This window comes from Pseudomonas sp. TH43, assembly GCF_016650635.1.
GTDB lineage: Bacteria > Pseudomonadota > Gammaproteobacteria > Pseudomonadales > Pseudomonadaceae > Aquipseudomonas.
This window is the reverse complement of sequence record NZ_JAEKFI010000004.1, coordinates 940,001-1,055,343: the sequence shown is the minus strand read 5'-3', so window position 1 is coordinate 1,055,343 and position 115,343 is coordinate 940,001. Positions and strand designations below refer to the sequence as shown.

Below are 115,343 nucleotides of genomic sequence, written 5' to 3'. Positions count from 1 at the left end.
ACGAAGGGCGTCAGGCCCTGAACCTTGAGGTCCAGCGTGGCTTTCTCGCCATTTTTGCGTGCCAGCACAAACTCGCGGAATCGCCCTACGGGTGGTCGATTGCGCAAGGCATTGTCGGCCATCATGCGCTGGAACAACCGGTTGTCACCGACCTGATCGAGAATGCCCCGGCGCAGTTGCTCGCAGCTTTTTTCGTCGCCCCAGACCACGCGCAGATCGAAATAGATGCTCGATCCCAGCAGGTTTTCGGGCGTCGCCTCACGGATGAACGCCGCAAAGCGTCGTGCCCATTCCGCCCGCGATAAACACAGCTCGGGGTTGCCGGCCATGATGTTGCCTTTGCACAGGGTGAAGCCGCACTGCGCCAGGCTCTGGTTGATCTGCTGGGCAATCGGCAGCAGCTTGCCGCGAATCTCCGCGGCATGCGCAGCGTCGCGGGCATCGAACAGAATGCCGTTGTCCTGATCGGTGTGCAGCGTTTGCTCGCGGCGGCCTTCGCTGCCGAAACACAGCCAGCTGAATGGCACGCCGGGATCGCCTTTCTCGGCCAGCGTCAGTTCGATTACCCGGCACACGGTATGGTCGTTGAGCAGGGTGATGATATGGGTGATCTGAGTCGAGGACGCGCCGTGCGCCAGCATGCGTTCGACCAGTTGGCCGATCTCGCCGCGCAGGGTCACCAGTTGTTCGACACGCTGGGCGCTGCGGATGGTTCGGGCCAGATGCACCAGATCGACCCGCTGCAGGGAAAACAGGTCACGCTCGGAAACCACACCGCACAAGCGTTGATCCTTGACCAGGCAGACGTGAGCGATGTGCCGTTCGGTCATGGCAATCGCCGCATCAAAGGCGCTGTGATCCGGCGAGAGATAGAAGGGCGCACGGGTCATGTGGCGTTCGATGGCGTCGCTGAAATCGCCAACCCCTTCAGCGACGACATGGCGCAGATCGCGCAGGGTGAAAATCCCCAGCGGCGCCTTGTGCTCATCGACCACGACGATGCTGCCGACCTGTTGTTCGTGCATCAGCTTCACGGCTTCACGCAGCGGCGTGGCAGGGCTGCACGTCACCGGGTGACGCATTGCCAGTTCACCGAGGCGGGTGTTCAGCGAGTACTGAGTGCCGAGGGTTTCCACGGCTTTTTGCTGCACTTGCTGGTTGACCTGATCGAGCAGGCTGCTGACCCCGCGCAAGGCGAAGTCGCGAAAAGCATTGGAAAGCGCGAACAATTTGATGAACGCGGGTTTGTTCAGTTGCAGGCAGAAGGTGTCTTCGCCAGCCAGATGTTCGGTGCGTGTTGCCCGCTCACCGAGCAACGCGGCGAGGGGGAAGCATTCGCCGGTGGTGATTTCAAACGTGGTTTCGGTCCCCGGCTTGGTGATGTGCTGGCGTTCGCCGACTACCCGGCCCTGTTTGACGATATAAAAGTGTTCGACCGGGCCGTCGGTGGGTTTGATAATGCTCTCGCCCTGGCCGTAAAAGCGCAGCTGACATTGCTCCACCAGATACGCGAGGTGCGCGTGTTCCATTTGATTGAAAGGCGGGAAGCGCTGGAGAAATTGCAGAGTGCCCTGAATGTTCTGCAACACCGCGGTTTTCCCTGCCCGGGTGAAGGCGTCCGCTTTACTCATAACCATTACCGCAGTCTTTTTTGAATTGTTGTTGTCGGATCGTTGCGGTCATGGTCGGCCCCTGCGCGCAGGGTGCCCATTGGACGTAAGTCTAGGTTTGCCATGCTGTTCGGCACATTTGGGAAGTGCCCTACAAGAACAGTCGGAAATTCTCTTGTCCGGCCTCTTGGAAAAAAATCCGACGAAGTGCACATTGAAGCAGTGCTTAGCGATGTCTGACGACTGTGCCAGGTGATTGATTTGAACATTTAGAGAACGCCATGTCCGACCACGATATTTTGAGCGATGCCGAGCGTGAAGCGCTCAGCGCAGTAATGCTCGATCCCGACCTCCCGCCGCAGCGTGTCTTGATCGTCGATGATGACAAGGACGCACGGGAACTGTTGGCGGAGGTTCTGGCGCTGGACGGCATCCATTGCATGACCGCGGCGAGTGGCGAAACGGCGCTGAAGATGTTGGCGGAAAAACCATCGATCGGACTGGTGATCACTGATTTGCGCATGGGACATGTCGGCGGACTGGAGTTGATCCGCCAGGTGCGCGAGTCGGTGCGGGCAGCGATGCCGATCATCATCGTCTCGGGCGATGCCGATGTGAAAGACGCGATTGCGGCGATGCATTTGAGCGTGGTGGATTTCCTCCTCAAGCCGATTGATACGACAAAGTTGTTGGCGTTGGTGAAACATGAATTGGGGATAGAAACCTAAGAGACCCTCACCCTAACCCTCTCCCAGAGGGAGAGGGGACTGACCGAGGTGAATGTTTGAGGCACGCCGACTTGAAATTCCTCAGTCGAACTCCGGTTTTGAAAAGCAAAAAGATCGGCTCCCTTTCCCCCTCGCCCCGTGGGGAGAGGGCTGGGGTGAGGGGGATGGATCTCAAACCGACTACAAAACCCAAGCCCGCCGCACAAACAAAAAAGCCCTGATCTTTCGATCAGGGCTTTTTCATATCCGGCATTCAGCGCAAGTTACAGGCCGTTGGCCTTCTTGAACTCGCGACGACGACGGTGCAGTACCGGCTCGGTATAACCGTTCGGCTGCTTGGTGCCTTCGATCACCAGTTCGACCGCTGCCTGGAAGGCGATGTTGCTGTCGAAGTTTGGCGCCAGCGGACGGTACAGCGGGTCGTTGGCGTTCTGACGGTCCACCACCGGCGCCATGCGCTTGAGGCTTTCCATCACTTGCGCTTCAGTGACCACACCGTGGCGCAGCCAGTTGGCGATGTGCTGGCTGGAGATACGCAGCGTTGCACGGTCTTCCATCAGGCCGACATCATTGATGTCCGGCACCTTCGAGCAACCCACGCCCTGGTCGATCCAGCGCACTACATAACCGAGAATGCCCTGAGCGTTGTTGTCCAGTTCGTTCTTGATCTGCTCTGGCGTCCAGTTCGGGTTGACCGCCAACGGGATGGTCAGAATGTCGTCCACCGAGGCGCGGGCACGTTTGGCCAGTTCGGCCTGACGGGCGAACACGTCGACCTTGTGATAGTGCAGCGCGTGCAGCGCAGCCGCGGTCGGCGACGGAACCCAAGCGGTGTTGGCGCCGGCCAGTGGGTGGGCGATTTTCTGTTCGAGCATCGCCGCCATCAGGTCGGGCATGGCCCACATGCCTTTACCGATTTGCGCGCGACCTTGCAGGCCGGTGCTCAGACCGATATCGACGTTCCAGTTTTCGTAGGCGCCGATCCACTTCTCAGCCTTCATGTCGGCCTTGCGCACCACTGGGCCGGCTTCCATGGAGGTGTGAATTTCGTCGCCGGTACGGTCGAGGAAACCGGTGTTGATGAACACCACGCGCTCGCTGGCCGCCTTGATACAGGCCTTGAGGTTGACCGTGGTGCGGCGCTCCTCGTCCATGATCCCGACTTTCAGCGTGTTGCGTTTCAGGCCGAGCACGTCTTCGATGCGACCGAACAGCTCGTTGGTGAACGCCGCTTCTTCCGGGCCGTGCATCTTCGGTTTAACGATGTAAACGGAACCGGTGCGGGTGTTCTTGCGCGAGGTGTTGCCGTTGAGGTTGTGCATTGCCGCGAGGCAAGTGACCAGGCCGTCGAGGATGCCTTCCGGCACTTCGTTGCCGTCTTTGTCGAGGATCGCGTCGATGGTCATCAGGTGACCAACGTTACGCACGAACAACAGCGAGCGGCCATGCAGGGTCACTTCGCCGCCATTGGGCGTGGTGTAGCTGCGATCCGGGTTCATGGTGCGGGTGAACGTCTGGCCGCCCTTGGACACCGATTCCGACAGGTCGCCCTTCATCAGGCCGAGCCAGTTGCGGTAGATCACTACTTTGTCGTCAGCATCGACGGCAGCGACGGAATCTTCACAGTCCATGATGGTGGTCAGTGCCGCTTCCATCAGGACGTCTTTAATGCCGGCAGCGTCGGTCTGGCCGACCGGGGTGCTGGCGTCGACCTGGATTTCGAAGTGCAGACCGTTGTGCTTCAGCAGGATAGCGATTGGCGCGTCGGCATCGCCCTGGAAGCCGATCAGTTGTGCATTGTCGCGCAGGCCACTGTTGCTGCCGCCCTTGAGGGTGACAACCAGTTTGCCGTCAGCGATTTTGTAGCCGGTCGAATCAACGTGCGAGCCAGCGGCCAATGGCGCGGCTTCGTCGAGGAAGGCGCGGGCGAAGGCGATGACTTTGTCGCCACGCACCTTGTTGTAGCCTTTGCCTTTTTCCGCGCCACCGTCTTCGCTGATCGCGTCGGTGCCGTAGAGGGCGTCATACAGCGAACCCCAGCGGGCGTTCGAGGCATTGAGAGCGAAGCGAGCATTCATCACCGGCACAACAAGTTGCGGGCCGGCGGTACGGGCGATTTCATCATCGACGTTTTGCGTCGTTGCCTGGAAATCAGCCGCTTCTGGCAGCAGATAACCGATTTCTTGCAGGAAGGCTTTGTAGGCCACAGCGTCATGGGCCTGGCCTGCGTGTTCCTGGTGCCAGGCGTCAATGCGCGCCTGGAAGTCATCGCGTTTGGCGAGTAGGGCTTTGTTCTTCGGCGCCAGGTCATGAATGACCTTGTCGGCACCTTCCCAGAATTTTTCGGCGGTGAGGCCGGTACCGGGAATGGCTTCGTTGTTCACGAAGTCGAACAGGACTTTGGCGACCTGCAGGCCACCGACTTGAACGTGTTCAGTCATTGCTTGCCTCACTCTGCTCAGCTATTTCGCTTTTCAGCTCTTCAATTTGACAATGAAGCCTCTGGCCATTTAAACCACAAACCTGCCGACCAGTACATGCCATTGCTGACGGCTGGGCTGGGACCAATCAACGGCTTGGGGGCCTTGCTGACGGGGCTTTCAGGGTTGCGAACGAGCCTTGGGCAGACATCAATTCAGCGTTATGTAGTGCGCGCCGAGGCATACTACATGATGAGTTGCGCTTGTGAAAATCAGACTAATTACGTCGTTCTGCGACCTCATGTCGCATTGCGGTCACATCGCGGAACGGGATGTTCTCAAAAAACCATTGGATTGTTCCAGCTAAATATCAAAAGTTGTACACATAAATACTATTTGGCTGCTATGGCCTATGACTTCTGCCACGAAGTGCCTCGTGGCGAGATTATTGTGGCGAGGGGATTTATCCCCGTTGGGTGGCGAAGCCGCCCTGCGTTCTGGCAGGTAAACCAAATTGGCAGGATTGACGACTGCTGCCGCAGCCGAACGGGGATAAATCCCCTCACCACAGGTTCTTCCCAAATCACATTCACAGGCGGGTGTTCACCACAAAAGTCATGACAAGAGGACGGCGCCATGGATTTTGGCTGCTATGACAGCTGTCACGAAGGGCCTCGTGGTGAGATTAATTGTGGCGAGGGGATTTATCCCCGTTGGGTGGCGAAGCCGCCCCCGGCGTTCTGGCAGGTAAACCAAATTGGCAGAATTACGACTGCTGCCGCAGCCGAACGGGGATAAATCCCCTCACCACAGATTTTCCCAAATCGCATTCACAGGTGGGTGTTCACCACAAAAATCATGAAAAGAGGGCGGCGCCATGGATTTTGGCTGCTATGGCACCCGTCACAGAGTGCCTCGTGGTGAGGTTAATTGTGGCGAGGGGATTTATCCCCGTTGGGTGGCGAAGCCGCCCCCGGCGTTCTGGCAGGTAAACCAAATTGGCAGAATTACGACTGCTGCCGCAGCCGAACGGGGATAAATCCCCTCACCACAGATTTTCCCAAATCACATCACAGGTGGGTGTTCACAACAAAAAGTCATGACAAGAGGGCGGCGCCATGGATTTTGGTCGCTATGGCACCCGTCACAGAGTGCCTCGTGGTGAGGTTAATTGTGGCGAGGGGATTCATCCCCGTTGGGTGGCGAAGCCGCCCCCGGCGTTCTGGCAGGTAAACCGAATTGGCAGGATTGACGACTGCTGCCGCAGCCGTACGGGGATAAATCCCCTCTCCACAGATTTTCCCAAATCACATTCACAGGTGGGTCTTCAATTGGGGATAGCGGCTGAATTTCGGTGCTTGCCTATACTTGCCCTTCTATAACAAAAATCATGACAAGAGGGCGGCGCCATGGACCATCTCGTACTCACCGTATTCGCCTCGGACAAGCCCGGGCAGGTCGAGCGCATTGCCCAATGCATTGCCGAGCATGGCGGTAACTGGCTGGAAAGTCGGATGTCACGGATGGCCGGGCAATTCGCCGGGATTCTGCGGGTCGGCGTGCCGGCAGAGGCTTACGACGAATTAGTCGATTCCCTACAAGCGCTGTCGGCTCATGGCATTCGCGTGCTCATTGCCGAAAGCGGTATCGAGCAATCCTGCACCTGGAAACCGATTGCCATGGAATTGGTGGGCAATGACCGTCCGGGGATCGTGCGCGACATCACCCGGCTGCTGAGCGAGCAGGGTGTGAACCTTGAGCGGCTGGTGACCGAAGTGCGTCCCGCGCCAATGAGCAGTGAACCGCTGTTCCACGCCGAAGCGATTCTGGCGGTGCCACTGACCCTCTCGCTGGACGTTTTGCAGTCGCGCCTGGAAACCCTGGCCGATGATCTGATGGTTGATTTGGTGTTACGCACCGACGTTTGAGCGCTGCTCAGGTTATCCAGTGTTAACGTGCACCTGCCTGTGGATAACCTGTAGAGACTGCTCGCAGCGCCTGGCCCGCCGTGGCTTTGCTGGCGTTGAACAAAAAATAGCCAACATTCAGTGACTTGCGCACAAACGGCGGGGATCACGCTGTGGATAACCTTGGGAAGGAACGATGCAGGCCACGAGAACCGTGGCCTGCGAAGTTTTGTGCGTTTTTTGATCAGCTGCGCCGGCGCAAACTTATCCACGCATCGACGCTGTACACCGCCAGGCCGGCCCAGATAAACATGAAGGCCACCAGCGTGCTGGATGCCAAGTGCTCACCAAACAACAGCACGGCTTGTAGCAGCACCAGGGTGGGCGCGAGGTATTGCAGGAAACCGATGGTGGTGTAGGGCAGGTGACGGGTGGCCGCGTTGAAGCACACCAGCGGCACCAGCGTCACCGGGCCGGCCGCGATCAGCCACCAGGCTTGGGAGGTGGTCCAGAACTCGGGCTGAGCACTGGTCGCGGTCTGATTGAACAGCAGCCAGGCAAAGGCAATCGGCACCAGCATCCAGGTTTCCACCACCAGCCCCGGCAACGCTTTGACAGGTGCCTGTTTACGGATCAATCCGTAAAAGCCGAAAGTCAGCGCCAGCACCAGCGACACCCACGGCAGGCTGCCGACTTGCCAGACCTGCTGCGCAACCCCGACGGCCGCCAAACCGACCGCGACCCACTGCATACGGCGCAAACGTTCGCCAAGAATCAGCATCCCCAGCAGCACGTTCACCAGCGGATTGATGTAGTAACCGAGGCTTGCTTCCAGCATGCGGCCGTTGTTCACCGACCACACGTAGGTCAGCCAGTTGGCCGCAATCAATGTGCCGCTCAGCGCCAGAATCGCCAGGCGTTTTGGGTTGTCGAGCAATTCGCGCAGCCAGCCCGGATGCTTCCAGACCATCAGCAACAGTGCGCCGAACAGCGCCGACCACAACACCCGATGGATGATGATCTCGACCGCAGGCACTTCGGCGATGGCTTTGAAGTAGATCGGGAACAGGCCCCAGATGATGTAGGCAGTGAGACCCAGAATGTACCCGCGACGCGGGTTGGCGGCTTGCATGCAGAATCCTTGCTTAGGCAGCTAACAAAGGAGGGGATTGTAAGGAGGTTTGTCAGCGAATGCCGCAGCTGTTTGGTCAGGAAAGTGTTAACGAGAGATTGAGCCTCCACTAGGGAGGCTCATTAAGACCGATCAGAAATTGTCCGGCGTTCGTGCTTTCTCCCGCGCATGTTCGCGGCTGATCAATCCCTTGGTGACCAGATCCTTCAGGCACATATCGAGGGTCTGCATGCCCAGCGAGCCGCCGGTCTGAATCGCCGAATACATCTGCGCCACCTTGTCCTCGCGGATCAGATTACGGATCGCCGAGGTGCCGAGCATGATTTCGTGTGCTGCGACTCGGCCACCGCCGATCTTTTTGATCAGCGTCTGCGAGACCACCGCCAGCAACGATTCCGAGAGCATCGAACGGACCATCGATTTTTCATCACCAGGAAATACGTCGACCACCCGGTCGATGGTTTTCGCCGCCGAAGTGGTGTGCAGCGTGCCGAACACCAAATGCCCGGTCTCGGCGGCGGTCAGTGCCAGGCGAATGGTTTCCAGGTCACGCATCTCACCCACCAGAATCACGTCCGGGTCCTCGCGCAGCGCCGAACGCAGCGCGGTGGCGAAACTGCGGGTATCGCGGTGGACTTCACGCTGATTGATCAGGCATTTGCGCGATTCGTGCACGAATTCGATCGGATCTTCAATGGTCAGGATGTGGTGATGGCGATGGCTGTTGAGGTAGTCGATCATCGCCGCCAGTGTGGTCGACTTGCCGGAGCCGGTCGGCCCGGTAACCAGCACCAGCCCGCGCGGCGCGTCGGTGATCTTGCGGAAAACGTCGCCCATGGCGAGGTCTTCCATGCTCAGCACTTTTGACGGAATGGTCCGAAACACTGCCCCGGCGCCACGGTTCTGGTTAAAGGCATTGACCCGGAAACGGGCGACACCGGGGACTTCGAAAGAAAAGTCGGTTTCCAGATGTTTCTCGAAGTCGACCCGCTGGGTGTCGTTCATGATGTCGTAGATCAGTTCGTGCACTTGCTTGTGATCCAGCGGCGGCAGATTGATCCGCCGTACATCGCCATCGACGCGGATCATCGGCGGCAGACCGGCCGACAGATGCAGGTCGGAAGCGCCTTGTTTGGCGCTGAAGGCCAGCAGTTCAGTGATATCCATAGCGTTCCCCAATTCCAGTAGAATGCCGCGAACCTTCAGACCGCCGGCGCCTCTTGATGTCCACGATAGCAGACAACATTTTCCACGTTGGTTCGCGCATCCAGACCGCGACCCAAGCCGCACACCGTCCTGAAAACAGCGTCCAGTTGCTCGCCGTGAGCAAGACCAAACCCGCCGAGGCCCTGCGCGAAGCCTATGCCGCCGGTTTGCGCAACTTTGGCGAGAACTACTTGCAGGAAGCCTTGGGCAAACAGCTCGAACTGGCTGACCTGCCCTTGATCTGGCACTTCATCGGCCCCATTCAATCGAACAAGACTCGTGCCATTGCCGAGCATTTTGAATGGGTGCATTCCGTGGATCGCCTGAAAATCGCCCAACGTCTGTCCGAACAGCGCCCGGCCGAGCTGCCGCCGCTGAACATCTGCATTCAGGTCAACGTCAGCGGTGAGGCGAGTAAATCCGGTTGTACGCCGGCCGACCTGCCAGCGCTGGCCGCCGCGATCAGCGCACTGCCGCGCCTGAAACTGCGCGGATTGATGGCGATTCCCGAGCCGACCGACGATCGTGCCGAGCAGGATGCCGCTTTTGCTGCTGTGCAGCGTTTGCAGGCGAGCCTCGATCTGCCGCTCGACACTCTTTCCATGGGCATGAGCCACGACCTTGAGTCGGCCATTGCCCAAGGCGCCACCTGGGTGCGTATCGGTACGGCCCTGTTTGGTGCGCGCGACTATTCCCAATCTTGAACGTTTCCAGATAAGGACCACACATGAGCAACACACGTATTGCGTTTATCGGTGCGGGCAACATGGCAGCCAGTTTGATCGGCGGCCTGCGCGCCAAAGGTCTGGAAGCTGCACACATCCGTGCCAGCGATCCGGGCGAAGAAACCCGCGCCAAGGTCAGTGCTGAGCACGGCATCGAAACGTTTGCCGACAACGCTCAGGCCATCGACGGCGTCGACGTGGTCGTGCTGGCGGTCAAGCCACAAGCCATGAAAGCCGTGTGCGAAGCGATTCGCCCGAGCCTGAAGCCGAATCAACTGGTGGTGTCGATCGCCGCCGGCATCACCTGCGCAAGCATGACGGCCTGGCTCGGCGAGCAGCCAATCGTGCGCTGCATGCCGAACACGCCGGCGCTGCTGCGCCAAGGCGTCAGCGGCTTGTACGCGACCCACGAAGTGACCGCCGAACAGCGTCAGCAAGCCGAAGAGTTGCTGTCCGCCGTTGGTATCGCCCTGTGGCTGAACGAAGAGCAGCAACTGGACGCGGTCACTGCCGTGTCGGGTTCCGGCCCGGCGTACTTCTTCCTGCTGATCGAGGCCATGACCGCTGCTGGCGTCAAACTCGGCCTGCCCAAAGACATTGCTGAACAGCTGACCCTGCAGACCGCCCTCGGCGCCGCGCATATGGCAGTTTCCAGTGACGTCGATGCCGCCGAACTGCGTCGCCGCGTGACCTCGCCAAATGGCACCACGGAAGCCGCAATCAAATCATTCCAGGCCAATGGCTTCGAAGCCCTGGTCGAAACCGCACTCGGCGCCGCCGCGCACCGCTCGGCCGAAATGGCCGAACAACTGGGCAAATAAGGAGCCTTACATGATTGGATTGAACACCGCAGCGGTTTACGTGCTGCAAACCCTCGGCAGTCTGTACCTGCTGATTGTGCTGCTGCGCTTCGTCCTGCAGTTGGTGCGGGCGAACTTCTACAACCCGTTGTGCCAGTTTGTGGTGAAGGCGACACAACCGCTGCTCAAGCCACTGCGTCGGATCATCCCGAGCATGTTCGGCCTCGACATGTCGTCGCTGGTGTTGGCGATTCTGGTGCAACTGGCGTTGATGGCGCTGACCCTGCTGCTGACTTACGGCACCACTGGTAATCCGCTGCAACTGTTTATCTGGTCGCTGATCGGCGTGACCGCGCTGTTCCTGAAGATTTTCTTCTTCGCCCTGATCATCAGCGTGATCCTCTCGTGGGTCGCACCGGGCAGCCACAATCCGGGCGCTGAGCTGGTCAATCAGATCTGCGAACCGGCGCTGGCGCCGTTCCGCAAGTTTCTGCCGAACCTCGGTGGGCTGGACTTGTCGCCGATCTTCGCGTTTCTGGCGTTGAAGCTGATCGACATGCTGGTGATCAACAACCTCGCGGCGATGACGATGATGCCGGAAATCCTACGCTTGCTGATGTGAGCTGGTTCCGATGGGACGGTGACGACTTGATCCTCGAGTGTCACCTGCAGCCGGCAGCCCGTAGCGATGACTTCGTCGGGCTGCACGGTGATCGCTTGAAGATTCGCCTCACCGCGCCGCCGGTCGAGGGCAAGGCCAATGCTTATCTGATGGGCTTTCTGGCCAAAGCGTTTGGGGTGTCCAAGAGCCAGGTCAGTTTGCTCAGTGGCGAATTGAACCGGCAGAAGCGCGTGAAGATCTGCTCGCCGAAGAAGTTGCCGGATTTGCCTGATCTGGTGCGCCCCTGATCGAGCAGTGCAGCACTTGTGGCGAGGGGATTTATCCCCGCTCGGCTGCGCAGCAGTCGTAAAACCCGCCAACCCCATTTGGCTGGTAGAACGCAGGGGGCGGCTTCGCCACCCAGCGGGGATAAATCCCCTCGCCACAGGGGGCGCGTTCAATGAATGAATCAGGCCCGATCGTTGCTTGCCGCTAACCCCCCCGGTCTTTAGACTTACGCCTCATTTCAACGAGAGCAGGGTCGATGCCAACTGCCTTTCCCCCCGATTCTGTTGGTCTGGTGACGCCGCAAACGGCGCACTTCAGCGAACCGCTGGCCTTGGCCTGTGGCCGTTCGCTGCCCGCCTATGACCTGATCTACGAAACCTACGGCACACTCAACGCACAGGCGAGCAACGCCGTGCTGATCTGCCACGCCTTGTCCGGGCACCACCACGCCGCTGGCTATCACAGCGCCGACGACCGCAAACCCGGTTGGTGGGACAGCTGCATCGGCCCCGGCAAACCGATCGACACCAACAAGTTCTTCGTGGTCAGCCTGAACAACCTTGGCGGCTGCAACGGCTCCACCGGCCCAAGCAGCATCAACCCGGAGACCGGCAAGCCGTTTGGCGCCGACTTCCCGGTGCTGACCGTGGAAGACTGGGTCCACAGCCAGGCGCGCCTCGCTGACCTGCTCGGCATCGGCCAGTGGGCAGCGGTCATCGGCGGCAGCCTCGGCGGCATGCAGGCGTTGCAATGGACCATCACTTATCCGGATCGCGTACGTCACTGCCTGGCCATCGCTTCGGCACCCAAGTTGTCGGCGCAGAACATCGCCTTCAACGAAGTGGCGCGTCAGGCGATCCTCACCGACCCGGAATTCCACGGCGGTTCGTTCCAGGAAGCGGGCGTGATCCCCAAGCGTGGCTTGATGCTGGCGCGCATGGTCGGGCACATCACCTACCTGTCCGACGACTCCATGGGCGAGAAATTCGGCCGTGGCCTGAAGAGCGAAAAGCTCAACTATGACTTTCACAGTGTCGAGTTCCAGGTCGAAAGTTACCTGCGTTATCAGGGCGAAGAGTTCTCCGGACGCTTCGACGCCAACACCTATCTGTTGATGACCAAGGCGCTGGATTACTTCGATCCGGCGGCGAACTTCGACGATAACCTGGCGAAAACCTTCGAGAACGCCACGGCCAAGTTCTGCGTGATGTCGTTCACCACTGACTGGCGCTTCTCCCCGGCCCGTTCGCGTGAGCTGGTCGATGCATTGATGGCGGCGCGCAAAGACGTCAGCTATCTGGAAATCGACGCACCGCAGGGCCACGACGCCTTCCTGATTCCGATCCCGCGCTACTTGCAGGCGTTCGGCAATTACATGAACCGCATCACGTTGTGAGAAAGCCATGAGAGCTGATCTGGAAATCATCCAGGAATGGATCCCCGCCGGCAGCCGCGTCCTCGACCTCGGTTGTGGTGACGGCGAGCTGCTGACCTGGCTGCGTGACCACAAGAACGTTACAGGTTATGGCCTGGAAAACGACGCCGACAACATCGCCGAGTGCGTGGCCAAGGGCATCAACGTCATCGAGCAGGATCTGGACAAGGGGCTGGGCAACTTCGCCAGCAACAGTTTCGACATCGTCGTCATGACCCAGGCCCTGCAAGCCGTGCATTACCCGGACAAGATCCTCGATGAAATGCTCCGGGTCGGCCGTCAGTGCATCATCACCTTCCCGAATTTCGGCCACTGGCGCTGCCGCTGGTACCTGGCGAGCAAGGGCCGCATGCCGGTTTCCGAGTTCCTGCCGTACACCTGGTACAACACGCCGAACATTCACTTCTGCACTTTCGAAGATTTTGAAGAGCTTTGTCGCGAACGTGACGCGAAGGTCATTGATCGGCTTGCCGTGGATCAACAGCACCGCCACGGGTGGGCCAGTAAGCTATGGCCTAATCTGTTAGGTGAGATTGGGATCTACCGCGTCAGCAGCCCAGTGCTTGCCGATCACAAAGTCGCGGTCTGAGCCACGACATTTCGAGGAGAACGATCATGGGTCGTTTAGCGTTGTTGTTATTGACTGCCTGCCTGAGCGCCGGCGCGCTGGCGGCGGACGTCATCAAGGGCGAGCGTCAGGAAACCTTTGGCGACGTGACGGTGCACTACAACACTTTCAACTCGACGTACCTGCAACCGGACATCGCCAAAGCGGCGGAGCTGATTCGCAGCAAGAACCAAGGCGTGATCAATGTCTCGGTGGTCAAGGACGGCAAACCGCTGATCGCCAACGTCACCGGCACGGTCAAAGACCTGACCAGCCAAAGTGTGCCGTTGAATTTCCGCCAGATCACCGAACAGGGCGCGGTGTACTACATCGCCCAATACCCGGTTGACCAGCAGGAAACCCGCACCTTTGAAATCAAGGTGCAGAACGGCGACAAGATCAACACCATCAATTTCAACCAAGAACTCTTTCCCGGCGAATGATGAACCTCAAGCAACTCGTACTGGCCAGCCATAACGCCGGCAAACTCAAAGAACTTCAGGCCATGCTCGGCGAATCGGTGCAACTGCGCTCGATTGGCGAGTGGAGCAAGGTCGAGCCGGAAGAAACCGGTCTGTCGTTCGTCGAGAACGCGATCCTCAAGGCGCGCAACGCCGCGCGTATTTCCGGATTGCCGGCGCTGGCCGATGATTCCGGGCTGGCGGTGGATTTTCTCGGCGGTGCGCCGGGTATCTACTCGGCGCGTTATGCCGATGGCAAAGGCGATGCGGCAAACAACGCCAAACTGCTCGACGCCTTGAAGGATGTCCCGGAAGCCGAACGCGGCGCGCAGTTCGTGTGTGTGCTGGCGCTGGTGCGTCACGCCGATGATCCGTTGCCGATCCTCTGCGAAGGCCTGTGGCACGGAAGGATTCTGACCGCTGCCAGTGGCGAACACGGTTTCGGTTATGACCCGCTGTTCTGGGTGCCGGAGCGGAACGTGTCGAGCGCCGAACTGAGCCCGGCCGACAAGAACCAGATCAGCCACCGCGCCCGTGCAATGGATCTGCTGCGCCAGCGTCTGGGCTTGAAATGACCGGTGATTCTTCTGCGTCGTCGCTGATCATCGGCGGCGGTGCTGCTTCGCCTCGGGCGCCGCTGCCAACGCTGCCGCCCTTGTCGTTGTACATCCACATCCCGTGGTGTGTGCGCAAATGCCCGTATTGCGATTTCAACTCGCACACTGCCAGCCCGGTGCTGCCGGAGCAGGAATACGTCGACGCGTTACTGGCCGATCTCGATCAGGATCTGCACGCTGTTTACGGTCGTGAAATCACCTCGATCTTCTTTGGTGGCGGCACGCCGAGCCTGTTCAGCGCTGAAGCGCTTGGGCGTTTGCTGGAAGGCGTCGAGCAACGTATTCCGTTTGCGCACGACATCGAAATCACTCTGGAAGCCAACCCCGGCACCTTCGAACAAGAGAAGTTTGTCGCGTATCGCCAGTTGGGGATCAATCGGCTGTCGATCGGCATTCAGAGTTTCCAGCAGGAAAAACTCAAGGCCCTCGGCCGGATTCACAACGGTGACGAAGCGGTGCGCGCGGCGGGTATGGCGCGGCAGGCCGGGTTCGATAACTTCAACCTCGACTTGATGCACGGCTTGCCGGATCAGTCGCTGGACGATGCCTTGAGCGATCTGCGCCAGGCCATCGAGCTGAAGCCGACGCACATTTCCTGGTATCAACTGACGCTGGAACCGAACACGGTGTTCTGGAACCAGCCACCCGTGTTGCCGGAAGACGACACGCTGTGGGACATCCAGGAAGCCGGACAGGCGTTGTTGGCCGAGCACGGTTACGCGCAATACGAAGTCTCGGCTTATGCACAGGCCGGGCGGCCGGCGCGGCATAACCTCAATTACTGGAGCTTTGGCGACTTCATCGGCATCGGCGCTGGCGCCCACGGCAAGCTCAGCCACCCGGACGGACGTATCGTGCGTACCTGGAAGACGCGTCTGCCGAAGGACTACCTCAACCCGGCGAAAAGCTTTCAGGCCGGAGAGAAATCGCTGACCAACGACGAGTTGCCGTTCGACTTTCTGATGAACGCGCTGCGGCTGACCGATGGTGTGGAATCGCGCCTGTATCCGGAACGCACTGGCCTGTCGCTGTACAGCCTCGCAGAAGCCCGCTCGGACGCCGAACAAAGCGGTCTGTTGCAGGTCGAACCGTCACGTCTGGCGGCGACCGAGCGCGGACAACTGTTCCTCAACGATTTGCTGCAGAAATTTCTGAGCTGAGCCCAACGCCCAACGGCTGCCCTAAGGAAAAACGCATGGATTTGATACTCGACCTGCTCGCCACCGTCTCCCGCTGGAGCCGCAGCAATCTCTCGGAAATCGCCCTGGCGCTGGTCGGTTGCCTGCTGGTGCTGTTCGGTGCCGACTTCAAAGGCTGGGTCGAGCAGCGCCTGGGCAGCATCGCCGGCGCCCTGCGCGTGCCGCTGATGGCGTTGTTGTGCCTGATCGGCAGCGGCGCTGCGCTGATCTACGCCACACCGTGGGTGATCAAAGGCCTGAGCCAGTTCAACAACTACAGCCTGGCGCCAGTGCTGCTGGTGGTGGTCGTGCTCATCGGCGTGGTCGCCGATCGTCGCTAACACCACAAATCTGTAGGAGCAAAGCTTGCTCGCGAAGGCAGCGTTTCAGTCAACGTTGATGTTGAATGAATGGACGCTTTCGCGAGCAAGCTCGGCTCCTACAGGGAGTGTTGCGTGATGCTCAGGACTGTTTTTCGAACTTCAGATCCCAGACGCCATGGCCAAGACGTTCGCCGCGGCGTTCGAACTTGGTGATCGGGCGTTCGGCCGGGCGCGGTACGCACTTGCCGTCTTCGGCGAGGTTGCGATAGCGCGGAGCGACGTTCATCACTTCCAGCATGTATTCGGCGTACGGTTCCCAGTCGGTGGCCATGTGCAGAATGCCGCCGACCTTCAACTTGCTGCGCACCAGTTCAGCGAACGACGCCTGAACGATACGACGCTTGTGGTGACGGCTTTTGTGCCACGGATCCGGGAAGAACAGCATCAGGCGATCGAGGCTGTTGTCGGCGATGCAGCGGTTGAGCACTTCGATCGCGTCGCAATCGTAGACCCGCAGGTTGGTCAGGCCCTGAGTCAGCACGCCATTGAGCAGCGCGCCAACACCCGGACGGTGAACTTCCACGCCGATGAAGTCCTGATCCGGCGCGGCGGCGGCCATTTCCAGCAGCGAGTGGCCCATGCCGAAACCGATCTCCAGCGAGCGCGGTGCCGAACGGCCAAACACCTGATCGTAATCCACCGGCGCGTCGGCCAGCGGCAACACGAACAGCGGCGTGCCTTGATCCAGACCTTTTTGCTGGCCTTCGGTCATGCGCCCGGCGCGCATCACGAAACTCTTGATGCGGCGGTGTTGGCGCTCGTCGCCTTCTTCCGTCTGGATAGGCGTGTCGTTCGATTCAGTCATCAATGGCTCTTACTTGATCAGACCATCCAGCGGCGAAGAGGCGCTGGCATAGAGTTTTTTCGGCATACGACCAGCGAGGTAGGCCAGACGGCCTGCGACGATCGCATGTTGCATGGCTTGCGCCATCATCACCGGTTGCCCTGCGTGGGCGATGGCCGAGTTCATCAGCACCGCATCGCAGCCCAGTTCCATGGCGATGGTTGCATCGGACGCAGTACCGACACCGGCATCGACCAACACAGGGATTTTCGCTTCTTCGAGGATGATCTGCAGGTTGTACGGGTTGCAGATGCCCAGACCGGAACCGATCAGACCGGCCAGCGGCATCACCGCGATGCAGCCGATCTCTGCCAGTTGGCGGGCGATGATCGGGTCATCGCTGGTGTAGACCATCACGTCGAAACCTTCTTTGACCAGCGTTTCGGCGGCCTTGAGGGTTTCGATGACGTTAGGGAACAGGGTCTTCTGGTCAGCCAGGACTTCCAGCTTCACCAGGTTGTGGCCGTCGAGCAGCTCGCGGGCCAGGCGGCAGGTGCGCACGGCTTCGATGGCGTCGTAGCAACCGGCGGTGTTCGGCAGGAAGGTGTAACGCTCCGGCGACAGCACGTCGAGCAGGTTCGGCTCGCCTTCGATCTGGCCAAGGTTGGTACGGCGCACGGCGAAGGTGACAATCTCGGCGCCCGAGGCTTCGATGGCCTGGCGGGTCTCTTCCATGTCACGGTACTTGCCGGTACCGACCAGCAAACGCGACTGGTAAGTACGACCGGCCAGCACAAAAGGCTTGTCGCTACGAACGATGCTCATGGGGAATCCTCTTTAGGAGTGAGGGTCTTGCAGAATTCTGTGCCCTTGCGGGCCGGGTGGCTAGCCGCCGCCGATGGCGTGCACGACTTCGACATTGTCGCCGTCGTTGAGCGTGGTCTCGGCATGCTGGCTGCGCGGGACGATATCCAGATTGAGTTCAACTGCCACCCGGCGTCCGGTCAGTTCCAGACGGGTGATCAGGGCCGCAACGGTTTCACCGTCGGGCAGTTCAAGGGATTCGCCGTTCAACTGAATGCGCATGCGCAACGCCGCCATCATTTTTAGGGGCTGGCATTCTAGCCCGATCAGACTGGGTGACCCAAGCCATTCGTCTTGAAAGGCGCTGCCCCGGTGAAATGGCCTGGGCTCTGTAGGAGCTGCCGAAGGCTGCGATCTTTTGATGTCGTTTTTGAAGATCAAAAGATCGCAGCCTGCGGCAGCTCCTACAGGGAGCGGTTTGCGATCAGATCAGGTCGGAGGGCAGGTCAGGTCAGGTCAGGTCAGGTCAGGCGCCACGCGGCGAGGCCCAGGCACAGCCAGCCGATCAGGAAGGCCAGGCCGCCGAACGGGGTGATGATGCCGAGCTTGCTGATGCCGGTGGTGGTCAGCACGTACAGGCTGCCGGAGAACAGCAGAATGCCGACGGTGAAGGAAACGCCGGCCCAAGCGACCAGTCGGCCTTGAATCTGCGTGGCCAGCAGCGCAACGCCGAACAGCGCCAGCGTGTGCACCAATTGATAGGTGACGCCGGTGTGGAAAATGGCCAGATACTCCGGCGTCAGGCGATTTTTCAGGCCGTGGGCGGCGAATGCGCCCAGCGCTACACCGGTAAAACCAAAGAAAGCGGCCAGCAGCAGAAAGCCACGCAACATGAAGAACTCCAGTCAGACTCGGTCGGCAGGGTCTGTATAATGGCCCGCTCCACGGGTTCGGCCAAGCCATCTCTATGCTGCGTACTATTTTCCGTCGTCTCACGAAGGCCCTGCTCTGGTTCGCGGGCGGCAGCATCGTGCTGGTGCTGATCTTTCGTTTCGTGCCGCCGCCGGGCACAGCGCTGATGGTCGAGCGCAAGGTCGAGTCCTGGGTCGACGGCGAGCCGATTGATCTGCAGCGCACCTGGAAGCCTTGGGACGAGATCTCCGATGATCTCAAAGTCGCCGTCATGGCCGGTGAAGATCAGAAATTCCCGGAGCACTGGGGTTTTGATTTCAGCGCGATCCAGGCCGCACTGGCGCACAACGAACTCGGCGGTTCGATTCGCGGCGCCAGTACGTTGAGCCAGCAAGTGTCGAAAAACCTGTTTCTGTGGGCGGGGCGCAGCTACCTGCGCAAAGGCCTCGAAGCCTGGTTCACGGCGCTGATCGAAGTGTTCTGGCCCAAACAGCGGATTCTTGAGGTGTACCTCAACAGCGTCGAATGGGATGACGGCGTGTTCGGCGCCGAAGCCGCCGCCCGCCATCACTTCGGCGTGAGTGCCAAGTCGTTGTCCCGCCAGCAGGCGAGTTATCTGGCGGCGGTGTTGCCGAATCCGCGCGTGTGGAGCGCCAGCCACCCGACCGCTTATGTGTCGCGCCGCGCTGGCTGGATTCGTCAGCAGATGAGCCAGTTGGGTGGCGACAGCTATCTGCTCGGTCTCAACGATTCGCGCCGTGCTCCGTGGGCCGATTGAGCGAACTGATCCTTTCCTGCGTCAGAACAACTTCAGCGGTTCTTCGTTAAGCGCTGACAGTTGTTCGCGCAACGCCAACACCTGATCGCCCCAATAACGCTCGGTGCCGAACCACGGGAAACTGTGGGGGAACGCCGGGTCGTCCCAGCGTCGTGCCAGCCAGGCGCTGTAGTGCATCAGGCGCAAGGCGCGCAGCGGCTCGATCAGCGCCAGTTCGCGCGGGTCGAAATCGTGGAATTCGTTATAGCCGTCCATCAATTCCGATAACTGCCCGAGGCATTCCTGGCGGTCGCCGGCGAGCATCATCCAGATGTCCTGCACGGCCGGGCCCATGCGGCAGTCGTCGAGGTCGACGATGTGGAACATCTCGTCGCGGCACATCATGTTGCCGGGGTGGCAATCGCCGTGCATGCGGATGTTCTGGTGCGGCGTGGCGGCGTAAACGTCTTCGACCCGTTTGAGCAGATCGCGGGCGACTGACTCGTACGCGGGCAGCAGGCTTTTCGGGATGAAGTTGCCTTCGAGCAAGGTGTTCAGCGAGGCATGGCCGAAGTTCTGTACGGCGAGGGCTTCGCGGTGTTCGAACGGCTTGGTCGCGCCCACCGCGTGAATACGGCCGAGCAACTGGCCGAGACGATACAACTGATCAAGGTTGCCGGGCTCCGGCGCCCGGCCACCACGGCGTGGAAACAGGGTGAAGCGGAAACCGGCGTGTTCATGCAGGGTTTCGCCGTTGTGGATCAGCGGCGCAACCACCGGGATCTCGACGTCAGCCAGTTCGAAAGTGAATTTGTGTTCTTCAAGGATCGCTTCATTTGTCCAGCGCTGTGGGCGATAGAACTTGGCGATCAGCGGTTCGGAGTCTTCGATGCCGACCTGGTAGACGCGGTTCTCGTAGCTGTTGAGCGCCAGAATGCGCGCATCGCTAAGGAACCCGATGCTTTCAACGGCATCGAGGACGAGGTCGGGGGTGAGGGTTTCAAACGGGTGGGCCATGCTGACTCCTGCGCGCAGCAGGCTGCCGCGTCCGGCCCAGCATGGTAGCGCAGATGGCAGGCCCTTAGGGGGTTGGTGTCTGGGCTGACGCTATCGCGGGCAAGCCTTGCTCCTGCAGATCAGGCGCAAGACCTGTAGGAGCAAGGCTTGCCCGCGATGGCATTGACTCAGGCGCCGACGATCCCGCCGTCTTCACGGGTAATCGCCATCACCGAGGATCGTGGCTTGCCATTCGGCAAATGCTCGGGGAACGTCGAACCGCCGTTCTCCCCCGGATGCTGAATCCCGACAAACAACGTCTTCTGATCCGGCGAGAAGCTGATCCCGGTCACCTCACAACCAATCGGCCCGACCATGAACCGGCGAATCTCTCCGGTCTTGGGATCGGCGCAGAGCATTTGGTTATTGCCCATCCCGGCAAAGTCGCCGGCATTGCTCGAATCGCCGTCGGTGAGAATCCACAAACGCCCAGCCTTGTCGAAACCCAAACCGTCCGGGCTGTTGAACATGTTTTGCGGGGTGATGTTCTTCGAGCCGCCCTTCGGCGTCCCGGCATGCACGCCCGGATTGCCGGCGACCACAAACAGATCCCAGGCAAACGTCTTGGACGCGTGATCGTCGCGGTCAGTGCGCCAGCGCAGGATCTGCCCGTAAACGTTCTTCTCGCGCGGGTTCGGCCCGCCCACCGGTTGGCCATCCTCGCCGCGTTTGGCGTTGTTGGTCAGGGTGCAATAAACCTGGCCGTCTTTCGGACTGACAACGATCCACTCCGGGCGGTCCATGCGTGTTGCGCCAACGACGCTGGCAGCCAGGCGCGCATGGATCAGCACTTCGGCCTGATCGGCAAAACCGCTGCTGGCGTCGATGCCGTTCTTGCCGTGGGTCAGTTCGATCCACTGGCCCTGGCCTTTCGGGTGATCGGGGTTGCTGTCGCCGTTGTCGAACTTCGCCACGTACAGCGTGCCGTGATCGAGGATGTCGCGGTTGGCCTTGGCGTTGCGGTGATTGATGCGGTCGCGGCTGACGAATTTGTAGATGAACTCGCCACGCTCATCGTCGCCCATGTACACCACGGCGCGGCCGTCATCGCTCTCGGCCAGTGCGGCGTTTTCATGTTTGAAGCGACCCAGCGCGGTACGTTTGACCGGGGTCGATTGCGGATCGAACGGATCGATCTCGACCACCCAGCCGTGACGGTTGAGTTCGTTGGGGTTTTTCGCCATGTCGAAGCGCGGGTCGTAAGGGTGCCAGTTGATTTCGCGGCTGGCAGCCGAGACGCCATAGCGCTTCTGCGCCGGGTCGAACTGCTGCTGGGCGTTACTGCTGCCGAAGCAGTCGGTGAAGTTTTCTTCGCAGGTCAGATAGGTGCCCCACGGCGTCTTGCCGTTGGCGCAGTTCTGGAAGGTGCCGAGGACTTTCTTGCCGTGTTTGTCGGCAGCGGTCTTCATCAAGTCATGGCCGGCTGCCGGGCCGCTGATGCGCAACGGCGAGTTGCCGTGGATGCGACGGTTGTAGCGCGAACCCTGGACGAACTGCCACTGACCGTTCTTGCGCTGCACTTCAATCACCGACACGCCTTCGCAGGCCAGCGCCTTGCGCACGTCTTCGGCCGATTGCGGCATGCCGCCGTGCGGATAGAGGTAGCGGTAATTGGTGTATTCGTTGTTGATCGCCATCAACGCGCGGTTTCGGTCGTCGGGGAAGGCGAACAGGCTCATGCCGTCGTTGTTGTCGCCGAACTGCACTTCCTGTGCGGCGGCAGTGCCGTTACCACTTGGGTCGAACGACGGGCCATTCTTTTGCAGCGGCTGGCCCCAACTGATCAGCACCGAAGATTTGTAGCCTTTGGGCAGGGTGATGACGTCGGTGGTCGCGGCCGGAATACTCTCGAAGCCGAGCAAACGGCTGTTGCCGGCACTGATGCCGGTAGCCAGCGCGCTACGGCTTAACAGACTGCCGCCGAGGAACATCGCTGCGCCGCACAGCGCGCCGGCGCCGATGAAACCGCGACGGCTGAGGCCGACCATTTTTTCCAGATCAGTCGATTGGTTTTCTTCTAATAGGCTCACATCAGGCTCCCTGCTTGGTTTTGGCAGACACCTTAATGAGCGACGATGACGCTTTCGTTGCAGGGCTTGATCAGAGCGGCGTGCCGATCAGCACATTGGAGGGCGAAAACTGCACCTGCACTGGTTTATCGACAGTCAGACCGCGAGTGCGCAGGTCCAGCGGTTCGGCCAGAGCGCAGAGCGTGTGGCCGTTGGGCAGGGAAATGCGGACTTCGCTGGGGCCGTCTTCGGCGTCGAGAATGGCTTCTATGCTGCCATTGAGAAGATTGTGTCCAGACGTTGCAGGCTGATCACTGGCGAGCAGTTCGAGCCAGCCGGCCTTGATCAGCGCTACCACTTCAGTGCCGGTTTGCAGTTCCAGATGCACTGTGCTGTCGTGGGTGATCTGCGCGTCAAGGTGCAAACCTTCGGCCAGCTCAAGGCGAATCAGGTCATTGCGGCCCTGACTTTCAATCGCCACGACTTTGCCGTGCAACTGGTTGCGCGCGCTGGTTCTGAGCATCAAGCGACCGAGCAGGTCGAGGTCGCTGGCGTCTTCCGCCGCTTCCAGCACCTGCGCCTGCAAGGCTTGCAGCTTTTGATAGAGGCGCAACACCCGTTCGCCTTCGCTGGACAGTTTTGCGCCGCCACCGCCCTTGCCGCCGACGGCGCGTTCAACCAACGGTTTTTGCGCGAGGTTGTTCAACTCATCGATGGCATCCCACGCCGCTTTGTAGCTCAGGCCGGCGCTTTTTGCGGCGCGGGTGATCGAGCCCTGTTCGGCGATGTGTTGCAGCAGAGCGATACGCTGCGGACGGCGGACGATGTGCTGGGACAACAGGGAAGGCATGGACATGAATGGGTGCTTTTTCTGTGGCGGTGGACAGTGAAGTTGGCTGCTCGCGACGCGAGAGTCAAGCCGAACACCGCCCCTTGTAGAGCAGAGCTTGCTCGCGAAGACTCGCAGGAGCAAAGCTTGCGCGCGATAGCGGTCTCGCAGCCGCTGGAGAGGTATCGCCAATGCTGATGTCTTTGCGGGCAAGCCTTGCTCCTACGGGCACGGGTCAGGTTGCTCCCGGTTTTGGCGTGCGGGCCAGGCAATAGACGTCGACGCGCGCCGCGCCAGCGTTTATCAATAGCCGGGCAAGCGCCTGGGCGGTGGCCCCCGTGGTCAGCACGTCGTCGACCAGAGCGAAACTCCGGCCCTTCACCACAGCATCTGGCGTCAGGGCAAAGGCCTGAAGCAAATTGCGTTTACGGGCCTTGGCATCAAGGCCCTGCTGGGCGCTGGTATCTTGGGTTCGCAACAAGAGGTTTTCCTCGCTGGGCATTTCGAGCGTCTGGCTTAACCACCGCGCGAGCATCGCAGCCTGATTGAAACCGCGCTGACGCAAACGTTTTGTCGTCATTGGCACGGGCAGCAGGGCATCGGGCCTTGGCAAACCTTCATCGAAGCGATGTTGCAGGTATTGTCCGAGAACGTCGGCGAGCAAGTGGCCAAACGGCCATTTTGCGTTGTGTTTAAAACGCGTAATCAAACTGTCGACCGGGAAGCCATACCGCCACGGCACGGCGACCTGTTCGAAGGTCGGCGGCTCTAGCAGGCACTCGCCACAGGTCAGCCCCGCTGCGGCCAGCGGCAATGCGCAGGTGATGCACTGATCACCTAGCCATGGCAGTTCGGTTTCACAGGCCACGCAGATTGGCATTTCTGCGTCTGCCGGTTCATCACACAGCAAGCAGTTCTGTACGTTTTTTAAACAGATGTAAACCGACCCTTCGTATCGTGGTTGACAGCGCATGACACTTCCTTAAATATGCCGAACATCCGTGTAGCGCCTGTGGGTATTCCGTTTCCCCAGTCGCCAGCCAAGCATAACCAAGGAACTACCCATGAGCGCGAGCACCACTGCCACCCTGCGTCACGACTGGTCTCTGGCCGAAGTCAGAGCCCTCTTCGTACAGCCATTCAACGACTTGCTGTTTCAGGCGCAAACGGTGCACCGCGCGCATTTCGACGCTAACCGCGTTCAGGTTTCGACCTTGTTGTCGATCAAGACCGGCGCCTGCCCGGAAGACTGCAAGTACTGCCCGCAGTCCGGTCACTACAACACCGGCCTGGAAAAAGAAAAGCTGATGGAGGTGCAAAAGGTCCTCGAAGAGGCGGCACGCGCCAAGGCCATCGGCTCAACGCGTTTCTGCATGGGCGCGGCGTGGAAACATCCTTCGGCGAAAGACATGCCCTACGTGCTGAAGATGGTTGAAGGCGTGAAAGCCATGGGCCTGGAGACCTGCATGACCCTGGGGCGTCTCGATCAGGACCAGACCGAAGCACTGGCCAAGGCTGGCCTCGATTACTACAACCACAACCTCGACACCTCGCCTGAGTTCTACGGCAGCATCATCACCACCCGTACCTACAGCGAGCGTCTGCAAACCCTGGCCTACGTGCGTGAGTCGGGGATGAAGATCTGCTCCGGCGGCATTCTCGGCATGGGCGAGTCGCTGGACGATCGCGCCAACCTGCTGATCCAGTTGGCCAATCTGCCGGAGCACCCTGAGTCGGTGCCGATCAACATGCTGGTGAAAGTCGCCGGCACGCCACTGGAAAACGCCGAAGACATCGACCCGTTCGATTTCATCCGCATGCTCGCCGTGGCGCGCATCCTCATGCCGCAATCCCACGTGCGCCTGTCCGCCGGCCGTGAAGCGATGAACGAGCAGATGCAGGCCCTGGCGTTCTTTGCCGGTGCCAACTCGATTTTCTACGGCGACAAACTGCTGACCACCGCCAACCCGCAGGCCGACAAGGATATGCAGTTGTTCGCACGTCTGGGCATTCAACCGGAGGCCCGCGAAGAGCATGCCGACGAGGTTCATCAGGCTGCGATCGAGCAGGCATTGGTTGAGCAGAAGAGCAGCGAGCAGTTCTATAACGCTGCGGTGTAAAAATCTCTACGGATTCCTTTGAAGGAATGCAAAACCCCTGTAGGAGCGAGCCTGCTCGCGAAAGCGGTGCCTCAGTCGACATTGATGTTGGGTGTAAAGGCCTCTTCGCGAGCAGGCTCGCTCCCACAGGGACCTGTGTCACTTGAAAGTCGAGGCCTGCATGTCTTTCGATCTCGCCGCACGCCTTGCTGCCCGTCGTGCCGAAAACCTTTATCGCCAGCGACCGCTGCTTGAATCCCCGCAGGGGCCTGAAGTGGTGGTCGATGGCAAACCGCTGCTCGCTTTCTGCAACAACGATTACCTCGGCCTGGCCAATCATCCGCAAGTGATCGAAGCCTGGCGCGCCGGTGCCGAGCGCTGGGGAGTAGGCGGTGGCGCGTCGCATTTGGTGATCGGCCACAGTGGCCCGCATCACGCCTTGGAAGAAGCGTTGGCCGATCTCACCGGTCGCCCGCGTGCACTGTTGTTCACTACCGGTTACATGGCCAATCTCGGCGCGGTCACGGCGCTGGTCGGGCAGGGCGATACCGTGCTGGAAGACCGGCTCAATCACGCCTCGTTGCTGGATGCGGGGCTGTTGTCAGGCGCGCGTTTCAATCGCTATCTGCATAACGACGCCGAGAGTCTGGCCAAGCGTCTGGAGAAAGCCACCGGCAATACGCTGGTGGTCACCGATGGCGTGTTCAGCATGGACGGCGACCTCGCCGATTTGCCGGCGTTGGCCCGTGAGGCCAAGGCCAAAGGCGCGTGGCTGATGGTCGACGATGCCCATGGTTTCGGCCCGTTGGGTGCGAACGGAGGAGGAATCGTCGAGCATTTCGGTTTGAGTCAGGAGGATGTGCCGGTACTGGTCGGTACCCTCGGCAAAGCCTTTGGCACTGCTGGCGCATTTGTCGCCGGCAGTGAAGAGTTGATCGAAAGCCTGATCCAGTTTGCCCGCCCGTACATCTACACCACCAGCCAACCTCCGGCGTTGGCGTGCGCGACACTGAAAAGCCTTGAACTGCTACGCAGCGAACACTGGCGCCGTGAGCATTTGCAAACGCTGATCCGCCAGTTCCGCCACGGTGCCGAGCAGATCGGTCTGGAGTTGATGGACAGCGTCACGCCGATCCAGCCGATCATGATCGGTGATGCCGGGCGCGCCGTGCGGCTGTCGCAGATGCTGCGCGAGCGCGGCTTGATGGTCACCGCGATTCGTCCACCCACCGTGCCCGCCGGCAGCGCCCGACTACGGGTGACCCTGACCGCGGCCCACAGCGAGGCGCAGGTGCAGCTATTGTTAGAAGGACTGGCTGATTGCTTTGCCCAACTGTCGTCGGAGCCAAGCCATGCGTAATCGCCTGATTCTGTTGCCCGGCTGGGGCCTCGGTGTTTCGCCGATGGAGCCCCTGGCGGCGGCGTTGCACGGGATCGATGAGCATCTGCAGGTCGAAATCGAGCCGTTGCCGGAGCTCGATTCCAGTGACCTGCAAGACTGGCTCGATGAACTCGATGAGCAAATTCCTCAAGATGTATGGCTCGGCGGTTGGTCGTTGGGCGGCATGCTCGCGTCTGAATTGGCGGCGCGCCGTGGCGAACGTTGCTGCGGGTTGCTGACGCTGGCGAGCAATCCGTCTTTTGTTGCGCATGAGCAATGGCCGAGCGCGATGCATGGAGAGACCTTCGACGCGTTTCTCGTCGGTTGCCAGACCGACCCGCGCACGACTCTCAAACGTTTCTCTTTGCTCTGTGCTCAAGGCGCTCAAGACCCGCGCGGCTTGTCGCGGTTGCTGCTCGGCGGCGCGCCGATTGCTGCGCCGAAGACGTTGATGGCCGGGCTGGAGTTGCTCGCGCAACTGGATACTCGCGAAGCTTTGCAAGGGTTTCGCGGGCCGCAGTTGCATCTTTTCGCCGGACAGGATGGCCTGGTGCCGGCGGAAGCGGCGGCGGCGTTGTTTGCGTTGTTGCCAGATATCGAAATTGGTCTGATCGAACAGGCCAGCCATGCGTTTCTTATGGAAGACCCCCATGGAGTGGCGGGCGCAATCCAGGCTTTCTTACATGAGTGCGGTGATGACTGATTTGTCTCTTGTTGCGCTGCCTGGCGGCTTGCCTGACAAGCGTCAGGTCGCGGCCTCCTTTTCCCGTGCGGCGGCCAGTTACGACAGTGTCGCCGAGTTGCAACGTGATGTTGGTAGGCAATTGCTGCAACGCCTGCCGAGCGATTTTGTACCGTCACGATGGCTGGACATGGGCTGCGGCACCGGTTATTTCACCCGTGCGCTGGCCTCGCGTTTCGCCGAGGGCCACGGTGTGGCGCTGGACATCGCCGAGGGCATGCTCAATCACGCGCGCCCATTGGGTGGGGCGCAGCATTTCATTGCTGGCGATGCGGAGCGGCTACCGTTGCAGGATTCGACCTGCGAGCTGATTTTTTCCAGCCTCGCCGTGCAGTGGTGTGCGGATTTCGATGCGGTGCTCAGCGAGGCGTTTCGCGTGCTGAAACCCGGTGGGATTTTCGCGTTTGCTAGTCTCTGTGTAGGGACGTTGTTTGAGTTGCGCGATAGCTGGCGGCAAGTGGATGGCCTGGTGCACGTCAACCGCTTCCGCGAGTTCGCTCGTTATGAGCAGCTGTGTGCGGCCAGTGGGTTGCGTGCGCTGAGTCTGGAGAATCGGCCGCATGTGCTGCATTACCCGGATGTGCGCAGCCTGACTCATGAATTGAAGGCACTGGGGGCGCACAATCTGAATCCGGGACGGCCGGGCGGTTTGACCGGGCGGGCGCGGATTCTCGGGCTGGTCGAGGCTTACGAGCAGTTCCGCGAGGCGTCGGGATTGCCGGCGACTTATCAGGTGGTCTACGCCGTGTTGGAGAAACCCGTATGAGCGCTGCCTATTTCATCACTGGAACCGACACCGATGTCGGCAAGACCACCGTTGCTGCGGGGTTGCTGCATGCGGCGCGTTCGGCCGGATTGAGCACGGCGGCTGGCAAACCGGTCGCCTCGGGGTGCGAAGTCACGCCCAAGGGTTTGCGCAATGCCGACGCGTTGGCGTTGTTGGCCGAGTGTTCGTTGCCGCTGAGTTACAAGCAGGTCAATCCGCTGGCGTTCGAGCCGGCTATCGCCCCGCATCTGGCAGCGCGTGAGGCCGGTGTGGCGCTGACGGTACAATCGTTGCTGGCACCGATGCGCGAGATTTTGGCGATGAATGCCGATTTCACCTTGATTGAAGGTGCGGGTGGCTGGCGCGTGCCCTTGGCGGATCAGGATAATTTGTCGGATCTGGCGATTGCACTGCAGTTGCCGGTGATTTTGGTGGTGGGTGTGCGGCTGGGTTGTATCAGTCATGCCTTGCTGACGGCTGAAGCGATTGCCCGTGATGGTCTGCAACTGGCGGGCTGGGTGGCGAATATCATCGATCCGAAGACGTCGCGGCTGGAGGAAAATCTCGCGACGCTGGCTGAGCGAATCCCGGCGCCTTGCCTTGGCCGAGTGCCGAAACTCAAGGCATTAAGTGCTGAGGCGGTGGCCGAACACCTGCAACTGGATTTGCTCGACTAAGCTTTTGACTATGAGCAGGCACTGTGCCATTAGTGTTTTTGACGGGTGTTTTGCTGGCGCCTCTGCTTCAATAGCGGCAATTGATCCTTCCCAAGGATGAGAACTGTTATGGAAATTTCCGGTAACACAGCTTTTTATGCAGGCCTGAGCTCTATCCAGAGCGGGCAGAACCGCGTCGATCAGGCTGCCAGCCAGATCGCCAACAACACGATTGAGCGTTCGGTCACCAGTCAGTCTTCCGAAGTACAGGTTGACCGTCTGCGCGGCGTGGATCGCAGTCAGCAATCGGATCTGGCCAGCAATATGGTCGATATGGCCCAAGGCAAGTTCCAAGTGGAGCTGGGCGCGAAAGTCGCCAAGGCATCCGATGAAGTGCTCGGTACGATCATCGACACGTTCGCCTGATTTTCAACGCTTCACGCATGCCGGACGCCGCGCCTTGTCGCGGCGTTTTTCGTTGTAAGTCCTTCTCGCTCAACTAATCTTTTTTTATCGTCCGTGGCTCGTTCGAGTCGATGGCGTTGCGTCGTGCGCGGAGTTTGAAACGTGTGATGACGAACGGCAAAAGATCGACGCTTGACAAGATTTCGGCGTAAACGTATGTTTCAAACAACTGTTTGACCGTCACAACAAATCAACGCGGTCGTTCATTCCCGGTTACATCAGCAGAGGTTTATCGCTATGCCTGACTACAAGGCCCCCTTGCGTGATATTCGCTTCGTTCGTGACGAGTTGCTCGGCTACGAAGCGCACTATCAGAGCCTTCCGGCTTGCGCAGACGCGACTCCGGACATGGTTGACGCCATTCTCGAAGAAGGCGCCAAGTTTTGTGAGCAGGTACTGGCACCGCTGAACCGCGTGGGCGACCTCGAAGGTTGCACCTGGAGCGAGTCCGGCGTGAAAACCCCGACGGGCTTCAAAGAGGCATACAAGCAATTCGTTGAAGGCGGCTGGCCAAGCCTCGCTCACGACGTTGAGCACGGCGGCCAAGGCCTGCCTGAGTCGTTGGGTCTGGCCGTCAGCGAAATGGTTGGCGAAGCCAACTGGTCGTGGGGCATGTACCCAGGTCTGTCGCACGGTGCGATGAACACCATCTCCGAGCACGGCACCCCAGAGCAGCAAGAAGCCTATCTGACCAAACTGGTCTCCGGTGAATGGACCGGCACCATGTGCCTGACCGAGCCGCACTGCGGCACCGACCTGGGCATGCTGCGCACCAAGGCCGAACCTCAGGCCGACGGTTCCTACAAAGTCTCCGGCACCAAGATCTTCATTTCGGCCGGTGAACACGACATGGCCGACAACATCGTCCACATCGTACTGGCCCGCCTGCCGGACGCTCCGGCTGGCACCAAAGGCATCTCGCTGTTCATCGTTCCGAAGTTCATGCCCAATGCTGATGGCACCGTCGGTGCACGCAACGCGGTGACCTGCGGTTCGCTGGAACACAAGATGGGCATCCACGGCAACGCCACTTGCGTGATGAACTTCGACGGCGCTACCGGTTTCCTGATCGGCCCGGCCAACAAAGGCCTGAACTGCATGTTCACCTTCATGAACACCGCACGTCTGGGTACCGCGCTGCAAGGTCTGGCCCACGCCGAAATCGGTTTCCAGGGCGGCCTGAAATACGCTCGCGATCGTCTGCAAATGCGCTCCCTGACTGGCCCGAAAGCGCCGGAAAAAGCCGCTGACCCGATCATCGTTCACCCAGACGTACGCCGCATGCTGTTGACCATGAAGGCATTCGCCGAAGGCAACCGTGCGATGGTGTACTTCACCGCCAAACAGGTCGACATCGTCAAGTACGGCGTCGATGAAGAAGAGAAGAAGAAAGCCGACGCACTGCTGGCCTTCATGACGCCGATCGCCAAAGCGTTCATGACCGAAGTCGGTTTCGAATCCGCCAACCACGGCGTGCAGATCTACGGCGGCCACGGCTTCATCGCCGAGTGGGGCATGGAACAGAACGTTCGCGACAGCCGCATTTCGATGCTGTACGAAGGCACCACCGGTATCCAGGCACTCGACTTGCTCGGCCGTAAAGTGCTGATGACTCAAGGCGAGGCCCTGAAAGGCTTCACCAAGATCGTCCACAAGTTCTGCCAGAACAACGAAGGCAACGAAGCCGTTGCCGAATTCGTTGCACCGCTGGCTGCAATCAACAAGGAATGGGGCGAGCTGACCATGAAGGTCGGTATGGCTGCCATGAAAGATCGCGAAGAAGTCGGCGCGGCCTCCGTGGACTACCTGATGTACTCCGGTTATGCCTGCCTGGCTTACTTCTGGGCTGACATGGCACGTCTGGCCGCCGAAAAGCTGGCAGAAGGCACTGGCGACGCGGCGTTCTACACCGCCAAGCTGCAAACCGCGCGCTTCTACTTCCAGCGCATTCTGCCGCGTACCCGCACTCACGTGGCCACCATGCTGTCGGGCGCCAACAACCTGATGGACATGAAAGAAGAAGACTTCGCACTGGGCTATTAAGCCTTAACGCGGTCTTGTGAAAAACCGCTGTCCTTCGGGGCAGCGGTTTTTTTGTTTGTGGATTGCTCAGAAACCCGGGTTTTCTGCCGTTAAAGAGATTGCGTGTGATCTGGATCACATTGTGTGTGCTTAACTGACCACATTGCAGGCACAATGCCATCTCTTTGATATGACGGGTCGGAGCTTTACCCTTGCCGCGTTCTTCCGCTGTACGTTTCAGTCATTTTTTACCTTCACTGCTGTTGTTACTCGCGGGGTTGGCGGCTGCGTACGTCAAAGACCTCAACGTGTTCTTCACTTCTCTGTTCAACGTATTGCCGACCTTGGTGCTGTTGTTGGGCGGTGCTTATTGCGCGGTTTACCGACGCCAGCGCGAACTGTTCCTGATGCTCACGGTGTACATCGCCTACTTCCTGCTCGACACCCAGACCGACTATTACCGCGACAACGGCAAAGTCCGTGAAGACGCCGCGGTGGTTTTCCATCTGGTTTGCTTGTTGTTGCCGTTGTTGTTCGGTCTGTTCGCTGCATGGCAGGAACGCACGCACCTGTTTCAGGACATGGTGGCGCGGTTCGCCGTATTGCTGGCGTTCGGCAGCGTGGCGTTAGGCTTGGAACAAAGTTATCCCCAGGCGTTGCTGATGTGGCTTTCCGAGATCCGCTGGCCGGCGCTGCACGGCGCCTGGATGAGCCTGATCCAGATGTCTTATCCGGTTTTCCTCTCGGCCTTCCTCTTGCTGGCCTGGCAATACTGGCGCAACCCGCGTCCGCTGCACGCGGCGCAACTGGTCGGGTTGCTCGGGGTGTTCTGGATGCTGCCGAAAACCTTCATCCTGCCGTTCACCCTGAACATCATGTGCAGCCAGGTGATGCTGATGATTGCCGCCGCCGTGGCGCACGAGGCTTACCAAATGGCCTTCCGCGACGAACTGACCGGCCTGCCGGGCCGTCGCGCGCTCAACGAACGCATGCAGCGCCTTGGCCGTAACTATGTGCTGGCGATGAGCGACGTCGATCACTTCAAGAAATTCAACGATACCCACGGCCACGACGTCGGAGACCAGGTATTGCGGCTGGTCGCCAGCAAATTGTCGAAAATCAGCGGTGGCGGTAGGGCGTATCGCTATGGCGGTGAGGAATTTGCCCTGGTGTTCGCAGGCAAAACCCTTGAGGAATGCATGCCGCATCTGGAAGTGATCCGCGAGTCGATTGCCTCCTACAACATCCAACTGCGCAATCAGGAGAACCGTCCGAACGACGATCAGCAAGGACGTCAGCGTCGCGCCGGCTCCGGTGCTTCGAGCGTGTCGGTGACGGTGAGTATCGGCGTCGCCGAACGCGTTGAGCAGCGCAACCCGGAGCAAGTCCTGAAATCCGCTGACGAGGCGCTCTACAGCGCCAAAGGCGCAGGGCGAAACTGCGTCGTCGCGTTTGGGCAGAACCGTCGTGGCGCGGTGCGCATGGACACGGCCGCAGGTTGAGTGATGACGGCGCATTCAGCGTCTGCACAATGATTGTCGGGCGTGGTGGCCAGCAGTAGGTTGAGGAAATCTGCTGACGGAGAAGCCACCATGCCTGAGTACAAAGCTCCCCTGCGCGACATGCGCTTTCTGATCGACCACGTCTTCGACTTCCACGCCAACTACGCCGCCCTTGGCGCCCACGACGCCAGCCCGGACATGATCAACGCGATCCTCGAAGAAGGCGCGAAGTTCTGTGAGAACGTTCTCGCACCGCTCAATCGCAGCGGTGACGAAGAGGGCTGCCATTTCGACAATGGCGTGGTGACAACGCCTGCAGGCTTCAAGCAAGCCTTCGCACAATATGTCGAGGGTGGCTGGCACGGACTGGCGGCGGATCCGGCTTACGGCGGTCAGGGGCTACCGAGTTCGCTGGGGCTGGTGATCAGTGAAATGGTCGGCTCCAGCAACACTTCCTGGGGCATGTACCCGGGGTTGACCCACGGCGCGATGTCGGCGATCCATGCCCACGGCACCGCCGAGCAGAAAGACACCTACCTGAACAAACTCACCGCCGGCCAATGGACCGGCACCATGTGCCTGACCGAAGTCCATTGCGGCACCGATCTGGGCATCATCAAGACCCGCGCCGCGCCTCAGGCTGACGGCAGCTACGCGGTCACCGGCAGCAAGATTTTCATCTCCGCCGGTGAGCACGACATGAGCGACAACATCATCCATCTGGTGCTGGCAAAGCTGCCGGACGCGCCGGCCGGAACCAAGGGGATTTCGCTGTTTATCGTGCCGAAATTTCTCCCGGATGCGGCAGGTGAGGCAGGGCAGCGCAACGGCGTTTCCTGCGGCTCGATCGAGCACAAAATGGGCATCAAGGCGTCGGCCACCTGCGTGCTGAATTTTGACGGCGCCACGGGCTACTTGATCGGCGAGCCGAACAAGGGCCTCAACTGCATGTTCACCATGATGAATCACGCGCGACTCGGCACCGGCATGCAGGGCTTGTGTCTGGGCGAGGCGAGCTTCCAGGGTGCGATCAAATACGCCAACGACCGGTTGCAGATGCGCTCACTGACCGGCGCCAAAGCCCCGGACAAAGCAGCAGACCCGATCATCGTCCACCCGGACGTGCGGCGCATGTTGCTGACCATGAAAGCCTTCAACGAAGGCAACCGCGCGCTGACGTACTTCACCGCGCAGATGCTCGACGTTGCGCACCTGAGCAGCGATGCCGAGGCGCGACAGGAAGCCGAAGACTTGCTGGCGTTCCTCACGCCGATCTGCAAGGCGTTCATGACCGACACCGGCCTGGAAGTGACCAATCACGGCATGCAGGTGTTTGGCGGCCACGGTTTCATTCGTGAATGGGGTATGGAGCAGTTGGTCCGCGATTGCCGGATTGCGCCGATTTATGAGGGCACCAACGGCATTCAGGCGCTGGACCTGCTCGGGCGCAAAGTGCTGGGCAGTCAGGGCAAGTTGCTGCGCGGCTTTACCAAAATCGTCCACAAGTTCTGCGCGGCCAACCATGAGCATCCGCAATTGGGCAGTTTTGTTGCGCAACTCAATGAGTTGAACCAGCAATGGGGTGACCTGACCATGAAGGTCGGCATGGCGGCGATGAAGAACCCGGATGAAGTCGGCGCGGCGTCGGTGGATTACCTGATGTACAGCGGTTACATCATCCTCGGGTATCTGTGGTTGCGTATGGCGTTGGTGGCGCAGGTGCAGCTGGACGCGGGTGAGGGAGAGGCGGATTACCTGCGGGGCAAATTGGCGACTTGTGAGTTCTACTTCAAGCGCTTGTTACCGCGTACGGCTGCGCATCGGGCGGCGATTGAGGCGGGGAGTGATTGCTTGATGAAGTTGCCTGCCGAATTTTTTGCGCTTTAGGAAAGATCAAAAGATCGCAGCCTGCGGCAGCTCCTACAGGGGATTGAGTTTTATCTGTAGGAGTTGACGCAGACTGCGATTTTTCTGGTGACCAAAAATAACAAATCAGTCACAGGTTGACCCTATGTGTCGCAAAAGTTGTTGGGGTACACTCCGGCTCAACGAAAACACCATTCCACGAATCACCGTTTAGATCTTGCGAGGTTTGCCATGGCTGACTACAAAGCGCCGCTGCGCGATATGCGCTTCGTCCTCAATGAAGTATTCGAAGTCGCCAAGCTCTGGGCCGAACTGCCGGCCCTGGCCGAGACTGTCGATGCCGAAACTGTTGAAGCCATTCTCGAAGAGGCCGGCAAGGTCACCAGCAAAAGCATCGCACCGCTGAGCCGCGCCGCCGACGAAGAAGGTTGCCATTGGGCGGACGGTGCCGTCACCACGCCGGCCGGATTCCCCCAGGCTTATCAGACGTACGCCGAAGGCGGCTGGGTTGGCGTCGGTGGCGATCCGCAGTACGGCGGCATGGGCATGCCCAAAGCCGTGTCGGCCCAGGTCGAAGAGATGGTCAACTCCGCCAGCCTGTCCTTCGGTCTGTACCCGATGTTGACCGCCGGCGCCTGCCTGTCGATCAACGCCCACGCCAGCGAAGAGCTGAAAGCCGCCTACCTGCCGAACATGTACGCCGGCGTCTGGGCCGGTTCGATGTGCCTGACCGAGCCGCACGCCGGTACCGACCTGGGGATTATTCGTACGAAGGCTGAGCCTCAGGCCGACGGTTCCTACAAGGTCAGCGGCACCAAGATCTTCATCACCGGTGGCGAACACGACCTCACCGAAAACATCATTCACCTGGTGCTGGCGAAACTGCCGGACGCACCGGCGGGCCCGAAAGGCATCTCGTTGTTTCTGGTGCCGAAGTTCATGGTCAATGCCGACGGCAGCCTCGGCGCGCGCAACCCGGCCAACTGCGGTTCGATCGAGCACAAGATGGGCATTCAGGCGTCCGCAACCTGCGTGATGAACTTCGACGAAGCCGTGGGTTATCTGGTCGGCGAGCCGAACAAAGGCCTCAACGCGATGTTCACCATGATGAACTACGAGCGTCTGGGCGTCGGCATCCAAGGCCTGGCGACCGGCGAGCGTTCGTACCAGAACGCCGTTGAATACGCCCGCGACCGTTTGCAAAGCCGTTCGCCAACCGGCGCGCAAAACAAAGACAAAGTCGCTGACCCGATCATCGTCCACCCGGACGTGCGTCGCATGCTGCTGACCATGAAAGCCTCGAACGAAGGTGGCCGTGCGTTCTCCACCTACGTAGCGATGCAACTCGACACCGCCAAGTTCAGCGAAGACGCGACCACCCGTAAGCGTGCGGAAGATCTGGTCGCGTTGCTGACGCCTGTGGCCAAGGCATTCCTCACCGATCTGGGTCTGGAAACCACCGTGCACGGCCAGCAGATTTTTGGCGGCCACGGCTACATCCGCGAGTGGGGCCAAGAGCAACTGGTGCGTGACGTGCGCATCACGCAGATTTACGAAGGCACCAACGGCATTCAGGCACTGGACCTGGTCGGGCGCAAGATCGTCGGCAGCGGCGGCGCGTTCTACAAGCTGTTCGCTGACGAGATCCGCCACTTCACCGCGACCGCCAGTGCTGATCTGGGCGAATTCACCAAGCCGCTGAACGATGCCGTCGACACCCTCGATGAACTGACTTCGTGGTTGCTGGACCGGGCAAAAAACAACCCGAATGAAATCGGCGCGGCCTCGGTGGAATATCTGCAAGCGTTCGGCTACACCGCTTATGCCTATATGTGGGCATTGATGGCCAAAGCGGCGCTGGGCAAAGAAGCACAGGAAGATTTCTATGCCAGCAAGCTCGGCACTGCGCGCTTCTATTTCGCCCGTCTGCTGCCGCGCATTCACTCGTTGAGCGCGTCGGTGAAGGCGGGGAGCGAGTCGCTGTTCCTGTTGGACGCGGCGCAATTCTGATGATGTAACGTGATGTAAGCATTTGCTTACATCACGTGCTGCTGTTCTCCCCTATGCGAGGATTGGATCCAGAGCTAATCTACATTTCATGGACGTCGCGCAGGAAGCGCAAAGCAACAACACGGACACGTAGGATTCTGCCAGGGTGGCGGAGTGAAATGGATGTCAGGGAAACAGTCTGCAAAGCCCCGCTTCGGCGGGGTTTTCTTTTGCCTGAAGAAAAGTGCTCAGCCCAAGGTCGGCGGCTTCGCTTCACGCTCCATCACTTCTTCCAGCAATGTGCGCAGCAGCGCCAAAGACGCCTGCTGACGTTGTACATCGCGGCACACCAGCCCGACTTTCAACGGCACGCGGGGTTCGCTCAGCGGTTTCCACAGCAGATCCTGATCGTCGTACTCCTTCTGCGAACGCCCCGGCAACACTGTCGCCAGTTTGGTATGCGGCAAACTGTCGAGAATCCCGACCATATTGTTCAGTTCGGCCTGCACCTGCGGGCGGCGTCCGAGGCTGGTCAATTGCGCCTGCCAGATCTGGCGGATCTGGAATTCTTCGCCCAACAGCAACATCGGCAACTCGGCGGCCTGGCGCATCGAGACCTTCTTGAATTCACGCAACGGATGATCCGCCGGGATGACCAGCGTCAGTTCATCTTCGTAGAGCATCACGCCATGCAGGCCCGGCTGGCGTGGCGGTAGATAACTGATGCCGATATCCAATGAGCCGTTGAGCAAGCGCCGTTCGATCTCCAGCCCGGTCAACTCATAGATTTGCACCACAAGGTGTGGCTGAGCCTTGCGCACCCGCTCCAGCATTTGCGGCACCAGACTGGTGTGAACCGTCTGCAACACGCCAATCGCCAAAGTGCGCAACGCCTGACCCTTGAAGTTTCCTAACGCCTCACGCGCCCGTTGCAAGCCGTCAAGCAAGGGCAGGGCGTGGTTATACAACGTATGCGCGGCGAGGGTTGGCAGCAGGCGTTTGCTGCTGCGCTCGAATAGCGTCACGTCGAGGTTTTGCTCGAGCTGGCGAATCTGCTGCGACAACGCCGGTTGCGAGATTGACAGGCGTTCAGCGGCCCGGCCGACATGGCCCTCTTCGTAGACCGCGACGAAATAACGCAGTTGTTTGAAATCCATAAGTAATGCTTATCGAAAATGCTGGTAAATCGAAATGGCCCGAAGCCGTCAGTGAGCCTAGTCTAACCGCAATCACAAGGCTTACAGGGCCAGAGAGCGCGATGAATAGCGTTTGCTTCTACAGTGTTTGCATAGGCAGTTCAAAAAACCTCGAACGGGGTTTTTTCCAATGAATCTGTTCAGTTTGCGGCGTCAGGCGCCGAGTCTTGATGATCTGGCGTTCGAGGCTGGCCCTTCAGACCTCAGCGAGAACCTGAGCGCCGAGCGGCTAATGCCTAGCGTCGAGCGGCCTCAGCAAGTTTTCGTTCGCGGTCAGGGTTCCTGGCTGTGGGACAGCAACGACCGTGCGTACCTCGACTTTTCTCAGGCTGGCGGCGCCAACAGCCTTGGCCACAGTCCTTCGGCACTGGTCAAAGCCATCGCCAGTCAGGCTCAGGCCCTGATCAATCCCGGTTTCAATTTGCACAATCGCGGCATGCTCAGTCTTGCCGAGCGCCTCTGCGCCAGTACGTCCAGCGATCAGGCCTATTTGCTCAACAGCGGCAGTGAAGCGTGTGAAGCGGCGATCAAACTCGCGCGCAAATGGGGGCAACTGCATCGCGGTGGCGCCTCGCGGATCATTGTTGCGAAGCAAGGCTGTCATGGCCGTAGTCTGGCGACGATTTCGGCGTCGGACAGTTGCAACCTGCACAACCGTTTCGCGCCACTGCTGCCCGGCTTCGATCTGGTGCCGTTCAACGACTTGCCGGCGCTGCACGCGGCGGTCGATGCGCAGACCGTGGCGATCATGCTTGAGCCGATCCAGAGCGATGCCGGGGTCGTGCCGGCCACCGAGCTGTACCTCAAAGGTGTCGAACGTCTGTGCCGTGAGTTGGGCATTCTGCTGATCCTCGACGAAGTACAAACCGGCATCGGCCGCTGCGGCACCTTGCTCGCCGAGCAATCCTACGGCGTGCGCGCCGATATCGTCGTGCTCGGCAAAGGGCTTGGCGGCGGTGTGCCGCTGGCAGCGCTATTGGCGCGGGGCAAGGCCTGCTGTTTCGACGCCGGCGAACTCGGCGGCACCCATCACGGTAATGCGCTGATGACGGCGGCCGGTCTGGTGGTGCTCGACAGCGTGCACGACCGCAGTTTTCTCGAACAGGTCAACGACAATGGTCAGCATCTGCGCGAAGGCCTGGCCCGATTGGCGCATCGCTATGGTCACGGCGAACTGCGCGGGCAAGGCCTGTTCTACGGGCTGACTCTGTCAGACGATTCCGCCGACGCGGTGATCCATGCCGCCCTGCACGAAGGCCTGCTGCTCAACGCCCCGCAAGCCAATTGCCTGCGCTTCACCCCGGCACTCACCGTCAGCAAAACCAATATCGACGAAATGCTCCTGCGCCTGGCCCGCGCCTTCTCGCGTGTGCGAACAGCGCAGCTGCAATGCCGCAAAGGGATTGCCGTCTGAGCTGAAGTTTCCTACCCGATTTCAAGAACCGTCTCGCGGTATAACGCACGCCCTACGCCTGATTCTTTTGGCGTGGGGCGTTTTTTTGAGGGTGGTGGTGGCGATCAAATGGCAACTGCACTGAACCCTGACGAACGGCGCGGGTCGATTAGCTTGTATGGCTCATGTGAGCCAACCCCCATTCAGGAGCTGACCCATGGACTTCATTCGCATCATCATCGCCATTCTGTTGCCACCACTGGGTGTGTTTCTGCAGGTCGGGTTTGGCGGGGCGTTCTGGTTGAACATTCTGCTGACGTTGTGCGGGTACATTCCGGGAATCGTGCATGCGGTGTACATCATCGCCAAGCGCTGAGTCCCGCGGCGCTGTATAGATAGCTTTCGCGAGCAGGCTCGCTCCCACAGGAGATTTGTGAGCAACACACATCTAATGTGGGAGCGAGCCTGCTCGCGAATGCAGCGACGCCATTTCCAAATGGGTTCGATGATCAGTCTGCGAGCCCCATCACCCGCCGATAAAACTTGCATTCCTGCTCCAGCGCGTGCGCCTGATTGACCGCGCGGCGGAAGCCGTGGCGCTCGTCGGGGTAGTAATGCGCCTCGACCGGAATGCCGTTCTGCTCCAGCGCCGTGACCATGTCACGGGTCTGTTGCGGAACGACGACCGCATCCAGTTCACCCTGAAAGAAGATCACCGGCACACGGATATTGCTCGCGTGCAGCAGGGGTGTGCGTGCGGCGTAGCGTTCGGCGTCCTGCTCGGGATCGCCGATCAGCCAGTCGAGATAGTCGCCTTCAAATTTGTGTGTCGCCCGAGCCAGCGCCACCGGATCGCTGACCCCGTATAAACTGGCGCCCGCGCGGAAAACCTGATGGAACGCCAAGGCGCACAACGTCGTATAGCCGCCAGCGCTGCCGCCACGAATAAATGCATTGTTGCCGTCGATCATTTCGCGTTCAGCGAGGTATTCCACTACCGCACAGGCATCCTCGACATCCACCTCTCCCCAGCTCAGGTGGAGCGCCTGACGATATTCCCGGCCATAACCACTGCTACCGCGATAGTTGAGATCAGCGACGGCGAAGCCGCGTTGCGTCCAGTACTGGATGCGCGGGTCGAGCATCGGGTAGCAGGCCGACGTCGGGCCGCCATGGATGAACACCACCAGCGGCGGTTTTGCCTCGCCGTTCATGGCCGGGTAAAAGAATCCGTGAGCCTCGCCCGAACCGCTGGGATAACGCAGGGTTTGCGGGCGGCTGATGCGTTCGGCGGGCAGCGGTGCGACACCGCCGGCCAGCACCTTCACTTTACGAGACGCGCGATCAATCGCGATCACGGCGGAAGGACTGATCGGTGAAGCGGCGATGCAGTAGATGAATTGTTCATCGATAGCGAGATGGCGAAAGCGACTGTAATCGCCAGTGAAGTCTTCAGCGCCGAGCGCCAGACGACCGAAACCACCTTCGCTCCAACTGGCCAAAAAGGCTTCGCCGACAGGCAACCAAGTGCAGCCGCCCAATTGCCACGGCGCGGGTGCATGGTCGGCCTCGGCACTCTGGAGCGGTTGCAAGCCATCAGATGTTTCGCCCCACGGCTGCCAGAATCCGCCGCGATCGGTCAGGCACAACAAGCGACCGTTGGCATCGAATCGCGGTTGCTGGATCGACTCTTCAACGCCATCACCCGCCAGGCAGCGCGGTGCTGAAAAGCGGCCATCCGCCACGCGCTCAGCCACCATCAGTCGAGTCGACGTCCACGGCTGATGCGGCCGACTCCACTCTATCCACGCCAACCGCTGGCCATCAGGACTTACCGTCGGCGCGGCGTAAAAGTCCGCGCCTTCGGCCAACACTCGACGAGCACCGTCCGCCAGATCAATCGTCACCAGCCGATGCGTATCGTGCTGCTCCTCAACCGCCAACACCTGCCCATCAGCACAATGCAGATCGCCGTAACGACAATCGCCCGAAGTCAGCGCTTGCGGCTCGCCATCCAGCGCCTGGCGATACAACTGTTGATCCGTCTCACCGACGAAAACCACCCCGTCAGGCGTCAGACAAAATGCGCCGCCACCATATTCGTACACGCGACTGCGCACGCTGAAGCCATTCGGCGTCAGACATTTCGCCACGCCATCGCGCCAATGCCAAATCCGGCACGCCGCATCTTCCGGGCGATATTCATTCCAGAACAAGCCATTGGCGCCGAGTTGCAGTTCGGCGAAGTCCATCCCGGCGGCGACGGCTTGGGTAGCGCTGAAAGGTTCAGCCCTTGGCGATGAGGCGTGAGTTTCGTTCATTGCGAAAGGCCAATTGTTCAATGGTTTGAGTGGCGGTCTCGGCTTCTTCGCGGGCCTTGAGGATCACGCCGTGATGTTCGGACTTGCTGCACACAGGGTCGGCGTTGCTTGCATCACCGGTGAGCATGAACGCCTGACAGCGACAGCCGCCGAAGTCCTTTTCTTTCTCGTCGCAGGAGCGGCACGGCTCGGGCATCCAGTCGTAACCGCGAAAGCGGTTGAAGCCGAACGAGTCGTACCAGATGTGCTGCATGCTGTGGTCGCGCACGTTGGGAAATTGTACCGGCATCTGCCGGGCGCCATGACAGGGCAGAGCGGTGCCGTCCGGTGTGACCGTCAGGAAGATGCTGCCCCAGCCGTTCATGCAGGCTTTCGGGCGTTCTTCGTAATAGTCCGGAGTGACGAAAATCAGCTTGCACGGATGCCCTTCGGCTTCCAGTTTGGCCCGGTATTCATTGGTGATGCGTTCAGCGCGTACCAGTTGCTCTTTGGTCGGCAACAGGCCGACACGATTGAGCTGCGCCCAACCATAGAACTGGCAGGTGGCAAGTTCCACGAAGTCGGCTTCCAGCGCGATACACAGCTCGATGATGCGGTCGATCTTGTCGATGTTGTGCCGATGGGTGACGAAGTTCAGCACCATCGGGTAGCCGTGAGCCTTGACCGCGCGGGCCATTTCCAGCTTCTGCGCGAAGGCCTTTTTTGAGCCGGCCAACAAGTTGTTCACTTGCTCGTCGCTGGCCTGAAAACTGATCTGGATGTGATCGAGCCCAGCCTTTTTGAAGTCGCTGATTTTCTGCTCGGTGAGGCCGATGCCAGAGGTGATCAGGTTGGTGTAGAAACCCAGCTTGCGCGCCTCGGCAATCAGCTCCGCAAGGTCCTGACGCACCAGCGGCTCGCCGCCGGAAAAGCCCAGTTGCGCGGCGCCCATCTCCCGCGCTTCACGAAACACCTTGATCCACTGCTCGGTGCTCAGCTCCTTGCCCTGCTCGGCGAAATCCAGTGGATTGGAGCAGTACGGGCATTGCAGCGGGCAGCGGTAGGTCAGCTCAGCGAGCAGCCACAGCGGCAGGCCGACTTCAGGCTTGGGCGGCAGATCAGGCAAGTTCGATCCAGTGCTGCGCACGGGCAACCTCCATGAATTGCTCGATGTCTTCACCGAGCTCTGGCACGCCGGGGAACTGCTCATCGAGTTGGGCGATGATCGCCGCGACATCACGTTCGCCGTCAATCAAACCGCCGATCAACGCAGCGGTTTGGTTGAGTTTGATCATGCCTTCCGGATACAGCAACACATGGCCTTTCTGCGCCGGTTCGTACTGGAAGCGGTAGCCGGGACGCCAGGTCGGGGTTTTGCTGCGGTCGAAACTCATAAGGTGATTCCTTTATGCCAGACGCGTTGTTCGGTGACGCTGTGATACGGCGGACGTTTCAGTTCGTAGGCCATGCTCATGGCATCGAGCATGCTCCAAAGAATGTCCAGTTTGAACTGGAGAATTTCCAGCATGCGCTCCTGTCCTGCGCGTGTCTTGTAGTGCTCCAGCGTGATCGCCAGACCGTGCTCGACATCCCGCCGCGCCTGACCGAGGCGGGTACGGAAATACTCGTAACCGGCCGGGTCGATCCACGGGTAATGCTGCGGCCAGCTGTCGAGGCGCGACTGATGGATCTGCGGCGCGAACAGCTCGGTCAGCGAGCTGCTGGCGGCTTCCTGCCAACTGGCGCGGCGGGCAAAGTTGACGTAGGCGTCGACGGCGAAACGCACGCCGGGCAGCACCAGTTCCTGGGAGCGCAGTTGATCCGGGTCGAGGCCGACGGCCTGGCCGAGCCGCAGCCACGCTTCGATGCCGCCGTCTTCACCGGGTGCGCCGTCGTGGTCGAGCAGGCGCTGAATCCATTCGCGACGGATTTCGCGATCCGGGCAATTGGCGAGGATCGCCGCGTCTTTCAGGGGGATGTTCACCTGATAGTAGAAACGGTTGGCGACCCAGCCCTGAATCTGCTCGCGTGTGGCGCGACCTTCGTACATCGCCACGTGATACGGGTGATAGATGTGGTAGTAGGCGCCTTTGGCGCGCAGGGCCGCTTCGAATTCGGCGGGGGACATTGGTTGATCGGTCATTGCGGTTCTCCGGGGAACAACCCTAGAAATCTCTTTTGTTGGTACTGGCCTCTTCGCGAGCAGGCTCGCTCCCACAGGTTGAACGCTTTCGAATGTGGGAGCGAGCCTGCTCGCGAATGCCGCGCAACGGTCTCAACGGTTACAGCACAATACTCATGCCGTCATACGCCACTTCAACATCACGTCGCGCCAGCTCTGCACGCTCCGGCGAATCCTCATCGAGAATCGGGTTGGTGTTGTTGATGTGGATAAGCACCTTGCGCTGCTCGGGAAGCTGTTCCAGCACTTCGAGCATGCCGCCAGGCCCGTTCTGTGCCAGATGGCCCATCTCGCGCCCGGTGCGGGTGCCGACGCCACGGCGCTGCATCTCATCGTCATCCCACATCGTGCCGTCGACCAACAGGCAATCGCTGCCCGCCATGATCTCCAGCAGCGGTGCGTCGACCTTGCCCAACCCCGGCGCGTAGAACAATTTGCCGCCAGTCTTCAGGTCTTCGACGATCAAACCGATGTTGTCGCCAGGATGCGGATCAAAGCGGTGCGGCGAATACGGTGGCGCTGCACTGCGCAGTGGCAACGGGGTAAAGCGCAGGTTCGGGCACGCCGCAACCGTGAAGCTCTGATCGAGTTCGATGCGGTTCCAGTCCAGCCCACCGTTCCAGTGGGTAAGCATCTTGAACAGCGGGAAACCGGTGCTGAGGTCTTCGTGAACCATGTCCGTGCACCAGACCTGATGCGGGCAGCCTTCGCGCAGGCTGAGCAGGCCGGTGGTGTGGTCGATCTGGCTGTCCATCAGGATGATCGCGCTGATGCCGGTGTCACGCAGGGCGCGGCCTGGTTGCATCGGAGCAAAGCTTTGCAGCTGCGCGCGGATGTCCGGCGAGGCGTTGCACAGCACCCAGTTCACGCCGTCATCGGAAATCGCGATGGACGATTGGGTGCGGGCCTTGGCATTCAGGCTGCCGTCGCGAAAGCCTGCGCAGTTGACGCAGTTGCAGTTCCACTGCGGAAAACCGCCACCGGCGGCCGAACCCAGAATCTGGACGAACATGAACGCTCCATCATTTCAACGCTGAAAATAAAACGCCCCGGCGAGCCGAGGCGTTGCACTGCAATTCTACGTAAGCAGAACTCAGCGGCTGGCGAAGTACATGGTGACTTCGAAGCCGATGCGCAGGTCGGTGTAAGCAGGTTTTGTCCAGGACATAAGGTGACTCCTCAATGGGTGGGTGGGATAGCGCTATCCATAGGTATAGTCCACGGCAGCGCAGGGATGTTCCAAATAGTTAGGCTGCTATGTTACTCAAAATTTCCAGGTGATGGCCCGTGAATCTTTGAGAAAGCTCCTTGCAGCGTTGGTAATGATCATTTTGCCGCTTGCCAAGGCGCGCCGGGCGCCGGCTCGTTGGCGAGGCAGAGCCAGCCGCCTTCGGCAGTGTTTAACCGTTGCGCCGCTGCCAGCAGTGTCGGTCGATCGAGGCGGCCGATTGCGCCGGCCAGTTGCACCAGGTAATCCGACGAGTGGCCAGCGAGTTTCGCCTGCCAGAGCAGCTCGGCAGCGTTTTGGGTCGACAGATTGCTGCCGTCGAATTGCTCGGCGAGCACTTGACCGAGTTGCTTGAGCCCCTCGTCATCAAGGTTCTCGATCAGTACGGCAGTGCCTGCGATGAATTGCTCAATGTGCTTGAGCAGGTCCGTGGTCGCGACGTCAGGCGATTGCACACCGAACAGCAACCCGGTCTGGCCATGTATTTGTCGCAGCGCGCTGAACACTGCGTAACCCAGCTGCAATTCTCCGCGCAGGCGCTGATAGAAGGGCGTCTGGCACAGTTGTGCAAGCATACGCCAGGCGGCCTCGTCGGTGATGTCGCGGCTGGCGGTCGGGCAAAACAGCAGCAAGGCATGTTCGCTGGACGCGGTGTCGATGTGGCGCCACAGATGTTGGGGCGGGAGCGCTGCCGGTGCCGGCAATTGATTGTCCGGGATGCCCGGAATGCGGCTCAGGGCCAAACCCATGGCGGATTGAGTCTGTGGGCTGAGGCCCAGGGCCAGGCCGTCCCAGCGCGAAGTTGTCCACAGGTGTTTGGCATCGTCACTGGTTTTCGCTGTTTCAAGGCCATGCTCCGGGAACGCCTTCAGCAGTTTACGGATGGGCATCAACGCCGTTTCTGCTTCGCCCTGCGCGGAATTGGCGTCTACTTGCGTCAGACATTTCAGCGCGTGTTCAAGGACGCCGGGCATCGGCTCTTGCAGGCCGATCAGTTTCAGCAGCCATTGATTTCCGGAAGTGCTGAGCGATACCTCGACCCCGGCCTGACGCGCGTCATCCTGAGTTTCTCGCAGGCTGCGCAACAGCTTCGCTTGCACGTCTGCAGTGGCCGCGGCCTGCAACTGCCAGCGCAAATAAATCGCACCGTCATCAGTGGTGTCTGGCAATGCCTGGCTGAACAGCATCGGCGAGCGTTCACGGCGACCGCGCGAGCGATCCTGAGCGAACGTGCGCAGGCCACGGTGGGCGCTGGTTTGCCCGCGAATCAGACCGGCGTTGGCCAGCGGTTCGCTGGCGCGCAGAAAGGGGTTGGCGGCAGGCAGGTGCCAGTGATCACTGAAGTTATCCACAACGCCGATTTCGCGGAGGATTTGTGTCAGGGCTTGAGCGCCGAAATCGGTCAGCCCGTTTTCTCGCTGTTCACTGTCGAGCCGCGCCAATTGCAGTGCGCCACTGACTTGTTGCTGACGCTTGAGCAGGGCTGCATATTCCTCGCGAAGGGGCGTCCAGTTCTGTTGCGCGAAGAAGCTCAGCCAATCCAACACGTGTTCGCCAATGGCATTCAGCGATTCGGTGGCAGCGCTGAACTCCAGGTGCAGCAGCGCCTGCCCGGCAAAGTGGTACAGCGGCGCGGCTTTCAAATCGCCGGCCAGCCCCTGATTTTGCAAAAAGACCAACAATCCACCCGGTTTGGCGTTGTTCAGCCAATGGCAGAGAAACGCCAAAGCCTCTACCGAGGCGTCGGGCAAAGCGTCGAACGCGAACAGCAGATCGCCGCGTCGCTCACCGACCTGTTGATAACTTTTCACCGCCAGCGGGATGGGAGCGGCCTGGGTAACTTTATCCCCAACCGGTAATGCCGTCGCAAACTGCTCCGCCAGCGTGCGCAATTGATCAACGCTCTGCGGCCCCACCAGGCTCAGGGTCATCTGTCCGGTGCGATAAAACTGCTGGTGGAAACCTTGCAACGCCTGTTGAAACCCAGGTTGCTCAATTTGCAGGCTGTCCCGATTCCCCGCATGAAAGCCGCGTAACGGATGCGCTGCCGGTAAACCTTCGTACAGCGCAAACTGCTGCTGCGCCGCAGGATCCTGCGACCATGCGACAAATTCCGCCTGCAACACTTCCCGTTCCCGCCGTTGATCGTCCAGATTCATACGCGGCTTGGTGAGCATGTCTGACAGACGCTCCAGCCCACCGCTGAATGCAGCGGTCGGCAACTCAAAGAAAAAGTCAGTACTGCGTTCGCGAGTGCTGGCATTCACCTGACCGCCGTAACTTTGCACGTAGGCCATCAGCCCTTCGTTTGCAGGAAAACGCGCAGTGCCGAGAAACAGCAAATGCTCAAGAAAATGCGCCAGTCCCGGCCACGCCAATGGCACGTCATGGCTGCCAGCAGCCACTCGCAACGCCGCAGCGCTGCGCTTCAGACCGGGCACGTGACGCAGGGTCACGCGCAAGCCGTTGGCCAGGGTTTCAGTGTGGGTGCGGGGGTGAGTCGGCGCAGGCATGGGCACTTCCAGAACAGTGAAGTGCCAATGCTAGCGGATTAGCGCTTGCCGAGCGCGCTGTAAAGCTCGGGGCGACGGTCTTGCAGGTAACGATTGGCAGCGCGGGAGTCGAGCATCAACTGCCGATCCAGCTCGCCGACGATCAACGCTTCATCGAGCCCGGCCTGCGCGATACGGCTGCCATCCGGTGCGGCGATGCTGCTTTGCCCGCAATAGTGAATGTCGCCTTCGCTGCCGCAATAGTTGGCGTATGCCACGTAACACTGGTTTTCGAAGGCTCGAGAACGCACGGTGACGTCCGCGACGAAATCGAACGGAATCATGTTCGCCGTCGGCACCAGAATCAGCTCGGCGCCGGCGAGCGCCAGGCGTCGAGTGTTTTCCGGAAACTCCAGGTCGTAGCAAATCAACAAACCAAGCTTCCAGCCATTGAGTTCGACGATAGGGAAATCATCGTCGCCGGGGCTGAACATCGAACGGTCGAGATCGCCGAACAGGTGCGTCTTGCGGTAATTGCACAGACGCTCGCCGTGCGCATCGATCAATTGCACGGCGTTGTAGATCTGCCCGTCAGCAGTCCGCTCCGGATAACCGTAGAGGATCGCCAGACCGGCAGATTTGGCGATCCGACCGATCTGCTGCGCCCATTCACCGTTGTAGACCTCGGCCAACGTGCTGACCGCCTCGGCGCCAATGTTGTAGCCGGTCATGAACATCTCCGGCAGCACCAGCAGGTCGGCGCCCTTGGCCTCCATCGCCAGTTGATGCAGACGTTGCAAGTTGGCGGCGGGGTCCAGTGGTAGCGGTGGACATTGGTAAAGGGCTACACGCATCAGGGATTCCTCTTACTCGGGCAGGGCGATAGGGCCGATGTCTTTGAACACATCACCTGGCCCCGGGTTCGCTTTATGTGTCGACCCGCCAAAATGTTTCATGATCCCCCACACCGCGTTGAGCGAGGTCTGCACTGCGCCTTCGACCCAGGCCGGCGTCCATGAAACGTCATCGCCAGCGATGAAAATCCCGCGCTGCTCGGCTGGCATCTCGTCCTGCATGAAGTGCGCGTACATGCGCTGGTTGTAGCGATAGTGGCCGGGCAGGGCGCCTTTGAAGGCGCCGAGGAAGTGTGGGTCGGCTTCCCACGATACGGTGATCGGATCGCCAATGATCCGCGCGGCAATGTCGACTTTCGGGTAGATCTTTTTCAGTGCGTTCAGCGCCAGTTCTACGCGTTTTTCCACAGGGTGCGGAAGCATCTTCAGCGCATCGCTCATCCACGAATACGACAGGCAGATCACGCCCGGTTTGTCGTCGCCGTTGTCGAACAGGTAGGTGCCACGGGTCAGGCGATCGGTGAGGGTCATGCTCATCAGGTCACGGCCGGTTTCCGGGTCCTTGTCCTTCCAGAACGGCCGGTCGACCATCACAAAAGTCTTCGACGACTGCATGTAGCGGGTGCGGTCCAGGGCCATCCACATTTTCTGCGAGAACAGAGTTTCGTCGCATTCGATCTGAGTGGTCAGCAGCCAGCTCTGGCACGTGGTCAGCACGGCAGCGTATTCGCGGGTGTCGCCGTTATTGTCGGTGACGGCGAAGCGGCCGTCCGGTGCGTGGGCAATTTTCTTCACGCCCGAGCGCGGCGCGCCACGGTGCAATGATTTCAGGCTGGTGCCTTCTGGCCAGTGCACGCAACGCTCCGGCACATGACGCCAGATGCCTTGCGGCACTTGTTCGACGCCGCCGACTACCAGGTGCTGGTGATCGTCGCAGTTGGTCATCACCACGCGGAAGATTTCCAGCATCGAATTGGGAAAGTCCGAGTCCCAGCCGCCAGTGCCAAAACCGACCTGACCGAACACTTCGCGGTGATGGAACGACAATTTGGCGAAGGCTTCCGAAGTGGCGACGAAGTCATAGAACGTGCGGTCGTCCCACAGCGGCACCAAGGTATTCCACAGCTCTTTGAGGCGTGGCACATCGCGGTCGCGGATCGCTTGCTGGATATCGGCGAACTGCGAACCGGCTTCCAGCGCATCCGCCCAGGCGTCAGCCACTTCCTGGAACAGTGCAGGAAGATCCGCCAGTTTCTGTGCGTAATGGGTTTTGCCTTCCAGATCGATCACGGTGCTGCCGGAGGCCGGTGTCAGCGGGTTCGGGAAGGGTTTTGTCTCAAGCCCGAGCTTGTCGACGTAGTGATAGAACGCGGTGGACGACACCGGAAAGCGCATCCCGCCCAGTTCCGCGACGATGCCGTCAGTGCCGTTGAACGCTTGCGAACGCAAACGCCCACCAAGCTTCGACGCCTCATAAACCACCGGCTTCAGGCCGAGCTTCATCAGCTCGTAAGCCGCCACCAGGCCGGCGATGCCCGCGCCGACAATCGCCACTTCAGCGCCATGATTGTGTTCAGGGATAGTGCCGAGACCGGCCGGGTGTTCGATCCAGTCGTCAAACGCGAACGGAAAGTCCGGGCCGAAAATGGTGACTGGTTTCTTACCGTCTGCAGGATGGCGATTGTTCTTGTTCATGGCTGACCTTGCTGGCGACCCGACGCAGGATGCGCGTCTGAGTATAGGAAAAGATGCCAGCCATTCTAGGGAGCGTCGAACACGTTAATAAGACGCAATGTGTCGTCGTTTCGCCAATACCCTGATCAATATGACGACCCATGACTTCACACCGACCAAAATGTGGGAGCGAGCCTGCTCGCGAATAGGCCCTATAGTCCACCCGAGACGTCCGGCCAAAACCTAAACCGGCTGCCCCCGATCAATCTTGCTACTCAAAATGATCGACGTGGTGGTCTTCTCCACCCCATCCACTCCGCCAATCTGATCCAGCAACTGATCCAGCTGCTCCGGCGAATCCGTGCGCAACCACGCCACATAATCAAACTCCCCACTCACCGCACACAGTTGCTGCACCTGCGCCATCGCACTCAACCGACGCACCACCTCTTTGCCGGAACGCGGCTGCACCTTGATCCCGACATAGGCCTGCAAGCCGCCATCAACCACGCGCTGTCCCAAACGCACGCCATAACCGGTGATCACTTTGGCTTTTTCCAGTCGCGCCAATCGTGAGGTCACGGTGGTGCGCGCAATGCCCAACTGGCGAGCAAGCATGGCCACGCTTTCGCGAGCGTTGATCTGCAGGGCGGCGATCAGCTGACGGTCGATTTCATCGAGCACGGGCGGGCGGATTTCTGACAAGGGGGCGGCTCCATGGGTCGCGGGTCTATGGCTTGTGCATGTTACAGGCTCCGCCTCCGAGAAATCTCTGTTGCGCGCGCGCAGTACAGCTTGGTGTTGGTTGCCCTTGTGCGGCTCAAGCGCTATGATCGCCACGTCAGCACAGACCGGAACTTTGGAAACAAAGGGTGTTGATTTCGGTGGCGATAGCCACTCCTAGCCAGTGAGCGGGATAAGCGGGAAACCGTGAAAGGAAAGGCCGATATTGAGAATTACAGAAAGCCCCGATGCGCGAGCATCGGGGCTTTTTGCTTTTTCTCAAACGGATTTCCCCGCATTACGCATTTCCAGGATGTGGCGGACGTTATGTGGTTTACCTTTCGGCAACTTCGCTCGTCCCCATTCAGCGACCTCGTAGGCGGAAATGACTCGAAGCTTGAGTAGGTTCGTTGTGTTCTGCGGTTTGCTGATCGAAAAAAAGACCGCGTAGTCATGTAAATCAAGGCAGTAATAGCGCTGACTGTTTTCTACGTAGAAAGGCACGGCGAGGCCTTTGAAAAAACGCTTGTGAAGGTAATCCGCGATCTGGCTGCAATGGTGACGTTCTGCACAGAAATATCGGGTTTCTCCTCTGTGTCGGAGGGGTTGACCATGACCTTTGGTGTCAGTGAAACAATGGAATCCAAACTCGAGTTTGACGCTTAGCTGCTGCTCCGCCACTTCATAGCTCAGTTCGAAAGGCTGTAAATGCGCCATGCAGTATTTGCGTCCGCCAACTATCAGATCTTTCCATTCCATGGTGATTGTCGCCGGACGCACGCAGAGGGAGAAACGTTGATGCACTCCCGATTGAAATTTGAACGCCCCGAAAATTGGGGGCGCATGAACGGCTGCGCAGGCGTTTAACCGTGCCCGTAGTTTCTATCCACAGAAGGCTGATGACTTAGAACCTTCACCACATCATCAATCACCGCTTTACTCATTGCAGCCAAGTAATGCGCAGCCAGGCATGGCGATCGGTAGCTTTGTCGTAAGCAGCCTCCTCGGCGAAGGCTTTGACTAGAAACAGCATGTCGGAAGCTTGTATCAGTGCATCGCCGATTGGTACGCCGGCGCTGACATGGAAGAGGGGTTGGTTGGCGCAGTAGATGAAAGGGGTGAGGCCGATGGTTTTTAAGTCTGAGGTCGAGTCTGTTTCAGTCATGGCGTAACTCCTGGTGTGAGGAGCTACCACTATCGTTTCCAATCGAATGGGTGGCAGCTGTGCGCAGGTTGGAAAACCGGAAACCAGGAACCGGCACGTCTGAAGACGTCCCACGCACAGCCGCCATAAATCGAGATCGCAAGCGCTGTTGCTGGTTTCTGATTTCGACGGGTTTCCAAGCCCGGCCGCTGATAAGCAGCGACGTCTCGAGAGTATCCCTCCAAGCCTACGCCCAACAGGCTCAACACAGCTCAAAACCATAGCTTCGGAACTTGCCTACAGCCTTCGGGGAAGTCTTCCGAACATTGCGCTTGTCAATCTGAAACCCCAACCACTCGCCCAAGAAAAAGCCGCGCATTTAGCGCGGCTTTCAATTTGGTGGGCCCACACGGACTTGAACCGTGGACCAAAGGATTATGAGTCCTCTGCTCTAACCAACTGAGCTATAGGCCCTCAGTAGGCCGCGGATTATAGCGACGGTTTCTCGGCTGTGCTATCCGAATAATCCGATACGGTTACACGAAGAAACGTTGCGGCGAATTCTTCTGGCGGTAGCGGCAGGCTGACGATGTAGCCCTGGATCTGTTCGCAGCCCTCGGCGGCGAGGAATTGTTGTTGTGCCTGGGTTTCCACGCCCTCGGCGATGACAGTGAATTGCATGCTCCGCCCCAGCGCGATAATGGCACGCACAATCGCTGCGTCGTGGGGGTCATCGGGCAATCCGCGGACGAAAGACTGGTCGATCTTGAGGATGTCCAACGGCAGGCGTTTGAGGTAACTGAGCGAGGAATAGCCAGTGCCGAAGTCATCGATGGCCAGTTGCACGCCGAGGTGTTTGAGTTGGTGCAGGACCGCCAGTGCCTCCTCGGCCTGACTCATGATGAAATTCTCGGTAATTTCCAGTTGCAGTAAATCCGGCCGCAGGCGGTTGTCCTTGAGCAGTTGTTCGATGCGCCCGAGCAGATTTGGCTGGCGCAGTTGCGCGCCGGCGAGATTGACCGAGAGCGGGCCGAGGCTGTCGTAGATCTGGTTCCATTCGAACATCTGCCGGCACGCGGTCTCCAATACCCAGTCGCCGATTTGCAGGATCATGCCGTTCTCTTCGGCCAGCGGGATGAAGTGCTCCGGCGGTACTTCGCCGAAGGTTGGGTGGCGCCAGCGGATCAGCGCTTCAGCACCGACCAGGCTGTGGTCGTCGAGGCTGATTTTCGGTTGGTAGTAAAGAAACAGCTCATCGCGTTCGATGGCCCGGCGCAGTTCGTGCTCCAGCGCCACACGCTCGCTGGCCTGGGCGGTGAGGTCGCGGGTGTAGCTCTCGACGCGGTTGCGGCCCTTGGCTTTGGAGCGGTACATCGCCGCGTCGGCGTTTTTCACCAGCGTGGCCACGTCGCAACCATCGCGCGGATACAGGCTGGTACCGATGCTGGCGCTGATGAAAAATTCGTGTTCGCCGGCCTGGAACGGCGCGCCGAAGCAGTTGAGCAGTTTGGTGGCGATGTTGTCGGCATCGCTGGCCTGTTGCAGGCCAGGCAGCAGGATGATGAATTCGTCGCCGCCCAAGCGCGCCACGGTATCGATATCGCGCAGCTGTTCTTTGAGGCGAACGGCGATCCCCTTGAGTAGCAGGTCGCCGACCGGGTGACCGAGGCTGTCGTTGATGTGTTTGAAACGATCGAGGTCGAGGAACAGCACTGCGCCTTGGCCACCGTTTTCCTGCTGACTGTTCAACGCCGTCAGCAAGCGACTTTCAAACAATGTACGGTTCGGCAGACCGGTCAGCGGATCGTGGTGTGCCTGATAATCAAGCTTCGCCTGGGCGTGCTTGAGGCTGGAGATGTCGGCAAACACGGCGACAAAGTGCGTAATGAATTTGTCACGGTTGCGCACGGCGCTGATGGTCAGCCAGCTCGGATACAGCTCGCCGTTCTTGCGTCGGTTGGATATCTCGCCCTGCCAATGACCTTCGTCGGTCAACTGGTGCCACATCGCTGCGTAAAACGCGCTGTCATGCAGGCCGGAAGCGAGCAAGCGTGGCGTATGGCCGAGGGCTTCGCTTTCGCTGTAACCGGTGATTTCGGTGAAGGCGCGGTTGACCGCGCTGATGTGCTGCTGAGTGTCGGTGATCAGCACGCCTTCGGCAGTGCTTTCGAATACCGTCGCGGCTTGTTGCAGCTTTTCCTGCATCAGATGGCGTTCGGTGATATCGCGGGCGATGGTCAGCATGCAGTCTTCATCACCGATCGGCAGCGGACGGGCGGACACCTCACACAGGCGAATCTGCCCGTCACTGCGGCGAATGTGGCAGCTGAAGTCGCGTACGAAACCGTCGCGGTGCAGCAGATCGAGCATCTGTTTGCGTTCGTTGAGGTTGACCCAGATCCCCAGATCCAGCGCCGAGCGGTCCACCGACATGGCGCTGTTGAAGCCAGTGATACGGCTAAAACCCTCATTTACTTCCAACAGCAAGCCATCGCTCTGTCGCGACAGCAGCAAGCCGTCCGGTGAGGCATGGAAGGCTTTGGCGAACTTCTCTTCCGAGGTTTGCAGTTGTTGTTGGGTTTCCTTGAGCTGGGTGATGTCGCGCACCACAACCACCAGCGCGGGTGTGGTATCCAGATCGAAGGGTTCGGCAGAAATCAGGCCGGTAAAAACCTGGCCATTGTTGCGGCGAAAGGGCATTTCCAGGTTACGGATGCTGCCGGCCTGCAAGCGTTGCAAGAGGCCAGGCCCGACGCCGGGAATTCCCCAGATATTCAGGTCGGTGGCGGTCTGGCCGATGACTTCCTCGGCCTTGAGTCCGATCTGTTCTTCGAAGGCTTCGTTGACCTCCAGCAGGCAGCCGTCGGACAGTCGAGCAATCACCAGAATGTCCGGGCATTGCTGGAACACCGAGGCAAATTTCTGCTCCGAAAGTCGCAGCGCCTCTTCGGTGCGTTTGGTTTCGCTGATGTCGATCATCAAGCCGCGCATGACGGGCTCGTGGCCGTGTTCGATCAGGCTGACGATGTCGCGCACCCACAGGCAGCGACCGTCGGCGGTGATCACTCGGTAATCGAGGCTGTGATCGCGCCCGGCCAGCACTTCATGGTCACAGAAACTCTGGGCGCGGGTCAGATCCGCCGGGTGAATGATGTTGCGCCAGAATCCCGGAATCAGCCAATGCGACAGGGGATAACCGAGCAAGTCTTCAGCGTGGGGCGAGACATAGCTGTAGGTGAAGTCGCTCATCCGCGCTTCCCAGGCAATCGCCGACAAGCTCTCGACCAACCCGCGATAGTGGTATTCGCTGCTGCGTAGTTCCTGTTCGAGGTCGATACGGCGGGCTATTTCTGAGCTCAAGCGGCGGTTAATACGAATAACCACCGCCAGCACGCTGACCAGTACCAGTAATCCGGGCAGGCCGTAAACCAGCAGATCCGACCAGAATGTCCGGTGATCTAGGACGTTGCCGACCCAATGCTCCTGAATGCTGCTGATTTCGTCCGGGCTCATGTCGGCGAGGACTTTGTCCAGAATGCCGACCAGCACCTTGTTGTCGCGTGGCACGCCCATCGCCAGTTGATAGCGATACGGGGTTTCGCCGCTGACATACAGACCGTCGAGTTTGAGTTGGCGCAGGCTCCAGACGCTGGAGGCGAGGTCACCGACGACAGCGTCCACTTCGTCGGTTGCCAGAGCCTGCAATGCCGAGCTGACATTGGGCATGGCTACCAGGTTCAGGTCCGGGTGATGGGTGCGCAGCAGTTCATGTGGCGCGTAGTTTTCAACCACGGCGATTTTCAGGCCGTAGAGGTCTTCAAGTTTGCGCGGTTGCGCGCCGCCGACATGAGCGAGGATGACAATTGGAAAGTCGAGATAGGGGCGGGTAAATGACAGATAGGTCTGGCGTTCCGGGGTCGACATGATGCCCGGCAGCAGATCGATCTTGCCTTGTTTGACCTGCTCCAGCACCACGGTCCAGTTGACCGGCTCGATCGGTGTGAGTTTGATCGCCAGACGTTGGCGAATCACGTCGATATAGTCAGCCGCAAGGCCTTGGTAGCGCGCCTGATCGTCGCGAAACTCAAAGGGCGGCCACGAAGCGTCGACACCCAGACGCAAGTCCGGGTGAGCCGCCAGCCAGCTACGTTCTTCATCGGTCAGAGTCAGCGCGTCAGCGGTTGCGGTCCAGATCATCAGTGACAGCAAAAAAAGCACGGACGCCAATCTGGGCATAACGCTCTCGTTATGGCTCGGGGATGATTGGTTCGAGTGTAGACGCGGTACGCGGGGGAGGGGTGGTGCGCGGGATTTAATCTGCCTAATAAACAAAACCCCCGGCCTGGGCCGGGGGTTCTGGTATCACTCGTCGAGGAAGGAGCGCAGATGCTCGCTTCGCGTCGGGTGGCGCAGCTTGCGCAACGCCTTGGCTTCAATCTGACGGATCCGCTCGCGCGTTACGTCAAACTGTTTGCCCACTTCTTCGAGTGTATGGTCGGTGTTCATGTCGATACCGAAACGCATGCGCAGTACTTTGGCTTCACGAGCAGTGAGGCCGGACAGTACTTCACGAGTCGCTTCTTTCAGGCTCTCAACAGTGGCGACATCGATTGGCGACTGCATGGTCGAGTCTTCGATGAAGTCACCCAGATGGGAGTCTTCGTCATCACCGATCGGCGTTTCCATGGAGATCGGCTCTTTAGCGATCTTCAATACCTTGCGGATCTTGTCCTCAGGCATTTCCATGCGTTCGCCCAACTCTTCCGGGGTCGGTTCGCGACCCATTTCCTGCAACATCTGCCGGGAAATACGGTTGAGCTTGTTGATCGTCTCGATCATGTGCACCGGAATACGGATGGTGCGGGCCTGGTCGGCGATCGAGCGAGTGATCGCCTGACGGATCCACCAGGTGGCATAAGTCGAGAACTTGTAACCACGACGGTATTCGAACTTGTCCACCGCTTTCATCAGGCCGATGTTGCCTTCCTGAATCAAATCGAGGAATTGCAGGCCGCGGTTGGTGTACTTCTTGGCGATCGAGATCACCAGACGCAAGTTGGCTTCAACCATCTCTTTCTTCGCGCGGCGGGCTTTGGCCTCACCGATCGACATGCGACGGTTGATGTCCTTGATTTCTGCGATGGTCAGACCGGTTTCGGTTTCCAGCGCAATCAACTTCTGCTGGCAACGGATGATGTCCGGCTGAACGCGACCGATGGCTTCGGCGTACTTGCTCTTGCCTTTGGCCAGGGCGTCGGACCAGCTTTCGTCGACTTCGTTACCCGGGAACTGACGCAGGAAATCGGCGCGTGGCATACGTGCATCACGTACGCACAGTTGCATGATCGCGCGCTCTTGCTGACGCAGACGATCCAAAGCACCGCGAACACGCTCGACCAAGCCTTCGAATTGCTTCGGAACCAGTTTGATCGGCATGAACAGCTCGGCCAACGCCAACAATTCGGCAACTGTTGCCTTGTTGCTGCGACCGTGCTTTTTCAGCGCTTTGCGGGTGATTTCCATCTGATCGGCGACAGCGCCAAAGCGCTGGGCAGCGATAACCGGATCCGGACCGCTTTCGGCTTCTTCTTCGTCATCGGAAGATTCGGCTTCATCGTCGTCGGTTTCGTCGTCGGCTTTCGCGACTTTCGCTTCGACAGGCGGCGGCACCTCGGCAGGCGGCGCAATCCCATCGTCCGGGTCGATATAACCGCTCAGGACGTCGGACAGGCGGCCACCTTCGGTGGTCACACGAGTGTACTCGGAGAGAATGTGGTCAACCGTGCCAGGGAAGTGCGCGATTGCGCTCATCACTTCACGGATGCCTTCTTCGATCCGCTTGGCGATTTCGATTTCGCCTTCGCGTGTCAGAAGCTCGACCGTACCCATTTCACGCATATACATGCGCACAGGGTCAGTGGTACGACCGATATCGGTCTCCACTGCTGCCAACGCAGCTGCTGCTTCTTCCGCAGCGGCCTCGTCGGTATCGGCGTCGGCCAACATAAGGGCGTCCGCATCCGGAGCACTCTCGTGTACGGGGATCCCCATGTCATTAATCATGCGGATGATGTCTTCCACCTGCTCAGGATCTGAAATATCCTCGGGCAGGTGGTCGTTGACCTCGGCGTAAGTCAGATACTTCTGCTCACGACCCAGTTTGATCAACTCAATAATACGAGATTGCTGTTGCGCTTTTCCGGACATAACACCCTATCCACTGAAGGTCTTGGCGGGCAAAAAACAAGCCGAGGATTATACCTGAGCTATGACCTCACGCGCCAGTTGAGGTCGGGTTTGATGCGGAAACATTGCGACTTAATAGGTCGCGCAGTTGATTTTTCTCTTCGCTGCTCAGTTCGCTTTGACGCGCTTTTCTGAGCAGTTGTTCCAGATTTCGCTCGCGTTGGCGGGCTGACAAGCTAGTAATGGTGTCGAAAAACTGTTGTTCAAGGTTATCTCCGTCAATCAACCACTCCTTTTCAGCCAGTGCCTTGAGCAAGCGACCCTGTTCAGTGCCGTGCCATCGCGCGATCAACTGAAATGAGTTTAGCTTGGGATTCTTCTGTACGGCTTCGAGCAGCGCCACAAGCAACTGAGCGTTGGTCTGATTTTCGTCCGCAATGTGTCCGGCGTCTTCAACGCGCTCGGCCAATTGCGGGTGATGAAGCAGCGTGCGCAGGGCGGTCAGGGTCGGCGATTCAACGCCAATCGGTGTGCGCGGACGTTGTTGATCGCGATCGCCGCCACGCTTGCCGTTTTTATCCCAAGGCTTCTTGTCCCACTTCTTGCCGCCAGCGCCGGGTTTCTTCGGCGTCCACTCCTGCTGCGGCACATACATGTCCTGTGCCTGCGGCTGATGGTAGTCGCTGTAGTCCGGCATTGCGTCGTAATTGATGCCTGGATTGTAGGCGGGCGGCGCTTCCTGCGGCGCACTTTGCGCGAGCTGACTGACGGTTTCGCTGCTCAGGCCGGTGATTTCGGTCAGGCGTTGGCGCATCAGGATGCGCAGGTTGGCGCCCGGCACTTTGTCGATCAACGGTGCAGCGAGGGTAGCCATATGGGCCTTGCCTTCGAGCGAGCGTGGATCGGCTTCTTCGGTCAGTTGCTGGAAGAAATAATCGGCAAGCGGCTGCGCATGCTGATTGATCCGGGCCTTGAAGGCGTCGGTACCTTCGGCGCGAACCAAGGTGTCCGGGTCTTCGCCTTCGGGCAAAAACAGGAAGCGCGCGCGACGGCCGTCCTGCAAGCTCGATAACGTCGCTTCCAGGGCGCGCCATGCGGCGTTGCGGCCGGCCTGATCGCCATCGAAGCAGAACAATACGTTCGGCACGACGCGGAACAGGCGCTTCAGGTGTTCTTCACTGGTTGCGGTGCCCAGTGTTGCGACGGCATTTTTCAGGCCTTGCTGGGCGAGAGCGATGACGTCCATATAACCTTCGACGACGATGATTTCGTCGAGGTTGCGATTGTTCTTGCGTGCTTCATAGAGGCCGTAGAGTTCCTGGCCTTTATGGAATACCGGGGTTTCCGGTGAGTTCAGATACTTCGGCTTGTCGTCGCCGAGTACGCGGCCACCGAACGCGATGATGCGCCCGCGGGTGTCGCGAATCGGGAACATCACGCGATCGCGGAAGCGGTCATAGCGTTTGCCGGTTTCGGCGTTCTCGATCAGCAGGCCGGCGTCGATCATGGCTTTTTGCTGAAGGGTGTCGCTGCTCAGGTGTTTGAACAGATTGTCCCAGCCCGGCGGCGCGAAGCCGAGGCCGAAATCCCGGGCGATCTCGCCAGTCAGGCCGCGGCCCTTGAGGTAATCCACCGCGGCTTTGCGCGATGGATGGCTCTTCAGCGCCTGCCGATAAAAGTCGGCGGCGGCGGTGAGCAGCGGATACAGCGGCGAATCAGTTGGCTGACGCGGTTTGTGCGGGCGACCGCTTTCTTCGCGGGGGATTTCCATGCCGGCGGCTTTTGCCAGATCTTCAACGGCCTGGGGGAAGTCCAGGTTGTCGTGATCCATGAGAAAGCCGAGGGCGTTGCCGCCCGCGCCGCAGCCGAAGCAGTAATAGAACTGCTTGTCGGGACTCACGCTGAAAGACGGGGTTTTTTCTTTGTGAAACGGGCAACAGGCGGTGTAGTTCTTGCCGGCCTTCTTCAATTGCACGCGCGAACTGACCACGTCGACGATGTCGGTGCGGTTCAGCAGGTCGTCAATGAAGCTCTGGGGTATCAGCCCGGCCATGGCATTCTCGTCGTCTGCGCTGCAATAAGTCCGATGCGAAGGGCGGCCGGACGCGGGTCGTTGTTGTAAGCACGCAAAATGTGCGGCTCGACCGGTGTCGTCTGCATAATCGCTGTCGGGAAGTGTATCTGCCGAAAATCCACTGACGTTAGTACCTATCAGTCTTCGACTATTTGAAAGTGTTGCGCTGAATCCGCTGGCGGCCGGTTAAGAGGCCTCGGATAGCTCAATAAAGCGGGCACGCATGCAGGTGCCTTGGGCTGATCGTCGTAAGAGGAATCAGTGGGTGTGCTCGTCAGTAGCCTTGAAAGGCTCGTCAGAAAAGACGTGCACCGCTGGCAAAAGAGCCAGGTCTGACGTTTGAAGCAGATTTGTCTCGGTCGCGTGTGCGGCTTCGACAGTGAAGCATCAAGCGTTTTACGCAAATGCCATTAGCCCGGCTGAGAGCCGGGCTTAGGCAAGAAGCTTGCTACGAACGTCTGTGTATTAGTACAGACGAACGGCGCGGCGCTGTTCGCGCTGAACTTTCTTGGCGTGACGCTTAACAGCGGCTGCTGCTTTGCGCTTACGCTCAGAAGTTGGCTTCTCGTAAAATTCGCGGCTACGAACTTCAGCCAGTACACCGGCTTTTTCGCAGGAGCGCTTGAAACGACGCAGAGCTACGTCGAAGGGTTCGTTCTCTTTAACTTTGACGGCTGGCATCCAGAGCTACCTTCATTCATTACCGGGGTCAACATCCTCGCGGCAAAAGAGCACTTGAAGACGTCGGTTTTTAAGGGTTGCGGATGTTAACCCCTCATCGCTCGGAATGCAAAGCCTCTGATCGAAAACCGCTGGTCGGGGCATCACTCGGGGACTATTATGCGCGCCTTCGAATTCAGCCTAAACAAGGCGCAAACCCATGCTAGTACTGGGATTAGAAACCTCCTGCGACGAAACCGGCGTCGCATTATATGACAGTGAGCGCGGCCTGCTGGCCGACGCGCTGTTCAGCCAGATCGACCTGCACCGCGCCTATGGCGGTGTGGTGCCGGAACTGGCCTCGCGTGACCACGTCAAGCGCATGCTGCCCTTGATTCGTCAGGTGTTGGCCGAGGCTGACTGCGTGCCGACCGAGATCGACGCGATCGCCTACACCGCGGGCCCTGGCCTGGTTGGTGCGTTGCTGGTCGGTGCTTCCTGCGCGCAAGCGCTGGCGTTTGCCTGGGGCATTCCGGCCCTCGGCGTGCACCACATGGAAGGTCATTTGCTGGCGCCGATGCTGGAGCCAAAACCACCGGAATTCCCGTTCGTCGCTTTGTTGGTCTCCGGTGGTCATACGCAGCTGGTTCAGGTCGATGGCATCGGTCAATACAGCTTGCTTGGCGAAACACTCGACGATGCCGCGGGCGAAGCGTTCGACAAAACCGCGAAGATGATGGGCCTCAATTATCCGGGTGGGCCGGAAATCGCCAAGTTGGCGGAGAAAGGCGTCGCAGGACGTTTCACTTTCCCGCGTCCGATGTGTGATCGCCCGGGTTTGCAATTCAGCTTCAGTGGTCTGAAAACCTCTGCTCTCAACGCCTGGCAGCAGTGCGTTAGCGCCGGGGACGACAACGAGCAAGCCCGTTGCGACATCGCGCTGGCGTTCCAGCAGGCCGTGGTGGAGACTTTGACCATCAAGTGCAAGCGCGCCCTCAAACAGGCGGGCATGAAGCGTCTGGTGATCGCTGGCGGCGTCAGCGCCAACAAGGCACTGCGTGTTTCGCTGGAGAAAATGCTCGGTGACATGAAAGGCGATGTGTTTTACGCCCGTCCCGAGTTCTGCACTGACAACGGCGCGATGATCGCGTTTGCCGGTTGCCAGCGTTTGCAGGCCGGTCAGCAGGAAAGTCTGGCGATCAGCGTGCAGGCGCGCTGGCCGATGGAGCAGTTGTCAGCGTTGTGATGAGCGGCGCTCATGAACGGTATTTAAAAATGCCGTTCGCGCCCGGCAAACAGGTCGCGTAGATTGCCGCGGTGGCGCCAGACGATCAGCAGCGTCAACGCGCTCATTGGTAACAACGCTTCCGGTTCCTGCCAGGCGAGTAGCGGCAGGGTCAGTGGCGTGGCAATCAGCGCCGCCAGCGAACTGGTGCGGGTCAGGTAGAACGTCAGCAGCCAGGCGCAAACGGCGAGCAGCGCGGCGGGCGGATACAGGCCCAGGAGCATGCCGGCAGCGGTAGCAACACCTTTGCCGCCACGGAAGCGGAAATACAGCGGGAACAGGTGGCCGATCACGGCGCATACGCCGATCCAGGCCTGATCCTGCAGCGAAAGGCCCGCAGCCGCTGCTATCAGCACCGGCACAAGGCCTTTGCACAGATCACCCAGCAAGGTCAGGATCGCGAGTTTGCGACCGGCCAGGCGCAGCATGTTGGTGGCACCGGCATTGCCTGAGCCACTCATTCGCGGATCCGGGTTTCCGGTCAGGCGGCTGAGCAAAATGGCGAAGGACAGCGAGCCGAGCAGGTAGGCGAAGGTCGCCAGTAACCAAAACATGCTAACTATTCCGGGCGAGGACGCCCTGATTCTAACGGCGCATTGCGCCCTTGTCGTGCAGCGGAGAAAAGTGCTTGGACAGAGTGTTTATCGAGGGCCTGGAAGTCGACACCGTCATTGGTGCCTACGACTGGGAGCGCGGCATCCGACAGTGCTTGCGTCTTGATCTGAGCTTCGCCTGGGACAATCGCCCAGCCGCCGCCGGCGACGATCTGACCCTGGCGCTCGACTACGCCAGCGTTTCCACGCGGATTCAGGCTTTTGCCGAGCAGGCGCAGTTTCAATTGGTCGAGACTTTTGCCGAGCGTCTGGTTGAGGTGCTGATGAGCGAGTTCAAGATCACTTGGGTGCGTCTGAAACTGACCAAGCCTGGCGCTGTTCCTGCCGCCAAGGGCGGTGTCGGTGTGGAGATCGAGCGCGGATGTCGCTGACTCAGGTCTATCTTGGGCTCGGTAGCAACATCGAGCGCGAAACCCATTTGCGCGCAGGTCTTGATGCGCTGGCGACGTTTCTGGTGGATATCCGCTGTTCGGCGGTGTTCGAGAGCCAGCCGGTGGGGATCAAGAGCGGGCCGTTCTTCAACTTTGTGGTGTCGGCCTTCACCGACCTGCCATTGATGGAGCTGGAACGCCGCTTGAAATTTATCGAGGCGGATAACGGCCGATATGCGCCGGATCGCAAGGGCTTGCCGCTGGATATCGATGTGCTGCTGTACGGCGATCGGGCAGGTAATTTCGATGGCTTGGTCTTGCCGCGCGCTGAAATTCTGAAAAACGCCTTTGTGCTGTGGCCGTTGTCGCTGATTGCGCCGGATCGTGTGCATCCGGGCGTGGGAAAAAGCTTCGCGACGTTGTGGGCAGAAGCGCAGATTGATCAGGTGCTGTCGCCGGTCGCGTTTGAATGGCGGGGTGAGCAACTCACGCCTGAGAATCTTTAAAAGCAAGAGATCGCAGCCTGGGGCAGCTCCTACAGAGAAACCCGTGTAGTAGCTGCCCCAAGCTGCGATCTTTTGATCTTGCTTCAGGCGTTCTCTTTGTACACTTTCAAGGCCTTGAGCCGTTCACGCTTCAACGCTTCGCCCAGTTCGGGCCCCTTGAGTCCTTTCTCCAGCAACGGCTGCACCGCGACTTCCCGCGCAGCCTTCGCCGCACCGCGCAAATAATCCGCCTGTGGGTAACTCCTTTGCTCCAGTCCTTTGCGGCCCCGGGCATCCATCTCGCACGCAACGATAAACTCTTCAAACCGTTGCGGCCGGCGATACACATCAAAGCTCTGTAACAACTCCAGTAGCGTCGAAGCCTTCAGCTCCAGCGCCCGGTGCCCGTGGGTGTGGTATTTGCCAACCAGCAACGCCAATTCCTGGCAATCCTTCGGCGCCTTGAAGCGTTCGTTGACCGCTTTGATCAGTTTCAGCCCTGTGTGCTCGTGAGCGATGTGCCGTGGCCATTCCTCGGTCGGGGTGAGGCCTTTGCCTAGATCGTGCAGCAGGCAGGCCCAGCGTACGGTGAGCGGTTGTTTGTGCAGAGCCGATTGCTCCAGCACGCTCAAGGTGTGAATGCCGGTGTCGATTTCCGGATGATGGACTTCCGGTTGCGGCACGCCGAAAAGCGCATCGACTTCTGGCATCAGTACTCTCAGTGCGTCACAGTCGCGAAGCACCTGAATGAACACCTGTGGCTGATCTTCCATCAGTGCTCGGGAGATTTCCTTCCAGCTACGCTCGGCCGTCAGCGCTTGCAGTTCGCCGGATTCGCTGAGCTGGCGCATCAGTTCCAGGGTCTGCGGCGCAACGGTGAAACCGAGATCGGCATAGCGGGCAGCAAAGCGGGCAACACGCAGTACACGGAGCGGATCTTCGGCGAACGCCGGAGAAACATGGCGCAGGATTCGATCTTCAAGATCGCGCTGACCGTGATAGGGATCAGTCAAATTTTGCTGGTTGTCCTCGGCCATGGCGTTGATGGTCAGGTCGCGACGGATCAAGTCTTCTTCAAGCGTCACTTCGGGGCTGGCGTGAAAAGTGAAGCCGCCATAACCTCGACCACTTTTGCGCTCGGTACGGGCAAGGGCATATTCCTCACCACTTTTTGGATGAAGAAAAACCGGAAAATCCGCGCCCACCGGACGATAGCCCAGGGCGAGCATTTCTTCCGTGGTAGCACCAACGACTACCCAGTCGATATCGGTGACCGGTTTGCCCAGCAAGCGATCACGCACCGCACCGCCAACCTTGTAAATCTGCATAAAAAACCTCCGTTAGCCCGACAGGATAACCCTTGCGTCAGACTTTCGGAGGCCAGAACCGGATCAAAGATGAATGACGGCCAGGTCGAGCCGACCGTAATCCCCCTCGCTGTGTTCGCTGCGTGGCGGAACATGATGGGTTTTCATGATCTGGTCGCCCTGCAGGGTTTCCAGATGGATGTCGAAGCCCCACAAGCGATGCAGGTGTTTGAGCACTTCGTCGGTAGAGTCACCCAGCGGTTTGCGATCGTGTTGCTGGTGGCGCAGGGTCAGCGAACGGTCACCACGACGATCGATGCTGTAAATCTGCACGTTCGGCTCACGATTGCCGAGGTTGTACTGCGCGGCGAGGGTTTCGCGGATGATTCGGTAGCCGGTTTCGTCATGGATCGCCGGTACCAGCAAATCGTCCTTCTGATCGTCATCAAGGATGCTGAACAGTTTCAGATCGCGGATGACCTTGGGTGACAGGTATTGCAGGATAAAGCTCTCGTCCTTGAAGCTGCTCATGGCGAACTTGATGGTCGACAGCCAGTCGGTACCGGCGATATCCGGGAACCAGTGGCGATCTTCCTCTGTAGGCTCCTCGCACATGCGTCGAATGTCACGGTACATGGCAAAGCCCAGTGCGTAGGGGTTGATGCCGCTGTAGTAGGGGCTGTCGAAGCCCGGCTGGAACACCACGCTGGTGTGCGACGTGAGGAATTCCATCATGAAGCCGTCGGTGACCAAGCCTTCGTCGTACAGGTCGTTCATCAGCGTGTAGTGCCAGAACGTCGCCCAACCTTCGTTCATCACCTGAGTCTGGCGTTGTGGATAGAAGTACTGGGCGATCTTGCGCACGATCCGCACGATCTCGCGCTGCCAGGGTTCCAGCAACGGCGCGTGTTTCTCGATGAAGTAGAGGATGTTTTCCTGAGGCTCGGCCGGGAAACGTGCGTTGTCCTTGTCGCTGTATTTGTCTGCGCCTTTGGGGATGGTGCGCCACAGATCGTTGATCTGCTTCTGCAGGTGTTCTTCACGATCTTTCTGCCGCCGCCGTTCCTCCTCGGCGGAAATCGGATACGGGCGTTTATAGCGGTCGACACCGTAATTCATCAGCGCATGGCAGGAGTCGAGCAGGTCTTCCACCGCATCGATGCCGTGGCGCTCCTCGCACTGCATGATGTACTGCTTGGCGAACACCAGGTAGTCGATGATCGAGCTGGCGTCAGTCCAGGTGCGAAACAGGTAATTACCCTTGAAGAAGCTGTTGTGGCCATAGCACGCGTGCGCGACTACCAGCGCCTGCATGCAGATGGTGTTTTCTTCCATGAGGTAAGCGATGCACGGATCGGAGTTGATCACGATCTCGTACGCCAGGCCCATTTGCCCGCGGCTGTAGGATTTTTCGGTGCTGAGGAAGTGTTTGCCGTAAGACCAATGGTGGTAACCCAGCGGCATGCCCACCGAGGCATAGGCGTCCATCATTTGTTCAGCGGTGATCACTTCGATCTGGTTGGGGTAGGTGTCCAGTGCATAGCCGGCCGCGATGCGGGCGATTTCGCGGTCGTAAGTCTGGATCAGCTCGAACGTCCATTCGGAGCCGGTTGAAATGGGTTGGCGCTTCTGCTCTTTGGCGGTCATGTCACTAACCTGCGCTGGAAGAGTTCACGGAAGACCGGATAGATATCCCCGGCCGAGACCAGTTGCTGCTGGGCAAATGTGTCAGAGAAGGCATCGGCAATGCGCTCGTATTCGTACCACAAGGCCTGATGTTCACGCGGGGTGATCTCCACGTAAGTGTAGTACTGCACAAACGGCATGATCTGATTGATCAGGATATCGCGGCAGATCGGCGAATCATCGTTCCAGTTGTCACCGTCGGAAGCCTGCGCCGCGTAGATGTTCCACTCGTTGCTCGGATAACGCTCGGCCATGATCTCCTGCATCAGTTTCAATGCACTGGAAACAATCGTGCCGCCGGTTTCCCGTGAATAGAAAAACTCCTCCTCGTCAACTTCCCGGGCGCTGGTGTGGTGGCGGATGAACACCACGTCGATCTTGTCGTAGTTCCGCTTGAGGAACAGGTACAGCAGGATGAAAAAGCGTTTGGCGATGTCCTTGGTCGCCTGTGTCATCGAGCCAGAAACGTCCATCAGGCAGAACATGACGGCTTTCGAGCTGGGGTTCGGCTGTTTGATCAGCAGGTTGTATTTCAAGTCGAAGGTGTCGAGGAACGGCACGCGGTGAATGCGCGCGCTGAGTTTTTCGATTTCAGCCTCGAGTTCCTGAATATCGCCGAAGTTGTCCGGCTCTTCGCGTTTCAGGCGCTCAAGTTCTTCCTTGGCCTCGCGCAGTTTCGCCCGGCTGCTGCCAGACAACGCAATGCGCCGCGCGTGCGCTGAACGCAAGGTGCGGATGATGTTGATTCGTGACGGGTTGCCCTCGTTGCTGATCCCCGCACGCACGGTTTTGAAGGTGTCGGTGCCGCTCAGGTTGCGTTTGACCAGGTTCGGCAGTTCGAGGTCTTCGAACATGAATTCGAGGAATTCTTCCTGAGTGATCTGGAAGACAAACTCGTCCATGCCTTCGCCAGAGTTGCCGGCCTTGCCCGGACCTCGGCCGCCGCCACCGCCCGGTGGACGAGCGATATGTTCACCGGCGGTAAATTCCTTGTTGCCGGGATGCACGACGGTCTGTTTGCCACCACGACCGTGATGAAGCACCGGTTCGTCGATGTCGCGACCGGGGATGCTGATCTGCTCGCCGTGCTCCATATCGGTAATGGAGCGCCGGCTGACCGCCTCTTCGACGGCCTTTTTGATGTGGTCACGGTAACGCCGCAGGAAGCGCTGACGGTTCACCGTGCTCTTGTTCTTGCCATTCAGACGTCGGTCGATCACATAGCTCATAGACCCCTCCGGGGAGCTTCAAGTCATACGCTTCAAGCTGCAAGTGAACGCTCTCCCGTCCTCGAGATCGGTTTTTGCTGTTCTCTTGCAGCTTGTCGCTAGAAGCTTGCAGCTGCTTTATTGCGATTTGCGGACCCGTAGGTACCATTCGGAAAGTAGCCGTACCTGTTTGTCGGTGTAGCCGCGTTCGACCATTCGAGTGACGAAGTCGTTGTGTTTCTGTTGATCCTCCTTGCTGGCCTTGGCGTTGAAGCTGATAACCGGCAGCAGATCCTCGGTGTTCGAGAACATTTTCTTCTCGATGACCACGCGCAGTTTTTCGTAGCTGAGCCAGGTCGGATTCTTGCCATTGTTGTTGGCCCGGGCGCGTAGCACGAAGTTGACGATTTCGTTGCGGAAATCCTTCGGATTGCTGATGCCGGCCGGTTTTTCGATTTTCTCCAGTTCTTCGTTCAAAGCAACGCGGTTGAGGATCTCGCCGGTTTCCGGGTCGCGGTATTCCTGATCCTGAATCCAGAAGTCGGCGTAGAGCACGTAGCGGTCGAAAATGTTCTGGCCGTACTCGCTGTAGGACTCGAGGTAAGCGGTCTGGATCTCCTTGCCGATAAACTCGATATAACGCGGTGCCAGGTACTCTTTCAGGTAGCGCAGGTAGCGCTCGCGGGTTTCAGCCTGGAATTGTTCCTGTTCGATCTGCTGTTCCAGCACATAGAGCAGGTGCACCGGGTTGGCGGCGATTTCATGCGGATCGAAGTTGAAGACCTTGGACAGAATCTTGAAGGCGAAGCGGGTCGACAGGCCGTTCATGCCCTCGTCGACGCCTGCCGAGTCGCGGTATTCCTGAATCGACTTGGCCTTAGGATCGGTGTCCTTGAGGTTTTCGCCGTCGTAGACGCGCATCTTCGAATAGATGTTGGAGTTTTCCGGCTCTTTGAGGCGCGACAGTACGGTGAACTGCGCCAGCATCTTCAGGGTGTCCGGCGCGCAATGCGCCTTGGCCAGCGAACTGTTGAACAGCAGTTTGTCGTAGATCTTCACTTCGTCGCTGACGCGCAGGCAATACGGCACTTTGACGATGTAGATCCGGTCGATGAACGCTTCGTTGTTCTTGTTGTTGCGGAAGGTGTGCCATTCCGATTCGTTGGAGTGGGCGAGCAGGATCCCGGTAAACGGAATCGCGCCGAGACCTTCGGTGCTGTTGTAGTTGCCTTCCTGGGTCGCAGTCAGCAATGGGTGCAGCACCTTGATCGGTGCCTTGAACATTTCGACGAATTCCATCAGGCCCTGGTTGGCCCGGCACAACGCACCGGAGTAGCTATAAGCGTCGGCGTCGTTCTGTGGGTATTCCTCGAGTTTGCGGATGTCGACCTTACCCACCAGCGCGGAAATGTCCTGGTTGTTCTCGTCACCCGGTTCGGTTTTAGCCACGGCGATCTGATTGAGGATCGACGGGTACAGTTTGACCACGCGGAACTGACTGATGTCGCCGCCGAATTCGGCCAGGCGTTTGGTCGCCCATGGCGACATGATGGTGTTCAGGTAGCGCCGCGGAATGCCGAAGTCTTCCTCGAGGATCGCGCCATCTTCGGTGGCGTTGAACAGACCCAGAGGCGATTCGAATACCGGCGAACCCTTGATTGCGTAAAAGGGCACTTTCTCGATCAGCTGTTTCAGCTTTTCGGCCAGGGACGATTTACCGCCGCCGACGGGGCCGAGCAGATAAAGGATTTGTTTCTTCTCTTCCAGGCCTTGGGCGGCGTGGCGGAAATACGAAACGATCTGGTCGATGCATTCTTCCATCCCGTGGAAGTCTTCAAAGGCCGGATAGCGGCGGATTACCTTGTTGGAGAAGATGCGCGACAGTCTCGAGTTGGTCGAGGTGTCGAGCAGTTCGGGCTCACCGATGGCCAGCAATAGACGCTCGGCGGCGGAAACGTAAGCGCTCCGGTCTTTCTTGCACAGCTCCAGGTACTCTTGCAGCGAGAGTTCTTCCTGGCGTGTGGACTCGAAGCGTTGTTGGAAGTGGCTAAAGATACTCATGACGTCACCTCGCTCGATACGTGGAGCCGACGCCGGATCACTCAGTCGATGCTGGCAAACAACCGCGGTGGCAGCTGTTTGTTTACCCCCCAGAACACTTCCACGACCGACAATCGTGAAAGTCACTCCCGATGACCCGTGCGCCGGTGTACCGGCTCTCCCCTGTTTTGGATGGCCTGGGCTTAAGGATAGTTGGGAATTCAGGAGGTAAAGGCGAGATACGTAATTAGTTGTGGCAGACCGTTCGTCTGCCCAGCGCAGGCCCGCGGCAGCCGGGGCCTGCACGTGACAAAAAAATTATTCGGCGGTGCCTTGGGCGGTTTCCGCAGGATAAGTCGTACGCCACAACTCGAAGCCGCCGTCCATGCTGTAGACGTCGGAAAAGCCCTGGCTGATCAGGTAGGCCGCTGCGCCCTGGCTGGAGTTGCCGTGGTAGCAGACGACCACCGTCGGTGCATCGAGGTCGGCGCCTTGAATGAAGGCGTGCAGCGAATGATTGTCCAGATGCTTTGAGCCGCTGATGTGCAGGGCGGCGAATGTTGCTGGATCACGTACGTCGACCACGACGGCGCCTTGCTCGCGCAGGGCCTGGGCCTGTTCCGGGGGGATGCGTTTGAATTCGCTCATGGCGGTTCCTGTTGCTCGGCTGAATGCGCAGTCTATCGCGGGACGTTGACTGGCGAAGTTTCGGGGATAAGTGGTGTAACGGTTGACGCGAGACCGCCATGCTCATCGCATTTGCACGACAGGCGTTCACCGCTGTCGACGTTCATCAGGGTCAGGCTGCCGCCCCAGACACAACCGGTGTCCAGCGCCGAGATGCCTGGCTCGTGGATATTGCCTTCGAGAGCCGCCCAGTGACCGAAGATGATTCGCAAGCCTTTGGTCTTGCGCTCCTTGTGCTGGAACCACGGTTTGTAACCCGGTGGCGCGGTATCGAGGCCTTCCTTGCTTTTGAGGTCGAGCTTGCCTTCGGCGGTGCAGAAGCGCATGCGCGTGAAATAGTTGGTGATGACCCGCAGGCGCGTCACGCCTTTGAGGTCGTTGTCCCACTTCGCCGGCTCGTTGCCGTACATGCCGTCGAGAAAAGCGGGAAACAGATTGTCGTCACGCAAGGCGGTCTCGACTTCGTCAGCGCACTTCAAGGCACGACGCAGCGACCATTGCGGTGGAATGCCGGCGTGAACCATGGCGACATCGCGCTGTTCGTCGTAGTGCATGAGTTTTTGCTGGCGTAGCCACTCAAGCAGTTCGGCGCAGTCCGGCGCTTCGAGAATTTCGCGCAAGGTGTCGGATTTCTTCAGGCGTTCGATGTTTTTTGCCGCAGCTAGCAGATGCAGGTCATGGTTGCCCAGTACACAGACCAGCGATTGGCGCATGCCATATAGAAAGCGCAGGGTTTCCAGCGACTGCGGCCCACGGTTGACCAGATCGCCGACCAGCCACAGCCGATCCAGCGTCGGGTCGAACGCGACTTGCTTGAGCAGGCATTTGAGCGGCTCAAGACAGCCTTGCAGGTCGCCGACGGCGTACGTTGCCATCAGTGCAAGGCCCCGGGCACCGCCAGGCGGAAAGGTTTGATGATGGCGTCGAAATGTTTGCCGTCAGTGGCGACCATTTCATAGGTGCCCTGCATGGTGCCGACCTTGGTGGTCATCACCGTGCCGCTGCTGTAAGTGTGGCTCTGGCCGGCATCGATCAACGGCTGCTGGCCAACCACGCCTGCGCCACGAACCTCCTCGACATGGCCATCGCCATCGGTGATCACCCAATGCCGCGACATCAGCCGAGCGGGCTGCTCGCCGTTGTTCTGCACGGTAATGGTGTAGGCGAAGGCAAAGCGGTCGTGCTCGGGTTGCGATTGGTCTGCCAGATAGTGGGTAACGACGCTGACATCGACCTGGTAACGGGAATCGGACATGCAAGAGGCCTTAAACAAAGCGGAACGCGGGGCGTAGCTGATGGGGAATCAGTCTAGGCAAGTATCGGGCAGTAAACCAGAGTGGCGTCCTGCCCGATAGCGTTCATCGTTTGTCAGTCGGCGGCAGGGGAGGCCGGGACCTGGATGGCGAGCTGGTCGGCCAGGCGCACGAACGCGGCCAGGTCGAGTTGCTCCGGACGCAGGCTGCCATCGACGCCGGCGGCTTCGATCTCGGCATTGCTGAGCAATTGCTTGAGGGTGTTGCGCAGGGTTTTACGGCGCTGGTTGAAGGCTTCGCGGACGACGCGCTCCAGCAACTTGTGATCCTTGGCCGGGTGCGGCAGTACGGCGTGCGGCACCAGACGAACGATCGCCGAGTCGACTTTCGGCGGCGGGTTGAACGCGCCCGGACCGACGTTGAACAGGTGCTCTACGCGGCAATGGTACTGAACCATGATCGACAGGCGACCCCAGTCACCACCGCCGGGACCTGCGGCCAGACGCTCGACCACTTCTTTCTGCAGCATGAAGTGCATGTCGCGAATGATGCCGGCGTTGTTCAGCAGATGAAAAATCAGCGGCGTGGAGATGTTGTACGGCAGGTTGCCGACCACACGCAGGCTGTTCGGCGCGGCATTGAGCGTGTTGAAGTCGAACTTCAGCGCATCGCCCTGGTGCAGGTTGAAGTTGCTCTTGCCGGCAAACTGCTGGTTGAGGATCGGAATCAAGTCCTTGTCCAGCTCAACCACATCGAGCTGAGCGCCGGAGTTGAGCAGGCCTGCAGTCAGCGCACCCTGGCCCGGACCGATTTCCAGCAGGCGGTCTTCGGCTTTGGCATGGATGGAGCGCAGGATGCGGTCGATAACGCCGGCATCGTGCAGGAAGTTCTGGCCAAAGCGTTTGCGCGCCTTGTGTTGGTATTGCTCGGTCATAAACGGGTCTCGGCCATCTGGTAGGCGGTTTCCAGGGCGACTTGCAGGCTGCCGGTGTCGATCTTGCCGCTGCCGGCCAGATCCAGGGCAGTGCCATGGTCGACCGATGTGCGGATGATCGGCAGGCCAAGTGTCACGTTGACGGCAGCGCCGAAGCCTTTGTACTTGAGCACAGGCAAGCCCTGGTCGTGGTACATCGCCAGCACTGCGTCGCAGTGCTCCAGATATTTTGGGGTAAACAGAGTGTCAGCAGGCAGCGGGCCACGAAGGTCCATGCCCTCGCCGCGCAGGCGCTCTAATGTTGGTTCAATGATGTCGATTTCTTCATGGCCCAGGTGTCCGCCTTCACCAGCGTGCGGGTTGAGCCCGCAGACCAGGATACGTGGCTGGGCGATGCCGAATTTGTTTTGCAGGTCGCTGTGCAGAATCCGCGTGACTCGTTCCAGGCGCTCCGGTGTGATCGCATCGGCGATGTCACGCAGGGGCAGGTGGGTGGTGACCAGCGCCACGCGCAAACCGCCAGTGGCAAGCATCATCACCACTTGCGCGGTATGGGTAAGGTCCGCCAGAAACTCCGTGTGCCCGGAAAACGCGATGCCTGACTCGTTGATCACGCCCTTATGGACGGGGGCTGTGATCATCCCGGCGAAGTCGCCGTTCAAGCAGCCGTTACCGGCGCGGGTCAGGGTTTCGAGGACGAACGCCGCATTGGCCTTGTCCAGTTGCCCGGCAACCACGGGGGCACTGAGCGGAGTGTCCCAGACATACAGGCTGTTGGCGGGCGCCGGAGCGTCTGGCCAGTGATCCGGGCCGACGTCCAGCAAGTTGACGGCCAGCCCCAGCTGCGCGGCCCGCTCAAGGAGCAGGTCGCGGCTGGTGATGGCAATCAGGGGATGTGGCTGGGCTTGCGAGGCGAGCAGCAGGCACAGGTCGGGACCGATGCCGGCTGGTTCGCCGGGTGTCAGCGCGAAACGCTTGGGTTTCACTGCGCTGCCTGGTCTGCACCAGGGAGTTTGATCTCTACGTACGCTTCGTCACGGATCTGACGCAGCCAGGTTTGCAGTTCTTCGTCGTATTTGCGGTTACGCAGTACAGTCATGGCTTGCTGCTCGCGGGCTTGTTCGGTGCTGTCGGTGGCGCGACGGCCAAGGACTTCCAGAACGTGCCAGCCGTATTGAGTCTGGAATGGCTTGGACAGCTGACCTTGTGGGGTCTTGGCCATCACTTCGCGGAATTCCGGAACCAGTGCGTTCGGGTCGATCCAGTTCAGGTCGCCACCGTTAAGCGCAGAGCCAGGGTCTTCGGAGTAGCTTTTCGCCAGAGTGGCGAAATCTTCACCCGCCAAAATGCGCTCGTACAGCGATTGAACCAAGGCTTTGGTCTTGGCTTCGTCGCGGATCGGGCTTGGCTTGACCAGAATGTGGCGTACATGCACTTCGTCGCGGGTCTGGCTCTCGCCGCCGCGTTTGGCCAGCAGCTTCAGGATGATGAAGCCGCCAGGTGTGCGCGCAGGCTGAGTCACGTCGCCGACGGCCATACTGCTCAACTCGCGATCAAACGGAGGTGGCAGTTGCGCCGCTTTACGCCAGCCCATGTCGCCGCCTTCCAGCGCGTTGTCGCTGCCGGATTTGGCAACGGCCATCTGGCCGAAGTCAGCACCTTGCTTGAGTTGCTGGTAAACCTCCATCGCCTGGCGTGCGGCGCTCTGAATGGCTTCAGAACTAGCACTTTCCGGGGTTGGAATGAGGATGTTGGCCAGGTGCAGCTCTTCGGACAGTTGCATTTTGCCCAGGTCGGACGCGAGGAAGTTTTTCACTTCCTGCTCGGACACCTGGATGCGTTCTGCCACGCGGCGCTGACGTACACGGCTGATGACCATTTCGCGACGGATCTGGTCACGGGCGTCGTCGTAGGACAGACCGTCGTGAGCCAGAGCGGCGCGGAACTGATCCACGGTCATGTTATTGCGCTGGGCAATGGTACCGACAGCCTGGTTCAGTTCTTCATCGGTGATGCGGATGCCGGAACGTTCGCCGATCTGCAGTTGCAGGTTTTCGACGATCAGGCGCTCAAGCACCTGTTGATCCAGCACGCCCGGAGGCGGCAAGCCGCCGCCACGCTTGGCGATGGTCTGCTGAACTTCGTGGACACGCTGGTCCAGTTGGCTCTGCATGACCACGTCGTTGTCGACGATCGCTACCACTTTATCGATGGACTGTACGGCGGCGTTGGCCGCAGTACCCAGGAACAGCGCGCCCAGCATCAGCGGGCGCAGACAATCAGAAAGCTTGGTCTTCACGTTCACGATAACCTTGAATGCCTTTGTCGAGGAAGCTCTCTACCTTGGCGCCGGTGAGGCCGCCGAGTCCCTTCAGAACAATTTGGAGGAAGACGCCGTGGTCGCCTTTTTCGTTTTCCGGGGCGTTCTGACTGAACTCGTCATAGCTGACCCAGTAACGGTTGATCAGGCGCAGTTTCCAGCAGCAGTTGTCGTATTCAAAACCACCGAAGGCTTCCAGCGTGCGGTTACGGTTGTAGTCGTACTGCCAGCGGCTGATCGCGTTCCACTGTGGAACGATCGGCCAGATGACCGAGAAGTCATGCTGCTGGATCTTGTAGTAGTCCTTCACGTAGCCAGGTTGGCCTGGAGTGCCGTAGTCACCACCACCCACCGACCATTTACCGGTGTTCTGGTCGTAACGAACCTGGTCATTGCGATAGCGATAGCCGGCGTTGATGACCTTGTTCGGGTTGTCTTCAGGCTGGTAGTGGAACATCGCACTGCCGGAACGTGGGCTGCGGCTGTCCGGGTCCCAGTTGTAGTCGGCGGTGGTGCGCCAATCGCGGTTCCAGCGATATTCGTATTCCAGTGCGTACGGCGAAACGTTGGCCTGTGCATCGTCACGGGTCTTGGCATCGATACCTGGCAGTTGGACTTCACGATCCTTGAAGTACAGGGCCTGGCCGACGCTGATGCGTTGACGTTCGAAACCATCGTCTTCGATCCAACGGCTGGTCACGCCCAGCGACAGTTTGTTCTCGTCGCCGACACGGTCGGATCCGGAGAAGCGGTTGTCGCGGAACAGCGATGCGTAGTTGAAAGTGTATTCGCTGGTGTCGAACACTGGAATGTCTTCTTGATCAACCTCAGGGACGTAGAGGTAGAACAGGCGTGGTTCCAGGGTCTGGCGATAGTTCTTGCCGAAGAACGACGTGTTGCGGTCGAAGTACAGGCCGCTGTCGATGCTGGCGATTGGTACGCCTCGGTTCTGGTTGCTGCCGAACTTGCCGCCAACATAGTCGGTACCTGCTGCGGCTGCTGCATCTTGCTGGGCAACGATCTGTGACTTGCCGGTACTGTCCAGGTCTAGCTGATACTGGGTGTACTGATACTTGAGCGATGGCTTCAGGAAGCCATAGGTCCAGTTCATCGGCAGGCTGACGCCCGGCTTCACGTTCAGACGATCGCCGTTGGCACGGGCCAGGCCTTGGACGTTGTTGTCCAGGCGCGACTCCACAGTGCCGTCTTCATTGGTGAAGTTGCCGTTTTCCAGATCACGGTCAAAGCGAACCAATTCGGTCTCGTAATCGAAATTCAGACCTTCCGGATGATACGGCAGCTGACCATTGAAGGTGATCTGCGGCAGACGACCATATGGCGTGATGTTCGAAACAGTAGCCAGTTGGTACTGCTGAGCATTCAAGCGAGCGGTGTAACTGTCGCCACGGTAGGTAACCGAACCTTGCTGGTTGACGAAGTCAGCGCTCTTCACACCGATCTGGTCAGTGGTCAGATCCTGGAAGTAGTACGGATCGCTAATCTTGGTGTAATCAACCTGGGTGAACACACGGGAGTCGAGACCGCCCTTGTGCTGCCAGTTGTACATGTAGCGATTTTTTTCGTAGTCGGTCTGCTTGCTGCGATCGGTATCTTCATCGTTCAGATACGCCGCGCCGAACTGACCTTCGCTCGACTTGGTCAGATAACGGAACTCGCCTTCCACCATCATGCCGCGCTTGCTCATGTAACGCGGGTACAACGTGGCGTCGTAGTTAGGCGCCAGGTTGAAGTAGTACGGTGTGACCAGCATGAAGCCGGTATCGCTGCCGGTGCCTATGGTCGGCGGCAGGAAACCGGATTGACGACGGTCGTCGATCGGGAAGTAGATGTACGGCGTGTACAGGATCGGAATGTCCTTGACCCGCAGTGTCACGTTGGTCGCGGTACCGAAACCGGTGGCCGGGTTCAAGGTGATGTTGTTGCCCTTGAGCTGCCAGGCGTTGCTGTTCGGTTCGCACGTGGTGTACGTGCCGTCCTTCAAGCGGATGATCGCGTTCTCGGCACGCTTGGCGTACAGCGCGTTACCGCGGATACGCGATTTGTGCATCACGTATTCGGCGTTGTCGACCTTGGCTTCACCAGTGTCGAGTTGCACATCGGCGTGGTCGCCGACGATCAGCGCGCCGTTGTCACGGATACGCACATCGCCATTGAGTTCGGCGCGGCTCTCGGCCTGATACAGGCTCGCCTCGTCGGACTCGACCTGCATGCTGCCCTGACGCAGGACAACATCACCGGCCAGGGTGCCAACTTGATCATCGGTGTTATAGCGCGAGGCTTTTGCGCCGATAAAGGTCGGAGCATCGCTTTTATTCGTCTTGTCATTCATGCCAGGACGAATCGGTTCGATATAGGCACCAGAGCAGTACGGACCCGTTTCAGCCAGTTGGGCGGCGGTGAGCTTCTCGCGCGGAACCCAGTCGAGGTGACTGAAGTCTTCGCTGCGGGATTTCAGACCGCGGCCCTTGGCTTCGGTGACCAGTGCCGTTTTAGGGGCAGTGTCGGCAGTCGAACCGTTCTCGCTCGTCGCTTCGCCGGTGGCGCTGACGGCACTGCCGTCATGCACTGGACGCGGCGGCAAGGCTGCAGCGGATGACTTGGGCGCACAGGCCCAACCACCCGAAGCCGAGACGGAGCAGTCATACTGCTCGGCGGCGACAACGAATTGACTGGCCAGAGGTTGCATAGCCAGCAGACTGCCGGTTACCAACAACGGAAATTTTTTACGAAACGCGGGGGATTTCAATGCCATCTTATTAGTCCGGGCTTCCTGCGTGCCATCTGCCCGCGGTGTGGGCCGCACGCCTCTCGATGGTCTGAAAAAGATGCTGGATAATAAAGCATGACCCGCTTGACGGCTAGCGCCGTCGGAGACCCTTGCAATGCCTGACCAAGATGTACGCTTGCAACACCTGAAAGTTTGGCTCGATGAGCAGTTGGCAAACCTGTTTGCAGATCAGGGCTGGGGCGTCGTGCCCCCGGCCACGTTGACCGCGGCCAGCAGCGACGCGAGTTTTCGCCGTTACTTCCGTTGGGAAGGCGAGGGGCGCAGCTTCGTCGTGATGGATGCCCCACCCCCCCAGGAAAACTGCAAACCGTTCGTGGATATCGCCTTTTTGCTGGCGAAATCCGGAATAAATGTGCCGAAAATTTATGCCGAAGACCTCGAACGCGGATTTCTTTTGCTCAATGACCTGGGCAACAAGACCTATCTCGACGTGATCGATGGCGAAAATGCCGACGCTTTGTTCAGCGATGCCCTAAAGGCACTGTTGGCATTTCAGCAGTTGCCGATGGTTGCGCCGCTGCCGAGTTACGACGTTGCGTTGCTGCGCCGTGAGCTGGAGCTGTTCCCCGAGTGGTACGTGAAGCGCGAGTTGGGCGTTGAGTTCGATTCGACTCAACAGCAGCAATGGCAGCGCATCAGCGATTTACTGATTGACAGCGCCCTGGCGCAACCGAAAGTGCTGGTGCACCGCGACTACATGCCGCGCAACCTGATGCTCAGCGAGCCTAACCCCGGCGTGCTGGATTTTCAGGATGCGGTCTACGGCCCGGTGACCTACGACGTGACGTGCCTGTTCAAGGACGCGTTCCTCAGTTGGCCTGAAGAACGCGTGCGCGGCTGGCTGGAAAATTACTGGCAGCAAGCGTCGGCGCTGAACATTCCGGTGCAGGCGGATTTCGAAGACTTCCTGCGCGCCAGCGACCTGATGGGCGTGCAACGTCACTTGAAAGTCATCGGTATCTTCGCGCGTATCTGCCATCGCGACGGCAAGCCGCGTTATCTGGCCGACGTGCCGCGCTTCTTCTCTTATATAGAAGCGGTGATTGCGCGCCGTCCTGAACTGGCGGAACTGCAAGCTTTGTTCGCCAGCCTGCGGGGTGGAGCAACAGCATGAAGGCAATGATTCTGGCGGCGGGCAAAGGCGAGCGCATGCGCCCGCTGACCCTGACCACTCCGAAACCACTGGTGCGTGCCGGTGGCGTGCCGTTGATCGAGTATCACCTGCGCGCCCTCGCGGCCGCCGGTTTCAATGAGGTCGTGATCAACCACGCGTGGCTCGGTCAGCAGATCGAGGATTATCTGGGTGACGGTTCGCAGTTTGGCGTGAGCATTCAGTACTCGCCGGAAGGCGAGCCGCTGGAAACCGGCGGTGGCATTTTCCGTGCACTGCCGTTGCTCGGTGACGATGCGTTTCTGGTGGTCAACGGCGATATCTGGACCGATTACGACTTCAGCGTGCTGCACCAGCCGATCAGCGGCCTGGCGCATCTGGTGCTGGCGGACAACCCGGCGCACCACCCGACTGGCGACTTCAGTCTGGTTGACGGTCAAGTGATCGACGGCCTGGCCGACGCCGCGACCCTCACCTACAGCGGCATCGCCGTCCTTCATCCGCAATTGTTCGACGGTTGCCGCGACGGGGCTTTCAAACTGGCACCGCTGCTGCGCCAGGCCATGGCGCAAGGCGAGGTCAGCGGTGAACGCTTGAAAGGTCACTGGGTCGACGTCGGCACCCACGAGCGCCTGGCTGAAGCTGAAACCTTGATAGAAGCGAGTCGCTGACATGTTGTGGCCAGGGACTCTGATTGGAGCCGGAGCGGGTTTTGCGATTGCCAGCATTCCGGGGGCCATGCTTGGGGCATTGTTGGGGCAGGCACTGGATCGGCGCCTGCACTTACAGAGCTGGGGGCACTTGCGCGAAAAACTCGGCGGTCAGCCGATGCTGCGCAACGATGAATTGCTGTTCGTGTTGCTGGGGCGTCTGGCCAAGAGCGACGGCCGTGTCACGGACGGGCATATCCAACAGGCGCGTAACGAAATGCGTGCGCTGGAGATGAGCGAGCCGGCACAGCGGCGGGCGATTGCTGCGTTCAATCGCGGCAAGTCCGGCAGCGACAGTTTGCGCGGTTACTTGCGTCGTCTGAGTGGGCAACCCCATGCGGCCGAAGGTGTGTTGCGCGCCTGTTGGCGGATGGTCTGGGCCGATGGCCGCGCGGGCGTCAGTGAACGTGAATTGTTGGCGCAATGGGGCAAGTGGCTGGGCTGGACGACGCATCAGGTGCAGGCACTGGCCAGTGATTACGAGCCGGGCAAACGGCCTATTGTCAGTGCGGCGGTGAGTTATCAGGAAGCGATGCGTCTGCTTGGCGTGTCGGCGAGCAGCGAGCCGGCGCAGATCAAACGGGCGTACCGGCGGCTGTTGAGTCGGCACCACCCGGACAAGATTGCCGGTAGCGGTGCAACGCCAGCGCAGGTACGTGAAGCGACCGAGAAAACCCGCGAGCTGCACAATGCCTACACGTTGATTCGTGAGCGGCGGGATTTTCGCTAACCGTTGAAGATCAAAAGTCGCAGCCTTCAGCAGCGTCTACCTGGAATGCGTTTCCTGTAGGAGCTGCCGCAGGCTGCGATCTTTGCTTTTGCCGTTATCAATCGGTGTTCTGTGGACTCAACCAGCCGCGCACCCGCCGGAACAACTGTTCCTGCTCCGCCTTCCTGTCCGGCAGTGCTTTGAGCGCCACTTGGCTAAACGCTGAGGTCTTCAAGCGTTTGCTCGCCTGCATGCGCTCAAGCGCCGCGTTGCGATCCAGTGGTTTGTCCATGTAGAAAATATCAGCGGTCGGCAGCTTCAGCGTTGGCGTCAGCTCGGCCAATACTGGCTTGGCCTTGGCGGGCATCTGCGCATCGATCATGACGAACTTTTCCACCTGCGCGGTTTGCTTCTCGCTCAGGTAGCGCGCGGCCCAATAGGCGCCAGTGCCGTGTCCGAGCACCACAATGCTGCGGGCACTTTGCTGTTCGGCGTAGGCAATCGCCGCATCGATGCGCGCGAAAATTCGCTCGGCATCCGCTTTGGTTTGTTCTTCAGTTGTTTCTGCAACTACCTGATCCGCCACTTCTGCTTCGCCGCCAGCAGCCTGTTCGATCGGTTGTGCGGTGGTGGAATCCTTGCTGCCGGTTTCCGGCGCTTTCGGCGCGGCGGCGGGCGCCATCACCCGCGGGGCGATGACGTCGCTTTGCAGATCGGGCAGGGTAATACTCAGGCTGCTCCACTCGGCGTCCGGCAATTTTTGCCGTAACGGGCCGATAGCCTGTGGCCAGTCAGCCGTTTCACCGGCACCGGGGATGATGATCACCGCGCCTTTGGGCTCGGCGTTGTTGGCCGGTTTCCACAAGGCCAGAAAGGTATCGCTGCCAGCCTGCAACTGTTGCTGTTCTTGTGCCGGGACTTTACGTTCGAGTGCGGCGGCCTCTTCCTGACTACGCTCAAGCAGTGGCTGGCGTTCGGCGGGTTTTTCTTCGGCAGGTTTTTCGGCCGTGGCGGCAGGCGCAGGATCGGCGGCTTTGACGGAAAACGCACAAGGCAGGAGCAGCGACAGGCACAATGCTGGCATTGCCAGGCGGTAGACAGAGGGCATCGGTTATTCCAGGCCAGAAAGTATCCCGGCAGCCTAATGGGTTGGTCAGAATTTGTCAGTGTATGAGACTTCAATGAAGCGATTTTGCTGCCTGTGGGTTATCGGCTGTTTGTGGTTTCCCTTGATGGGCTGGGCGGCGCCTGCGCCACCGGCACATGTCGTGCAACTGTCGCCCAGCCAGCAGCAATGGCTGACGCAGCACAATGAATTGCGCGTTGGCCTGGTCTTGCAAGCGCCGTATGCGCAATACGACCGACGCTTGCAGCGCTTGTCCGGGGCCAACGTCGAGCTGATGAAGTTGCTGGCCAAGGCCCTCAATGTCGAATTGAGCTGGCGCAACTTTCAAGACCTCGCGCAACTGGAAAGCGCAGTGCGCGAAGGTGAAGTCGACATTGCCCCTGGATTGAGTCAAACCCCGTCGGCGTTACGCCTGTGGCTGTTTTCCGATCCGTACATGCGCGTGCCGCAACTGGTGGTCAGCGATCAGAAGGCCAGCGGCGTGGTCGATCTGGAGAAACTCGACAGCCAGACCCGCGTCGCCGTGCGCATGCCGAGCACCACCGCCGACTACCTGCGCGGCAACTATCCCCATCTGAATTTGCAAGGCGTGCCGCTGGAGCGTCAGGCGTTGCAGTTGCTGTTGAGCCAGCAGGCCTCATACGCGGTCGTTGATGAAGCACAGCTCGGGCGCCTGTCGACAGAGCCCGAATTTGCCGAACTGGTGGTGGTCGGCGATATCGGCCTGCCGCAACTGTTGCGGGTCGCTTCCCGGCGCGATTGGCCGGAGTTGGCCGGCATCGTGCAGAGTGCCTTGCGTGCGATCCCGGCCAAGGATCTGGAGCGTTTGCACAATCAATGGCTGCAGCCGAAATATCCGCGACTGTCAGAGTCGCCAGGGTTCTGGCAGAACCTCAGCCTGTTGTTCGCGGTGATGATGCTCAGTTGCCTGGCCATCGTGTTCTGGCAGCGACGTCAGCAACACAGTCTCGAACAGCGCCTGCTCGCCGCTCGAGAGGACATCGCCCAGCGCGCCGCCAGCGAAGAAGCGCTACGGCTGACGCAGTTTTCCATCGATCAGAGCACCGTTGGCATTCTCTGGGTCAATTGGGACAGTCATGTGCGCTATGCCAATCGTGCGGCGGAAAGCATGCTTGGCTATCCCTCGGGCGCACTGATCGAGCGACCGCTGATCGATTTTGAACCGGGTCTGCACATGGATCGTTGGCTCGGCCTGTGGAAACGCGCGCGGGCCAGTGAAGAGGGACCGTTGAGTTTTGAAACCAGCTGCGTAAGGGCCGATGGCAGTATTTTGCCGGCGGACGTGTCGCTGAGCTTTCTGCGTTTTCGCGACAGCGAGTATCTGGTGGTTTATCTCACCGACGTCACCGAACGCCGTCGCGCATTGGCCGCATTGCAGGAAAGCGAGGCGCGCCTGCAAGGCATTGCGGCCAACGTGCCGGGGCTGGTGTTCCGTCTGGAGCGGGCGCCGGTCAGCGGGCAGATCGACTTTGCCTACATCAGCGAGGGCAGCGAAAGTCTGGTCGGTTATGCCCCCGCGGCTATCGCTCATCGCGACATGGGCCTGCGCAGTCTGGTGCACCCGGACGACAAGGCGAGTTATCACCGCACCCAGGATCAGGCGCTGGACACCGACAGCGACTGGTCGTGGCAGGGGCGAATTCTCACACGGCAGGGCGAACAGCGTTGGGCCGAGATCAAGGCAATCACCCGGCAACTCGACGATGGCGCGTATGTGTGGGACGGCATCGTCTGGGACATCTCCGAGAGCAAGCGCATCGAGCTGGAACTGGCCGCCTCCCGTGAGCAACTGCGCGAACTGTCGGCGCACCTTGAAAGTGTCCGCGAAGAAGAGAAGGCGCGGATTGCCCGCGAGGTTCACGATGAATTGGGTCAGATGCTCACAGTGTTGAAACTGGAGACATCGATGTGCGAGCTGGCCTACGCGCAACTCGATCCTGGTTTGAACGAACGGTTGAACAGCATGAAGCGGCTGATCGCCCAGTTGTTCCAGTTGGTGCGTGATGTCGCGACGGCGCTGCGTCCGCCGATTCTCGATGCCGGGATTGCTTCGGCGATTGAATGGCAGGCACGGCGGTTCGAGGCGCGTACGCAGATCCCGTGTCTGGTGCAGGTGCCGGATAATCTGCCGCCGTTGAGCGATGCCAAGGCCATCGGGCTGTTCCGGATTCTGCAGGAGGCGCTGACCAACGTCATGCGTCATGCCCAGGCGCATACTGTGGAGCTGACGCTGGTGCTGGAAGGCGACGAGTTGTGTCTGACGGTCAGTGATGATGGCGTAGGATTTGTACCCGCCAGCGGTCGGCCGACCTCGTTTGGCCTGGTCGGCATGCGTGAGCGGGTATTGATCATGGGCGGGCGGTTGGTGCTGGAGAGTGAGCCGGGGGAGGGCACCAGTCTGAATGTCTGGGTGCCGGTGAATGAGGTCTGATGGTTATGTGGTGTTTGGGTCGACGCTTTCGCGAGCAGGCTCGCTCCCACATTGGAATGCATTTCCCTGTGGGAGCGAGCCTGCTCGCGAATGACCCTGGCGCTGAATAAGAATAATGGAGAAGAACGTGATCCGTGTACTGGTAGCCGAAGACCACACCATTGTCCGCGAGGGCATCAAGCAACTGATCGGCCTGGCCAAGGATCTGCAAGTGGTGGGCGAGGCGAGCAATGGTGAACAACTGCTCGAAACCCTGCGCCACGTGCCGTGCGAAGTGGTCCTGCTGGACATCTCCATGCCCGGCGTCAACGGTCTGGAAGCCATCCCGCGCATCCGTGCGCTGAACAATCCGCCGGCGATTCTGGTGTTGTCGATGCACGATGAGGCGCAGATGGCCGCTCGCGCGTTGAAGGTCGGCGCCGCCGGGTATGCGACCAAGGACAGCGATCCGGCGTTGTTACTCACGGCCATTCGCAAAGTCGCGGCGGGCGGGCGCTACATCGATCCGGATCTGGCTGATCGCATGGTTTTCGAAGTCGGCCTGACCGATGCGCGGCCGCTGCACTCGCTGTTGTCCGAGCGTGAGTTCTCGGTCTTCGAGCGCCTGGCGCAGGGCGCCAACGTCAACGACATCGCCCAGCAACTGGCCCTGAGCAGCAAAACCATCAGTACCCACAAAGCGCGACTGATGCAAAAGCTCAACATCACCTCCCTGGCCGAGCTGGTCAAATACGCGATGGAACACAAACTCCTCTAAGCTCACTACAAAAACCTGTGGGAGCTGGCTTGCCAGCGATGAGGGAGTGTCAGTCACATCAATGTCGGCTGACCCACCGCTATCGCTGGCAAGCCAGCTCCCACAGGTTTCTCTGTGTCCGGAGAATGTGGGCATATCTGTCAGCGACAGCCGCTTTTGCTTGTTCTTGCGGCTTGCAGCTTGTCACTCACTGCTGCCTTATCCAATCGCGTCATCCTTGTAGGGCAATCCCTACACCCAACCTTCCATCCGGCTGAGGCGATTCTCTCCTGCGCCCCGATTTGCGCGCCTGTCGCCAGCCACTAGGCTTAACCCACAAGCAGTCATCAACAACAAAGGTGTGGGTATGAGCCAGGTCGAATCAAACGCAGGGGCCAGTGATGTGCTGGTCAGCTTTCGTGGAGTGCAGAAGAGCTACGATGGCGAGAACCTGATCGTCAAAGACCTCAACCTGGACATTCGCAAAGGCGAATTCCTCACCCTGCTCGGGCCGTCCGGTTCCGGCAAGACCACCAGCCTGATGATGCTCGCCGGTTTCGAAACGCCGACCGCCGGTGAAATCCTCCTCGCCGGGCGCTCGATCAACAACGTGCCACCGCACAAGCGTGACATTGGCATGGTGTTCCAGAACTATGCGTTGTTCCCGCACATGACCGTGGCGGAAAACCTCGCGTTCCCGCTAAGCGTACGTGGCCTGAACAAAAGCGACGTCAGCGACAAAGTGAAAAAAGTCCTCAGCATGGTGCAGCTCGACGCCTTCGCCTCGCGCTATCCGGCGCAATTGTCCGGCGGCCAGCAGCAACGTGTCGCGCTGGCCCGGGCGCTGGTGTTCGAACCGCAACTGGTGCTGATGGACGAACCGCTCGGCGCCCTCGACAAACAGCTGCGTGAACACATGCAGATGGAAATCAAACATCTGCACCAGCGTCTCGGCGTGACCGTGGTCTACGTGACCCACGACCAGGGCGAAGCACTGACCATGTCCGACCGCGTTGCTGTATTCCATCAGGGCGAGATCCAGCAAATCGCGCCACCGCGCTCGCTCTACGAAGAGCCGAAAAACACCTTCGTTGCCAACTTCATTGGCGAGAACAACCGCCTCAACGGTCGTCTGCTCAGCCAGAGCGGCGAGCGCTGCGTGGTCGAATTGGGCCGTGGCGAGAAGGTCGAGGCGCTGGCGGTCAACGTTGGCCAGGCTGGCGAACCGGTGACGCTGTCGATCCGTCCGGAACGCGTCAGCCTCAACGGTTCGAGCGATCAATGCGTCAACCGCTTCTCAGGGAGGGTGGCGGAATTCATCTATCTGGGCGACCACGTCCGGGTGCGCCTGGAAGTCTGCGGCAAGACCGACTTCTTCGTGAAACAACCGATTGCCGAGCTCGATCCAGCGCTCGCCGTCGGTGACGTGGTACCGCTTGGCTGGCAGGTCGAGCACGTTCGTGCGCTCGATCCACTTCTAGAGGCGCATTAATCGCCCCGGCAATACCAACACCAACCCTGCACGTGGAGAGAACAATAAATGTTGAGATCCCTGAAGTTCACCGCCCTGACCCTGGGCCTGATGGGTGCGGCTAGCGCGATGGCCGCTGGCCCGGATTTGACCGTGGTGTCGTTTGGCGGGGCGAACAAGGCGGCGCAAGTCAAAGCCTTCTATGCACCGTGGGAAGCGGCAGGCAACGGCAAGATCGTCGCCGGCGAATACAACGGCGAAATGGCCAAGGTCAAAGCCATGGTCGACACCAAGAGCGTGTCGTGGGATCTGGTCGAGGTTGAATCGCCAGAGCTGTCCCGTGGCTGCGACGAAGACATGTTCGAGCAACTCGATCCAGCGTTGTTCGGCAAGACTGAAGACTACGTCAAAGGCGCGATTCAGCCTTGCGGCGTAGGTTTCTTCGTGTGGTCGACCGTACTGGCTTACAACGCCGACAAGCTGAAAACCGCGCCGACCAGTTGGGCAGATTTCTGGGACACCAAGAAATTCCCGGGCAAGCGTGGCCTGCGCAAAGGCGCCAAGTACACCCTCGAATTCGCCTTGATGGCCGACGGCGTTGCGCCGAAAGACGTCTACAAAGAGCTGGCGAGCAAGGGTGGCCAGGACCGCGCGTTCAAGAAACTCGACGAGCTGAAACCAAGCATTCAGTGGTGGGAAGCGGGCGCGCAACCGCCGCAGTACCTCGCCTCCGGTGACGTGGTGATGAGCTCGGCCTACAACGGTCGTATCGCCGCCGTGCAGAAAGAATCCAACCTGAAAGTGGTGTGGAACGGTGGCATCTACGACTTCGACGCGTGGGCAATCCCGAAAGGTCTGGACGCCAAGCGTGCCGAAGCGGCGAAGAAGTTCATCGCCTACTCGGTGCAGCCGCAACAGCAGAAGACCTACTCGGAAAACATCGCCTACGGCCCGGCCAACACCCAGGCTGTACCGCTGCTGGCCAAGGATGTCCTGAAAGACATGCCGACCACCCCGGAAAACATCGCCAACCAGGTGCAGATCGACGTCAGCTTCTGGGCTGACAACGGCGAGCAACTGGAACAGCGCTTCAACTCCTGGGCCGCGAAATAACCACTGTTTCACCTGTATGGGAGATGGCGAGGGTGAGTTTGTGGCGAGGGGATTTATCCCCGTTGGGTTGCGAAGCAGCCCCAAAGCCATACCCGCTCGGTGGGTCAGATAAAACGCATTCTCAGGTTTTACGACTGCTGCGCAGCCGAACGGGGATAAATCCCCTCGCCACAAGGTTCGCTCTCTCAGGAAGGTTCGCTTCCACAAGTAGTGGTGTTTCAACACAACAGCGGTGGCTCGCCACCGCTGTAACGATCAAAGATTTGCGGAGTACGTCATGGCCATCGCCGTTCCCCTGAACGAGGGCGCCAGCCCCACCTTGAAGCAGAAGCTCAAGCGCGCCGAGCGGGTCAACCGCTGGAAAGCCCAGGCGCTGATTGCGCCACTGGTGCTGTTTCTGTTGCTGGTGTTCCTGGTGCCGATCGTGGCGCTGCTCTACAAAAGCGTCGGCAACCCCGAAGTGGTCGGCGGCATGCCGCGCACCGTGGCGGCCATCGCCAGTTGGGACGGCCGCGGCCTGCCCGCTGAACCGGTCTATAAGGCTGCCGGCGAAGACCTCGCCGAAGCGCGCAAAAACCAGACCTTGGGCGATTTGTCCAAACGCCTGAACATGGAATTGGCCGGCTATCGCAGCCTGCTGACCAAAACTGCTCGGGCGCTGCCATTCGCCAGCGAACCAGCCTCCTATAAAGAAGCACTGGAAGCGCTCGACGAGCGTTGGGGCGATCCAGCCTACTGGCAAGCAGTCAAACGCAATACCAGCAGCATCACCCCTTACTACTTGCTGGCGGCCGTCGATCACCGTATCGACGACCTCGGCGAAATCGCCCCGGCCACCCCGGATCAGGCGATCTACCTCGACATCTTCGCGCGCACTTTCTGGATGGGCCTGATCATTACCGTGATCTGCCTGTTGCTCGCGTATCCACTGGCCTATCTGCTGGCAAACCTGCCATCGCGTCAGAGCAATCTGCTGATGATTCTGGTGCTGTTGCCGTTCTGGACCTCGATTCTGGTACGGGTCGCCGCCTGGATCGTCCTGCTGCAATCGGGCGGCCTGATCAACAGTGCATTGTTGGCGATGGGCATCATCGATAAGCCACTGGAACTGGTGTTCAACCGTACCGGCGTGTACATCTCGATGGTGCACATCCTGCTGCCGTTCATGATTCTGCCGATCTACAGCGTGATGAAGGGCATCTCGCCGACCTACATGCGTGCCGCGATTTCGCTGGGCTGCCACCCGTTCGCCAGTTTCTGGCGGGTGTATTTCCCGCAGACCTATGCCGGTGTCGGCGCCGGGTGCCTGTTGGTGTTCATCCTCGCCATTGGTTACTACATCACCCCGGCGCTGCTCGGCAGCCCGAACGATCAGATGGTCAGCTACTTCGTCGCGTTCTACACCAACACCAGCATCAACTGGGGCATGGCCACTGCGCTCGGCGGATTGTTGCTGCTGGCAACCGTGGTGCTTTATCTGATCTACAGCTGGCTGGTGGGCGCCAGTCGCCTGCGCCTGAGCTAAGGGGAATTTGAGATGCTGAGTCCTTACATGTCACCCATCGAACGGGTGTGGTTCTACAGCTTGCGGATCCTTTGCGGCTTGATTCTGTTGTTCCTGATTCTGCCGGTGCTGGTGATCGTGCCGCTGTCGTTCAACTCGGGCAGTTTCCTTGTCTACCCGCTGCAAGGCTTTTCGCTGCACTGGTATCAGGACTTCTTCGCCTCGGCGGAATGGATGCGCGCACTGAAGAACAGCATCATCGTCGCCCCGGCCGCGACCGTGCTGGCGATGGTCTTCGGCACGCTGGCAGCGATTGGTCTGACCCGCGGCGACTTCCCCGGAAAGTCGCTGGTGATGGCGCTGGTGATCTCGCCGATGGTGGTGCCGGTGGTGATCATTGGTGTAGCGAGTTATCTGTTCTTCGCCCCGTTGGGGTTGGGCAACAGTTTCTTCTCGTTGATCGTCGTGCATGCGGTGTTGGGCGTGCCGTTTGTGATCATCACGGTGTCGGCGACGTTGCAGGGTTTTAACCATAATCTGGTGCGTGCTGCGGCGAGTCTCGGAGCATCGCCGTTGACAGCGTTCCGCCGGGTGACCTTGCCGCTGATTGCGCCGGGGGTGATTTCCGGGGCGCTGTTTGCGTTTGCGACGTCGTTCGATGAAGTGGTGGTGACGCTGTTTCTCGCCGGCCCCGAACAGGCGACGTTGCCTCGGCAGATGTTCAGCGGGATTCGCGAGAACCTGAGCCCGACGATTGCCGCTGCTGCGACCTTGCTGATCGCGTTCTCGGTCATCCTGCTGCTGACCTTGGAATGGCTACGTGGCCGCAGCGAAAAACTGCGCACCGCTCAGGTTTAAGGGCCAGATCAAAAGCTTACCCCTCACCCCAGCCCTCTCCCCCAAGGGGTAGAGGGGGGAAGGGAGTAGATCTTCATGGTTTTCAAAGCCTGAGATCGACCCGGTATTTCAGGTTGCAGTGGTCTAATTTCCCCGGACACCCCGATAGGTGGAAAATACATCTATCGAGGAGTTATTCATGACCAAAAAACGCAGGGCATTCGACGACAGCTTCAAGCTGCAAGTCGTGAAGATGATCAAGGATCAGGGGCTAACCGTTACGCAGGTTTGCCAAGATCTGAACATTGGTGAGACAGCCGTTCGACGCTGGGTTCAACAGTACGAGGCAGAGCAATTGGGGCACGCCGGAATCGGCAAGCCATTGACGGCAGAGCAACAGCGAATCCGGCAATTGGAACAGGAAAATCGCCAGCTCAAGATGGATAACGACATCTTAAAAAAGGCTACGGCCTTCTTTGCCCGCGAGCTGAAGTAAGGTATCGACTGGTTCGGCAGCTGCAACAGAAGGCCTACTCAGTGACACATGTCTGTCGGTTACTGAGCATCAGTCGCTCGGGCTTCTATGAGTCGCAAAAGCGTGCTGATGCGCCCGTCCGGCAGAGTTGTCCTGTCGTTTTGCAACTCAAGGCGTCTTTTGCCGAGAGTGGTGGCTGCTACGGCAGCCGGCCCTTGCGCGACGCTTTGCGCGGCAAAGGCCTGTCTGTTGGGCTGTATAAAATCCGCCGTTTGATGCGTACCAATGGGCTACGTTCGGCTTGGAAGCGCAAGTTTGTGCACACGACCGATAGCAATCATGATCTGCCGATTGCCGAAAATGTACTGAGCCGAAAATTTGATCCGGCAGCGCCAAACAAGGCTTGGGTGGCAGACATCACCTACATCCGCACCCGCAGTGGCTGGCTGTATCTGGCCGTGGTGTTGGACTTGTTTTCACGCAAGATCGTGGGCTGGTCGATGGCTCCGAACATGCCGGCAGAGCTGGTGTGCACTGCGATGCAACTGGCCATCGCACAGCGCCAACCGCCGCCAGGCCTGATTGCCCACTCGGATCGTGGCAGCCAATACGCGAGTGCAACTTACAGAGAGTTACTGGCAAGAAACGACATGCAGCAGAGCATGAGCCGTAAAGGTAATTGCTGGGACAATGCGGTGATGGAACGCTTCTTCCTGAGCTTGAAAATGGAGCGGGTATGGCGACGTGACTACGCCAATCATACCGAAGCGATCCGCGACATCACCGAGTACATCGTTGGGTATTACAACAACGAACGGCTTCACTCGAAACTGGGATATCTGCCACCGACCGTCTATGAGCGGGCGATGGCGTCAAAACCACCTATCGAGGTGTCCGGAATTAGTTGACCACTGCAGGTCGTTGTACCTCTCCCAATCACCTCGGTCAGTCCCCTCTCCCTCTGGTAGGGGGGCGAGGGGGAAGGGAGCAGATCGTTGTGCTTTTCAAAACCCGAGTTCGACTCGGTATTTCAGGTCGGTGTACTTCAAAAGTACAGCGCGGTCAGTCCCCTCTCCCTCCGGGAGAGGGCTAGGGTGAGGGGCTCTTGCTTTTGTCTTCGGTAGTCATTCACCACCTGAATAGCAGACAACCCCAAATCCCCAGCTAATCTTGTGCCCAGCTCCCACATCTATAAGAGGCTGCGCACGATGAGTCTTTCCCAGTTCAAAATCGCTCACAAACTGATCACCGGCGCCGGGGCCATCGAGCAACTGGCGGCGGAACTCACACGGCTGGATATCGACAACCCGCTGATCGTCACCGACGCTGCGCTGGTCAAATCAGGCACGGTCGAGTTGGCGCTGTGCCAGTTGGGTGGGCGTGAGTACGAGATTTTCGACCGCGTGCTGCCGGACCCGGAAATCGCCATCGTCGAAGATTGCATGCGCGTTTACCGCGAAGGCGGGCATGACGGTTTGATCGGCCTCGGTGGCGGCAGTGCCATCGACATAGCCAAAAGTGTCGCGGCCTATGCCGGATACCATGGCGCGATGGAGGATTTGTTCGGCGTTGACCAAGTGCCGCGCAAAGGCCCGCCGCTGATCGCGATTCCGACCACTGCCGGCACCGGTTCCGAAGTCACCAACGTCGCAATTCTTTCCGACAAGGTCGCGCAATTGAAGAAGGGCATCGTCAGCGACTATCTATTGCCGGACGTCGCGCTGGTCAGCCCGCAGATGACCCTGACTTGCCCACGCAGTGTCACCGCCGCCAGTGGCGTTGACGCGCTGGTGCACGCCATCGAATCCTATTTGTCGGTGAACGCCTCGCCGATCACCGATTCCCTGGCCATCGGCGCGATCAAATTGATTGCCAGGGCGTTACCCAAGGCCTATGCCAACGGCGCCAACCTGCAAGCGCGCGAAGACATGGCCACCGCGAGCCTGATGGCCGGCATGGCGTTCGGTAACGCCGGGGTCGGTGCGGTGCATGCGCTGGCGTATCCGCTGGGCGGGCGTTTCAATATTGCCCATGGCGTCAGCAACGCCTTGCTGCTGCCGTATGTCATGACCTGGAACAAAATGGCCTGCGTCGAACGCATGCAGGATATTGCCGAAGCCATGGGCGTGATGACCGCTCATCTGAGCGCTGCCGAGGCAGCAGACAAAGCCGTGCAGGCGATGACTGACCTGTGTGCGGCAGTGGAAATTCCCGTCGGGCTGCGCAGTTTCGGTGTACCGGAAGAAGCGATCCCGGCCATGGCTGTGGAAGCGGCGGGCATCGAGCGTTTGATGCGCAACAACCCACGCAAACTCAGCGCTGTGGACATCGAGAAGATCTATCGCGCGGCTTACTGAGTCGCCGCCAGTCATCGGTCATGGCCCAACCCAATCATCGCAGTCACGGTGCGCGCGCGGAAACTTGAGGTATACAATGCGCGCCATCGTGATTTAGCTCAGAAAAGGTGCGTCATGCAGCCCTTCGTAATTGCTCCGTCGATTCTCTCCGCCGACTTCGCCCGCCTCGGCGAAGAAGTAGACAATGTCCTCGCCGCAGGCGCCGACTTCGTTCACTTCGACGTCATGGACAACCACTACGTGCCCAACCTGACCATCGGCCCGATGGTGTGCGCGGCGTTGCGCAAGTACGGCGTCACCGCGCCCATCGACGCACACCTGATGGTCAGCCCGGTGGATCGCATTGTCGGCGACTTCATCGAGGCCGGCGCCACCTATATCACCTTCCACCCGGAAGCCACGCTGCACGTCGATCGCTCGCTGCAACTGATCCGCGAGGGCGGCTGCAAATCCGGCCTGGTATTCAACCCGGCGACCCCGCTGGACGTGCTCAAGTACGTAATTGACAAGGTCGACATGGTCCTGCTGATGAGCGTCAACCCGGGCTTCGGCGGGCAGAAGTTCATTCCCGGCACTCTCGATAAACTGCGCGAAGCGCGGGCGATCATCGATGCCTCGGGCCGCGACATCCGTCTGGAAATCGACGGCGGCGTCAACGTCAACAACATCCGTGAAATCGCTGCGGCTGGCGCCGACACCTTTGTCGCCGGCTCGGCGATCTTCAACGCACCGAACTATCAGGAAGTCATCGACAAGATGCGTGCCGAACTGGCTCTGGCCCGTCCATGAGCGGTTTTGAGCAGCTGTTCCCGGGCAAACTGCCAAGGTTGGTGATGTTCGATCTGGATGGCACGCTGATCGACTCGGTTCCTGACCTGGCAGCGGCGGTGGACAACATGCTGCTCTCCCTCGGCCGCAAGCCAGCGGGCATCGAGTCGGTGCGCGAGTGGGTTGGCAATGGCGCCCCCGTATTGGTGCGCCGGGCGTTGGCCGGTGGTATCGATCATTCGGCGGTGGATGACGTCGAGGCCGAACATGCGCTCGAAGTGTTTATGGAAGCCTACGGCGCCAGCCATGCGTTGACCGTGGTCTATCCCGGCGTGCGCGACACCCTCAAGTGGCTGCAAAAGCAAGGCGTGGCCATGGCGCTGATCACCAACAAGCCGGAGCGCTTTGTCGCGCCACTGCTGGATCAGATGAAAATCGGCCGTTACTTCAAGTGGATCATCGGCGGCGATACTTTGCCGCAGAAGAAGCCTGACCCGGCCGCGCTGTTCTTCGTGATGAAAATGGCCAACATTCCGGCCTCGCAATCGTTGTTCGTCGGTGACTCGCGCAGCGATGTGCTGGCGGCGAAAGCGGCGGGGGTCAAATGTGTCGCGCTCAGCTATGGCTACAACCATGGCCGGCCGATTGCCGAAGAATCGCCGGCGCTGGTGATCGACGATCTGCGCAAGCTAATTCCCGGTTGCCTCGTTACGGCCGCTGAGATAACGTTGCCCGACGCTTCTCAATCTCCTTCTGGAAACGCCATCGTGGTGGTCACTCGCAAACTCTGGATGAAAGTCATCAAGGCCCTGGCCCGCTGGCGTTGGCGCGCCTGACTTGTTCCTGGCCGGCCTGCCGGCGCGTTTGCATACCTGACTGATTACACCTCACACCACGAGGCACCTCATGATCCGCGAAGAATTCCTGCGCTTGGCCGCTGACGGCTACAACCGCATTCCGATGGCCTGCGAAACCCTGGCCGACTTCGACACGCCGCTGTCGATCTATCTGAAACTGGCCGACCAGCCCAACTCCTACCTGCTCGAATCAGTGCAGGGCGGGGAGAAGTGGGGGCGTTACTCGATCATCGGCCTGCCGTGCCGCACGGTGCTACGGGTTCACGATCATCACGTCAGCATCACTGTCGATGGCGTCGAGACCGAAAGCCACGACGTTGAAGATCCGTTGGCCTTCGTCGAAACCTTCAAGGCGCGCTACAACGTGCCGACCATCGCCGGTCTGCCGCGTTTCAACGGCGGTCTGGTCGGTTACTTCGGTTACGACTGCGTGCGTTACGTGGAAAAACGTCTGGGCAAATGCCCGAACCCGGATCCGCTGGGCGTGCCGGACATTCTGCTGATGGTCTCCGACGCCGTCGTCGTTTTCGACAACCTCGCCGGCAAGATGCACGCGATCGTACTGGCTGATCCTTCGCAGGCTGATGCCTTCGAGCAAGGTCAGGCGCAATTGCAGGGACTGCTGGAGAAACTGCGCCAGCCGATCACCCCGCGTCGTGGTCTGGATTTCAGCAAACAGCAATCGGCTGATCCGGTATTCCGCTCAAGCTTCACTCAGGACGATTACGAAAAGGCCGTCGACACCATCAAGGAATACATCCTTGCCGGTGACTGCATGCAGGTCGTGCCGTCGCAACGCATGTCGATCGACTTCAAGGCTGCACCGATCGATCTGTATCGCGCACTGCGGTGCTTCAACCCGACGCCGTACATGTACTTCTTCAACTTCGGCGATTTCCATGTCGTCGGCAGTTCGCCGGAAGTGCTGGTGCGAGTCGAGGACAACCTGATCACCGTGCGCCCGATTGCCGGCACACGCCCACGTGGCGCGACTGAAGAGGCGGATCTGGCGCTGGAAGAAGACCTGCTGTCGGACGACAAAGAGATCGCCGAGCACTTGATGCTGATCGATCTGGGCCGTAACGATACTGGCCGCGTTTCGGAAATCGGCTCGGTGAAACTCACCGAGAAAATGGTCATCGAGCGTTACTCCAACGTGATGCACATTGTTTCCAACGTCACCGGTCAGTTGAAAGCAGGGTTGACGGCGATGGACGCGCTGCGGGCGATTCTGCCGGCGGGCACCTTGTCCGGCGCGCCGAAGATTCGTGCGATGGAAATCATCGACGAGCTGGAACCGGTCAAGCGTGGTGTCTACGGCGGCGCCGTCGGTTACTTCGCCTGGAACGGCAACATGGACACCGCGATTGCGATCCGTACCGCGGTGATCAAGAACGGCGAACTGCACGTGCAGGCCGGTGGCGGCATCGTCGCCGACTCGGTGCCGGCGCTGGAATGGGAAGAAACCCTGAACAAACGCCGCGCCATGTTCCGCGCCGTAGCCCTGGCCGAACAAAGCCCGGACTGATTCCCTATCCCCAGTGTGAGAGGGCTTTTGTGGCGAGGGGATTTATCCCCGTTCGACTGCGCAGCATTCGTAAAACCATTGCATGCGGTCTGTCTGATACACCGAGGTGTTTGGTTTAGGGGGCCGCTTCGCGCCCCAACGGGGGTAAATCCCCTCGCCACAGGCAATGTCCTTCACTACAGAAAAGCTGCGCCATGTTCCGCGCCGTAGCCCTGGCCGAACAAACCCCGGACTGATCCCCTATCCCCAGTGTGAGAGGGTTTTTGTGGCGAGGGGATTTATCCCCGTTCGACTGCGCAGCAGTCGTAAAACCATTGCATACGGTCTGCCTGATACACCGAGGTGTTTGGTTTAGGGGCCGCTTCGCGCCCCAACGGGGATAAATCCCCTCGCCACAGGCAATGCCCATCACTACAGAAAAGCCGCGCCATGTTCCGCGCCGTAGCCCTGGCCGAACAAACCCCGGACTGATCCCCTATCCCCAGTGTGAGAGGGCTTGTGTGGCGAGGGGATTTATCCCCGTTCGACTGCGCAGCAGTCGTAAAACCATTGCATACGGTTTGTCTGATACACCGAGGTGTTTGGTTTAGGGGCCGCTTCGCGCCCCAACGGGGATAAATCCCCTCGCCACAGGCAATGTCCATCACTACAGAAAAGCCGCGCCATGTTCCGCGCCGTAGCCCTGGCCGAACAAACCCCGGACTGATCCCCTATCCCCTGTGTGAGAGAACTTTTGTGGCGAGGGGATTTATCCCCGTTCGACTGCGCAGCAGTCGTAAAACCATTGCATACGGTTTGCCTGATACACCGAGATGTTTGGTTTAGGGGCCGCTTCGCGCCCCAACGGGGATAAATCCCCTCGCCACAGGCAATGCCCATCACTACAGAAAAGCCGCGCCATGTTCCGCGCTGTCGCCCTGGCCGAAATCCCCTATCCCCAGTGTGAGAGGGCTTTTGTGGCGAGGGGATTTATCCCCGTTCGACTGCGCAGCAGTCGTAAAACCATTGCATACGGTTTGTCTGATACACCGAGGTGTTTTGTTTAGGGGCCGCTTCGCGCCCCAACGGGGATAAATCCCCTCGCCACAGGCAATGTCCATCACTACAGAAAAGCTGCGCCATGTTCCGCGCCGTAGCCCTGGCCGAACAAACCCCGGACTAATTCCCTATCCCCAGTGTGAGAGGACTTTTGTGGCGAGGGGATTTATCCCCGTTCGACTGCGCAGCAGTCGTAAAACCATTGCATGCGGTCTGCCTGATACGCCGAGATGTTTGGTTTAGGGGCCGCTTCGCGCCCCAACGGGGATAAATCCCCTCGCCACAGGCAATGTCCATCACTACAGAAAATGTGATGCATAAAAAAAGCGGCGCCTGTGAGGGCGCCGCTTTTTTATGACTTGCAACAGCCCTACAGGAGTTGCCGCGGGCTGCGATCTTTTGCTCTAAACGCTTAAAAGTCCAACACCACCCCAACATTGACCCCTTGCTGGGTAAAGTCATCATCCTTGCGGATGTTGTAGCCGGCGCGCAGGGCCAGGTCCTGAGTCAGTTTGTGGCTCACGCCCAGATTCAGGCGGTTCAGATTGGTCTGCGGCGTGTAGCCGTCCAGGGTGTAGCGATTGTTCGGCAGGCTGTTGAGGTTCATCGTCAGATCCTGGGTGTCGTCGTTGTACTCACGTTCATGAGCAAACTCGCCGAACACCTGGGTCTGTGCGGTGATCTGATACTTACCCTGGATGCCGAGGCCGAGGCGGCGGGAGTTACGCGATTGGTCATCGAAGGTCAGCGCTGTGGAGTCCGCGCCGTTTTCCGAGTAACCATCGACTTCAACTTTGCCGAAATCGGCACTCACGAATGGCGACAGGTGCCATGGGCTGCTGGCCTCAGGCGCGATGTCGTAGCCGACACGACCACCGATGGCCAGTACGTAGCCGTCGGTATCACCCTTCTCGCCACGTTCGTTGACCCCGAGCTGGAACTTGCGCTTCAAGCTGTCGTAATCGAGGTGTCCGGCGGTAATGGCCAAGTCACCCCACCAGCGGTTCTGCTGGTACTGCGCGAACGCCGTACCCATGTAGGAATTGAGTTTGTAGTCCGAGTCGGCGTCGCCGGCTTCAAGTTTCTGGTGATAGAAACCGGCCGCTACGCCGACGCGCCACGCTTCATTGAGGCGATAGCTGCCGCCGATGTTCAGGTTGTAACCATTGCCGTCGGCGCTTGCCGCACTGTGCTGGTCGTCGAAGTCCTGATGCTGGCCACCGCCGGCGACAATCGCCCGCCATTGGCCGACGCCTTGCCAGTTCTCCCAGTCAGCCAGCCATTGGTTACGCAGTTCGTCCTGATGCGCACGCAAGGTGCCCTGGGCCATTTCCGGCAACAGGGTCAATTCCCATGGGGCGGCGAGCAGTGAGTAGGCGTAGTCGGCAATCAGGCGCTGGCCGGCTTCGGTCGGGTGCACCGCATCGTTGTAGATCAGCTTGGTCGGATCTGGCGTTGCGCTGTTGATGCCGTACCTGGCGTTCTCGGTGCAACTGTTGCCGCTGAAGCAAGTGGCCGTCAGGTTCTGATCGGTAGCAAGACCGAACTGCGCCGGGTTGGCGAACGCTTCCTTGAGCAGCACTGGAATGTTCAAAGGAATGATTTCGGCGTTGATGTTCTGCAACTGGCCGACCAGTTCAGTGTTGAACTGCGCGCTGAGCTGCGAGGTGAAACTCTGCAATGGCGAGCCGTTGATGGCCGGGGTCAGGCCAATGTCGGGCAGCAGCCAGACCATGATGTATTTGGCGCCGGCGCCTTGTAGCGTGCGGACACTGTCGGCCAGTCGATCCGCCGCAGAACTGGCCTGATCAGGGCTGAGTATGCGGCCTTGCAGGAAGTCGTTACCGCCGCCGGATATGTAATACAGCGCATTCGGGTCGGCACGGAAACCGTTGGACGGCAGGTAGCCGGCGCGCGTGCGCTCACCCGTGGCGGATTGCGTGGTGATTGAATCGAGAATCTGGTCGGTGCGATAACCGCCGACTGCCCAATTGTTACCGTCCGGCAGGCCTTCACCGGCGCGTACCGCCGAAGAGGACGAGGCGGTCTGGTCCGGGCTGAAACCGAGTTTGCCACCGATGATCTGTGTGGCATTCAGGTTACGGTTTTCACCGGTGCCATCCTTATAGAGCGGTCCGGTCCGGTTGGTGTAGCGCTGAGTGGCGCCCGCCGGGCCGCCAGGATCGGTGAAAGTCCCCGCATCATTGAGGCTGTCGCCAAAGACCACAAAGTTGGAATAAGGATTGGGTGCGGCATTCGCCTGAGCACAGGCCAGTGCGAGCAAGCAGCCGGCCAGCGGTACAAACAACGTCTGTTTGATCATGAGCAAGTCCGTTTATTTATTGTTGTAGGTGAACGAAACGACAGTACCAAAAACTTGCGGCCTAGTGCCATCGGTCGCGAACCCTCCTATAGATTTCTCCCCCGCAGGCCCCGCCATATTGCACGCCCCGCCCAGCTAAGTTACTGTGCCGGAACGTATGAACGAGACCTTCCCCGTGTTGATCACCAGCAAACTTCTGGATCAAGTCATCAAGGCACACGCCCGCTGGCGTTGGCGCGCCTGAATCTTTTCTGCCGGCCCCGCCGGATCTGTATCGCTTTGCCTTCCTTGCCCGTTTGAAATGCCGCTGTGCCGATGCGTGTTCCTGCGTCCGACATCGTGCAGCGCCCTGCGGGCAAGTCACCTGAAGGCTGTCTTCAAGTCAGAATTCAAGAGGTTCGAAACGCCATGTTGCTGATGATCGACAACTACGACTCTTTTACTTACAACGTTGTGCAATACCTCGGCGAGCTGGGTGCCGAAGTCAAAGTCGTGCGCAACGACGAATTGACCGTCGCCGAGATCGAAGCGCTCAAGCCTGAGCGTATCGTGGTGTCCCCAGGCCCTTGCACACCGACCGAAGCCGGCATCTCCATCGAAGCCATCAAACACTTCGCCGGCAAACTGCCGATCCTCGGCGTCTGCCTCGGCCACCAGTCCATCGGCCAGGCTTTTGGTGGTGATGTCGTACGCGCCCGCCAAGTCATGCACGGTAAGACTAGCCCGGTATTCCACGAGGACAAGGGCGTTTTCGAAGGTCTGAATCATCCGCTGACAGTCACCCGCTACCACTCGCTGATCGTCAAGCACGATACTTTGCCCGATTGCCTGGAGCTGACCGCGTGGACGCAACACGATGACGGTTCGGTCGACGAAATCATGGGCCTGCGTCACAAAACCCTGAACATTGAGGGCGTACAGTTCCACCCCGAGTCGATTCTGACCGAGCAGGGTCATGAACTGTTTGCCAACTTCCTCAAACAAACCGGCGGCACGCGCTAAGGACTTCCCATGAATATCAAGACAGCCCTGAGCCGTATCGTCGATCACCTCGATCTCAGCACCGATGAAATGCGCGACGTGATGCGCGAAATCATGACCGGCCAATGCACCGACGCGCAGATTGGCGCGTTCATGATGGCCATGCGCATGAAAAGCGAGAGCATCGACGAAATCGTCGGCGCTGTATCGGTGATGCGCGAGCTGGCCGATCAAGTCGAACTCAAGACCCTCGACGGCGTGGTCGATGTCGTGGGTACCGGTGGTGACGGTGCAAATATCTTCAACGTATCGACAGCGTCCTCGTTCGTTGTCGCGGCAGCCGGTTGCACCGTGGCCAAACACGGTAATCGTGCAGTTTCGGGCAAGAGCGGCAGCGCCGACTTGCTGGAAGCCGCGGGTATCTATCTGAACCTGACGCCTGTTCAGGTCGCCCGTTGCATCGACAACGTCGGCATCGGTTTCATGTTTGCCCAGACCCACCACAAAGCCATGAAGTACGCCGCCGGCCCGCGCCGCGATCTCGGTCTGCGTACGCTGTTCAACATGCTCGGCCCGCTTACGAATCCGGCCGGTGTGAAACATCAGGTGGTGGGCGTTTTCACTCAGGCGCTGTGCCGGCCATTAGCCGAAGTACTGCAACGTCTGGGTAGCAAGCACGTGCTGGTGGTGCATTCGAAAGATGGTCTTGACGAGTTCAGTCTCGCCGCGCCGACGTTCGTTGCCGAGCTGAAGAACAACGAAATCACTGAGTATTGGATCGAGCCAGAAGATCTGGGCATGAAGAGCCAGAGCCTGCACGGTCTCTCGGTCGAAGGACCGGAAGCTTCGCTGGCGCTCATCCGCGATGCTTTGGGCAAGCGCAAGACCGAAAACGGCCAGAAAGCCGCCGAAATGATTGTGCTCAACGCCGGCGCGGCGCTGTACGCCGCCGACGTCGCCAGCAGTTTGAAACAGGGTGTCGAGCTTGCGCACGACGCTCTGCACACCGGCCTCGCTCGGGAGAAACTCGAGGAGCTGGGTGCCTTTACCGCGGTATTCAGAGTGGAGAATGAGGGATGAGTGTACCGACGGTTCTGGAAAACATTCTGGCCCGCAAAGTCCAGGAGGTCGCCGAGCGTAGCGCCCGCGTCAGCCTGAGCGAGCTGGAAAGTCTGGCCAAGGCGGCCGATGCACCCCGTGGTTTCGCTCAGGCCTTGCTGGCACAGGCGAAGACCAAGCAACCTGCGGTGATTGCCGAAATCAAAAAGGCTTCGCCGAGCAAAGGCGTGATCCGCGAAAATTTCGTGCCGGCCGACATCGCCAAAAGCTACGAGAAGGGCGGGGCGACCTGCCTGTCCGTGCTCACCGATATCGATTATTTCCAGGGTGCCGATGCTTATCTGCAACAGGCTCGCGCCGCTTGCAAACTGCCGGTGATCCGCAAGGACTTCATGATCGATCCCTATCAGATCATTGAAGCTCGCGCGCTGGGCGCCGACTGCGTGTTGCTGATCGTCTCCGCACTGGACGACGTGAAAATGGCCGAACTGGCTGCCGTGGCCAAAGGCGTTGGCCTGGATGTGCTGGTAGAAGTACATGACGGCGATGAGCTCGAGCGCGCGTTGAAAACCCTCGACACGCCGTTGGTCGGGGTCAACAACCGCAATCTGCATACCTTCGAAGTCAGCCTGGAAACCACCCTCGACCTGCTGCCGCGCATTCCGCGCGATCGTCTGGTGATCACCGAGAGCGGCATCCTCAACCGCGCCGACGTCGAGCTGATGGAAATCAGCGACGTCTACGCGTTCCTTGTGGGCGAAGCGTTCATGCGCGCCGAAAGCCCGGGCACTGAACTGCAGCGACTGTTCTTCCCGGAGCGTGGTGTTCCAATCAGCGGTTCGACCCTCGACTGATAAGCTCCAGATCGAGTCGACTCATTCGCGAGCAGGCTCGCTCCCACATTTGGAATGCATTTCCCATGTGGGAGCGAGCCTGCTCGCGAAGAGGCCCTAAAAATCCCCAAAGATTCCAGATCTGCCGGAGCCCTCCATGTCGCTGCCCACCTCTTTGAACATCGAAGCCGGCCTGCAAGCCGAACAGGATCTGCTGGCTTCGGTCTGCGCCGGCGACAGCGAATTCGGCCTGCTGTTCTGGCAACCCAGCGACCGCGCCCTTGTCATGCCTCGCCGTCTCAATCGTCTAGCCGATTTCGATCACGCCTGCGAAGTCTCCGCTGCCGCTGGCTGGCCAGTCCTGTTGCGCGAAACCGGCGGCGAACCGGTCCCGCAATCGGCGGCGACGATCAACATCGCTCTGGTTTACGCTCCGCCACGCAGCGAAGGCGATCTGAACCGCATCGAAACCGGTTACCGGCGACTGTGCGATCCGATCTGTCAGTTGCTTGATGAGTTGGGCGGTGCGTCATCGTTGGGGGAAATCGACGGTGCATTCTGCGACGGTCGCTTTAACGTCAACCTCGACGGGCGCAAAATGGTCGGCACCGCCCAGCGCTGGCGCCAGAGTCAGGGCGGCCAGCGTCCGGTCGGGCTGGTGCACGGTGCGATGCTGATGGATAACGAGCGTGAGTCGATGGTCGCGGCGGTCAACCGCTTCAACGAAGCCTGTGGCCTGGAGCAACGAGTGCGCGCCGAAAGCCACATTGGCCTGCATGAGAAGTTCAACGCGCCACAGGCCTTGGCGCGTCTCGATGAACTGTTTCGTTTGATGCTGGCGCAGATGTACAGCGCCTGATTTTCGAGCTTATCGCGTACCAAAGACCACCATGGTCTTACCCTTCACGTCGACCAGGTTGCGTTCCTCCAGATCCTTGAGGACGCGACCGACCATCTCCCGCGAACAACCGACAATTCGGCCGATCTCCTGACGGGTCACTTTGATCTGCATGCCATCCGGGTGAGTCATGGCGTCCGGTTGCTTGCACAGTTCGAGCAGGCAACGGGCTACGCGACCGGTTACATCGAAAAATGCCAGATCGCCGACCTTGCGTGTGGTGTTGCGCAGACGTTGTGCGATTTGTCCGCTGAGGACGTAAAGAATGTCTGGATCCTGCTGCGACAATTCGCGGAACTTGGCGTAGCTGATTTCGGCAATTTCACATTCGACCTTGGCTCGCACCCAGGCACTGCGCTCTTGTTCCTGGCCGGCCTGTTCGAACAGACCCAATTCGCCAAAGAAATCCCCGGCGTTCAGATAGGCAATGATCATTTCGCGGCCGTCGTCATCTTCAATCAGGATCGTCACCGAACCCTTGATGATGAAGTACAGCGTGTCCGAACGGTCGCCGGCACAGATGATGTTGCTCTTGGCCGCATGGCGACGGCGCTGGCAATGCATCAACAGCTTGTCGAGGTTCTTGATTTTGGGGGTTGGGGTAATAGCAACCATGGTTGTATCCCGAAAAGACTGCACGGTTATGTTTGGTTTTTTTATGAGGCGCTAGAGGTGGTCGCTACACAGGCTGGCATGGGCGCCAGCGAATTGGCGCCAGCTTAACAGACACTTCGTCGCAAATTCGAGAAATTACCTACAGGGCATGGGTATCAGTCCCAGGAAGGTCGCACGCTGCCCGGGCAAGGCCGTGTGCTAAGCTGGCGACCCTTTTTTTACAGTGGAGTCTTGGCGATGAAGGCACGCATCCAATGGGCTGGCGAAGCCATGTTCCTCGGCGAATCCGGCAGCGGTCATGTTGTGGTGATGGACGGTCCGCCGGACGCCGGTGGGCGTAATCTGGGTGTTCGTCCGATGGAAATGCTCCTGCTGGGTGTTGGCGGTTGCAGCAATTTCGACGTGGTCAGCATCCTGAAGAAGTCCCGTCAGGCCGTAGAAAGCTGCGAAGCCTTCCTCGAAGCCGAGCGCGCGACCGAAGATCCAAAGGTGTTTACCAAGATCCACATGCACTTCGTGGTCAAGGGCCGTGGCTTGAAAGAAGCCCAGGTCAAACGCGCCATCGAGCTGTCCGCCGAGAAGTATTGCTCTGCCTCGATCATGCTTGGAGCGGCTGGCGTGGCAATCACTCACGATTATGAAATCGTCGAACTCGGTTGAACCGACATTCAACTATCATAAAAGCAGTGCAGACTCTGGCGATCCCCCGCTGACGTCTGCATAATGCGCCACTTTTTTCAGGGCAGTGATCGGTCGACCGACGGATCAGCCGCCTGAACAGATAACCAAAATCGCCATCGCGAAGAGGTGTTAACCGTCCTACGCAGGTGCGTTGTTCGCACTTGACGGGCATGCTTGATCACGCGGCCGGGCCGCATACATAGAGAGTTTTTAACGGTGAAAAGCAAACTCAAGCTCCACGGGTTCAATAACCTGACAAAGACCTTGAGCTTCAACATCTATGACATCTGCTACGCGGAAACCCCGCAAGACCAGCAGGCTTACGTCGAGTACATCAATCAAGAGTACAACGCGAAACGCCTGACGCAGATTCTCACAGAAGTTGTTGAGATCATTGGTGCCAACATCCTGAACATTGCCAGTCAGGACTACGAGCCTCAGGGCGCCAGCGTCACGATTCTGATTTCTGAAGAACCGGTCACCCCGACTGAAAGCCAGATCGAAGAATCGCCGGGCCCGTTGCCCGAAATTATCCTGGCCCACCTCGACAAGAGCCACATCACGGTGCACACCTATCCGGAAATCCATCCGGACGACGGTATTGCGACCTTCCGTGTGGATATCGACGTGTCGACGTGTGGTGTCATTTCACCGCTTAAAGCGCTCAATTTCCTCATTCACCAGTTCGATTCGGACATCGTGACCGTGGATTATCGTGTGCGCGGCTTCACCCGTGACGTTGAAGGCAACAAGCACTTCATCGACCACGAGATCAATTCGATCCAGAACTACCTTTCTGAAGACACCCGCGACGCGTACCAGATGACCGACGTGAACGTGTACCAGGAAAACCTGTTCCACACCAAAATGCTGCTGAAGAACTTCGAACTGGATAACTACCTGTTCGGCGACGCCACCAGCAACCTGTCTCCTGAGCAGCGCGCTCAGGTCACCGACCGGGTGAAACACGAAATGCTTGAAATCTTCTACGCGCGCAACATGCCGACCTAAGATTGCAGGCACAAAAAAAGGCGACCTTCGGGTCGCCTTTTTCATGCCCGCCACAATTCCCTGTGGGAGCGAGCCTGCTCGCGAAGAGGCCCTCTGAAGCGATACATCTCTCAAATCCGATAAGTACTCTTGGTCATCACCTTCGCCAAAATACTCATTCCAAACTTCACCGGCGCCGGAAAACGGAAACCCCCAGCCTCCAGCGCACTCTGCGCATGATGTTCTTCATCAGTGCGCATCTGCTGCAGAATCGCCCGGGACTTCTCATCCTCCGCCGGCAACTGCTCCAGATGTTCATTCAAGTGCTTGCACACCTGGTGCTCGGTCGCCGCAACAAATCCCAGGCTGACCTTATCGCTGATCAACCCGGCCACCGCGCCAATCCCGAACGACATGCCATAAAACAGTGGATTGAGAATGCTGGTGTGGCTGCCCAACTGATGAATGCGTTGTTCGCACCAGACCAGATGATCAATCTCTTCTTCGGCCGCGTGCTCCATAGCCTCACGCACCTGCGGCAGCTTGGCGGTCAGCGCCTGCCCTTGATACAGCGCCTGGGCGCAGACTTCACCGGTGTGGTTAATGCGCATCAGACCGGCGACATGGCGGGTGTCCTCGTCGCTCATTTGCGTTTCCGGTTGCAGGATCGCTGGTGACGGACGGTACGGCTGGCCACTGAAGGGCAGCAAGGTACGCATCGCGGCATCGGCTTGCAGCAGAAGACGGTCAATTGGCGAGTAGTGACGTTGGGTAGTCATGCTGACCTCCGGGAAGAATCTCGGCGGCCAGTTTAACCGAATCGGCCGGAGAAGGTTTGCGCTGGGTCATTTGCCACTGAGTTGCAGTCGTTTCGCTTCATGTAAGAGTTGCCGAAGGCTGCGATCTTTTGATCCTGAAAGAATTAACAACAAGATCAAAAGATCGCAGCCTTCGGCAGCTCCTATACGCTGGTCGCGGTGTGTCTTAACCCGGCGGCCAGTTCATCTGGCGCTGACCGAGTACGTGCATATGAATGTGATAGACGGTCTGCCCACCCTGTTCATTGCAATTCATCACCACGCGGAAGCCTTCCTCGCAGCCCAGCTCCAGTGCCAGACGCTGCGCTGTGAACAGGATGTGCCCGGCCAATGCCTTGTCGTCTTCGGTCAGGTCATTGAGGGTGCGTACCGGTTTTTTCGGGATCACCAGAAAATGCACCGGTGCCTGAGGGGCGATGTCGTGAAACGCCAGAACCTGGTCGTCTTCGTAAATGATCTTGGCCGGGATTTCCCGGTTGATGATCTTGGTGAACAGAGTATCCACTGCTGTTTTCTCCGTTGTTTGGGCTGGCCTGAGTGTACTCATGGGGAATGAACCCGCCCAGTGTTTTGCCGTCAGGCGCTTCAGCGCGGGCAGTAAGCCTTATTGACCATGCCGACGATGGTGCGGTTGAGCCAGCGCGAACCCAGTCTCGGTAGAAACGCGAACCAGCGATTGCGCCGTCCCGGAATGATAATGGCGCGGTTTTTTTCAAGCGCGCGCACGGTGTACAGCGCAACTTCTTCTGGGCTCATCAGCATTTTGCTGTCTTTGAGTTTGTCGCTATTCAGTTGCGCGGTGCGGAAAAATGCCGTGCGGGTCGGGCCGGGGCACAGCACCGAAACCTTCACTGCGCTTTGTTTGAGCTCAACGCGCAACGCTTCGGAGAAGTGCAACACATAGGCCTTGCTGGCGTAGTAGGTGCTCATCCACGGGCCGGGATTGAACGCGGCCACTGACGCGACGTTGAGGATTTGCCCTCCACCTTGTAACGCCATGCTGTTGCCGATCGCGTGGCACAAACGGGTCAGGGCGAGGATGTTGACCTCGATCAGGTCTTGTTCGGTCATCCAGTCCTGCGCCAGGAACGGGCCGCAGGTACCGATACCGGCGCAATTCACGAGCAAGTCGATCTGCCGGTCACCTTCTTCCAGCTCCAGCAAGAAACCGGACAGGCGCAATGGCTCACCCAGGTCACAGGCACGGAACAACACTTCCACGCCAAAGCGTTGGGTCAGTTCGATTGCGATACTTTCCAGCTGATCACGCTGTCGGGCCACCAGAATCAGGCTGCGACCGCGGCGGGCCAGCGCTTCGGCCATGGCCAGGCCAATGCCGCTGGAGGCGCCAGTGATCAGAGCGTAACGGGTCATGCAATTCTCCATCGCAACAGCTCCGCGCCGTCGACGCGGTTGTCACGGCGGGGAGCGCTGTTCATTCTTTCGCAGAGTCTACAGGGGCCTGCGCCGCTTCGGCTGCCTCGTCGGCGGAATTCGCCGCGGGCTCGACTTCGACGTCTACTTCATCGGTGTTCACCGAGCCGCTTTCATAGCTGCTTTCCAGATTGCTTTCGTATTCCTGCTGGACGGCCGAGAAGCCGCCGAGAATTCCGCCAGCGAAGATCAGCGCGAAGAATACGATCCACAGTGAGCAGAGCACCTTGACCGCCGTGCTGTTTGGCGGAGGAGGCGGGCCATATTGGTTGGCGCCGGTATTGCCTGGCACAACCATGATCACGAAGGGGAAGAAGCTGCCCACGAACGGGACGAGGTTCAGCAACCAGAGCCAGCCCGACCAGCCGATATCGTGCAAGCGTTGAACGCTGAACAGGATGCTGACAATGAAAAAGCCGAGGAACAGGAAGAAGGCAAGTATGCCGCCAATGATCAGGCCTGTGGTCGAGTCACCGCTGACCAGCCCCAAAGCGATCAGGGCAAAGATGCCGATAATCGGCAACGTCACCAGACTGAGCACCATCGTCCACGCCAGAAAGCGCAGTCTGCCGATCCGGCCTTCGACGCTGAACGGCTTGAGCACGCCAAACGCTGGAAGGCTTTCACCGACATTGGCCCGCGGCGGCGCATAGGGGGATTGCGGTTCGGTGGGGGCAGGGGTGTGGTCGTGGACGTCTGCCAGGTTGAGTTCGATGGTTGTTTCGGGCTCTAGCCGGGCGTCGATGCCGGTTTTGCTCAGCGCCTGCAGATAAGCCTGTGCATCGCTATGGGGCAGGTCGCGTTTGAGCGCGACGGTGCGACCATTGAACAGGCGTTCGATGGCAGCGACATCACTTTTGAACAGATCGGCCAGATTGAGTTTGGCGGTGGTGATATCGACACCGGGCTGTAGAGCACCGTCGAAAACGATCTTGTAACGGGGTTCGCTCATGGCCGAGGCATCCTTGTCGCGAGTAGATTTCAAAAGTCATCAGTGTAAGGCCAGTCCACAAACGACTGGCCGGTTTTTTCTCAGCGCGGCCAGCGTTGCGGTAACTGCGCGGCGCGCTCCTGGGCTCGACGATATTCGGCATCAAGGCGAGCGATCAGTTGATCCACGCTTGGCAAATCATCAATTTGGCCGACGCCCTGACCCGCCGACCACACGGTCTTCCAGGCTTTGGCTTCATCGCTGATCGGTTTGAGCTTGTCGCCGAAATTCACTTCGCCCTTGCCTTGCAATGCGGCCATGTCGAAACCCGCCGCTTCCAGGCTTTGTCGCATGAAACTGGCCGGCACTCCCGACACCGCAGGAGTATGAATGATGTCCGCTGCCTTGGCTGTCAGCAGCATCTCCTTGTAGGCGTCAGGCGCATGACTTTCGGTGGTGCCGATAAATCGCGTACCGAAGTAGGCCAAATCCGCACCGAGCAGTTGTGCGGCCAAAATCTCATGGCCATGGTTCAAGCATCCTGCAAGCAGCAGCGTCTTGTCGAAGAATTCACGAATCTCGGCGATCAGCGCAAATGGGCTCCATGTGCCGGCATGCCCCCCCGCGCCAGCGGCGACCGCGATCAAACCATCGACACCCGCCTCAGCAGCCTTTTCGGCATGACGGCGGGTAGTGACATCATGAAAGACCAGGCCGCCATAGCTGTGCACTGCGTCGACCAGTTCCTTCACAGCGCCGAGACTTGTGATGACGATCGGTACTTTGTGTTCGACGCAGATGTTCAGATCAGCCTGTAAGCGCGGGTTGCTGTTGTGAACGATCAGGTTCACCGCATATGGCGCAGGGTTCTCAAGTGTCGCCAGTCCCGCTTCGATCTGTTCCAGCCAGGCTTTGAACCCGCTGCTTTCACGCTGGTTCAATGCTGGAAAACTGCCTACCACGCCATTTCGGCAGCAGGCGAGTACCAGCTCAGGGTTGGAAATCAGGAACATCGGCGCTGCCACCACAGGCAGACGCAGACGTTGTTCGAGCAGAGCGGGCAGCGACATTGTGAATACCCCAAAGATCTGTACTTGTTGAAGTTAGAACGGCTTGACCACGACCAGAATTACGATAGCCAGCAATATCAGAACCGGCACTTCATTGAACCAGCGATAAAAGACATGGCTGCGGGTGTTTTCGCCACGGGCAAAACGTTTTACCTGCGCACCACACATATGGTGGTAACCGATCAACAGCACCACCAGAGTCAACTTGGCGTGTATCCAGCCGCCCATGCTGAAGATGCTCGGATTCAGATAAATCAACCAGCCGCCGAAGATCAGCGTGGCAATCATCGCCGGGCCCATGATGCCGCGATACAGCTTGCGCTCCATGAGGCTGAAGCGTTCTTTGCTGATCGTGTCTTCACTTTGTGCGTGATAAACGAACAGTCGCGGCAAGTAGAACAGTCCGGCAAACCAGCACACGATGCTGACAATGTGAAAAGCTTTGATCCATAAATAGAGCATTTTTAGTTATTCCCAGGTTCACGGTAGCCGGGATAGTAGAGGCTTGAGCGTCCGCACGTCACCTTGACGGTTGTCGCAGGCGCGCGCGGCCCCTATTATCGACGGCTTTCCAGTGGGTTCGTTGAGGGCAGGTTTATGGTCAAGGTCGGTATCGTCGGCGGCACGGGTTACACCGGTGTCGAACTGCTGCGTCTGTTGGCACAGCATCCGCAAGCGGAAGTGGCTGTCATCACTTCGCGATCCGAGGCCGGTCTGGCCGTGGCTGACATGTACCCGAACCTGCGCGGTCACTATGACGGCCTGGCCTTCAGCGTGCCGGACATCAAGACACTGGGCGCTTGCGATGTGGTGTTCTTCGCTACTCCGCACGGGGTCGCTCATGCGTTGGCGGGTGAGTTGTTGGCGGCGGGCACCAAAGTTATCGACCTGTCGGCCGACTTCCGTCTGCAAGACGCTGAAGAGTGGGCCAAGTGGTACGGTCAGCCTCACGGCGCACCGGAGTTGCTCGACGAAGCGGTTTATGGCTTGCCTGAAGTCAATCGCGAGCAGATCAAAAAAGCCCGTCTGATCGCAGTACCGGGTTGCTACCCGACCGCTACGCAGTTGGGTTTCCTGCCGTTGCTTGAAGCAGGTCTGGCCGATGCCTCGCGTTTGATCGCCGACTGCAAATCCGGTGTCAGCGGTGCCGGTCGTGGCGCGGCTGTAGGTTCTCTGTACTCCGAAACGTCGGAAAGCATGAAGGCCTATGCGGTGAAAGGTCACCGTCATCTGCCGGAAATTCGTCAGGGGCTGCGTCGTGCGGCGGGCAAGGATGTCGGCCTGACGTTTGTCCCGCACCTGACGCCGATGATCCGTGGCATTCACTCGACGCTCTACGCGACCGTGGTTGATCGGTCGGTGGATCTGCAGGCGCTGTTCGAAAAGCGTTATGCCAACGAACCGTTCGTCGATGTTATGCCGGCGGGCAGCCATCCGGAAACCCGTAGCGTGCGCGGCGCCAACGTTTGCCGCATTGCGGTTCACCGTCCGCAGGATGGCGATCTGGTGGTGGTGTTGTCGGTGATCGATAACCTGGTCAAAGGCGCGTCGGGTCAGGCGGTGCAAAACATGAACATCCTGTTTGGCCTGGATGAACGTTTTGGTCTGTCTCACGCCGGTATGTTGCCGTAACACTTTAAACCGCGTAGTGAAAAAGGCCCGAATACGGGCCTTTTTGCATTCTGAACAGTTGGTCGGGTTTATTGATATACCGTAACAATAGTTGACCGATTTTCTAGGACAAGCGGATAATGCGCGTCATCACGCATTATGGCGGCGTAACGCCGGGAGATAGTCAGCATGAGCGTCGAATCCTTCACCCCCACGGCTTTGCAATTCACCCAAGGTGCTGCGCACAAGGTGAAGAGCCTGGTCGATGAAGAGGGGAATGATCGCTTGAAGCTGCGCGTATTCGTTACGGGCGGCGGTTGTTCAGGGTTTCAGTACGGTTTCACCTTCGATGAAGATGTGGCCGATGACGACACCATCGTCGAGCGCGAAGGCGTGAGTCTGGTGGTCGACCCAATGAGCTTTCAGTACTTGGCCGGTGCCGAAGTGGACTACCAGGAAGGTCTGGAAGGTTCGCGCTTCGTGATCAAGAACCCGAACGCCACCACGACTTGTGGTTGTGGTTCTTCGTTCTCGATCTGATCGCGTTTCGCTTCAGATAACAAAACGCCGCAGAGCCTTACGGTTCTGCGGCGTTTTGTTGTGTGCGATTTAATCAGGCTGGATAGATGGCGCCAAGTACCCGAAGGCCGCGGGCGCCGGTGACGCTTGGGCGGTTGGCGGCAATGCCTTCGAGGCAGCAATGGGCCAACCAGGCGAAAGCCATGGCTTCGACCCAGTCCGGGTCAACGCCGTGGGTCGCGGTAGTGGCTACTTTCGTATTCGGCAGCAATTCAGCCAGGCGTTTCATCAGCGTGGCGTTATGTGCGCCGCCGCCGCAGACCAACAGTTCCTGAGTAGCGGCTTGAGCGCTCAGCAGCGACTCGGCGATGGTCAGCGCTGTCAGCTCAAGCAGCGTGGCCTGGACGTTTTCCGCAGCCAGGGTTGGCAGGCTTGAAAGGTGTCGTTCCAGCCAAGGCAGGTTGAACACTTCGCGACCTGTGCTTTTCGGGCCTCTGGTGACGAAGAACGGGTCGCTCAGCAATGCTTTCAGCAGGGTTGGCTCGACCGTGCCGGTGGCTGCCCACTGTCCGTTGCGGTCATAGTTTTCGCCACGTTGCTGATGAATCCAGGCATCCATCAGAACATTCCCCGGGCCGCAATCGAAACCGGCTACAGGCTTGGTCGGCTCAATCAGACTGAGATTGCTGAATCCGCCTACATTCAAGACCGCTTGGTTGCCGGTACGCTCTTCGAACAAAGCCTCGTGGAAGGCAGGTACCAAAGGCGCCCCTTGACCACCGGCGGCCACATCGCGACTGCGGAAGTCGCTGACCACGGTTATGCCGGTCAGCTCTGTCAGTAGGGCAGGGTTGCCGATCTGCACGGTAAAGCCGCGCGCTGGCTCGTGGCGAATGGTCTGGCCATGGCTGCCGATTGCGCGGATCGCTTCAGGTTTGAGGTGTTGCTGATCGAGCAGGGCATGAATGCCCTGCGCGGCGAGTTTCACCCAATTCTGTTGGGCGATCGCCGAGCGGGCGATTTCATCAGGGCCGCTGGCGCACAAGCCAAGCAGCTCGGCGCGCAGGGATTCAGGCATGGGAATGTAGTGCGTGGCGATCAGCTTGATCGCCGAGGTCTGTTCGATCAGGGCAATGTCCAGACCGTCGAGGCTGGTGCCGGACATCACGCCGATATACAAGGCCATGGCTTAACGCTTGCTCGAAGCCAGCATCGTGGCCTTCTCTTGATCCATGCGTGCCATCAATGGCTGGCTCTGCGCGAGGAATCGGGCGCGTTCGGCTTTGGCGATCGGATCGGCCATTGGCAGCTTCTGACCCAGTGGATCAACGTGAACGCCGTTGACCTGGAATTCATAGTGCAAATGCGGGCCGGTGGACAGGCCGGTGGTGCCGATGTAGCCAATCACCTGACCCTGTTTGACGGTGCCACCGGTTTTCACGCCTTTGGCGAAGCCTTGCATGTGGCCGTACAGCGTCCGGTAGGTGTTGCCGTGCTGGATGATCACGGTGTTGCCGTAGCCGCCGCGACGTCCGGCGAGTAGCACTTTACCATCACCGGCAGCCTTGATCGGCGTGCCACGCGGCGCTGCGTAGTCGACGCCTTTGTGGGCGCGGATCTTGTTGAGGATCGGGTGTTTGCGGCCCATGGAGAATTTCGAGCTGATGCGGGCGAAGTCCACCGGAGTGCGGATGAATGCCTTGCGCATGCTGTTGCCATCGGCTGTGTAATAGCTGCTGTTGCCTTGCTTGTTGGTGTAACGCACGGCGGTGTAGGTCTTGCCACGGTTAGTGAAGCGGGCGGACAGTATCGGGCCATTGCCGACAGCCTTGCCGTTGACCACTTTTTGCTCGTAGATCACGTCGAATTCGTCGCCCTGGCGTATGTCCTGAGCAAAGTCGACGTCGTAGCCGAAGACGCTGGCCATGTCCATGGTCAGGCTGTGGGACAGGCCTGCGCGGGCGGCGGACTGCGACAACGAGCTGTTGATTACACCGTGTACATAGGCGGTGCGAACGGTCGGCTTGGCGGTAATACGGTTGAACGCATAACCCTTGGCATTCTTGGTCAGGGTAATGGTTTCGACGTCGCTGACCTTGCTGTGCAGGCTGGTCAGTTGGCCTTCCGGGTTCAATTCGAATTCGAGCTTCTGCCCGTGTTTGAGTTGGCTGAACTGTTTGGCTTGTTTGTCGCTGGCGAGTACTTCATGTACGGCCGCTGCCGGGAGACCGACCTTCTCGAACAAGGTCGACAGAGTATCGCCCTTTGAAACGACTACTTCACGATGCCCTGGCGCTTTCGGCTTTTCGGCAACTGCCGCCGGCGCAGCTTCAGCGGTTTGCGGCGCATCTTCGTCACTGTTTTCAATTTGAGCAAACGGAGAGGCTACTGGCTCATTTGTGGCTTGAGTGGCTTCAGCAGCGTCTTGATCTTGTGTCAGTTGTTCAGCAGGACTTTCCAGTTCAAGGCTCAGGGTCGTCTTTTTGGCTTCAACATCACTGGAAGGGAATACCAGGAGTGCCAGGCTGAGAAGTGCGGCGATTCCACTTGCGGCGAGCAGGTGGGTCTTCGGGTAAAGCGGCGGCGCTTTAGACGGTTCTGTGGTCATAAGTAATTTTGACTTTGAAATATGATGAATTGGAAAAGATGAATGACATGATGAAGATGAAATAACTGTATAAAATATAACCAAATCATCTCTGAAGCAAGTCTACAGACACCGCGTTTGTGGATTGGTGTCCGTGCGCCGGGCAAAACTTGTAATTGGTGCACGATCTTGTATGGTTGGTTCCCTTTGAATCTGAGCCTTGCGGGTCTGTTATGAAGTCGGTTGAAGAACAGCTAGCGCTGATTAAACGTGGTGCGGAAGAACTATTGGTCGAGTCCGAGCTGATCGAGAAGCTCAAGCGCGGCCAACCGCTGCGTATCAAGGCTGGTTTCGATCCGACCGCTCCGGATCTGCACTTGGGTCATACGGTGCTTATTAATAAGCTGCGCCAGTTCCAGGAACTGGGGCATCAGGTGATCTTCCTTATAGGTGACTTCACCGGGATGATCGGTGATCCGAGTGGCAAAAGTGCTACGCGTCCTCCGCTGACGCGCGAACAGGTTCTGGAAAACGCTGAGACTTACAAGACTCAGGTATTCAAGATTCTCGATCCGGCGAAAACCGAAGTTGCGTTCAACTCCACCTGGATGGATCAGATGGGGCCGGCGGACTTCATTCGTCTGACTTCGCAGTACACCGTTGCTCGCATGCTCGAGCGTGATGACTTCGACAAGCGTTACACCACCAATCAGCCAATCGCCATTCACGAGTTTCTTTATCCGCTGGTTCAGGGTTACGACTCGGTTGCTCTGCGTGCGGATGTCGAGTTGGGCGGTACCGATCAGAAATTCAACCTGCTGATGGGGCGTGAGCTGCAGCGTGGTTATGGTCAGGAAGCTCAGTGCATTCTGACCATGCCGTTGCTTGAAGGTCTGGATGGCGTGAAGAAGATGTCCAAGTCGTTGGGCAACTACGTCGGCATCCAGGAGGCGCCGGGTGTCATGTACAGCAAGCTGGTTTCGATTCCGGATGCACTGATGTGGCGTTACTTCGAGCTCCTCAGCTTCCGTTCGATGGATGAGATCAACGCGTTGCGTGCTGAAGTAGAGGCAGGCGCCAATCCGCGTGATGTCAAAATCAAGCTGGCGGAGGAGATCGTTGCGCGTTTCCATGGTGAGGAGGCTGCGGCCAATGCTCACCGCGCTGCGGGCAATCGTATGAAGGATGGCGAGCTGCCGGATGATCTGCCGGAGATCGAACTGGTTTCGGCTGAAGATATGCCCATTGCAGCTGTCCTTAATAAGGCAGGTCTGGTGAAGAACTCGGCAGCGGCACGAGACCTGTTGGCATCTGGCGGTGTGCGCGTTGATGGTGAGGTGGTTGATCGCTCCTTTATAT

102 protein-coding genes, 1 tRNA gene and 1 pseudogene (2 of these 104 running past the window's edge) are annotated in these 115,343 nt (G+C 59.2%); 51 read left to right on the top strand and 53 right to left on the bottom strand.

Annotated features, from left to right (window positions below):
- Positions 1 to 1,631, bottom strand: the 5' portion of a protein-coding gene (locus JFT81_RS21200) for a DUF294 nucleotidyltransferase-like domain-containing protein (protein WP_347340488.1). The gene continues 304 nt to the left of window position 1, outside the view; the window shows 1,631 of its 1,935 coding nt (coding positions 1-1,631); its start codon is at positions 1,629 to 1,631; its stop codon lies off the left edge, out of view.
- Between the two features lie 260 nt (positions 1,632 to 1,891).
- Between JFT81_RS21200 and JFT81_RS21195 the strand changes: the two genes are divergently transcribed.
- Positions 1,892 to 2,338 (top strand): response regulator, encoded by a 447-nt coding sequence (locus tag JFT81_RS21195; RefSeq protein ID WP_201228837.1) that lies wholly within the window; start codon positions 1,892 to 1,894, stop codon positions 2,336 to 2,338.
- Positions 2,339 to 2,601: 263 nt separating this feature from the next.
- Here JFT81_RS21195 and JFT81_RS21190 read toward each other — a convergent pair whose 3' ends face one another.
- The gene (locus JFT81_RS21190; protein WP_201228835.1) at positions 2,602 to 4,779 is read right to left on the bottom strand and encodes a malate synthase G; all 2,178 of its coding nucleotides are present in this window, start codon (positions 4,777 to 4,779) and stop codon (positions 2,602 to 2,604) included.
- A gap of 1,388 nt (positions 4,780 to 6,167) precedes the next feature.
- Between JFT81_RS21190 and JFT81_RS21185 the strand changes: the two genes are divergently transcribed.
- Positions 6,168 to 6,686: a glycine cleavage system protein R gene (locus JFT81_RS21185; protein ID WP_201228833.1), complete on the top strand. Its 519-nt coding sequence runs from the start codon at positions 6,168 to 6,170 to the stop codon at positions 6,684 to 6,686.
- 223 nt (positions 6,687 to 6,909) lie between these two features.
- On the opposite strand, the gene rarD is transcribed toward JFT81_RS21185, so the two are convergent.
- Entirely contained in the window at positions 6,910 to 7,797 is an 888-nt protein-coding gene (gene rarD / locus JFT81_RS21180; protein WP_201228831.1) for an EamA family transporter RarD, read from the bottom strand.
- A gap of 132 nt (positions 7,798 to 7,929) precedes the next feature.
- Positions 7,930 to 8,964 (bottom strand): type IV pilus twitching motility protein PilT, encoded by a 1,035-nt coding sequence (locus JFT81_RS21175; RefSeq protein ID WP_201228828.1) that lies wholly within the window; start codon positions 8,962 to 8,964, stop codon positions 7,930 to 7,932.
- Positions 8,965 to 9,020: 56 nt separating this feature from the next.
- Between JFT81_RS21175 and JFT81_RS21170 the strand changes: the two genes are divergently transcribed.
- The 10 genes from JFT81_RS21170 (at position 9,021) to JFT81_RS21125 (ending at position 16,056) form a co-directional block, all read left to right on the top strand.
- Positions 9,021 to 9,707: a YggS family pyridoxal phosphate-dependent enzyme gene (locus JFT81_RS21170; RefSeq protein ID WP_201228826.1), complete on the top strand. Its 687-nt coding sequence runs from the start codon at positions 9,021 to 9,023 to the stop codon at positions 9,705 to 9,707.
- A gap of 23 nt (positions 9,708 to 9,730) precedes the next feature.
- Entirely contained in the window at positions 9,731 to 10,549 is an 819-nt protein-coding gene (gene proC, locus JFT81_RS21165; protein ID WP_201228824.1) for a pyrroline-5-carboxylate reductase, read from the top strand.
- A 10-nt stretch (positions 10,550 to 10,559) separates the two neighbouring features.
- Positions 10,560 to 11,150 (top strand): YggT family protein, encoded by a 591-nt coding sequence (locus tag JFT81_RS21160; RefSeq protein WP_201228822.1) that lies wholly within the window; start codon positions 10,560 to 10,562, stop codon positions 11,148 to 11,150.
- Complete coding sequence (locus JFT81_RS21155; RefSeq protein ID WP_201228821.1) at positions 11,147 to 11,437, top strand: DUF167 domain-containing protein; 291 nt, start codon at positions 11,147 to 11,149, stop codon at positions 11,435 to 11,437. Before JFT81_RS21160 ends, JFT81_RS21155 begins: the two co-directional genes overlap by 4 nt.
- Positions 11,438 to 11,673: 236 nt before the next feature.
- A complete protein-coding gene (locus tag JFT81_RS21150; RefSeq protein ID WP_201228819.1) occupies positions 11,674 to 12,813 on the top strand; it encodes a homoserine O-acetyltransferase in 1,140 nt (379 codons plus the stop codon).
- 7 nt (positions 12,814 to 12,820) lie between these two features.
- Positions 12,821 to 13,441, top strand: coding sequence for a methionine biosynthesis protein MetW (metW, locus tag JFT81_RS21145; protein WP_201228816.1), 621 nt, complete (start codon positions 12,821 to 12,823; stop codon positions 13,439 to 13,441).
- Between the two features lie 26 nt (positions 13,442 to 13,467).
- Entirely contained in the window at positions 13,468 to 13,902 is a 435-nt protein-coding gene (locus JFT81_RS21140; RefSeq protein ID WP_201228814.1) for a DUF4426 domain-containing protein, read from the top strand.
- Complete coding sequence (gene rdgB / locus JFT81_RS21135; RefSeq protein WP_201147631.1) at positions 13,899 to 14,495, top strand: RdgB/HAM1 family non-canonical purine NTP pyrophosphatase; 597 nt, start codon at positions 13,899 to 13,901, stop codon at positions 14,493 to 14,495. The genes JFT81_RS21140 and rdgB overlap by 4 nt, the downstream gene beginning before the upstream one ends.
- A complete protein-coding gene (gene hemW / locus JFT81_RS21130; protein WP_242485638.1) occupies positions 14,492 to 15,697 on the top strand; it encodes a radical SAM family heme chaperone HemW in 1,206 nt (401 codons plus the stop codon). The genes rdgB and hemW overlap by 4 nt, the downstream gene beginning before the upstream one ends.
- 35 nt (positions 15,698 to 15,732) lie before the next feature.
- Entirely contained in the window at positions 15,733 to 16,056 is a 324-nt protein-coding gene (locus tag JFT81_RS21125) for a DUF3392 domain-containing protein (protein ID WP_201228812.1), read from the top strand.
- Positions 16,057 to 16,177: 121 nt separating this feature from the next.
- Here the strand turns inward: JFT81_RS21125 and trmB are convergent, their stop codons facing one another.
- The 4 genes from trmB to JFT81_RS21105 all read right to left on the bottom strand — a co-directional run bounded on the left by trmB (position 16,178) and on the right by JFT81_RS21105 (position 18,579).
- Positions 16,178 to 16,903: a tRNA (guanosine(46)-N7)-methyltransferase TrmB gene (trmB, locus tag JFT81_RS21120; protein WP_201228810.1), complete on the bottom strand. Its 726-nt coding sequence runs from the start codon at positions 16,901 to 16,903 to the stop codon at positions 16,178 to 16,180.
- Between the two features lie 9 nt (positions 16,904 to 16,912).
- Positions 16,913 to 17,707, bottom strand: coding sequence for a thiazole synthase (locus JFT81_RS21115; protein ID WP_201228808.1), 795 nt, complete (start codon positions 17,705 to 17,707; stop codon positions 16,913 to 16,915).
- 60 nt (positions 17,708 to 17,767) lie between these two features.
- Entirely contained in the window at positions 17,768 to 17,968 is a 201-nt protein-coding gene (gene thiS, locus JFT81_RS21110; protein ID WP_201147634.1) for a sulfur carrier protein ThiS, read from the bottom strand.
- A gap of 239 nt (positions 17,969 to 18,207) precedes the next feature.
- Positions 18,208 to 18,579 (bottom strand): DUF423 domain-containing protein, encoded by a 372-nt coding sequence (locus tag JFT81_RS21105; RefSeq protein WP_201228806.1) that lies wholly within the window; start codon positions 18,577 to 18,579, stop codon positions 18,208 to 18,210.
- Between the two features lie 74 nt (positions 18,580 to 18,653).
- On the opposite strand from JFT81_RS21105, the gene mtgA reads away from it, so the two are divergent.
- On the top strand, positions 18,654 to 19,376 hold the full coding sequence (gene mtgA / locus JFT81_RS21100; RefSeq protein WP_201228804.1) for a monofunctional biosynthetic peptidoglycan transglycosylase: 723 nt from the start codon (positions 18,654 to 18,656) through the stop codon (positions 19,374 to 19,376).
- A 21-nt stretch (positions 19,377 to 19,397) separates the two neighbouring features.
- Here mtgA and JFT81_RS21095 read toward each other — a convergent pair whose 3' ends face one another.
- The 4 genes from JFT81_RS21095 to JFT81_RS21080 form a co-directional block, all read right to left on the bottom strand.
- A complete protein-coding gene (locus JFT81_RS21095) occupies positions 19,398 to 20,372 on the bottom strand; it encodes a serine/threonine protein kinase (protein ID WP_201228802.1) in 975 nt (324 codons plus the stop codon).
- A gap of 167 nt (positions 20,373 to 20,539) precedes the next feature.
- On the bottom strand, positions 20,540 to 22,441 hold the full coding sequence (locus JFT81_RS21090; RefSeq protein ID WP_201228798.1) for a PhoX family phosphatase: 1,902 nt from the start codon (positions 22,439 to 22,441) through the stop codon (positions 20,540 to 20,542).
- A gap of 70 nt (positions 22,442 to 22,511) precedes the next feature.
- Positions 22,512 to 23,276: a TOBE domain-containing protein gene (locus JFT81_RS21085; protein WP_201228796.1), complete on the bottom strand. Its 765-nt coding sequence runs from the start codon at positions 23,274 to 23,276 to the stop codon at positions 22,512 to 22,514.
- Between the two features lie 208 nt (positions 23,277 to 23,484).
- Positions 23,485 to 24,222 carry a ComF family protein gene (locus JFT81_RS21080; protein WP_201228794.1) on the bottom strand — a complete coding sequence of 246 codons (738 nt, stop codon included), beginning with the start codon at positions 24,220 to 24,222 and terminating at the stop codon, positions 23,485 to 23,487.
- A gap of 91 nt (positions 24,223 to 24,313) precedes the next feature.
- On the opposite strand from JFT81_RS21080, the gene bioB reads away from it, so the two are divergent.
- From bioB to JFT81_RS21030, 10 genes are all read left to right on the top strand, one after another.
- Positions 24,314 to 25,369 (top strand): biotin synthase BioB, encoded by a 1,056-nt coding sequence (gene bioB, locus JFT81_RS21075; RefSeq protein WP_201228792.1) that lies wholly within the window; start codon positions 24,314 to 24,316, stop codon positions 25,367 to 25,369.
- A 160-nt stretch (positions 25,370 to 25,529) separates the two neighbouring features.
- A complete protein-coding gene (gene bioF, locus JFT81_RS21070) occupies positions 25,530 to 26,708 on the top strand; it encodes an 8-amino-7-oxononanoate synthase (RefSeq protein ID WP_201228790.1) in 1,179 nt (392 codons plus the stop codon).
- Positions 26,701 to 27,432: an alpha/beta fold hydrolase gene (locus tag JFT81_RS21065; protein ID WP_201228788.1), complete on the top strand. Its 732-nt coding sequence runs from the start codon at positions 26,701 to 26,703 to the stop codon at positions 27,430 to 27,432. Before bioF ends, JFT81_RS21065 begins: the two co-directional genes overlap by 8 nt.
- Complete coding sequence (gene bioC / locus JFT81_RS21060) at positions 27,425 to 28,237, top strand: malonyl-ACP O-methyltransferase BioC (protein ID WP_201228786.1); 813 nt, start codon at positions 27,425 to 27,427, stop codon at positions 28,235 to 28,237. The genes JFT81_RS21065 and bioC overlap by 8 nt, the downstream gene beginning before the upstream one ends.
- Positions 28,234 to 28,914, top strand: coding sequence for a dethiobiotin synthase (bioD, locus tag JFT81_RS21055; protein ID WP_201228784.1), 681 nt, complete (start codon positions 28,234 to 28,236; stop codon positions 28,912 to 28,914). Before bioC ends, bioD begins: the two co-directional genes overlap by 4 nt.
- A gap of 108 nt (positions 28,915 to 29,022) precedes the next feature.
- Positions 29,023 to 29,319: a pyrroloquinoline quinone biosynthesis protein PqqE gene (locus tag JFT81_RS21050; RefSeq protein ID WP_201228782.1), complete on the top strand. Its 297-nt coding sequence runs from the start codon at positions 29,023 to 29,025 to the stop codon at positions 29,317 to 29,319.
- A gap of 276 nt (positions 29,320 to 29,595) precedes the next feature.
- A complete protein-coding gene (locus JFT81_RS21045) occupies positions 29,596 to 31,401 on the top strand; it encodes a phenylacyl-CoA dehydrogenase (RefSeq protein ID WP_201228780.1) in 1,806 nt (601 codons plus the stop codon).
- A gap of 191 nt (positions 31,402 to 31,592) precedes the next feature.
- Positions 31,593 to 32,882, top strand: a complete 1,290-nt coding sequence (locus JFT81_RS21040) for a GGDEF domain-containing protein (protein ID WP_201148864.1) — start codon at positions 31,593 to 31,595, stop codon at positions 32,880 to 32,882.
- A gap of 90 nt (positions 32,883 to 32,972) precedes the next feature.
- Entirely contained in the window at positions 32,973 to 34,769 is a 1,797-nt protein-coding gene (locus JFT81_RS21035; protein WP_201228778.1) for an acyl-CoA dehydrogenase C-terminal domain-containing protein, read from the top strand.
- A gap of 210 nt (positions 34,770 to 34,979) precedes the next feature.
- On the top strand, positions 34,980 to 36,758 hold the full coding sequence (locus JFT81_RS21030) for an acyl-CoA dehydrogenase C-terminal domain-containing protein (protein WP_201228776.1): 1,779 nt from the start codon (positions 34,980 to 34,982) through the stop codon (positions 36,756 to 36,758).
- Positions 36,759 to 36,985: 227 nt separating this feature from the next.
- Here the strand turns inward: JFT81_RS21030 and JFT81_RS21025 are convergent, their stop codons facing one another.
- Positions 36,986 to 37,894: a LysR family transcriptional regulator gene (locus JFT81_RS21025; RefSeq protein WP_201228774.1), complete on the bottom strand. Its 909-nt coding sequence runs from the start codon at positions 37,892 to 37,894 to the stop codon at positions 36,986 to 36,988.
- A 169-nt stretch (positions 37,895 to 38,063) separates the two neighbouring features.
- Between JFT81_RS21025 and JFT81_RS21020 the strand changes: the two genes are divergently transcribed.
- Together JFT81_RS21020 and JFT81_RS21015 are read left to right on the top strand one after the other, a co-directional pair.
- Positions 38,064 to 39,347, top strand: a complete 1,284-nt coding sequence (locus JFT81_RS21020; RefSeq protein ID WP_201228773.1) for an aminotransferase class III-fold pyridoxal phosphate-dependent enzyme — start codon at positions 38,064 to 38,066, stop codon at positions 39,345 to 39,347.
- 196 nt (positions 39,348 to 39,543) lie between these two features.
- Positions 39,544 to 39,702, top strand: coding sequence for a YqaE/Pmp3 family membrane protein (locus JFT81_RS21015; protein ID WP_003228885.1), 159 nt, complete (start codon positions 39,544 to 39,546; stop codon positions 39,700 to 39,702).
- A gap of 133 nt (positions 39,703 to 39,835) precedes the next feature.
- Here JFT81_RS21015 and JFT81_RS21010 read toward each other — a convergent pair whose 3' ends face one another.
- The 17 genes and pseudogenes from JFT81_RS21010 to rpsU form a co-directional block, all read right to left on the bottom strand.
- Positions 39,836 to 41,647, bottom strand: a complete 1,812-nt coding sequence (locus tag JFT81_RS21010) for a S9 family peptidase (RefSeq protein ID WP_201228772.1) — start codon at positions 41,645 to 41,647, stop codon at positions 39,836 to 39,838.
- Entirely contained in the window at positions 41,613 to 42,773 is a 1,161-nt protein-coding gene (gene pqqE / locus JFT81_RS21005; protein ID WP_201228771.1) for a pyrroloquinoline quinone biosynthesis protein PqqE, read from the bottom strand. The genes JFT81_RS21010 and pqqE overlap by 35 nt, the downstream gene beginning before the upstream one ends.
- Entirely contained in the window at positions 42,745 to 43,020 is a 276-nt protein-coding gene (gene pqqD / locus JFT81_RS21000; protein WP_201228770.1) for a pyrroloquinoline quinone biosynthesis peptide chaperone PqqD, read from the bottom strand. The genes pqqE and pqqD overlap by 29 nt, the downstream gene beginning before the upstream one ends.
- Entirely contained in the window at positions 43,017 to 43,769 is a 753-nt protein-coding gene (gene pqqC / locus JFT81_RS20995) for a pyrroloquinoline-quinone synthase PqqC (RefSeq protein WP_201228769.1), read from the bottom strand. The genes pqqD and pqqC overlap by 4 nt, the downstream gene beginning before the upstream one ends.
- 139 nt (positions 43,770 to 43,908) lie before the next feature.
- A complete protein-coding gene (gene pqqB / locus JFT81_RS20990; RefSeq protein ID WP_201228768.1) occupies positions 43,909 to 44,820 on the bottom strand; it encodes a pyrroloquinoline quinone biosynthesis protein PqqB in 912 nt (303 codons plus the stop codon).
- Positions 44,821 to 44,901: 81 nt separating this feature from the next.
- Positions 44,902 to 44,976: a pyrroloquinoline quinone precursor peptide PqqA gene (gene pqqA, locus JFT81_RS20985; RefSeq protein ID WP_003422658.1), complete on the bottom strand. Its 75-nt coding sequence runs from the start codon at positions 44,974 to 44,976 to the stop codon at positions 44,902 to 44,904.
- 158 nt (positions 44,977 to 45,134) lie between these two features.
- Positions 45,135 to 47,549 carry a pyrroloquinoline quinone biosynthesis protein PqqF gene (gene pqqF / locus JFT81_RS20980; RefSeq protein WP_201228766.1) on the bottom strand — a complete coding sequence of 805 codons (2,415 nt, stop codon included), beginning with the start codon at positions 47,547 to 47,549 and terminating at the stop codon, positions 45,135 to 45,137.
- Positions 47,550 to 47,587: 38 nt separating this feature from the next.
- On the bottom strand, positions 47,588 to 48,382 hold the full coding sequence (locus tag JFT81_RS20975) for a carbon-nitrogen hydrolase family protein (RefSeq protein ID WP_201228764.1): 795 nt from the start codon (positions 48,380 to 48,382) through the stop codon (positions 47,588 to 47,590).
- A 12-nt stretch (positions 48,383 to 48,394) separates the two neighbouring features.
- Positions 48,395 to 50,077, bottom strand: coding sequence for an NAD(P)/FAD-dependent oxidoreductase (locus tag JFT81_RS20970; protein WP_201228762.1), 1,683 nt, complete (start codon positions 50,075 to 50,077; stop codon positions 48,395 to 48,397).
- 222 nt (positions 50,078 to 50,299) lie between these two features.
- Complete coding sequence (locus JFT81_RS20965) at positions 50,300 to 50,761, bottom strand: Lrp/AsnC family transcriptional regulator (RefSeq protein WP_201228760.1); 462 nt, start codon at positions 50,759 to 50,761, stop codon at positions 50,300 to 50,302.
- Positions 50,762 to 51,058: 297 nt separating this feature from the next.
- Entirely contained in the window at positions 51,059 to 51,496 is a 438-nt protein-coding gene (locus tag JFT81_RS20960; protein ID WP_201230601.1) for a hypothetical protein, read from the bottom strand.
- A 146-nt stretch (positions 51,497 to 51,642) separates the two neighbouring features.
- Positions 51,643 to 51,944, bottom strand: a pseudogene (locus JFT81_RS20955) (DUF3077 domain-containing protein).
- A 376-nt stretch (positions 51,945 to 52,320) separates the two neighbouring features.
- Positions 52,321 to 52,397: transfer RNA gene (locus JFT81_RS20950), tRNA-Ile, on the bottom strand.
- A 15-nt stretch (positions 52,398 to 52,412) separates the two neighbouring features.
- A complete protein-coding gene (locus tag JFT81_RS20945; RefSeq protein WP_201228758.1) occupies positions 52,413 to 56,159 on the bottom strand; it encodes a bifunctional diguanylate cyclase/phosphodiesterase in 3,747 nt (1,248 codons plus the stop codon).
- 126 nt (positions 56,160 to 56,285) lie between these two features.
- The gene (gene rpoD / locus JFT81_RS20940; RefSeq protein ID WP_201228756.1) at positions 56,286 to 58,130 is read right to left on the bottom strand and encodes an RNA polymerase sigma factor RpoD; all 1,845 of its coding nucleotides are present in this window, start codon (positions 58,128 to 58,130) and stop codon (positions 56,286 to 56,288) included.
- Positions 58,131 to 58,197: 67 nt separating this feature from the next.
- On the bottom strand, positions 58,198 to 60,162 hold the full coding sequence (gene dnaG, locus JFT81_RS20935) for a DNA primase (RefSeq protein ID WP_201228754.1): 1,965 nt from the start codon (positions 60,160 to 60,162) through the stop codon (positions 58,198 to 58,200).
- Between the two features lie 486 nt (positions 60,163 to 60,648).
- Positions 60,649 to 60,864 carry a 30S ribosomal protein S21 gene (gene rpsU / locus JFT81_RS20930; RefSeq protein WP_002551877.1) on the bottom strand — a complete coding sequence of 72 codons (216 nt, stop codon included), beginning with the start codon at positions 60,862 to 60,864 and terminating at the stop codon, positions 60,649 to 60,651.
- A gap of 199 nt (positions 60,865 to 61,063) precedes the next feature.
- Here rpsU and tsaD point away from each other — a divergent pair, with 199 nt between their 5' ends.
- The gene (gene tsaD / locus JFT81_RS20925; protein WP_034155077.1) at positions 61,064 to 62,089 is read left to right on the top strand and encodes a tRNA (adenosine(37)-N6)-threonylcarbamoyltransferase complex transferase subunit TsaD; all 1,026 of its coding nucleotides are present in this window, start codon (positions 61,064 to 61,066) and stop codon (positions 62,087 to 62,089) included.
- A 23-nt stretch (positions 62,090 to 62,112) separates the two neighbouring features.
- On the opposite strand, the gene plsY is transcribed toward tsaD, so the two are convergent.
- Positions 62,113 to 62,682 (bottom strand): glycerol-3-phosphate 1-O-acyltransferase PlsY, encoded by a 570-nt coding sequence (gene plsY / locus JFT81_RS20920; protein WP_201228752.1) that lies wholly within the window; start codon positions 62,680 to 62,682, stop codon positions 62,113 to 62,115.
- Positions 62,683 to 62,756: 74 nt separating this feature from the next.
- Between plsY and folB the strand changes: the two genes are divergently transcribed.
- Together folB and folK are read left to right on the top strand one after the other, a co-directional pair.
- Positions 62,757 to 63,113 (top strand): dihydroneopterin aldolase, encoded by a 357-nt coding sequence (gene folB, locus JFT81_RS20915; RefSeq protein ID WP_064390789.1) that lies wholly within the window; start codon positions 62,757 to 62,759, stop codon positions 63,111 to 63,113.
- Positions 63,104 to 63,619, top strand: coding sequence for a 2-amino-4-hydroxy-6-hydroxymethyldihydropteridine diphosphokinase (gene folK, locus JFT81_RS20910; RefSeq protein ID WP_201228750.1), 516 nt, complete (start codon positions 63,104 to 63,106; stop codon positions 63,617 to 63,619). Before folB ends, folK begins: the two co-directional genes overlap by 10 nt.
- Before the next feature lie 83 nt (positions 63,620 to 63,702).
- On the opposite strand, the gene JFT81_RS20905 is transcribed toward folK, so the two are convergent.
- The 11 genes from JFT81_RS20905 to JFT81_RS20855 form a co-directional block, all read right to left on the bottom strand.
- The gene (locus tag JFT81_RS20905; protein WP_201228748.1) at positions 63,703 to 64,926 is read right to left on the bottom strand and encodes a multifunctional CCA addition/repair protein; all 1,224 of its coding nucleotides are present in this window, start codon (positions 64,924 to 64,926) and stop codon (positions 63,703 to 63,705) included.
- Positions 64,927 to 64,989: 63 nt separating this feature from the next.
- Entirely contained in the window at positions 64,990 to 66,552 is a 1,563-nt protein-coding gene (locus JFT81_RS20900) for a SpoVR family protein (RefSeq protein WP_201148890.1), read from the bottom strand.
- Positions 66,549 to 67,820: a YeaH/YhbH family protein gene (locus JFT81_RS20895; RefSeq protein WP_008085192.1), complete on the bottom strand. Its 1,272-nt coding sequence runs from the start codon at positions 67,818 to 67,820 to the stop codon at positions 66,549 to 66,551. Before JFT81_RS20895 ends, JFT81_RS20900 begins: the two co-directional genes overlap by 4 nt.
- 117 nt (positions 67,821 to 67,937) lie before the next feature.
- Positions 67,938 to 69,860: a PrkA family serine protein kinase gene (locus JFT81_RS20890; RefSeq protein ID WP_007910115.1), complete on the bottom strand. Its 1,923-nt coding sequence runs from the start codon at positions 69,858 to 69,860 to the stop codon at positions 67,938 to 67,940.
- 297 nt (positions 69,861 to 70,157) lie between these two features.
- Positions 70,158 to 70,487, bottom strand: coding sequence for a thiosulfate sulfurtransferase GlpE (glpE, locus tag JFT81_RS20885; protein WP_016983139.1), 330 nt, complete (start codon positions 70,485 to 70,487; stop codon positions 70,158 to 70,160).
- 32 nt (positions 70,488 to 70,519) lie between these two features.
- Positions 70,520 to 71,401, bottom strand: a complete 882-nt coding sequence (locus tag JFT81_RS20880) for a symmetrical bis(5'-nucleosyl)-tetraphosphatase (protein ID WP_201228746.1) — start codon at positions 71,399 to 71,401, stop codon at positions 70,520 to 70,522.
- Positions 71,401 to 71,781 (bottom strand): Co2+/Mg2+ efflux protein ApaG, encoded by a 381-nt coding sequence (gene apaG, locus JFT81_RS20875; protein ID WP_008085199.1) that lies wholly within the window; start codon positions 71,779 to 71,781, stop codon positions 71,401 to 71,403. The genes JFT81_RS20880 and apaG overlap by 1 nt, the downstream gene beginning before the upstream one ends.
- A gap of 113 nt (positions 71,782 to 71,894) precedes the next feature.
- On the bottom strand, positions 71,895 to 72,713 hold the full coding sequence (gene rsmA, locus JFT81_RS20870; protein WP_201228744.1) for a 16S rRNA (adenine(1518)-N(6)/adenine(1519)-N(6))-dimethyltransferase RsmA: 819 nt from the start codon (positions 72,711 to 72,713) through the stop codon (positions 71,895 to 71,897).
- On the bottom strand, positions 72,710 to 73,699 hold the full coding sequence (pdxA, locus tag JFT81_RS20865; RefSeq protein ID WP_201228742.1) for a 4-hydroxythreonine-4-phosphate dehydrogenase PdxA: 990 nt from the start codon (positions 73,697 to 73,699) through the stop codon (positions 72,710 to 72,712). Before pdxA ends, rsmA begins: the two co-directional genes overlap by 4 nt.
- Positions 73,696 to 75,012, bottom strand: a complete 1,317-nt coding sequence (gene surA / locus JFT81_RS20860; RefSeq protein ID WP_201228740.1) for a peptidylprolyl isomerase SurA — start codon at positions 75,010 to 75,012, stop codon at positions 73,696 to 73,698. Before surA ends, pdxA begins: the two co-directional genes overlap by 4 nt.
- Entirely contained in the window at positions 74,993 to 77,806 is a 2,814-nt protein-coding gene (locus JFT81_RS20855; RefSeq protein ID WP_201228738.1) for an LPS-assembly protein LptD, read from the bottom strand. The genes surA and JFT81_RS20855 overlap by 20 nt, the downstream gene beginning before the upstream one ends.
- 130 nt (positions 77,807 to 77,936) lie before the next feature.
- On the opposite strand from JFT81_RS20855, the gene JFT81_RS20850 reads away from it, so the two are divergent.
- From JFT81_RS20850 to JFT81_RS20840, 3 genes are read left to right on the top strand one after another with little or no spacing between them, the layout of a single operon-like run.
- Positions 77,937 to 78,956, top strand: a complete 1,020-nt coding sequence (locus tag JFT81_RS20850) for a phosphotransferase (protein ID WP_201228736.1) — start codon at positions 77,937 to 77,939, stop codon at positions 78,954 to 78,956.
- Positions 78,953 to 79,624, top strand: coding sequence for an N-acetylmuramate alpha-1-phosphate uridylyltransferase MurU (gene murU / locus JFT81_RS20845; RefSeq protein ID WP_201228734.1), 672 nt, complete (start codon positions 78,953 to 78,955; stop codon positions 79,622 to 79,624). Before JFT81_RS20850 ends, murU begins: the two co-directional genes overlap by 4 nt.
- 1 nt (position 79,625) lies before the next feature.
- Positions 79,626 to 80,393 (top strand): TerB family tellurite resistance protein, encoded by a 768-nt coding sequence (locus tag JFT81_RS20840; RefSeq protein WP_201228732.1) that lies wholly within the window; start codon positions 79,626 to 79,628, stop codon positions 80,391 to 80,393.
- A 97-nt stretch (positions 80,394 to 80,490) separates the two neighbouring features.
- Here the strand turns inward: JFT81_RS20840 and JFT81_RS20835 are convergent, their stop codons facing one another.
- Complete coding sequence (locus JFT81_RS20835; protein WP_201228730.1) at positions 80,491 to 81,480, bottom strand: alpha/beta hydrolase family protein; 990 nt, start codon at positions 81,478 to 81,480, stop codon at positions 80,491 to 80,493.
- A 73-nt stretch (positions 81,481 to 81,553) separates the two neighbouring features.
- On the opposite strand from JFT81_RS20835, the gene JFT81_RS20830 reads away from it, so the two are divergent.
- The 11 genes from JFT81_RS20830 to trpE all read left to right on the top strand — a co-directional run bounded on the left by JFT81_RS20830 (position 81,554) and on the right by trpE (position 95,596).
- A complete protein-coding gene (locus tag JFT81_RS20830) occupies positions 81,554 to 83,950 on the top strand; it encodes a sensor histidine kinase (protein WP_201228728.1) in 2,397 nt (798 codons plus the stop codon).
- Positions 83,951 to 84,065: 115 nt separating this feature from the next.
- Complete coding sequence (locus tag JFT81_RS20825) at positions 84,066 to 84,707, top strand: response regulator transcription factor (RefSeq protein WP_172680165.1); 642 nt, start codon at positions 84,066 to 84,068, stop codon at positions 84,705 to 84,707.
- 346 nt (positions 84,708 to 85,053) lie between these two features.
- Complete coding sequence (locus tag JFT81_RS20820) at positions 85,054 to 86,178, top strand: ABC transporter ATP-binding protein (RefSeq protein ID WP_201228726.1); 1,125 nt, start codon at positions 85,054 to 85,056, stop codon at positions 86,176 to 86,178.
- A gap of 48 nt (positions 86,179 to 86,226) precedes the next feature.
- Positions 86,227 to 87,270, top strand: a complete 1,044-nt coding sequence (locus JFT81_RS20815; protein WP_008085222.1) for an ABC transporter substrate-binding protein — start codon at positions 86,227 to 86,229, stop codon at positions 87,268 to 87,270.
- A 277-nt stretch (positions 87,271 to 87,547) separates the two neighbouring features.
- Positions 87,548 to 88,795: an ABC transporter permease gene (locus tag JFT81_RS20810; RefSeq protein WP_103304397.1), complete on the top strand. Its 1,248-nt coding sequence runs from the start codon at positions 87,548 to 87,550 to the stop codon at positions 88,793 to 88,795.
- A 12-nt stretch (positions 88,796 to 88,807) separates the two neighbouring features.
- Positions 88,808 to 89,632, top strand: a complete 825-nt coding sequence (locus tag JFT81_RS20805) for an ABC transporter permease (protein ID WP_064589486.1) — start codon at positions 88,808 to 88,810, stop codon at positions 89,630 to 89,632.
- Between the two features lie 178 nt (positions 89,633 to 89,810).
- Positions 89,811 to 90,994, top strand: a protein-coding gene (locus JFT81_RS20800; protein ID WP_201225349.1) for an IS3 family transposase whose coding sequence is annotated in 2 segments (ribosomal slippage) — positions 89,811 to 90,075 and positions 90,075 to 90,994 — 1,185 coding nt in all. Because the reading frame shifts where the segments join, the coding sequence is not laid out codon by codon here.
- A 300-nt stretch (positions 90,995 to 91,294) separates the two neighbouring features.
- Positions 91,295 to 92,443: an iron-containing alcohol dehydrogenase gene (locus JFT81_RS20795; protein WP_201228724.1), complete on the top strand. Its 1,149-nt coding sequence runs from the start codon at positions 91,295 to 91,297 to the stop codon at positions 92,441 to 92,443.
- Between the two features lie 114 nt (positions 92,444 to 92,557).
- Complete coding sequence (rpe, locus tag JFT81_RS20790; RefSeq protein WP_201148902.1) at positions 92,558 to 93,232, top strand: ribulose-phosphate 3-epimerase; 675 nt, start codon at positions 92,558 to 92,560, stop codon at positions 93,230 to 93,232.
- Positions 93,229 to 94,047: a phosphoglycolate phosphatase gene (locus JFT81_RS20785; protein WP_201228722.1), complete on the top strand. Its 819-nt coding sequence runs from the start codon at positions 93,229 to 93,231 to the stop codon at positions 94,045 to 94,047. The genes rpe and JFT81_RS20785 overlap by 4 nt, the downstream gene beginning before the upstream one ends.
- Before the next feature lie 70 nt (positions 94,048 to 94,117).
- Entirely contained in the window at positions 94,118 to 95,596 is a 1,479-nt protein-coding gene (gene trpE / locus JFT81_RS20780; RefSeq protein WP_201228720.1) for an anthranilate synthase component I, read from the top strand.
- Between the two features lie 1,450 nt (positions 95,597 to 97,046).
- On the opposite strand, the gene estP is transcribed toward trpE, so the two are convergent.
- Positions 97,047 to 98,957 (bottom strand): esterase EstP, encoded by a 1,911-nt coding sequence (estP, locus tag JFT81_RS20775; protein WP_201228718.1) that lies wholly within the window; start codon positions 98,955 to 98,957, stop codon positions 97,047 to 97,049.
- Positions 98,958 to 99,365: 408 nt separating this feature from the next.
- Between estP and JFT81_RS20770 the strand changes: the two genes are divergently transcribed.
- The 4 genes from JFT81_RS20770 to JFT81_RS20755 all read left to right on the top strand — a co-directional run bounded on the left by JFT81_RS20770 (position 99,366) and on the right by JFT81_RS20755 (position 102,689).
- Positions 99,366 to 99,959, top strand: a complete 594-nt coding sequence (locus JFT81_RS20770) for an aminodeoxychorismate/anthranilate synthase component II (protein ID WP_201148906.1) — start codon at positions 99,366 to 99,368, stop codon at positions 99,957 to 99,959.
- A gap of 9 nt (positions 99,960 to 99,968) precedes the next feature.
- Entirely contained in the window at positions 99,969 to 101,018 is a 1,050-nt protein-coding gene (gene trpD, locus JFT81_RS20765) for an anthranilate phosphoribosyltransferase (protein ID WP_201228716.1), read from the top strand.
- Positions 101,015 to 101,851, top strand: a complete 837-nt coding sequence (gene trpC, locus JFT81_RS20760) for an indole-3-glycerol phosphate synthase TrpC (protein ID WP_201228714.1) — start codon at positions 101,015 to 101,017, stop codon at positions 101,849 to 101,851. The genes trpD and trpC overlap by 4 nt, the downstream gene beginning before the upstream one ends.
- 136 nt (positions 101,852 to 101,987) lie before the next feature.
- Entirely contained in the window at positions 101,988 to 102,689 is a 702-nt protein-coding gene (locus tag JFT81_RS20755) for a lipoate--protein ligase family protein (RefSeq protein WP_201228712.1), read from the top strand.
- Positions 102,690 to 102,698: 9 nt separating this feature from the next.
- On the opposite strand, the gene crp is transcribed toward JFT81_RS20755, so the two are convergent.
- A complete protein-coding gene (gene crp, locus JFT81_RS20750; protein ID WP_103304388.1) occupies positions 102,699 to 103,343 on the bottom strand; it encodes a cAMP-activated global transcriptional regulator CRP in 645 nt (214 codons plus the stop codon).
- 237 nt (positions 103,344 to 103,580) lie between these two features.
- On the opposite strand from crp, the gene JFT81_RS20745 reads away from it, so the two are divergent.
- Together JFT81_RS20745 and speD are read left to right on the top strand one after the other, a co-directional pair.
- Positions 103,581 to 104,003 carry an OsmC family protein gene (locus JFT81_RS20745; protein WP_003228794.1) on the top strand — a complete coding sequence of 141 codons (423 nt, stop codon included), beginning with the start codon at positions 103,581 to 103,583 and terminating at the stop codon, positions 104,001 to 104,003.
- A gap of 237 nt (positions 104,004 to 104,240) precedes the next feature.
- On the top strand, positions 104,241 to 105,035 hold the full coding sequence (gene speD / locus JFT81_RS20740; protein ID WP_016983471.1) for an adenosylmethionine decarboxylase: 795 nt from the start codon (positions 104,241 to 104,243) through the stop codon (positions 105,033 to 105,035).
- Positions 105,036 to 105,145: 110 nt separating this feature from the next.
- On the opposite strand, the gene coq7 is transcribed toward speD, so the two are convergent.
- From coq7 to hemJ, 6 genes are all read right to left on the bottom strand, one after another.
- A complete protein-coding gene (coq7, locus tag JFT81_RS20735; protein ID WP_201228710.1) occupies positions 105,146 to 105,793 on the bottom strand; it encodes a 2-polyprenyl-3-methyl-6-methoxy-1,4-benzoquinone monooxygenase in 648 nt (215 codons plus the stop codon).
- A 205-nt stretch (positions 105,794 to 105,998) separates the two neighbouring features.
- Positions 105,999 to 106,337: a histidine triad nucleotide-binding protein gene (locus JFT81_RS20730; protein WP_127647765.1), complete on the bottom strand. Its 339-nt coding sequence runs from the start codon at positions 106,335 to 106,337 to the stop codon at positions 105,999 to 106,001.
- Positions 106,338 to 106,417: 80 nt separating this feature from the next.
- Entirely contained in the window at positions 106,418 to 107,206 is a 789-nt protein-coding gene (locus JFT81_RS20725) for an SDR family oxidoreductase (RefSeq protein WP_042561362.1), read from the bottom strand.
- A gap of 61 nt (positions 107,207 to 107,267) precedes the next feature.
- Positions 107,268 to 108,218 carry a DUF805 domain-containing protein gene (locus JFT81_RS20720; protein WP_201228708.1) on the bottom strand — a complete coding sequence of 317 codons (951 nt, stop codon included), beginning with the start codon at positions 108,216 to 108,218 and terminating at the stop codon, positions 107,268 to 107,270.
- Positions 108,219 to 108,298: 80 nt separating this feature from the next.
- Entirely contained in the window at positions 108,299 to 109,267 is a 969-nt protein-coding gene (locus JFT81_RS20715) for a nitronate monooxygenase family protein (protein ID WP_201228706.1), read from the bottom strand.
- A gap of 33 nt (positions 109,268 to 109,300) precedes the next feature.
- Entirely contained in the window at positions 109,301 to 109,729 is a 429-nt protein-coding gene (gene hemJ / locus JFT81_RS20710; RefSeq protein ID WP_038363386.1) for a protoporphyrinogen oxidase HemJ, read from the bottom strand.
- Positions 109,730 to 109,864: 135 nt separating this feature from the next.
- Between hemJ and argC the strand changes: the two genes are divergently transcribed.
- Both argC and erpA read left to right on the top strand, forming a co-directional pair.
- Positions 109,865 to 110,899, top strand: coding sequence for an N-acetyl-gamma-glutamyl-phosphate reductase (gene argC / locus JFT81_RS20705; protein ID WP_095122659.1), 1,035 nt, complete (start codon positions 109,865 to 109,867; stop codon positions 110,897 to 110,899).
- A gap of 168 nt (positions 110,900 to 111,067) precedes the next feature.
- Positions 111,068 to 111,418, top strand: a complete 351-nt coding sequence (gene erpA / locus JFT81_RS20700; protein ID WP_007918905.1) for an iron-sulfur cluster insertion protein ErpA — start codon at positions 111,068 to 111,070, stop codon at positions 111,416 to 111,418.
- A 73-nt stretch (positions 111,419 to 111,491) separates the two neighbouring features.
- On the opposite strand, the gene JFT81_RS20695 is transcribed toward erpA, so the two are convergent.
- Both JFT81_RS20695 and JFT81_RS20690 read right to left on the bottom strand, forming a co-directional pair.
- A complete protein-coding gene (locus tag JFT81_RS20695; RefSeq protein ID WP_201228704.1) occupies positions 111,492 to 112,583 on the bottom strand; it encodes an anhydro-N-acetylmuramic acid kinase in 1,092 nt (363 codons plus the stop codon).
- 3 nt (positions 112,584 to 112,586) lie between these two features.
- Complete coding sequence (locus JFT81_RS20690) at positions 112,587 to 114,005, bottom strand: peptidoglycan DD-metalloendopeptidase family protein (RefSeq protein ID WP_201228703.1); 1,419 nt, start codon at positions 114,003 to 114,005, stop codon at positions 112,587 to 112,589.
- 212 nt (positions 114,006 to 114,217) lie between these two features.
- Between JFT81_RS20690 and tyrS the strand changes: the two genes are divergently transcribed.
- Positions 114,218 to 115,343, top strand: the 5' portion of a protein-coding gene (gene tyrS / locus JFT81_RS20685) for a tyrosine--tRNA ligase (RefSeq protein WP_201228702.1). It continues 80 nt past the right edge of the window; the window shows 1,126 of its 1,206 coding nt (coding positions 1-1,126); the start codon lies at positions 114,218 to 114,220; the stop codon falls past the right edge of the window.

Bases quoted from the DNA above. Each gene is read 5' to 3' on its own strand.
- JFT81_RS21195 (WP_201228837.1), top strand. From the start codon at position 1,892: ATGTCCGACCACGATATTTTGAGCGATGCCGAGCGTGAAGCGCTCAGC.
- JFT81_RS21190 (WP_201228835.1), bottom strand. From the start codon at position 4,779: ATGACTGAACACGTTCAAGTCGGTGGCCTGCAGGTCGCCAAAGTCCTG.
- JFT81_RS21185 (WP_201228833.1), top strand. From the start codon at position 6,168: ATGGACCATCTCGTACTCACCGTATTCGCCTCGGACAAGCCCGGGCAG.
- rarD (WP_201228831.1), bottom strand. From the start codon at position 7,797: ATGCAAGCCGCCAACCCGCGTCGCGGGTACATTCTGGGTCTCACTGCC.
- JFT81_RS21175 (WP_201228828.1), bottom strand. From the start codon at position 8,964: ATGGATATCACTGAACTGCTGGCCTTCAGCGCCAAACAAGGCGCTTCC.
- JFT81_RS21170 (WP_201228826.1), top strand. From the start codon at position 9,021: ATGTCCACGATAGCAGACAACATTTTCCACGTTGGTTCGCGCATCCAG.
- proC (WP_201228824.1), top strand. From the start codon at position 9,731: ATGAGCAACACACGTATTGCGTTTATCGGTGCGGGCAACATGGCAGCC.
- JFT81_RS21160 (WP_201228822.1), top strand. From the start codon at position 10,560: ATGATTGGATTGAACACCGCAGCGGTTTACGTGCTGCAAACCCTCGGC.
- JFT81_RS21150 (WP_201228819.1), top strand. From the start codon at position 11,674: ATGCCAACTGCCTTTCCCCCCGATTCTGTTGGTCTGGTGACGCCGCAA.
- metW (WP_201228816.1), top strand. From the start codon at position 12,821: ATGAGAGCTGATCTGGAAATCATCCAGGAATGGATCCCCGCCGGCAGC.
- JFT81_RS21140 (WP_201228814.1), top strand. From the start codon at position 13,468: ATGGGTCGTTTAGCGTTGTTGTTATTGACTGCCTGCCTGAGCGCCGGC.
- rdgB (WP_201147631.1), top strand. From the start codon at position 13,899: ATGATGAACCTCAAGCAACTCGTACTGGCCAGCCATAACGCCGGCAAA.
- hemW (WP_242485638.1), top strand. From the start codon at position 14,492: ATGACCGGTGATTCTTCTGCGTCGTCGCTGATCATCGGCGGCGGTGCT.
- JFT81_RS21125 (WP_201228812.1), top strand. From the start codon at position 15,733: ATGGATTTGATACTCGACCTGCTCGCCACCGTCTCCCGCTGGAGCCGC.
- trmB (WP_201228810.1), bottom strand. From the start codon at position 16,903: ATGACTGAATCGAACGACACGCCTATCCAGACGGAAGAAGGCGACGAG.
- JFT81_RS21115 (WP_201228808.1), bottom strand. From the start codon at position 17,707: ATGAGCATCGTTCGTAGCGACAAGCCTTTTGTGCTGGCCGGTCGTACT.
- thiS (WP_201147634.1), bottom strand. From the start codon at position 17,968: ATGCGCATTCAGTTGAACGGCGAATCCCTTGAACTGCCCGACGGTGAA.
- JFT81_RS21105 (WP_201228806.1), bottom strand. From the start codon at position 18,579: ATGTTGCGTGGCTTTCTGCTGCTGGCCGCTTTCTTTGGTTTTACCGGT.
- mtgA (WP_201228804.1), top strand. From the start codon at position 18,654: ATGCTGCGTACTATTTTCCGTCGTCTCACGAAGGCCCTGCTCTGGTTC.
- JFT81_RS21095 (WP_201228802.1), bottom strand. From the start codon at position 20,372: ATGGCCCACCCGTTTGAAACCCTCACCCCCGACCTCGTCCTCGATGCC.
- JFT81_RS21085 (WP_201228796.1), bottom strand. From the start codon at position 23,276: ATGTCCATGCCTTCCCTGTTGTCCCAGCACATCGTCCGCCGTCCGCAG.
- JFT81_RS21080 (WP_201228794.1), bottom strand. From the start codon at position 24,222: ATGCGCTGTCAACCACGATACGAAGGGTCGGTTTACATCTGTTTAAAA.
- bioB (WP_201228792.1), top strand. From the start codon at position 24,314: ATGAGCGCGAGCACCACTGCCACCCTGCGTCACGACTGGTCTCTGGCC.
- bioF (WP_201228790.1), top strand. From the start codon at position 25,530: ATGTCTTTCGATCTCGCCGCACGCCTTGCTGCCCGTCGTGCCGAAAAC.
- JFT81_RS21065 (WP_201228788.1), top strand. From the start codon at position 26,701: ATGCGTAATCGCCTGATTCTGTTGCCCGGCTGGGGCCTCGGTGTTTCG.
- bioC (WP_201228786.1), top strand. From the start codon at position 27,425: ATGACTGATTTGTCTCTTGTTGCGCTGCCTGGCGGCTTGCCTGACAAG.
- bioD (WP_201228784.1), top strand. From the start codon at position 28,234: ATGAGCGCTGCCTATTTCATCACTGGAACCGACACCGATGTCGGCAAG.
- JFT81_RS21050 (WP_201228782.1), top strand. From the start codon at position 29,023: ATGGAAATTTCCGGTAACACAGCTTTTTATGCAGGCCTGAGCTCTATC.
- JFT81_RS21045 (WP_201228780.1), top strand. From the start codon at position 29,596: ATGCCTGACTACAAGGCCCCCTTGCGTGATATTCGCTTCGTTCGTGAC.
- JFT81_RS21035 (WP_201228778.1), top strand. From the start codon at position 32,973: ATGCCTGAGTACAAAGCTCCCCTGCGCGACATGCGCTTTCTGATCGAC.
- JFT81_RS21030 (WP_201228776.1), top strand. From the start codon at position 34,980: ATGGCTGACTACAAAGCGCCGCTGCGCGATATGCGCTTCGTCCTCAAT.
- JFT81_RS21025 (WP_201228774.1), bottom strand. From the start codon at position 37,894: ATGGATTTCAAACAACTGCGTTATTTCGTCGCGGTCTACGAAGAGGGC.
- JFT81_RS21020 (WP_201228773.1), top strand. From the start codon at position 38,064: ATGAATCTGTTCAGTTTGCGGCGTCAGGCGCCGAGTCTTGATGATCTG.
- JFT81_RS21015 (WP_003228885.1), top strand. From the start codon at position 39,544: ATGGACTTCATTCGCATCATCATCGCCATTCTGTTGCCACCACTGGGT.
- JFT81_RS21010 (WP_201228772.1), bottom strand. From the start codon at position 41,647: ATGAACGAAACTCACGCCTCATCGCCAAGGGCTGAACCTTTCAGCGCT.
- pqqD (WP_201228770.1), bottom strand. From the start codon at position 43,020: ATGAGTTTCGACCGCAGCAAAACCCCGACCTGGCGTCCCGGCTACCGC.
- pqqC (WP_201228769.1), bottom strand. From the start codon at position 43,769: ATGACCGATCAACCAATGTCCCCCGCCGAATTCGAAGCGGCCCTGCGC.
- pqqB (WP_201228768.1), bottom strand. From the start codon at position 44,820: ATGTTCGTCCAGATTCTGGGTTCGGCCGCCGGTGGCGGTTTTCCGCAG.
- pqqF (WP_201228766.1), bottom strand. From the start codon at position 47,549: ATGCCTGCGCCGACTCACCCCCGCACCCACACTGAAACCCTGGCCAAC.
- JFT81_RS20975 (WP_201228764.1), bottom strand. From the start codon at position 48,382: ATGCGTGTAGCCCTTTACCAATGTCCACCGCTACCACTGGACCCCGCC.
- JFT81_RS20970 (WP_201228762.1), bottom strand. From the start codon at position 50,077: ATGAACAAGAACAATCGCCATCCTGCAGACGGTAAGAAACCAGTCACC.
- JFT81_RS20960 (WP_201230601.1), bottom strand. From the start codon at position 51,496: ATGGCGCATTTACAGCCTTTCGAACTGAGCTATGAAGTGGCGGAGCAG.
- JFT81_RS20945 (WP_201228758.1), bottom strand. From the start codon at position 56,159: ATGCCCAGATTGGCGTCCGTGCTTTTTTTGCTGTCACTGATGATCTGG.
- rpoD (WP_201228756.1), bottom strand. From the start codon at position 58,130: ATGTCCGGAAAAGCGCAACAGCAATCTCGTATTATTGAGTTGATCAAA.
- dnaG (WP_201228754.1), bottom strand. From the start codon at position 60,162: ATGGCCGGGCTGATACCCCAGAGCTTCATTGACGACCTGCTGAACCGC.
- rpsU (WP_002551877.1), bottom strand. From the start codon at position 60,864: ATGCCAGCCGTCAAAGTTAAAGAGAACGAACCCTTCGACGTAGCTCTG.
- tsaD (WP_034155077.1), top strand. From the start codon at position 61,064: ATGCTAGTACTGGGATTAGAAACCTCCTGCGACGAAACCGGCGTCGCA.
- plsY (WP_201228752.1), bottom strand. From the start codon at position 62,682: ATGTTTTGGTTACTGGCGACCTTCGCCTACCTGCTCGGCTCGCTGTCC.
- folK (WP_201228750.1), top strand. From the start codon at position 63,104: ATGTCGCTGACTCAGGTCTATCTTGGGCTCGGTAGCAACATCGAGCGC.
- JFT81_RS20905 (WP_201228748.1), bottom strand. From the start codon at position 64,926: ATGCAGATTTACAAGGTTGGCGGTGCGGTGCGTGATCGCTTGCTGGGC.
- JFT81_RS20900 (WP_201148890.1), bottom strand. From the start codon at position 66,552: ATGACCGCCAAAGAGCAGAAGCGCCAACCCATTTCAACCGGCTCCGAA.
- JFT81_RS20895 (WP_008085192.1), bottom strand. From the start codon at position 67,820: ATGAGCTATGTGATCGACCGACGTCTGAATGGCAAGAACAAGAGCACG.
- JFT81_RS20890 (WP_007910115.1), bottom strand. From the start codon at position 69,860: ATGAGTATCTTTAGCCACTTCCAACAACGCTTCGAGTCCACACGCCAG.
- glpE (WP_016983139.1), bottom strand. From the start codon at position 70,487: ATGAGCGAATTCAAACGCATCCCCCCGGAACAGGCCCAGGCCCTGCGC.
- JFT81_RS20880 (WP_201228746.1), bottom strand. From the start codon at position 71,401: ATGGCAACGTACGCCGTCGGCGACCTGCAAGGCTGTCTTGAGCCGCTC.
- apaG (WP_008085199.1), bottom strand. From the start codon at position 71,781: ATGTCCGATTCCCGTTACCAGGTCGATGTCAGCGTCGTTACCCACTAT.
- rsmA (WP_201228744.1), bottom strand. From the start codon at position 72,713: ATGACCGAGCAATACCAACACAAGGCGCGCAAACGCTTTGGCCAGAAC.
- JFT81_RS20855 (WP_201228738.1), bottom strand. From the start codon at position 77,806: ATGGCATTGAAATCCCCCGCGTTTCGTAAAAAATTTCCGTTGTTGGTA.
- JFT81_RS20850 (WP_201228736.1), top strand. From the start codon at position 77,937: ATGCCTGACCAAGATGTACGCTTGCAACACCTGAAAGTTTGGCTCGAT.
- murU (WP_201228734.1), top strand. From the start codon at position 78,953: ATGAAGGCAATGATTCTGGCGGCGGGCAAAGGCGAGCGCATGCGCCCG.
- JFT81_RS20840 (WP_201228732.1), top strand. From the start codon at position 79,626: ATGTTGTGGCCAGGGACTCTGATTGGAGCCGGAGCGGGTTTTGCGATT.
- JFT81_RS20835 (WP_201228730.1), bottom strand. From the start codon at position 81,480: ATGCCCTCTGTCTACCGCCTGGCAATGCCAGCATTGTGCCTGTCGCTG.
- JFT81_RS20830 (WP_201228728.1), top strand. From the start codon at position 81,554: ATGAAGCGATTTTGCTGCCTGTGGGTTATCGGCTGTTTGTGGTTTCCC.
- JFT81_RS20825 (WP_172680165.1), top strand. From the start codon at position 84,066: ATGGAGAAGAACGTGATCCGTGTACTGGTAGCCGAAGACCACACCATT.
- JFT81_RS20820 (WP_201228726.1), top strand. From the start codon at position 85,054: ATGAGCCAGGTCGAATCAAACGCAGGGGCCAGTGATGTGCTGGTCAGC.
- JFT81_RS20815 (WP_008085222.1), top strand. From the start codon at position 86,227: ATGTTGAGATCCCTGAAGTTCACCGCCCTGACCCTGGGCCTGATGGGT.
- JFT81_RS20810 (WP_103304397.1), top strand. From the start codon at position 87,548: ATGGCCATCGCCGTTCCCCTGAACGAGGGCGCCAGCCCCACCTTGAAG.
- JFT81_RS20805 (WP_064589486.1), top strand. From the start codon at position 88,808: ATGCTGAGTCCTTACATGTCACCCATCGAACGGGTGTGGTTCTACAGC.
- JFT81_RS20795 (WP_201228724.1), top strand. From the start codon at position 91,295: ATGAGTCTTTCCCAGTTCAAAATCGCTCACAAACTGATCACCGGCGCC.
- rpe (WP_201148902.1), top strand. From the start codon at position 92,558: ATGCAGCCCTTCGTAATTGCTCCGTCGATTCTCTCCGCCGACTTCGCC.
- JFT81_RS20785 (WP_201228722.1), top strand. From the start codon at position 93,229: ATGAGCGGTTTTGAGCAGCTGTTCCCGGGCAAACTGCCAAGGTTGGTG.
- trpE (WP_201228720.1), top strand. From the start codon at position 94,118: ATGATCCGCGAAGAATTCCTGCGCTTGGCCGCTGACGGCTACAACCGC.
- estP (WP_201228718.1), bottom strand. From the start codon at position 98,957: ATGATCAAACAGACGTTGTTTGTACCGCTGGCCGGCTGCTTGCTCGCA.
- JFT81_RS20770 (WP_201148906.1), top strand. From the start codon at position 99,366: ATGTTGCTGATGATCGACAACTACGACTCTTTTACTTACAACGTTGTG.
- trpD (WP_201228716.1), top strand. From the start codon at position 99,969: ATGAATATCAAGACAGCCCTGAGCCGTATCGTCGATCACCTCGATCTC.
- trpC (WP_201228714.1), top strand. From the start codon at position 101,015: ATGAGTGTACCGACGGTTCTGGAAAACATTCTGGCCCGCAAAGTCCAG.
- JFT81_RS20755 (WP_201228712.1), top strand. From the start codon at position 101,988: ATGTCGCTGCCCACCTCTTTGAACATCGAAGCCGGCCTGCAAGCCGAA.
- crp (WP_103304388.1), bottom strand. From the start codon at position 103,343: ATGGTTGCTATTACCCCAACCCCCAAAATCAAGAACCTCGACAAGCTG.
- JFT81_RS20745 (WP_003228794.1), top strand. From the start codon at position 103,581: ATGAAGGCACGCATCCAATGGGCTGGCGAAGCCATGTTCCTCGGCGAA.
- coq7 (WP_201228710.1), bottom strand. From the start codon at position 105,793: ATGACTACCCAACGTCACTACTCGCCAATTGACCGTCTTCTGCTGCAA.
- JFT81_RS20725 (WP_042561362.1), bottom strand. From the start codon at position 107,206: ATGACCCGTTACGCTCTGATCACTGGCGCCTCCAGCGGCATTGGCCTG.
- JFT81_RS20720 (WP_201228708.1), bottom strand. From the start codon at position 108,218: ATGAGCGAACCCCGTTACAAGATCGTTTTCGACGGTGCTCTACAGCCC.
- JFT81_RS20715 (WP_201228706.1), bottom strand. From the start codon at position 109,267: ATGTCGCTGCCCGCTCTGCTCGAACAACGTCTGCGTCTGCCTGTGGTG.
- hemJ (WP_038363386.1), bottom strand. From the start codon at position 109,729: ATGCTCTATTTATGGATCAAAGCTTTTCACATTGTCAGCATCGTGTGC.
- argC (WP_095122659.1), top strand. From the start codon at position 109,865: ATGGTCAAGGTCGGTATCGTCGGCGGCACGGGTTACACCGGTGTCGAA.
- erpA (WP_007918905.1), top strand. From the start codon at position 111,068: ATGAGCGTCGAATCCTTCACCCCCACGGCTTTGCAATTCACCCAAGGT.
- JFT81_RS20695 (WP_201228704.1), bottom strand. From the start codon at position 112,583: ATGGCCTTGTATATCGGCGTGATGTCCGGCACCAGCCTCGACGGTCTG.
- JFT81_RS20690 (WP_201228703.1), bottom strand. From the start codon at position 114,005: ATGACCACAGAACCGTCTAAAGCGCCGCCGCTTTACCCGAAGACCCAC.